The organism is Pseudomonas sp. RG1 (genome assembly GCF_025910115.1).
GTDB lineage: Bacteria > Pseudomonadota > Gammaproteobacteria > Pseudomonadales > Pseudomonadaceae > Aquipseudomonas > Aquipseudomonas atacamensis.
Genome location: NZ_JAPCIK010000019.1, coordinates 111,578 through 223,080 on the forward strand (window position 1 = coordinate 111,578; position 111,503 = coordinate 223,080).

114 protein-coding genes and 2 pseudogenes (1 of these 116 cut by a window edge) are annotated in these 111,503 nt (G+C 59.6%); 53 read left to right on the forward strand and 63 right to left on the reverse strand.

The features are described from left to right. Positions 1-309: 309 nt before the first annotated feature. From OK411_RS11945 to OK411_RS11965, 6 genes and pseudogenes are all read right to left on the reverse strand, one after another. Complete coding sequence (locus OK411_RS11945; RefSeq protein ID WP_016774270.1) at positions 310-669, reverse strand: DUF6124 family protein; 360 nt, start codon at positions 667-669, stop codon at positions 310-312. 116 nt (positions 670-785) lie between these two features. Next, entirely contained in the window at positions 786-1,151 is a 366-nt protein-coding gene (locus tag OK411_RS11950; RefSeq protein ID WP_264364942.1) for a DUF6124 family protein, read from the reverse strand. A 578-nt stretch (positions 1,152-1,729) separates the two neighbouring features. After that, a complete protein-coding gene (locus tag OK411_RS27040; protein ID WP_319636910.1) occupies positions 1,730-1,999 on the reverse strand; it encodes a DUF6572 domain-containing protein in 270 nt (89 codons plus the stop codon). Next, a pseudogene (locus OK411_RS11955) lies at positions 1,999-2,369 on the reverse strand (pyocin); the annotation flags it as partial. The gene OK411_RS27040 and the pseudogene OK411_RS11955, both read right to left, overlap by 1 nt. Positions 2,370-2,679: 310 nt before the next feature. Then, complete coding sequence (locus tag OK411_RS11960) at positions 2,680-3,060, reverse strand: response regulator transcription factor (RefSeq protein ID WP_110599083.1); 381 nt, start codon at positions 3,058-3,060, stop codon at positions 2,680-2,682. 96 nt (positions 3,061-3,156) lie between these two features. Beyond that, on the reverse strand, positions 3,157-4,161 hold the full coding sequence (locus OK411_RS11965; RefSeq protein ID WP_071171896.1) for a GlxA family transcriptional regulator: 1,005 nt from the start codon (positions 4,159-4,161) through the stop codon (positions 3,157-3,159). Positions 4,162-4,359: 198 nt separating this feature from the next. On the opposite strand from OK411_RS11965, the gene OK411_RS11970 reads away from it, so the two are divergent. Both OK411_RS11970 and OK411_RS11975 read left to right on the forward strand, forming a co-directional pair. Next, on the forward strand, positions 4,360-5,031 hold the full coding sequence (locus tag OK411_RS11970; protein WP_264364944.1) for a response regulator transcription factor: 672 nt from the start codon (positions 4,360-4,362) through the stop codon (positions 5,029-5,031). Positions 5,032-5,087: 56 nt separating this feature from the next. Beyond that, the gene (locus OK411_RS11975) at positions 5,088-10,550 is read left to right on the forward strand and encodes an ATP-binding sensor histidine kinase (RefSeq protein WP_264364945.1); all 5,463 of its coding nucleotides are present in this window, start codon (positions 5,088-5,090) and stop codon (positions 10,548-10,550) included. 57 nt (positions 10,551-10,607) lie between these two features. On the opposite strand, the gene OK411_RS11980 is transcribed toward OK411_RS11975, so the two are convergent. Next, complete coding sequence (locus OK411_RS11980; RefSeq protein WP_071171898.1) at positions 10,608-11,372, reverse strand: SDR family oxidoreductase; 765 nt, start codon at positions 11,370-11,372, stop codon at positions 10,608-10,610. Positions 11,373-11,488: 116 nt separating this feature from the next. Here OK411_RS11980 and OK411_RS11985 point away from each other — a divergent pair, with 116 nt between their 5' ends. The 7 genes from OK411_RS11985 (at position 11,489) to OK411_RS12015 (ending at position 17,120) form a co-directional block, all read left to right on the forward strand. Further along, a complete protein-coding gene (locus tag OK411_RS11985; RefSeq protein WP_264364946.1) occupies positions 11,489-12,433 on the forward strand; it encodes a GlxA family transcriptional regulator in 945 nt (314 codons plus the stop codon). 95 nt (positions 12,434-12,528) lie between these two features. Beyond that, a complete protein-coding gene (locus OK411_RS11990; RefSeq protein ID WP_264364947.1) occupies positions 12,529-13,089 on the forward strand; it encodes a nucleotidyltransferase family protein in 561 nt (186 codons plus the stop codon). Between the two features lie 41 nt (positions 13,090-13,130). Continuing rightward, the gene (locus tag OK411_RS11995) at positions 13,131-13,565 is read left to right on the forward strand and encodes an NUDIX hydrolase (RefSeq protein ID WP_264364948.1); all 435 of its coding nucleotides are present in this window, start codon (positions 13,131-13,133) and stop codon (positions 13,563-13,565) included. Positions 13,566-13,573: 8 nt separating this feature from the next. Then, positions 13,574-13,981, forward strand: a complete 408-nt coding sequence (locus OK411_RS12000; RefSeq protein WP_264364949.1) for a hypothetical protein — start codon at positions 13,574-13,576, stop codon at positions 13,979-13,981. 443 nt (positions 13,982-14,424) lie between these two features. Next, a complete protein-coding gene (locus OK411_RS12005; RefSeq protein ID WP_264364950.1) occupies positions 14,425-14,784 on the forward strand; it encodes a DUF6124 family protein in 360 nt (119 codons plus the stop codon). A 138-nt stretch (positions 14,785-14,922) separates the two neighbouring features. After that, the gene (locus OK411_RS12010) at positions 14,923-16,464 is read left to right on the forward strand and encodes a T6SS phospholipase effector Tle1-like catalytic domain-containing protein (RefSeq protein ID WP_264364951.1); all 1,542 of its coding nucleotides are present in this window, start codon (positions 14,923-14,925) and stop codon (positions 16,462-16,464) included. Next, complete coding sequence (locus OK411_RS12015) at positions 16,464-17,120, forward strand: DUF2931 family protein (RefSeq protein ID WP_264364952.1); 657 nt, start codon at positions 16,464-16,466, stop codon at positions 17,118-17,120. Before OK411_RS12010 ends, OK411_RS12015 begins: the two co-directional genes overlap by 1 nt. A gap of 435 nt (positions 17,121-17,555) precedes the next feature. Here OK411_RS12015 and OK411_RS12020 read toward each other — a convergent pair whose 3' ends face one another. Both OK411_RS12020 and OK411_RS12025 read right to left on the reverse strand, forming a co-directional pair. Beyond that, positions 17,556-18,515, reverse strand: coding sequence for an EamA family transporter (locus OK411_RS12020; RefSeq protein ID WP_264364953.1), 960 nt, complete (start codon positions 18,513-18,515; stop codon positions 17,556-17,558). 168 nt (positions 18,516-18,683) lie between these two features. After that, positions 18,684-19,610 carry a LysR family transcriptional regulator gene (locus OK411_RS12025; protein WP_264364954.1) on the reverse strand — a complete coding sequence of 309 codons (927 nt, stop codon included), beginning with the start codon at positions 19,608-19,610 and terminating at the stop codon, positions 18,684-18,686. Between the two features lie 112 nt (positions 19,611-19,722). Between OK411_RS12025 and OK411_RS12030 the strand changes: the two genes are divergently transcribed. The 10 genes from OK411_RS12030 to OK411_RS12075 all read left to right on the forward strand — a co-directional run bounded on the left by OK411_RS12030 (position 19,723) and on the right by OK411_RS12075 (position 28,512). Next, the gene (locus OK411_RS12030; protein ID WP_264364955.1) at positions 19,723-20,475 is read left to right on the forward strand and encodes a 3-oxoacyl-ACP reductase family protein; all 753 of its coding nucleotides are present in this window, start codon (positions 19,723-19,725) and stop codon (positions 20,473-20,475) included. A gap of 7 nt (positions 20,476-20,482) precedes the next feature. Beyond that, the gene (locus tag OK411_RS12035) at positions 20,483-21,079 is read left to right on the forward strand and encodes an NADPH-dependent F420 reductase (protein WP_264365070.1); all 597 of its coding nucleotides are present in this window, start codon (positions 20,483-20,485) and stop codon (positions 21,077-21,079) included. Positions 21,080-21,161: 82 nt separating this feature from the next. Next, a complete protein-coding gene (locus OK411_RS12040; RefSeq protein ID WP_264364956.1) occupies positions 21,162-21,524 on the forward strand; it encodes a nuclear transport factor 2 family protein in 363 nt (120 codons plus the stop codon). A 180-nt stretch (positions 21,525-21,704) separates the two neighbouring features. Next, on the forward strand, positions 21,705-22,466 hold the full coding sequence (locus OK411_RS12045; protein WP_264364957.1) for a hypothetical protein: 762 nt from the start codon (positions 21,705-21,707) through the stop codon (positions 22,464-22,466). Between the two features lie 1,022 nt (positions 22,467-23,488). Continuing rightward, positions 23,489-24,319 carry a hypothetical protein gene (locus OK411_RS12050; RefSeq protein ID WP_264364958.1) on the forward strand — a complete coding sequence of 277 codons (831 nt, stop codon included), beginning with the start codon at positions 23,489-23,491 and terminating at the stop codon, positions 24,317-24,319. 196 nt (positions 24,320-24,515) lie between these two features. Further along, positions 24,516-24,818: an ArsR/SmtB family transcription factor gene (locus OK411_RS12055; RefSeq protein WP_024012559.1), complete on the forward strand. Its 303-nt coding sequence runs from the start codon at positions 24,516-24,518 to the stop codon at positions 24,816-24,818. Positions 24,819-24,881: 63 nt separating this feature from the next. Then, positions 24,882-25,856, forward strand: coding sequence for a zinc-dependent alcohol dehydrogenase family protein (locus tag OK411_RS12060; RefSeq protein ID WP_133339986.1), 975 nt, complete (start codon positions 24,882-24,884; stop codon positions 25,854-25,856). Positions 25,857-25,884: 28 nt separating this feature from the next. After that, positions 25,885-26,226: an antibiotic biosynthesis monooxygenase family protein gene (locus OK411_RS12065; RefSeq protein ID WP_264364959.1), complete on the forward strand. Its 342-nt coding sequence runs from the start codon at positions 25,885-25,887 to the stop codon at positions 26,224-26,226. 164 nt (positions 26,227-26,390) lie between these two features. Then, complete coding sequence (locus tag OK411_RS12070; protein ID WP_167333554.1) at positions 26,391-27,092, forward strand: DUF695 domain-containing protein; 702 nt, start codon at positions 26,391-26,393, stop codon at positions 27,090-27,092. Between the two features lie 274 nt (positions 27,093-27,366). Further along, positions 27,367-28,512: a sensor histidine kinase gene (locus tag OK411_RS12075; RefSeq protein WP_264364960.1), complete on the forward strand. Its 1,146-nt coding sequence runs from the start codon at positions 27,367-27,369 to the stop codon at positions 28,510-28,512. 39 nt (positions 28,513-28,551) lie between these two features. Here OK411_RS12075 and OK411_RS12080 read toward each other — a convergent pair whose 3' ends face one another. Next, positions 28,552-30,408 carry an ABC transporter ATP-binding protein gene (locus OK411_RS12080; protein WP_056784851.1) on the reverse strand — a complete coding sequence of 619 codons (1,857 nt, stop codon included), beginning with the start codon at positions 30,406-30,408 and terminating at the stop codon, positions 28,552-28,554. A gap of 299 nt (positions 30,409-30,707) precedes the next feature. Between OK411_RS12080 and OK411_RS12085 the strand changes: the two genes are divergently transcribed. From OK411_RS12085 to OK411_RS12095, 3 genes are read left to right on the forward strand one after another with little or no spacing between them, the layout of a single operon-like run. Then, the gene (locus tag OK411_RS12085; protein WP_264364961.1) at positions 30,708-31,358 is read left to right on the forward strand and encodes a hypothetical protein; all 651 of its coding nucleotides are present in this window, start codon (positions 30,708-30,710) and stop codon (positions 31,356-31,358) included. After that, entirely contained in the window at positions 31,358-31,786 is a 429-nt protein-coding gene (locus tag OK411_RS12090) for a phage holin family protein (RefSeq protein WP_024012566.1), read from the forward strand. The genes OK411_RS12085 and OK411_RS12090 overlap by 1 nt, the downstream gene beginning before the upstream one ends. After that, positions 31,783-32,595, forward strand: a complete 813-nt coding sequence (locus OK411_RS12095; protein ID WP_264364962.1) for a DUF3618 domain-containing protein — start codon at positions 31,783-31,785, stop codon at positions 32,593-32,595. The genes OK411_RS12090 and OK411_RS12095 overlap by 4 nt, the downstream gene beginning before the upstream one ends. A gap of 54 nt (positions 32,596-32,649) precedes the next feature. On the opposite strand, the gene OK411_RS12100 is transcribed toward OK411_RS12095, so the two are convergent. Further along, entirely contained in the window at positions 32,650-33,756 is a 1,107-nt protein-coding gene (locus OK411_RS12100) for a M20/M25/M40 family metallo-hydrolase (RefSeq protein WP_264364963.1), read from the reverse strand. A 773-nt stretch (positions 33,757-34,529) separates the two neighbouring features. Then, positions 34,530-35,423: a LysR family transcriptional regulator gene (locus OK411_RS12105; RefSeq protein ID WP_123442755.1), complete on the reverse strand. Its 894-nt coding sequence runs from the start codon at positions 35,421-35,423 to the stop codon at positions 34,530-34,532. A gap of 131 nt (positions 35,424-35,554) precedes the next feature. Between OK411_RS12105 and OK411_RS12110 the strand changes: the two genes are divergently transcribed. Continuing rightward, positions 35,555-36,766, forward strand: a complete 1,212-nt coding sequence (locus OK411_RS12110) for an MFS transporter (protein WP_123442754.1) — start codon at positions 35,555-35,557, stop codon at positions 36,764-36,766. 1 nt (position 36,767) lies between these two features. On the opposite strand, the gene OK411_RS12115 is transcribed toward OK411_RS12110, so the two are convergent. Then, positions 36,768-36,926, reverse strand: a complete 159-nt coding sequence (locus OK411_RS12115) for a DUF2986 domain-containing protein (protein ID WP_024012572.1) — start codon at positions 36,924-36,926, stop codon at positions 36,768-36,770. 128 nt (positions 36,927-37,054) lie between these two features. Between OK411_RS12115 and OK411_RS12120 the strand changes: the two genes are divergently transcribed. The 3 genes from OK411_RS12120 to OK411_RS12130 all read left to right on the forward strand — a co-directional run bounded on the left by OK411_RS12120 (position 37,055) and on the right by OK411_RS12130 (position 39,603). Continuing rightward, the gene (locus OK411_RS12120) at positions 37,055-37,552 is read left to right on the forward strand and encodes an anti-virulence regulator CigR family protein (protein ID WP_123442753.1); all 498 of its coding nucleotides are present in this window, start codon (positions 37,055-37,057) and stop codon (positions 37,550-37,552) included. 153 nt (positions 37,553-37,705) lie between these two features. Next, positions 37,706-38,680 carry a quinone oxidoreductase family protein gene (locus OK411_RS12125; protein WP_264364964.1) on the forward strand — a complete coding sequence of 325 codons (975 nt, stop codon included), beginning with the start codon at positions 37,706-37,708 and terminating at the stop codon, positions 38,678-38,680. Then, positions 38,677-39,603 (forward strand): LysR family transcriptional regulator, encoded by a 927-nt coding sequence (locus tag OK411_RS12130; protein ID WP_258711491.1) that lies wholly within the window; start codon positions 38,677-38,679, stop codon positions 39,601-39,603. Before OK411_RS12125 ends, OK411_RS12130 begins: the two co-directional genes overlap by 4 nt. Positions 39,604-39,841: 238 nt before the next feature. On the opposite strand, the gene OK411_RS12135 is transcribed toward OK411_RS12130, so the two are convergent. Continuing rightward, the gene (locus OK411_RS12135; RefSeq protein ID WP_136493610.1) at positions 39,842-40,318 is read right to left on the reverse strand and encodes a hemerythrin domain-containing protein; all 477 of its coding nucleotides are present in this window, start codon (positions 40,316-40,318) and stop codon (positions 39,842-39,844) included. A gap of 80 nt (positions 40,319-40,398) precedes the next feature. Here OK411_RS12135 and OK411_RS12140 point away from each other — a divergent pair, with 80 nt between their 5' ends. Continuing rightward, the gene (locus OK411_RS12140; protein ID WP_177434000.1) at positions 40,399-40,554 is read left to right on the forward strand and encodes a hypothetical protein; all 156 of its coding nucleotides are present in this window, start codon (positions 40,399-40,401) and stop codon (positions 40,552-40,554) included. A 19-nt stretch (positions 40,555-40,573) separates the two neighbouring features. Here OK411_RS12140 and OK411_RS12145 read toward each other — a convergent pair whose 3' ends face one another. Beyond that, positions 40,574-40,789: a PLD nuclease N-terminal domain-containing protein gene (locus OK411_RS12145; protein ID WP_016774306.1), complete on the reverse strand. Its 216-nt coding sequence runs from the start codon at positions 40,787-40,789 to the stop codon at positions 40,574-40,576. A 171-nt stretch (positions 40,790-40,960) separates the two neighbouring features. On the opposite strand from OK411_RS12145, the gene OK411_RS12150 reads away from it, so the two are divergent. Next, complete coding sequence (locus OK411_RS12150) at positions 40,961-42,088, forward strand: saccharopine dehydrogenase family protein (protein ID WP_264364965.1); 1,128 nt, start codon at positions 40,961-40,963, stop codon at positions 42,086-42,088. A 1-nt stretch (position 42,089) separates the two neighbouring features. Next, positions 42,090-42,587, forward strand: coding sequence for a DUF2269 family protein (locus OK411_RS12155; protein WP_264364966.1), 498 nt, complete (start codon positions 42,090-42,092; stop codon positions 42,585-42,587). Here OK411_RS12155 and OK411_RS12160 read toward each other — a convergent pair. Together OK411_RS12160 and OK411_RS12165 are read right to left on the reverse strand one after the other, a co-directional pair. Further along, positions 42,570-43,022, reverse strand: a complete 453-nt coding sequence (locus OK411_RS12160) for a thiol-disulfide oxidoreductase DCC family protein (protein WP_264364967.1) — start codon at positions 43,020-43,022, stop codon at positions 42,570-42,572. The genes OK411_RS12155 and OK411_RS12160 overlap by 18 nt on opposite strands. 51 nt (positions 43,023-43,073) lie before the next feature. Next, complete coding sequence (locus OK411_RS12165) at positions 43,074-43,994, reverse strand: AraC family transcriptional regulator (RefSeq protein WP_264364968.1); 921 nt, start codon at positions 43,992-43,994, stop codon at positions 43,074-43,076. A gap of 88 nt (positions 43,995-44,082) precedes the next feature. On the opposite strand from OK411_RS12165, the gene OK411_RS12170 reads away from it, so the two are divergent. After that, positions 44,083-45,051 carry an oxidoreductase gene (locus tag OK411_RS12170; protein WP_264364969.1) on the forward strand — a complete coding sequence of 323 codons (969 nt, stop codon included), beginning with the start codon at positions 44,083-44,085 and terminating at the stop codon, positions 45,049-45,051. A 225-nt stretch (positions 45,052-45,276) separates the two neighbouring features. On the opposite strand, the pseudogene OK411_RS12175 reads toward OK411_RS12170, so the two are convergent. Beyond that, positions 45,277-45,432: pseudogene (locus tag OK411_RS12175) on the reverse strand (GlxA family transcriptional regulator); the annotation flags it as partial. A gap of 327 nt (positions 45,433-45,759) precedes the next feature. On the opposite strand from OK411_RS12175, the gene OK411_RS12185 reads away from it, so the two are divergent. Beyond that, entirely contained in the window at positions 45,760-47,169 is a 1,410-nt protein-coding gene (locus OK411_RS12185; RefSeq protein ID WP_264364970.1) for a DUF1254 domain-containing protein, read from the forward strand. Positions 47,170-47,195: 26 nt separating this feature from the next. On the opposite strand, the gene OK411_RS12190 is transcribed toward OK411_RS12185, so the two are convergent. Further along, positions 47,196-48,071 (reverse strand): LysR family transcriptional regulator, encoded by an 876-nt coding sequence (locus tag OK411_RS12190; RefSeq protein WP_264364971.1) that lies wholly within the window; start codon positions 48,069-48,071, stop codon positions 47,196-47,198. 98 nt (positions 48,072-48,169) lie between these two features. Here OK411_RS12190 and OK411_RS12195 point away from each other — a divergent pair, with 98 nt between their 5' ends. From OK411_RS12195 to OK411_RS12210, 4 genes are all read left to right on the forward strand, one after another. Then, positions 48,170-49,339 (forward strand): mandelate racemase/muconate lactonizing enzyme family protein, encoded by a 1,170-nt coding sequence (locus tag OK411_RS12195; protein WP_024012582.1) that lies wholly within the window; start codon positions 48,170-48,172, stop codon positions 49,337-49,339. Between the two features lie 103 nt (positions 49,340-49,442). Further along, positions 49,443-50,750 carry a C4-dicarboxylate transporter DctA gene (gene dctA / locus OK411_RS12200; RefSeq protein WP_016774313.1) on the forward strand — a complete coding sequence of 436 codons (1,308 nt, stop codon included), beginning with the start codon at positions 49,443-49,445 and terminating at the stop codon, positions 50,748-50,750. A gap of 141 nt (positions 50,751-50,891) precedes the next feature. Beyond that, complete coding sequence (locus OK411_RS12205) at positions 50,892-51,323, forward strand: MarR family winged helix-turn-helix transcriptional regulator (RefSeq protein WP_016774314.1); 432 nt, start codon at positions 50,892-50,894, stop codon at positions 51,321-51,323. A 62-nt stretch (positions 51,324-51,385) separates the two neighbouring features. Continuing rightward, the gene (locus tag OK411_RS12210) at positions 51,386-52,120 is read left to right on the forward strand and encodes an NADPH-dependent F420 reductase (RefSeq protein ID WP_413694509.1); all 735 of its coding nucleotides are present in this window, start codon (positions 51,386-51,388) and stop codon (positions 52,118-52,120) included. On the opposite strand, the gene OK411_RS12215 is transcribed toward OK411_RS12210, so the two are convergent. The 7 genes from OK411_RS12215 to OK411_RS12245 all read right to left on the reverse strand — a co-directional run bounded on the left by OK411_RS12215 (position 52,121) and on the right by OK411_RS12245 (position 59,177). Beyond that, positions 52,121-52,546 (reverse strand): DUF1850 domain-containing protein, encoded by a 426-nt coding sequence (locus OK411_RS12215; protein WP_264364972.1) that lies wholly within the window; start codon positions 52,544-52,546, stop codon positions 52,121-52,123. Further along, on the reverse strand, positions 52,543-54,570 hold the full coding sequence (locus OK411_RS12220) for a TRAP transporter permease (RefSeq protein ID WP_024012585.1): 2,028 nt from the start codon (positions 54,568-54,570) through the stop codon (positions 52,543-52,545). The genes OK411_RS12215 and OK411_RS12220 overlap by 4 nt, the downstream gene beginning before the upstream one ends. 71 nt (positions 54,571-54,641) lie before the next feature. Next, entirely contained in the window at positions 54,642-55,592 is a 951-nt protein-coding gene (locus tag OK411_RS12225; RefSeq protein WP_024012586.1) for a TAXI family TRAP transporter solute-binding subunit, read from the reverse strand. 83 nt (positions 55,593-55,675) lie between these two features. Beyond that, a complete protein-coding gene (gene dctM, locus OK411_RS12230; protein WP_264364973.1) occupies positions 55,676-56,959 on the reverse strand; it encodes a C4-dicarboxylate TRAP transporter large permease protein DctM in 1,284 nt (427 codons plus the stop codon). After that, on the reverse strand, positions 56,956-57,588 hold the full coding sequence (locus tag OK411_RS12235) for a TRAP transporter small permease (protein ID WP_110599141.1): 633 nt from the start codon (positions 57,586-57,588) through the stop codon (positions 56,956-56,958). The genes dctM and OK411_RS12235 overlap by 4 nt, the downstream gene beginning before the upstream one ends. 62 nt (positions 57,589-57,650) lie before the next feature. Further along, entirely contained in the window at positions 57,651-58,646 is a 996-nt protein-coding gene (gene dctP, locus OK411_RS12240) for a C4-dicarboxylate TRAP substrate-binding protein DctP (protein WP_073475082.1), read from the reverse strand. A gap of 273 nt (positions 58,647-58,919) precedes the next feature. Beyond that, on the reverse strand, positions 58,920-59,177 hold the full coding sequence (locus OK411_RS12245; protein WP_264364974.1) for a DUF6555 family protein: 258 nt from the start codon (positions 59,175-59,177) through the stop codon (positions 58,920-58,922). A gap of 446 nt (positions 59,178-59,623) precedes the next feature. On the opposite strand from OK411_RS12245, the gene OK411_RS12250 reads away from it, so the two are divergent. Continuing rightward, the gene (locus OK411_RS12250) at positions 59,624-59,842 is read left to right on the forward strand and encodes a hypothetical protein (RefSeq protein WP_125926101.1); all 219 of its coding nucleotides are present in this window, start codon (positions 59,624-59,626) and stop codon (positions 59,840-59,842) included. Positions 59,843-60,114: 272 nt separating this feature from the next. Here OK411_RS12250 and OK411_RS12255 read toward each other — a convergent pair whose 3' ends face one another. The 6 genes from OK411_RS12255 to xylA all read right to left on the reverse strand — a co-directional run bounded on the left by OK411_RS12255 (position 60,115) and on the right by xylA (position 68,005). Continuing rightward, positions 60,115-61,476 carry a purine-cytosine permease family protein gene (locus OK411_RS12255; protein WP_264364975.1) on the reverse strand — a complete coding sequence of 454 codons (1,362 nt, stop codon included), beginning with the start codon at positions 61,474-61,476 and terminating at the stop codon, positions 60,115-60,117. Positions 61,477-61,489: 13 nt separating this feature from the next. Next, positions 61,490-62,164 (reverse strand): cysteine hydrolase family protein, encoded by a 675-nt coding sequence (locus tag OK411_RS12260; RefSeq protein ID WP_024012592.1) that lies wholly within the window; start codon positions 62,162-62,164, stop codon positions 61,490-61,492. A 524-nt stretch (positions 62,165-62,688) separates the two neighbouring features. After that, the gene (locus OK411_RS12265; RefSeq protein WP_264364976.1) at positions 62,689-63,825 is read right to left on the reverse strand and encodes a sugar ABC transporter permease; all 1,137 of its coding nucleotides are present in this window, start codon (positions 63,823-63,825) and stop codon (positions 62,689-62,691) included. Beyond that, positions 63,826-65,382, reverse strand: a complete 1,557-nt coding sequence (gene xylG, locus OK411_RS12270; protein WP_024012595.1) for a D-xylose ABC transporter ATP-binding protein — start codon at positions 65,380-65,382, stop codon at positions 63,826-63,828. Positions 65,383-65,539: 157 nt separating this feature from the next. Next, on the reverse strand, positions 65,540-66,541 hold the full coding sequence (gene xylF / locus OK411_RS12275; protein ID WP_016774327.1) for a D-xylose ABC transporter substrate-binding protein: 1,002 nt from the start codon (positions 66,539-66,541) through the stop codon (positions 65,540-65,542). Positions 66,542-66,688: 147 nt separating this feature from the next. Continuing rightward, a complete protein-coding gene (gene xylA, locus OK411_RS12280; protein WP_264364977.1) occupies positions 66,689-68,005 on the reverse strand; it encodes a xylose isomerase in 1,317 nt (438 codons plus the stop codon). A 285-nt stretch (positions 68,006-68,290) separates the two neighbouring features. Here xylA and OK411_RS12285 point away from each other — a divergent pair, with 285 nt between their 5' ends. Continuing rightward, a complete protein-coding gene (locus OK411_RS12285; RefSeq protein ID WP_016774329.1) occupies positions 68,291-69,466 on the forward strand; it encodes a XylR family transcriptional regulator in 1,176 nt (391 codons plus the stop codon). A gap of 12 nt (positions 69,467-69,478) precedes the next feature. Here the strand turns inward: OK411_RS12285 and OK411_RS12290 are convergent, their stop codons facing one another. Then, on the reverse strand, positions 69,479-70,645 hold the full coding sequence (locus tag OK411_RS12290; RefSeq protein ID WP_223630323.1) for an MFS transporter: 1,167 nt from the start codon (positions 70,643-70,645) through the stop codon (positions 69,479-69,481). A gap of 95 nt (positions 70,646-70,740) precedes the next feature. On the opposite strand from OK411_RS12290, the gene OK411_RS12295 reads away from it, so the two are divergent. Beyond that, the gene (locus OK411_RS12295) at positions 70,741-71,634 is read left to right on the forward strand and encodes a LysR family transcriptional regulator (protein ID WP_264364978.1); all 894 of its coding nucleotides are present in this window, start codon (positions 70,741-70,743) and stop codon (positions 71,632-71,634) included. 48 nt (positions 71,635-71,682) lie between these two features. Here the strand turns inward: OK411_RS12295 and OK411_RS12300 are convergent, their stop codons facing one another. Beyond that, positions 71,683-72,459 carry an SDR family oxidoreductase gene (locus OK411_RS12300; RefSeq protein WP_264364979.1) on the reverse strand — a complete coding sequence of 259 codons (777 nt, stop codon included), beginning with the start codon at positions 72,457-72,459 and terminating at the stop codon, positions 71,683-71,685. 208 nt (positions 72,460-72,667) lie between these two features. On the opposite strand from OK411_RS12300, the gene OK411_RS12305 reads away from it, so the two are divergent. After that, positions 72,668-73,576, forward strand: coding sequence for a LysR family transcriptional regulator (locus tag OK411_RS12305; protein WP_110599163.1), 909 nt, complete (start codon positions 72,668-72,670; stop codon positions 73,574-73,576). 10 nt (positions 73,577-73,586) lie between these two features. Here the strand turns inward: OK411_RS12305 and OK411_RS12310 are convergent, their stop codons facing one another. Continuing rightward, a complete protein-coding gene (locus OK411_RS12310) occupies positions 73,587-75,026 on the reverse strand; it encodes an HD domain-containing phosphohydrolase (protein ID WP_051600672.1) in 1,440 nt (479 codons plus the stop codon). An 88-nt stretch (positions 75,027-75,114) separates the two neighbouring features. Between OK411_RS12310 and OK411_RS12315 the strand changes: the two genes are divergently transcribed. Both OK411_RS12315 and OK411_RS12320 read left to right on the forward strand, forming a co-directional pair. After that, entirely contained in the window at positions 75,115-75,888 is a 774-nt protein-coding gene (locus OK411_RS12315; protein WP_264364980.1) for an alpha/beta fold hydrolase, read from the forward strand. 26 nt (positions 75,889-75,914) lie between these two features. Further along, on the forward strand, positions 75,915-77,459 hold the full coding sequence (locus OK411_RS12320) for a GMC family oxidoreductase (RefSeq protein ID WP_264364981.1): 1,545 nt from the start codon (positions 75,915-75,917) through the stop codon (positions 77,457-77,459). A gap of 35 nt (positions 77,460-77,494) precedes the next feature. Here OK411_RS12320 and OK411_RS12325 read toward each other — a convergent pair whose 3' ends face one another. Next, the gene (locus OK411_RS12325; RefSeq protein WP_024012605.1) at positions 77,495-78,436 is read right to left on the reverse strand and encodes an aromatic alcohol reductase; all 942 of its coding nucleotides are present in this window, start codon (positions 78,434-78,436) and stop codon (positions 77,495-77,497) included. Positions 78,437-78,529: 93 nt separating this feature from the next. Between OK411_RS12325 and OK411_RS12330 the strand changes: the two genes are divergently transcribed. Then, positions 78,530-78,988: a winged helix-turn-helix transcriptional regulator gene (locus tag OK411_RS12330; protein WP_016774338.1), complete on the forward strand. Its 459-nt coding sequence runs from the start codon at positions 78,530-78,532 to the stop codon at positions 78,986-78,988. Between the two features lie 11 nt (positions 78,989-78,999). On the opposite strand, the gene OK411_RS12335 is transcribed toward OK411_RS12330, so the two are convergent. The 4 genes from OK411_RS12335 to OK411_RS12350 form a co-directional block, all read right to left on the reverse strand. Next, positions 79,000-79,413, reverse strand: coding sequence for a PaaI family thioesterase (locus OK411_RS12335; protein ID WP_264364982.1), 414 nt, complete (start codon positions 79,411-79,413; stop codon positions 79,000-79,002). A 119-nt stretch (positions 79,414-79,532) separates the two neighbouring features. Next, positions 79,533-80,474 (reverse strand): AraC family transcriptional regulator, encoded by a 942-nt coding sequence (locus tag OK411_RS12340; RefSeq protein ID WP_016774342.1) that lies wholly within the window; start codon positions 80,472-80,474, stop codon positions 79,533-79,535. 219 nt (positions 80,475-80,693) lie between these two features. Continuing rightward, entirely contained in the window at positions 80,694-81,518 is an 825-nt protein-coding gene (locus OK411_RS12345) for an oxidoreductase (protein WP_264364983.1), read from the reverse strand. A gap of 184 nt (positions 81,519-81,702) precedes the next feature. Next, the gene (locus OK411_RS12350; RefSeq protein ID WP_264364984.1) at positions 81,703-82,035 is read right to left on the reverse strand and encodes a hypothetical protein; all 333 of its coding nucleotides are present in this window, start codon (positions 82,033-82,035) and stop codon (positions 81,703-81,705) included. Between the two features lie 209 nt (positions 82,036-82,244). Here OK411_RS12350 and OK411_RS12355 point away from each other — a divergent pair, with 209 nt between their 5' ends. Beyond that, positions 82,245-82,631 carry a MerR family transcriptional regulator gene (locus OK411_RS12355; RefSeq protein ID WP_056784936.1) on the forward strand — a complete coding sequence of 129 codons (387 nt, stop codon included), beginning with the start codon at positions 82,245-82,247 and terminating at the stop codon, positions 82,629-82,631. 70 nt (positions 82,632-82,701) lie between these two features. Beyond that, positions 82,702-83,094 carry a carboxymuconolactone decarboxylase family protein gene (locus OK411_RS12360; RefSeq protein ID WP_016774346.1) on the forward strand — a complete coding sequence of 131 codons (393 nt, stop codon included), beginning with the start codon at positions 82,702-82,704 and terminating at the stop codon, positions 83,092-83,094. Between the two features lie 59 nt (positions 83,095-83,153). On the opposite strand, the gene OK411_RS12365 is transcribed toward OK411_RS12360, so the two are convergent. Genes OK411_RS12365 through OK411_RS12380 form a run of 4 tightly spaced genes read right to left on the reverse strand, consistent with a single transcriptional unit; the run spans position 83,154 to position 85,935 of the window. Beyond that, complete coding sequence (locus OK411_RS12365) at positions 83,154-83,978, reverse strand: zinc-binding dehydrogenase (protein WP_264364985.1); 825 nt, start codon at positions 83,976-83,978, stop codon at positions 83,154-83,156. After that, the gene (locus OK411_RS12370; RefSeq protein ID WP_264364986.1) at positions 83,975-84,154 is read right to left on the reverse strand and encodes a hypothetical protein; all 180 of its coding nucleotides are present in this window, start codon (positions 84,152-84,154) and stop codon (positions 83,975-83,977) included. The genes OK411_RS12365 and OK411_RS12370 overlap by 4 nt, the downstream gene beginning before the upstream one ends. A 1-nt stretch (position 84,155) precedes the next feature. Continuing rightward, positions 84,156-84,488 carry a carboxymuconolactone decarboxylase family protein gene (locus OK411_RS12375; RefSeq protein WP_122506985.1) on the reverse strand — a complete coding sequence of 111 codons (333 nt, stop codon included), beginning with the start codon at positions 84,486-84,488 and terminating at the stop codon, positions 84,156-84,158. 10 nt (positions 84,489-84,498) lie between these two features. Next, positions 84,499-85,935, reverse strand: a complete 1,437-nt coding sequence (locus OK411_RS12380) for an NAD-dependent succinate-semialdehyde dehydrogenase (RefSeq protein ID WP_024012616.1) — start codon at positions 85,933-85,935, stop codon at positions 84,499-84,501. 211 nt (positions 85,936-86,146) lie between these two features. Between OK411_RS12380 and OK411_RS12385 the strand changes: the two genes are divergently transcribed. Then, a complete protein-coding gene (locus tag OK411_RS12385; protein WP_041480513.1) occupies positions 86,147-87,073 on the forward strand; it encodes a LysR family transcriptional regulator in 927 nt (308 codons plus the stop codon). Between the two features lie 69 nt (positions 87,074-87,142). On the opposite strand, the gene OK411_RS12390 is transcribed toward OK411_RS12385, so the two are convergent. From OK411_RS12390 to tspO, 3 genes are all read right to left on the reverse strand, one after another. Beyond that, the gene (locus OK411_RS12390; RefSeq protein WP_016774351.1) at positions 87,143-87,394 is read right to left on the reverse strand and encodes a DUF2790 domain-containing protein; all 252 of its coding nucleotides are present in this window, start codon (positions 87,392-87,394) and stop codon (positions 87,143-87,145) included. 220 nt (positions 87,395-87,614) lie between these two features. Then, positions 87,615-88,598 (reverse strand): alpha/beta hydrolase, encoded by a 984-nt coding sequence (locus tag OK411_RS12395; protein ID WP_264364987.1) that lies wholly within the window; start codon positions 88,596-88,598, stop codon positions 87,615-87,617. Continuing rightward, entirely contained in the window at positions 88,595-89,038 is a 444-nt protein-coding gene (gene tspO, locus OK411_RS12400) for a tryptophan-rich sensory protein TspO (protein ID WP_016774353.1), read from the reverse strand. Before tspO ends, OK411_RS12395 begins: the two co-directional genes overlap by 4 nt. A gap of 163 nt (positions 89,039-89,201) precedes the next feature. Here tspO and OK411_RS12405 point away from each other — a divergent pair, with 163 nt between their 5' ends. Next, positions 89,202-89,438 (forward strand): hypothetical protein, encoded by a 237-nt coding sequence (locus tag OK411_RS12405; protein WP_186568991.1) that lies wholly within the window; start codon positions 89,202-89,204, stop codon positions 89,436-89,438. Between the two features lie 42 nt (positions 89,439-89,480). Here the strand turns inward: OK411_RS12405 and OK411_RS12410 are convergent, their stop codons facing one another. Together OK411_RS12410 and OK411_RS12415 are read right to left on the reverse strand one after the other, a co-directional pair. Further along, positions 89,481-90,392 (reverse strand): magnesium transporter CorA family protein, encoded by a 912-nt coding sequence (locus OK411_RS12410; RefSeq protein ID WP_264364988.1) that lies wholly within the window; start codon positions 90,390-90,392, stop codon positions 89,481-89,483. 3 nt (positions 90,393-90,395) lie between these two features. Next, positions 90,396-91,976 (reverse strand): RimK family protein, encoded by a 1,581-nt coding sequence (locus tag OK411_RS12415; RefSeq protein ID WP_264364989.1) that lies wholly within the window; start codon positions 91,974-91,976, stop codon positions 90,396-90,398. Positions 91,977-92,070: 94 nt separating this feature from the next. Between OK411_RS12415 and OK411_RS12420 the strand changes: the two genes are divergently transcribed. After that, complete coding sequence (locus OK411_RS12420; RefSeq protein WP_264364990.1) at positions 92,071-93,165, forward strand: GNAT family N-acetyltransferase/peptidase C39 family protein; 1,095 nt, start codon at positions 92,071-92,073, stop codon at positions 93,163-93,165. Positions 93,166-93,175: 10 nt separating this feature from the next. Here OK411_RS12420 and OK411_RS12425 read toward each other — a convergent pair whose 3' ends face one another. Then, entirely contained in the window at positions 93,176-94,747 is a 1,572-nt protein-coding gene (locus tag OK411_RS12425) for a sensor domain-containing diguanylate cyclase (protein WP_264364991.1), read from the reverse strand. A gap of 160 nt (positions 94,748-94,907) precedes the next feature. On the opposite strand from OK411_RS12425, the gene OK411_RS12430 reads away from it, so the two are divergent. Further along, on the forward strand, positions 94,908-95,339 hold the full coding sequence (locus tag OK411_RS12430) for a DNA methylase (protein WP_264365072.1): 432 nt from the start codon (positions 94,908-94,910) through the stop codon (positions 95,337-95,339). 22 nt (positions 95,340-95,361) lie between these two features. On the opposite strand, the gene OK411_RS12435 is transcribed toward OK411_RS12430, so the two are convergent. From OK411_RS12435 to OK411_RS12450, 4 genes are all read right to left on the reverse strand, one after another. Continuing rightward, positions 95,362-95,502 carry a hypothetical protein gene (locus OK411_RS12435; RefSeq protein WP_264364992.1) on the reverse strand — a complete coding sequence of 47 codons (141 nt, stop codon included), beginning with the start codon at positions 95,500-95,502 and terminating at the stop codon, positions 95,362-95,364. Between the two features lie 12 nt (positions 95,503-95,514). Continuing rightward, complete coding sequence (locus OK411_RS12440) at positions 95,515-95,835, reverse strand: hypothetical protein (protein WP_167333555.1); 321 nt, start codon at positions 95,833-95,835, stop codon at positions 95,515-95,517. A gap of 34 nt (positions 95,836-95,869) precedes the next feature. Continuing rightward, positions 95,870-96,751 carry a manganese catalase family protein gene (locus tag OK411_RS12445; protein WP_016774362.1) on the reverse strand — a complete coding sequence of 294 codons (882 nt, stop codon included), beginning with the start codon at positions 96,749-96,751 and terminating at the stop codon, positions 95,870-95,872. A gap of 274 nt (positions 96,752-97,025) precedes the next feature. Beyond that, positions 97,026-98,564 carry a class I SAM-dependent methyltransferase gene (locus OK411_RS12450; protein ID WP_125926127.1) on the reverse strand — a complete coding sequence of 513 codons (1,539 nt, stop codon included), beginning with the start codon at positions 98,562-98,564 and terminating at the stop codon, positions 97,026-97,028. Between the two features lie 338 nt (positions 98,565-98,902). Here OK411_RS12450 and OK411_RS12455 point away from each other — a divergent pair, with 338 nt between their 5' ends. Next, a complete protein-coding gene (locus OK411_RS12455; RefSeq protein WP_264364993.1) occupies positions 98,903-100,822 on the forward strand; it encodes a tyrosine-protein phosphatase in 1,920 nt (639 codons plus the stop codon). Between the two features lie 36 nt (positions 100,823-100,858). Here OK411_RS12455 and OK411_RS12460 read toward each other — a convergent pair whose 3' ends face one another. Together OK411_RS12460 and OK411_RS12465 are read right to left on the reverse strand one after the other, a co-directional pair. Further along, positions 100,859-101,986, reverse strand: a complete 1,128-nt coding sequence (locus tag OK411_RS12460) for a mechanosensitive ion channel family protein (RefSeq protein WP_130927596.1) — start codon at positions 101,984-101,986, stop codon at positions 100,859-100,861. Positions 101,987-102,152: 166 nt separating this feature from the next. Then, positions 102,153-103,136, reverse strand: a complete 984-nt coding sequence (locus OK411_RS12465) for an AraC family transcriptional regulator (RefSeq protein WP_264364994.1) — start codon at positions 103,134-103,136, stop codon at positions 102,153-102,155. Between the two features lie 185 nt (positions 103,137-103,321). Here OK411_RS12465 and OK411_RS12470 point away from each other — a divergent pair, with 185 nt between their 5' ends. Next, positions 103,322-104,146 carry an AraC family transcriptional regulator gene (locus OK411_RS12470; protein WP_125926131.1) on the forward strand — a complete coding sequence of 275 codons (825 nt, stop codon included), beginning with the start codon at positions 103,322-103,324 and terminating at the stop codon, positions 104,144-104,146. 71 nt (positions 104,147-104,217) lie between these two features. Continuing rightward, a complete protein-coding gene (locus OK411_RS12475) occupies positions 104,218-104,604 on the forward strand; it encodes a cupin domain-containing protein (protein WP_125926132.1) in 387 nt (128 codons plus the stop codon). 319 nt (positions 104,605-104,923) lie between these two features. Here the strand turns inward: OK411_RS12475 and OK411_RS12480 are convergent, their stop codons facing one another. Next, a complete protein-coding gene (locus OK411_RS12480; protein WP_039758866.1) occupies positions 104,924-105,316 on the reverse strand; it encodes a helix-turn-helix domain-containing protein in 393 nt (130 codons plus the stop codon). A gap of 214 nt (positions 105,317-105,530) precedes the next feature. Between OK411_RS12480 and OK411_RS12485 the strand changes: the two genes are divergently transcribed. Beyond that, complete coding sequence (locus tag OK411_RS12485) at positions 105,531-105,992, forward strand: Rid family hydrolase (RefSeq protein WP_039759017.1); 462 nt, start codon at positions 105,531-105,533, stop codon at positions 105,990-105,992. On the opposite strand, the gene OK411_RS12490 is transcribed toward OK411_RS12485, so the two are convergent. Together OK411_RS12490 and OK411_RS12495 are read right to left on the reverse strand one after the other, a co-directional pair. Then, the gene (locus OK411_RS12490; protein ID WP_264364995.1) at positions 105,989-106,996 is read right to left on the reverse strand and encodes a LysR family transcriptional regulator; all 1,008 of its coding nucleotides are present in this window, start codon (positions 106,994-106,996) and stop codon (positions 105,989-105,991) included. The two genes, OK411_RS12485 and OK411_RS12490, sit on opposite strands and share 4 nt — an antisense overlap. 287 nt (positions 106,997-107,283) lie before the next feature. Further along, positions 107,284-107,895 (reverse strand): transferase, encoded by a 612-nt coding sequence (locus OK411_RS12495; protein ID WP_264364996.1) that lies wholly within the window; start codon positions 107,893-107,895, stop codon positions 107,284-107,286. Between the two features lie 110 nt (positions 107,896-108,005). On the opposite strand from OK411_RS12495, the gene OK411_RS12500 reads away from it, so the two are divergent. Continuing rightward, on the forward strand, positions 108,006-108,305 hold the full coding sequence (locus tag OK411_RS12500) for a hypothetical protein (protein ID WP_264364997.1): 300 nt from the start codon (positions 108,006-108,008) through the stop codon (positions 108,303-108,305). 43 nt (positions 108,306-108,348) lie between these two features. On the opposite strand, the gene OK411_RS12505 is transcribed toward OK411_RS12500, so the two are convergent. The 4 genes from OK411_RS12505 to OK411_RS12520 all read right to left on the reverse strand — a co-directional run. Beyond that, positions 108,349-109,251, reverse strand: coding sequence for a bestrophin family protein (locus tag OK411_RS12505; protein ID WP_024012629.1), 903 nt, complete (start codon positions 109,249-109,251; stop codon positions 108,349-108,351). Positions 109,252-109,339: 88 nt separating this feature from the next. Further along, on the reverse strand, positions 109,340-109,882 hold the full coding sequence (locus OK411_RS12510) for an AAA family ATPase (RefSeq protein ID WP_264364998.1): 543 nt from the start codon (positions 109,880-109,882) through the stop codon (positions 109,340-109,342). 84 nt (positions 109,883-109,966) lie between these two features. Then, positions 109,967-111,277 (reverse strand): NTP/NDP exchange transporter, encoded by a 1,311-nt coding sequence (locus OK411_RS12515; RefSeq protein WP_264364999.1) that lies wholly within the window; start codon positions 111,275-111,277, stop codon positions 109,967-109,969. 57 nt (positions 111,278-111,334) lie between these two features. Further along, on the reverse strand, positions 111,335-111,503 hold the 3' portion of the coding sequence (locus OK411_RS12520; protein WP_264365000.1) for an SDR family oxidoreductase. The gene runs 878 nt beyond the window's last position; only the last 169 of its 1,047 coding nucleotides appear in the window; its start codon lies off the right edge, out of view — the gene reads right to left on this strand; it ends in the stop codon at positions 111,335-111,337.

Consider the following 111,503-nt stretch of genomic DNA (forward strand, 5'->3'; position numbering starts at 1 on the left):
GAGGCTGCGAGCGCAGTTGTCCATCGGTGTGCGTGGGCTACGCATGGGTGGAAGGGGGGTATACGAAGGTATGGGGGGCGAGGTGGGAATACCGGGCGAGGTGTTGTTCGAAACGAACATCGCCGCGATCGGCGAAGTCCTTTCGGGTTATGCCTTTTTCGGAGCTGGTGAGAATCAAGGAATCGATCAACCGCGCGGTGCAGAACAACATTCGCAGCTTTCTGGTCAGCTTGGACAGCGCCCACCTGGCTCGCTGAAATGGGCGACGCAGCGCAGGTGCCAGCACGCCTGCGCGGCCGATGCCGTTGTTCAGTCTGTGGGCACTACGTTATCCAACGCTTTGTTGACGGCCAATTCTCCTAGCATGACCACCTGCGCGATGCCCAACAGGGTATTGCGTCGTGAACCCTCCAGCATTCCGGCGAAATCGCTGAGCATCACCGTGGCGGAAGCCAGGGATTCGCAAGCGTTGACCAACAGTGATTCTGTGTCGGACTCAGGATTGACCATAAACAACGTGTTGGGACTGTAGGGCGTGGCGTTGATCTTGGCCGGCGCGAGGTAATGGTCGAGCGCGCGCTCGGCGGCGTCGTGAAGTTTTTTTGAATGGAAGGATTCATAAGGCGATACCGATTCGGTGACCGGCGGATGGGACGGTGTCTGTGACATCAGCTGAAACTCCGATGAGCGCCGCTTGAGCGTCTGGGTATGAGGACGACGCGCCACGGCTGTGGCGCGTCCGCTGGCAGTGAGGGGAGCACGCCCCCTCATGCCTCGATGGCCGGCTAGTTCGACACGCGTCGGCTGTCGAGCACGCGATTGACGATGAGCTCACTCAACATGATCACCTGCTGCAACATCAGCAGCGATCGACGCTGTGGATGGTCAATCACGCCGCCGATTTCGCGGGCCATGTCATTGGCGGCTGCCAGCGATTCACAGGCTTCGACGAGCAACGTTTCCTCATCCACCGTCGGGTCAATGAGAAAGATCCTGCCTGGCTGGCGCTTGGGAATGGTGGTTTTGAGCGTCTGAGGGTCGAGGTAAAAGTTGATGGCGCGAGCAGCCGCATCTTTTATCCGCTGAGGTTCCAGAGCAGGGTCGTACGGGATTGAATCCGCTTCCGGCGGGTTTGTGGTTACTTTGAACATTGATGAAGCTCCTAACACATTTAAGGGAGGCTTCACCCTTTCGCTACCAAACGAAGGGTGGCGGCCATGCACAGGTTGGTAGACCGGGTGTTAGGATCCGGCGCGCCCTAGGACGCCCTATACATGGCCACCGCAAATCCGAGACAGAAATCTCGACGGCAGATCTGTATATCTAACACTGCGGGCTACCAAACCCGATCACCTATTTCAGTGACCGACAAACGATAGGACCCGCAGCCTAGACGCACAAGCCGGCGGATTCTGAAGTACCCGTAGGCAGCGGCGCAAGGCGTTGTAGGCTTTTTGGAGGAGAAATCGGTGTAATTTAAACGTGCTTGCCAAGTCGTGTTTATGCGCTGTACGTGCCTGCTCATCTCACCTTTTCAGAATATCGGAGACCCGAATCTGTTTAGCCGATCTCAAGGCCGTTGCGCCGTGGGGCGGAGACATTCAAGCAAGTCGGGTCGTAGACGGGCTTTTTGGCTCTTCCACTGTTGGCCGTAGATCAGCAGAAAAACGCCTCGGCTGGCAGGTGAAAAAATTAACTGCCAGCACTGGGATCACAAATGACATAGCGCTTAGTCTGCTTTGAAAACGAACTCAAAACCGCTTCCCATTTTTTTCAGGAGCTCGGCCAGGCGCTCGAAGAACAATTCCCCCTGCTCCGAAACCTCGTACTTGCCGTAAACACGGATTACAAGTGACTTGCCGAGTGCAGCGGGAATCTTGTTATAGATCTCACCGCTTTCGATGAAAGCGATGTAGCCGTTTATCTTCCGTTGTAGCGCGAGCAGGTGCTCGGCTTGTAGGGTCTTATTGCCCCATTCTAGGTGGTCAGCGATGCCCAGCCTGCGCCGTCGAGTAGGCCTAGCGCGAGTGAGCCACCCAGCCGTTGGGCAACGGCACTGCCAGTTGCGGAGCCGCCGACAAACTGAAGGGACGTGCCTTCGGCGGTAATCGCTTCGCCAGTGGCCAAAACGGCCCATAGCCCATAGTCGGCCAGCTTTTCGACGGGAACGAAGCCTGTCGGGTTGCTGTGGTTAATTTCACCGTCGGGCAGGTTGCAGCTTTTGGCGAAGACGCAGCCCTTGAGGTCGGGTTTCGCGTCTGGCGCTGGCGGGAGTTCTTTGTATTGCGCCCAGTGCTGGGCGTTTAGGTCGACGGGTTCGACGCCGGCGTTGCGGTAACCCTTGGGTGGTTTGGGACGTAGCCGCTCAATCCTTGGTTCCTTGTTCTGGTACTTTTGAACGGGGTGAAGGGTGACAGGCGGAGTTTGCAGTGGCAATTAGTGGCGCTTTGATTCTAGATTCTGAGGCGCCTCTCATTTCCATGTGATCAAGTCAGCGCTTAAGGAAATGGGGTAGCTCAACTACCTCCGTAATCTCTGGAGCTTCCCCTCGCTCCCAGCCCTCTCCTCGAGGAGAGGGAGCCGACCGTGTTGTCTTCTGTCAGAAATCGGCCTGATCGACCGAGTCGATAGGAGGCGATAAATCCAGGCGACACGCAATTCAATGCGATGAGGGCCTTATCAAGTGTTTTCAGATTTACGCGGTGCAAACTCAACCCAGGCAAGTAGCTCGTCCGCCGCAAAGGGTTTACGCAGGCAGGCAACGACATCGGCTTCCCGAAACTTGGCGCAAAGCAAACCACTCTGATCCGCCGACACAAAAATCACCGGCATCCGCCAGCCTTGCGCCCGCAGTGCATCCAGCATCTGCAAACCACTCATGCCCGGCATCTGAATATCAGAGATCACACAATCAGTCTGCGCCGGCCCGTCCGAGTCAAGGTAGTCCGCTGGCGCCGCATAGCAGAACACCTGATACCCCGACGCCCGCAGCAGGCTGCTCAGCGATGTGCGCATTGCCTCGTCGTCGTCCACTACCGCAATGACATGCGTCTTGTGCATAACGCTCCCGGGCCGGGCGGCCGAGCTGGTGACTCCTGTCGTTCTTGCACCATACGCTGATGGCCAGCGGGCAAAACTATACGTAGGTATAGCGGTTCAGCCATCGCGGCTGAAGCGACTGCGGTAGTCGCGCGGGGAGATCGACAGGTGGCGCTGGAAGCAGGCGCGCAGGCGTTCTTCATCGTTGAAGCCGCAGATGCGGGCGATTCGTTCGATTTTGTGCGGGGAGTTTTCCAGTAGGCGTTTGGCCGCTTCGAGTCGGAACAGCTCGAGCGCTTTCGACGGTGTGCGCCCGGTGCGCGCTTTATAGACCCGCGTGAAGTTGCGCAGGCTCATTGCGGCTTGCTCGGCGAGGCGCTCCACCGTCAGATTCGGATCGCCGAGGCGCTCCATGAGCCAAAGGTGCAGATCATCGAACATTGCAGCGTCCTGCGCCTGCGATTGCAGCAGCGTGCTGTATTGCGCCTGGCCGCCGGGGCGTTTGATGTACACCACCAATTCCCGCGCGACTTGCAACGTCACTTCACGGCCGCAATCGGCCTCGACCAGCGCCAGCGCCAGATCGATCCCGGCGGTGACTCCGGCCGAGGTCCAGACCTTGCCTTGCTGAATGAAGATCGCGTCGGCATCTACCTCGACCGCTGGAAAGCGATCGCGCAAAGCGTCGCACATCGCCCAGTGAGTGGCAGCGCGGCGGGCGTCGAGCAATCCGGCCTGAGCCAGCAGAAACGCACCACTGCACACCGAGACCACGCGGCGGGCGAGGTGAGCATGGTCCTGCAGCCAGTCGCTCAGTTCGCGGTGCTTCTCAAGGGTCTGGCAGATGTCAGGGGCGCCGGGCACGACCAGCGTGTCCAGCGCGGCGGTGTCGAGCGTGGTTAACGCTTGGGTGTCGATGGCCAGCCCTTCGACGGTCTGGATCAAGCCACCGTTGAGGCTGGCGGTGTGCAGTTGATATCCAGACTGCCCGCGCTCGGCCATGGCCTTGCTCGCGGCCCAGAACACGGTTTGCGCACCGCTGAGATCGAGCAGGCTCAGGCGTGGGTAGGCGATGAACACCACGTCGCGCGGAGCCGTTGTAAAAGCGGGATGAGTGGACATCGCGGGCCTGCCTGTTTGCAGCGCTGGCGGCGGACTGCCTCAGCCTGGCCGATTTTCAGGGGTTTCTGGCCGGCCGGCAATGGCGCTGACTGTTAGCCTGATTGCTGACCGTCCGGCAGGTGTCTGGCTGCGGTGGCCATCCTGAACTAGATTTATTGACCAGCCCAACGCGTGCTGCGATCTCGCCGAGGAGACACAATGACCTTGTGGTCGCATTCCAGCCCTGCGCAAAGTCCCGGCGTGCTCGGCGAGCCATTGGTGTACGTGGTCGATGACGATGCCTCGATGCGCCAGGCGCTCGACAGCTTGCTGCGCTCGATCGGCCTCCAGGTGCAAACCTTCGACAGCGCCGGAGATTTTCTCGCGCAAGCGCAACGTGAGGTACCCGGTTGCCTGGTGCTCGACGTGCGCCTGCGCGGCGAAAGTGGCCTGACGTTTCAGGAACAGATGGAAAAAAACGGCTTGCGCATCCCCGTGGTGTTCATGACCGGCCACGGCGACATCGCCATGAGCGTCAAGGCGATGAAGGCCGGCGCGGTGGATTTTCTGGCCAAGCCGTTCCGTGATCAGGACATGCTCGACGCCGTGGCCAGTGCGTTGGCTCGCGACCGTGCGCGGCTGGCAGCCGAACACTCCGGCGCCGTTTTGTGTCGGGCTTACCAAACCCTGACCGCACGTGAGCGCGAAGTGCTCGGCTTCGTCATTGCCGGGCTGATGAACAAACAGATTGCCGGACAGCTCAACCTCAGCGAGGTCACGGTCAAGGTCCACCGTGGCCAGGTCATGCGCAAAATGGCCGCACGTTCAGTGGCCGATCTGGTGCGTATCGCAGAAGCGCTGGGCATCGAGCCTGTCCAGCGCAACCCCTGAGCGCTGGCGACGTGCAACTCACCGTGCGGCAAAAAACCTGAGCAGTGTTGACGCAGATGGCCAGCAGAAAACAGATTTTGTGGGACGACGGCGAGCGGGTGCTGTCCCGTGAGCGCGGTTCGAATGATGGCAGCCTACTGGCGGTGCGTCCGGCGATGGGCCAGCCATTGCCGAGCACCCTGGAGCGTCTGGCGCATGAATACAGCCTCAGGGACGACCTCAATCCTGCCTGGGCGTTGCAGCCGACAGCTTTCGAGCGTACGGGCACCCGAGTTCGTCTGCTGTTCGACGATCCGGGCGGCGAGCCGTTGTCGCGGTTGCTGGTCGCCCCGCTGGATATCGAAACCTGTCTGGAATTGGCCACGAACATCGCCAAGGCACTGGGCCATATGCATCAGCGTGGTCTGGTGCACAAAGACCTGAAACCGCAGCATGTTTTTGTCCATTGTCATGATGGGCAGGCGCGGCTGACCGGCTTCGGCCTGGCCACGCGCTTGCCACGGGAGCGGCAAGCGCCCACGCCACCGGAATCTATCGCCGGGACGCTGGCCTACATGGCGCCGGAACAAACCGGGCGGATGAATCGTTCGATTGATTCGCGTAGTGATCTGTATGCCTTTGGCGTGACGCTTTACCAGATGCTCACCGGCTCGCTGCCGTTCAGTGCAAATGACCCGACGGAGTGGGTGCATTGCCATATCGCGCGGCTGCCAATGCCCGTGTGTGAACGGGTGGCGACGGTGCCGCCGATGTTCTCGCGACTGGTCATGAAACTGCTGGCGAAAACGGCCGAGGAACGCTATCAGAGCGCAGCCGGTGTCGAGCATGACTTGCGCCGTTGCCTCGATGACTGGCGCCGTATGCGGCAGATCGAGACGTTCACGTTGAACGAGCAGGGCGCCTGCGAGCGCTTGCTGATTCCGGAAAAACTCTACGGCCGCGAACACGAAGTGCAAACGTTGATCGATGCCTTCGCCAATGTGGTGCAGACAGGCGCGCCGACACTGGTGCTGGTATCCGGCTATTCCGGCATCGGCAAATCGTCGGTGGTCAGTGAACTGCACAAGGTGCTGGTGCCGTCGCGTGGCTTGTTCGCCGCCGGCAAGTTCGACCAGTACCAGCGCGACGTGCCTTATTCGACCCTGGTTCAGGCCTTTCAGGGGCTGGTGCGGACGCTATTGGGCAAGCGCACCGACGTACTGGCGGGCTGGCGCGAAGCACTGTTGCGGGCACTGGAAGCGAATGCGCGGTTGATCACCGATCTGATCCCCGAACTCAAGCTGATCATCGGCGAGCCGCCGCCCGTGCCTGAGTTGGAGCCGCAACAGGCGCAGCAGCGGTTCCTTCAGGTCTTGCAGCGTTTTATCGGCGTGTTCGCTCAGGCCGAGCATCCGTTGGCGCTGTTCCTTGACGACCTGCAATGGCTCGACGCGGCCACCCTTGATCTGCTCGAAGATATGCTCAGTCGCGCAGAGACCCCTCATCTGCTGCTGGTCGGTGCTTATCGCGACAACGAGGTAGATGGCGATCACCCACTCAGCCGCACACTCAAGACCCTGCATCACGCCGACGTACACATTGACGAAATTCGTCTGGCGCCACTGGCTGGCGCGCACATCGAACAACTGATCAGCGAGTCACTGCGCTGCCCGCCGGCGAGCATTGTCGCGCTGGCGCGGCTGGTACTGGACAAGACCGCTGGCAATCCGTTCTTCGTCATCCAGTTTCTGCACGCCCTGGCCGAGGAGAAGCTGCTGACATACGAGCCTGCGCGCCAGCGCTGGCGGTGGGATGTGCACCTGATCAACGGCAAGGGCTACACCGACAATGTCGTCGATTTGATGGTCGGCAAACTGGCGCGGCTGCCCCAGGAAACCCGCCAGGCGCTGCAACAACTGGCCTGCCTGGGCAACGTCGCGCGTCTCGACACGCTGGCCACAGTCCTTGATGTGCCGGTGCCTCACGTTCACTCCGCATTGTCGCCGGCGGTGCGGCTGGAGTTGGTCGAGCGTCAGGACGGTGCCTACAGGTTTGTGCATGATCGCATCCATGAGGCGGCGTATTCGCTGATCGCGGAAACCGAACGGGCGCAAATGCACCTGCGCATCGGCCGGCTGCTGGCACTGCAAACCCAGGGTGAGCGGCGCGAGGAGGCGATCTTCGAGATTGTCGGCCAGCTCAATCGCGGTGCGCATCTGATCAGCCTGCGTGCCGAGCGCGAGCAGCTGGCCGAGTTCAACCTGCTCGCCGGCCAGCGAGCGAAGGCCTCGACCGCTTATACCTCAGCACTGACCTATCTGGGCGCCGGCGCAGAACTGTTGGGCGAGCAGGGTTATGACAGTCGGCATGAACTGGGTTTCGCTCTGGAGCTGAACCGTGCCGAGTGCGAATTTCTCACCGGCCAACTGCAGCTTGCCGACTCGCGCCTGGCGACATTGGCCGAGCGCGCCGTGACCACCGTCGAGCGCGCGGCGGTGGCGTGCATGCAGATGGATGTCTACTTGCTGCTCGATCGCAGTGACCGGGCGGTGACGGTGTGTCTGGCCTTTCTGCGTCAGGTCGGCATCGATTGGCCAGCGCGTCCGGACGATATTCAGGTGCGCGACGAATATCAGCAGGTCTGGACCAGGCTGCGCGGGCGCAGTATCGAGCAGATGATCGACTTGCCGCTGATGGAGGATCCTGCCGCGCGGGCCACCCTCGATGCGCTGGGCAAACTCTTCGCGCCGGCGGTGCAGTCGGATCTGAACCTCGCCAGCCTGACCATTTGCAAAGCGATCAGCCTGAGCCTGCAATATGGCAACTGCGACGCCTCCTGCCTGCTCTATGCCAACTTCGGGCGCGTGTCGGGGCCGCGTTTTGGCGACTATGCCGCTGGTTATCGATTTGGCCGTCTGGGCTGCGATCTGGTTGATCGGCGCGGGCTCACGCGTTATGAAGCGAGCACTTGGTTGTGCTTCTCGATCTTCGTGGTGCGCTGGATGCGGCCAGTGCGCGAGTGCCGCGAACTGTTGCGCCGTGCGCTCAACGCGGCCCATCGCAGCGGCGATCTGCCGTATGCAGCGTTCGCTGGAAACAGCCTGATTTCCGATCTGTTGTTTATCGGCGAGCCGCTGGCCGAGGTGCAGGCGCAAGCGGAATCAGGGCTGGTCTATGCACAAAAGGTCGGTTTCGGTCTGGTGGCGGATTTCATGCGCTGCCAGTTGACGCTGATCCGCATGCTGCGCGGGCAGACGCCGACGTTCGGCTGTTTCGACGATGAGGGGTTCGATGAAACAGCTGTCGAAGCGCATCTGGCCGGTTCGGCGGATCTGGCGCTGGCGCGCGGCAAGTACTGGGTACGCAAGTTGCAGGCGCGCTATCTGGCCTGGGATTACGCGGCGGCCGCTGAGTGCGCGGCCCAGGCGCAGGGACTTTTGTGGGTGGTTTCGGCGTTTTTCGAGGAGGCCGAATACCATTTCTACGCGGCTTTGACCTTGGCGGCCCACGGCGAAACTGACGCCGGTGCTTTGCAGCGTCTGGGTCAACATCATGAACAGTTGCAGACGTGGGCGCGCTTGTGTGCAGAGACCTTCGCCAGTCAGGTGGCGCTGGTCGGCGCGGAAATGGCGCGCGTCACCGGGCAGTTGCTCGAAGCCGAATTGCAGTACGAGCAAGCCATTCAATTGGCTCAGGACAATGGTTTGCTCCATATCCAAGCGCTGGCCAACGAACTGGCCGCACGGTTCTACAGCGCTCGCGGTCTGGCCAGGATATCCCGCGTCTACCTGCGCGACGCACGTTATGCCTATCTGCGTTGGGGGGCTGCTGGCAAGGTGCGGGAGCTGGAGCGACGTCATCGTTTTCTGCGTGCCGAAGAGGCGCAACCGAATCCGGTCACCACGCTCATTACGCCAGTTGAACATCTCGACCTGGCAACGGTGCTCAAGGTCTCTCAAGCAGTCTCCGGCGAGATCGTCCTGGACCGTTTGATCGAAACGGTGATGCGCACCGCGATCGAACAGGCCGGGGCCGAGCATGGCCTGCTTATTTTGTTGAACGCCGACGTTCCCTATGTCGCTGCGCGAACCCGTATCGGCGACGGTGCCACGCAGTTGTGCAACGCGCCGCTGCACACGGTGGCGCTGGCAGAGTCGGTGCTCTACCAGACGCTGCGCACCGGCGAAAACCTGTGCCTGGACGACGCGGTTGCCGATCCGCTGTTCGCCGCTGATCCATACGTTCAGCAACGAGGCGCGCGCTCAATCCTTTGCCTGGCATTGATGAATCAGGCGCGGGTCGCCGGGGCGCTGTATCTGGAAAACAACCTGTCCGCCGGGGTGTTCAGCCCGACGCGTCTCGCCGTGTTGCGCCTGGTGGCGTCGCAGGCAGCGATCTCGCTGGACAACGCGCGCCTGTACCGCGACCTCGCCGAGCGAGAAGCGAAGATCCGTCGGCTGGTCGACGCCAACATCATCGGCATCATCGTCTGGGGCGTGAAAGGGGAAATCATCGAGGCCAACGACGCGTTCCTGCGCATGGTCGGTTACACCCGTGATGAGTTGCTTTCGGGCAATGTCCATTGGCGTGACATGTCCCCGCCGGCGATGCGCGCTAACAGCGATATTGCACTGGCAACGGCGATCCACACCGGCCGGGCCCAGCCATTCGAAAAGGAGTACATCCGCAAGGACGGCAGTCGGCTGCCGGTGATTGTCGGTCTGGCCGCCTTCGAAGCGAGTCAGCAACAGGGCCTGGCCTTTGTGCTGGATATCAGCGAACGCAAGCTGGCTGAAGAGCAAGTGCGCGAAGGCGAGCGTCGTTATCGTCAGGTGCAAACGGAACTGGCCCACGCCAATCGTGTGGCAACCATGGGCCAGTTGGCCGCATCGATTGCCCACGAAGTCAATCAGCCGATCGCCGCCACGGTGACCCATGCCAATGCCGCGTTGCGCTGGCTCGGTGCAAAGCCACCAAATATCAACGAAGTCGAGCAGGGCCTGCGGCATATCATTCTCGACGGCAACCGCGCCGCCGACGTACTCGGGCGCATCCGCGCGCTGATTCACAAAACGCCACCGCAGCGTCAGCCTGTCAGCCTCAATCTGCTGATTGAAGAAATGGTCGGTTTCAGCCGTGGCGAAGCGCTCAAGCACGGCGCCGAAGTCAGCGTTGAGCTGGCGGCAGATTTGCCTTTCGTAGTGGCGGACCGGGTCGAACTGCAACAGGTGCTGCTTAACCTGATCATCAACAGCCTCGAAGCCATGACGATCATGGCAGAGGGGCAGCGACGTCTGCTGATTCGCAGTGAGGCGCTGGGTGATAACGTGCACATCAGTGTCAGCGATTCAGGGCCGGGCTTTGCCTGCGAGCGGGCGGAGCAAGTGTTCACGGCGTTCTACACGACCAAATCCACCGGGCTGGGCATGGGCCTGTCGATTTGCCGCACGATCATTGAAGGACACGGCGGCAAATTGTGGGCCGAGCGCAATGAGCCGAGCGGGGCGCGGGTGGTGTTTGGCTTGCCGCGTTGTGAATGAACATGATCAACAGCCAGGCTACCCGGGCATTGAGCCCGGGTGTTTCTGTCGGTGAGTTCAGGCCACCGGAATAGGATTTTCCAGCAGCGACAGGTTGAATTGCTCGATCAACCCGTGCTCGTTCGCGCCCTGGTTGGCTCGCAGCGGCAAGACTCGGTCAACCAGCACTTCGGTAGTGGCGGTTTCCAGCTTGATCAGGGTTTCCTCGATGAACTCGCCCAGCGGCATGGCGCGCTCGTCGCCGCTCTTGTGAATCAGGTCGGTATCAACCCAAGGTGGCGCGATTTCCAGGACCTTGACGCTGGTGTCGCGCAGCATGAAACGCTGCGACAGCGAGTAGGAATGGATAGCCGCTTTGGTCGCCGAATATAGCGCCGTGGTCGCCAGCGGCAGGTAGGCCAGCACCGAGCTGTTGTTGATGATGTAGGCCTCGGGCTGGCGCTTGAGGTGTTCGACGAACGCCGCGCTGACGCGTACCGGGCCGAGCAGGTTGGTCTGCAACAGACCGACGGCCTGTTCATCGTTGAAGTCGCCGGAACCCGCGTTGTCGAAGGGCATGATCCCGGCGTTGTTGATGATTACGTTCAACGACGGATGGCGGCGGATGACTTCGGCGGCGACGTCCTTGATCTGCTGCGCATCGTTGATGTCCAGCTGCACGGTGTCGATGCCCGGATTCGCTTGGGCAATCTCTGCCAGCAGGGTCTGGCGACGACCAGCGATGATGACCTTGTTGCCGCGCTGATGCAGGGCCTCGGCCAGTGCGCGGCCGATGCCGGAAGTGCCGCCGGTGATGAAGATCGTGTTCGCTTCAAGTTTCATGAGCTGCGTCCCGCGAGTGGATTGATTGGTATGCAAGCCATGATGGAGAAAACCTGCTCCGACCTGAATGACGTATGTGGTAGTGTTTCAGGACATTCAACAAACGGAGCGCGACCATGCATCGAGTCGGCTATCTGCTCTCGGAAGGTTTTCAGGTCATGGCGCTGGCGACCCAGTCGGTGTTCGAGTTCGCCAACATCGTCACCGGCAAAGCCGTGTACAAGGTGCAAAATTTTTCCCAGGCCGGCGGCATCGTCAGCTCCTCGCTGGGCTTGCACATCGATACGTTGCCGCTGACGCAAGCGGGGCTGGCCGACAGTTGGCTGGTGGCTGGCACGCTGACACCGCTGACGCCGCCCGGTGCTGACGTGCTGCACAGCGTGCGCGGGCTCGCCGACGGCGCACGCCGCGTGGCCGGCATCTGCACCGGCTCGTTCGTACTGGCGCAGGCCGGAGTGCTGGATAACCGCCGCGTGACCACGCACTGGGCGTTCGCCCCGGCGCTGCGCAGGATGCATCCCTCGGTGAATGTCGAGGACGACCGCATCTTTATCATCGACGGCCCGGTGTGGACATCGGCGGGCATGACCGCTGGTGTCGACATGGCGCTGGGTATGGTCGAGAAGGATCTGGGCAGCGAAATCGCCCGCTCGGTCGCCCATCGACTGGTGATGCATCAGCGTAGATCTGGAGGGCAGTCGCAGCATTCGGAATTGCTGTCGCTGTCGCCCAAATCCGACCGCATTCAGAGTGCGCTGGATTACGCGCGCAAGCACCTCAATCGCCCGCTGAGCGTCGAAGAACTGGCCGAAGTGGTGCACCTGAGTCCGCGGCAATTCACCCGCGTGTTCACCGCCGAAACCGGCCAGTCTCCAGCCAAGGCGATAGAGAGCCTAAGGCTGGAAGCAGCGCGTTTGCTGATCGAGCAGAGCAGTCACAGTCTGGATGTAGTCGCCAGGGAAACCGGGTTTCGTGACCGTCGGCACATGCGCGAGGTGTTCATGCGCGGCTTTGGCGTGCCGCCGCAGGCGGTACGGCGGGATTCGCGGCGGATGGTGTGAGGCTCGTCTGGTTACGTGACGTTATGTTGAGCACCAGCGACCTTTGCCCGAAACCTTTGGTAGGCTCGTGCAGCAAACGGATATGGACTGAAAAAATGAATCTGGAAGCGCAACTGCGGGATCTGATTGCTGAGGATCCCGTCCGTATGCACATCCTGCGCATGGTCAGGGATCTCAACTTGCCGGACTGCTGGGTTGCCGCAGGTTTTGTGCGCAGCCTGGTTTGGGATCATCTGCATCAGCGCCAGCCTTCGCCGTTGCCCGAGGACATTGATGTCGTATGGTTTGACACAGCATGTGCCAGTGCGCAAACAGACCTGGCCTTGGAGGTCGAGCTTGCAGCCCTGTGCAGTGGCTTGAACTGGTCGGTGAAAAACCAGGCACGCATGCACCAGCGGAACGCCGATGCGCCTTATGGGGCGGCTGCCGATGCAATGACGTTCTGGCCGGAAACTGCTACGGCAGTAGCGGTCAGGCTTGATCGGCATGGCGCGATAAAGGTTTCGGCGCCGTTGGGGCTGGAGGATTTGTTTGCGCTGAAAGTGCGGCCAACCGCCCGATTTGAAAGTGATAAAAACGCGGTGTTTGTGGAGCGCGTGCAGTCGAAGAGATGGCTCGAGATCTGGCCGAAGTTGACGCTCGTAACGCAGGGGTGATGCCACCCCGATTGATCGTTTAAACCGATAAGGAAATCTTTATGCATCCCGACAAGGCCTGTCCTGTTGTGCTTTGTTTCGCACAGCGCCCGCGAATCCTGCTGTTTCGACATCCACAGGCTGGGGTGCAGTTAGTAAAAGGAACCATTGAGCGCGGCGAATCACCTGCCGAGGCCGCTTTGCGAGAACTGGCGGAAGAGTCCGGTATCCACAATGCGACAATCTGTGAAGATTTAGGCAGCTGGGTGTCTTGCCACCACGGACAAGTCTGGTCGTTTCAACATTGCGAGGTGCGTGAGCCACTGCCAGAGCGATGGTCTCACCAGACACTGGATGATCACGGGCATGTCTTCGAGTTTTTCTGGGCCTCGCTCGATGAGTTACCGTATGGCGATTGCCATCCTGTGTTTCGTCGAGCGCTGGGTTTTTTGATGGAGGCTTTGAAGTACCAAGGACAACTAGCGGCAAACGACTGAGGAGCAAAATGGAGATCAACCGCCTGCTCAAGAAGCGACAGTTGAATGTGCAGGAACAGAATGCCGTGACGGCCCATCGGCTGATGACGACCGCAAAATTCTGGCGTAACGCCGGTCTTCCCGTCGCCTTGGTTGGTTATGGCGAAAGCCAGGGCATCGACTGGGCGGGCACCGTGGTACTTGAACTGGAAGTCGATTTCCCCGGCATGCCACGGCTGTATGGCTTGATCCTGAATCAGGCAGAACGGTTCATAGCCTTTGAAATTGACACCGACAGTGATCACCAGTGCGTGGAAACTGTAGAGCGATGGGAAGATGTAACTTCAATTCAGAACCATGCAGTTTCCCAGCGCGGCACTGGTAAAGGTTTCGCTGTGATTGCTCTTCAGATCAGACGGGAAATTTCAGGATCGTGACAGGCAAGGGCCGCCGGGAACCTCAGCACAATCCCCTTGTAGGATTGAGCCTGCTCGCGATGACGGCAGCACATTCACAGCCACATAAACAGAAAACCCTCAGCCCGTTTAAACAGTAACTCCAGCCTTAAGCAAACGGCTACAACGCCTTGCGCCATTCCCTACGACTACGCCAGAATCCGCCGGCTTGTGCGTCTGCCGTTCCCTCCGTAACTTGATTCCTGTCACTGCTCATCAGTGATCGGGTCTGCAAGCCCTTCGGAATCAGTCGCATAGCCCTGCCAAAGGACACTTGTTCGTGTCCGCTCAATGGCGGCTTTGTGCGGGAGACCTTCGGGTCTGCCGGGTTCCTGATTTCCCGGTCTTGCAGACCCGCACACAGCTGCCACCCATCATCTGCAAGTGATGTTGGTAGCTCCAGACGAATAATCAGGAGTTTCACCATGTTCAAAGTCACACCCAATCCCCCAACCACCGACCCCGCATCGCCCTACGAATCCAGAGCCTCGAAAAAGCTTCACGAAGCCGCCGAACGCGCCCTCGATCACTACCTCGGCCCGGCAGACATCCTGGCCAGCACCAACACCCCGGAACAGATGTTCCTCGCCAACCCGAAATACGACACCGAGTCCCTGCTGGCCAACGCCAGCGAATCCCTCGGCTCGGCCACCACCATGCTCTACGACTTCGCCGCGCTGCTCGACAACCCGCGCCGCAAAACCCTGCTAGGCATCGCCCAGGTCGTCATGCTCGGCGAAATCGCGGTAAATCAGGCGTTGGATAAAGTCGAAATCGCCAAATGACCCGCAATGCGACGAGCGCAAAACCTCGTCGCAATCCCCGGGCGCGCCATGGCTGGCACACGGCCACGGCTTGCACCACCCGGGCTCGACTGTCACCCTTCGGGCCGTTCTTCAAGGATCAGAACAAGGAATCAAGGATTGAGTGGTTACGTTCCAAACCTGCCGAAAAACTACCGCTACGAACAAGCCAAACCCGTCGACCTACACGCCCAACACTGGGCCGAGTATGAGAAGCATGGGAAAGAGCCCGCGCGCGAGCCTGAGAAGATAGGCATTGCGTTGAGAATCGGGGTTTTCTTTGATGGCACAGGCAACAATGCGAACAACTCTGCTGCGGGGTTGTTGTGCGGTGCTCAGCATCCGATTGCGCCTGAGGATATACCAGCTAGCTGTATGCCTTACATGAGTGACCCGGATAGTAGTTATGGCGCCGGGCCTACGAATATCAGGAAATTGTTTTCTCTGTATAAAAAGACCCAGAAAGCCGAAGGCGATGGCTTTCTTAAGTACGTCTCAAGCCCAATATATGTCGAAGGTATAGGCACTGAAAGCAATCAGATGGATAGTGCTGTAGGTGCTGGAACGGGGCGAGGTGAGACTGGTGTTACGAGTCGCGTACAAGCGTCCTTCACGCAGATAAAACAAGCTATCGAAGAGGCACTGCAAGAGAACCCCGACAGTGAAATTGCGTCCCTGACTTTCGATACATTTGGCTTCAGTCGTGGGGCTGCTGCTGCACGGCACTTCGCAAATGAAGTGGTGCGGGATAAGCAAGGAGCTTTAGGAGATCTCCTAAACCGGAACGCCGCAGATTTCAGTCGCACCTTTGATAATAAATACGGAAACGGCATCAAAATGGGTTTCATCGGGCTCTTTGACACGGTGCCCTCAATTGCTGGCTTCACCAATCTTGGCCGGGTGAAGAGTCCTATAGCTCCCGGTGTGAGGCTTTACCTGGACCGTCAATACTTCACGGATGTCGTACATCTCGTAGCGCGTGATGAGTGTCGCGCTAATTTTGCGCTCAGCCGAGTGAAGCCCGCGCACCCTGAGTACACTCTTCCCGGGGTTCATTCGGATGTTGGCGGCAGCTATCTTGATGAAGTAGAGGAACGCGTGCTTGTCAGTCCGATGCAAACTCTCGATGTACCTCGGTACGTAGACGTTTCAACGACGTCGATTTATCACGACGCCGCGCGCGTAAAAAGCGAGTGGCTTGCTAAAGGATGGCCTGCGCATCTGCTGGATATTGTCACCCCGGCTTCCTTCGAAATTCCGCAGGAGCATCAAGACAGGCTTTCACCGGGGCAGAAGCGCGTATATGCCGCTCTACAATTGAAACGTCCGGTGAGTGGTAAACTTTCGAGAGTTTATTTAAGAGTCATGTATCAGCTGGCAAAAGAAAAGGGTGTTCAATTCATTGATATACCGGAAGATGACGAATACTCCGTGCCGGCAGAGCTGCAACCTCTTTGTGACCGATTTCTCACCGGAAACTACAGAACAACTGCTGAAGAAGAGGCTTTGCTCAAGCTGAAGTACATTCATACCTCTGCAAACTGGAATCATCCCCTTGGAAGAAGAGACGGGAGCGGTATTGATGCTGTTTACATCAACGCCCCGACGGAAGACGCGATCCGTGTACAACATCCTCACGTAGCTGATTGGAAGCTCTGGTAATGAAGTCTGTAATCGCTCTGCTTGTCGCCTTATTGTTAATGGGCTGCCAGAGAGGAGGTTTCGAAAGTGGGGAAAATGACCCCAAGTCTCCTTGGTGGCAAATAGGGTTCGTTGAGCCGAATTACATGAAGATCTGGGTTGAGGACAGCTCGGTGCTGGATATCAATAACAGAATGTTTTTCAGAGTCGGTGGAAAATCCGCTCCCGGAGGCGAACCAGAAGATGGGACGGAGTCTGCCCGTGGTTGGGGAACAGTCGGTGGTTCTGGAGTTATGGTTACCGGTGCTGACCTTCCTCGAATGATTTTTGTCCGTTGGCAGTCGATATCGGAGCAGAAAACCTATAAAGGCTTCATAGAGATTCCAGAGGAAGCGAGGCAACTGATGGTGCAGTCCACACATCAGCGGTGCCCGAAGACTCCCGAAAGAACCGCACGTTACTCCGCAACGCTGCTTGTGGGGCTCGCCCCGGGGGGAGTGCTTCAAGCGTGGGTCAGGGACTCCTGCCACCGCCCGATAAAAGTCTCCCATGCTCAAGGCGAACTCGAACCTCTCGGCCCGGAGCAGGGCAAGCATGGCGGGCGCTATGCCTATCCCGTGAGTGAAAAGGCCAAGCGTTACATTGATAAGTTCGGCATCCCGTACGGTAGTTGGTAAATGACGTTGATGGAGCGCCATCTACTTTTCAGGCGCCAGACCGTTTCAATTTCGCTGAGTCGAATTAGCGGGGCGGCGTCTTGAGAATAGAAAAGGCCGACCGTTTCGATGATGTCGACTACGACGCAGGCTATGAGTATCGAGGGTTCAATTACCTGATTCTGGATGGTGTCGATCAGTTTCTCGTCAGAACTTACGATGACCAACCCGGTAGCGCGACGGTTGTACGCCCTGCCATGACCACAAGCACCAGACTCAGAACGCTGGCGGAATTCTTACGAACGGAGCTGGAGGTAACTGCGATTTATCTCTACAAGGGTGAAATAGGAAGCTATGCCCAGGTAGACCTAGAGAGCCTGCAATTCTGCTGATCCGGTATCGAGCCGGGAGCGATAAGCAGGACTCGCCAACCATGAGTCCCGCCACCACATCCCCTCAAACCTCAGCCTTCACCCCAACCTTCACCGGCACTTTGCGATACGTCAGCAAAACAATCCCGCTCACCACAATCACTCCACCGACGATCTGCCCTCTGCTGAGCATTTGATCCAGCACAATCCAGCCCATCAACAACGTCGCCAGTGGTTCGATATTCATCACCGGGGCGTTGCGTGGCATGTCCAGTCGGGGTACGGAGATGAACAACACAATGAAGCCGGTCCCATAGAGTACGACAAGCGTGGCAAGGGCCAGCCAGCCGGTTGAGGTGGCGGGGAGGTTGAGTCCGCCGGGGAGGGCACCGGTCAGGCCGGCCAGGTTGACGCTGCTGAAGACGATGAAGATGGTCAGCAGGCTGCGCACCGAGCCGCGCACTTGCGACAGTTTGTGGTCGGTGATCCACAGCGCGCAGGCGAAGACGCTGGCGGCGCAGAAGGCGAGTGCGACGCCCAGTAGCCATTCCGGGCCGACGCTGGCGCTGTCTGACAGACGTCCGGGAACGTCCAGCACGAACACCAGCCCAACGAGAATCAAGCCCATCAACATCGCGGTGCGCGCGGTTGGGCGTGGGCCGCCCAGCGCCCAGGTCAGCAAGGCCAGCAGGATCGGAAACACGTTGGCCACCAGCAGCGCCAGAGCGACCGGGACCCGCGCGACAGCGGAGTACAGACACAGGCTCTGCGCAGTAATCAGCAGGCCCAACAACAGTTGCCAACGCCACGCGCCCGTCGGCAGGCGCAGGCTTTGTCGCTGCCACAGGACGAGAATGGCCAGCACCAGCAAGGTCCCGCCCGAGCGCATCAGAATCGCCAGCAACACGCCCGCGCCATCATCAAAAGCGACCCGTGCTGCGACGTGGTTGCCGGCGAACGCACAACCCATGCACAACAGAATGATCACGGCGAGATAACGGGGGAAGGGCGGCGGTACAGTAGGCGCAAACTCAGGACGGGACATGGCAGATCTCAAAAATGATAGCCACTCGGGGTGGCTCAGGCTTTTATTATGTTGTCGTACAACTGCCCGATTTGTACCGTAATCGAGCAGGCGCGGCAAGCTTGAAAGGCTTGAAAAACCGCTTAGGCGTGATGCTGGTTGAGTTTCAGAGGTCGTATAACTTGCTTGCTAAGCCCGAGCATCGAGTCGAGTTGCCCACCCATCCTCTCGAGCCTGACCGACCAGAAAATCAACAAAAGCCCGGGTTTTGGCTGGTAACAGTTTCTGGCTGGAAAAGTACAAATAAATCTGCCCCGCATCGACATGCCAGTCCGGCAAAACCCGCTCCAGAGTGCCGTCCTGCAGATATGGCAGCACGTCTGGAACCGCCAACAGCGCAACCCCCAATCCCAAGCGCGCGCACTGACACAGCGCTTGCGGGTCGTTGACCAACAGGCGCGGCGTCAACTCCAGCGGTGCTCGTTGCCCGTCGGGCCCTTGCAGCATCCAGCTGCGCACCTTGCCGGTCTGTACCGAGCGCATGGCCAGGTGATCCAGCGTCGCCAGCTCTTCGATGTGCCGGATGCGCTGGTGTGCCGAGAGGTATTCCTTCGATGCCACCAGAATCAGATGCGCCGGGGCGATGGCTCTGGCCACCACACCTTGCGCGAGTTCGATGCCGCCGCCGATAGCCGCATCAAACCCGTCCGCGATGAGATCGACCTGGCGATTGTCGACGTGCCATTCAGGGGTCACGGCGGGGTATTGCTTGAGAAACTGGGGCATCAGCGGCAACAGAAAATCCCTGGCGAAACCGGGTGCTGCGCTCAGACGCAAAAGCCCTGAAGGCTCTCCGGCATTGCCGGCCACATCGGCAATCGCCGCTTGAACACTTTCCAGTCCCGAACCGACGTTGGCCAGAAAGCGTTCTCCCGCTTCGGTCAGCGTGAGTTTGCGCGTGCTGCGCTGAAACAAGCGTACGCCGAGGTTTGCCTCCAGCTGCGCGACATTGCGACTGACCGCCGCGGGTGTCAGGCCCAGGCGCCGCGCCGCCGCAGAGAAGCTTCCCGCCTCGGCGCTGCGCACGAATGAGAGCAAATTGCCTAAGGTTTCCATCTGCGCACCTTCAACGAATAATTGAAAGTGATTCTAGTGGGCTTCCACTACTGGTGGAAGATCAAAAGGCGTTTCATAGCCTCATCAACTCCAACCAACCAGAGGCTCGACCATGAACACTTCCACGCTTCCACTGACCGGCAAAATCGCCATCGTGACCGGTGGCTCACGCAGCATCGGCGCAGCAATCGCCAAGCGCCTCGCGGCAGATGGCGCCACCGTCGCTATCACCTACAACGCATCGCCAGATCGCGCCGCAGCGGTCGTGCAGGAAGTCGTTGCGGCGGGCGGCCAGGCTGTGGCGCTGGCGGCCGATGCGGGCAACCCCGAGGCTGTACGTGCAGCGATTGCCGAGGTTGCACAGCGTTTTGGCAAGATCGACATTCTGGTGAACAACGCTGGTATCAGCCTGCTCGGTGCCCCGGAGGACATCGCCTTTGAGGACTTTCAACGCATCCTTGCGGTGAACGTGACCGGCGTCTTCGTCGCCACTCAGCAAGCGCTCAAACACATGGGGCAGGGCGGTCGCATCATTCACATCGGCAGCTCGATGGTGCAATACGCTGCGTTCGCTACCGCCTCCGTCTACACCCTGAGCAAAGGTGCGCTGACCGGTTTCAGTCGTGGACTGGTGCGCGATCTTGGGCCGCGCGGCATCACTGTGAACACCGTCCATCCCGGCCCGACCGACAGCGACATGAACCCGGCCGACGGGCCTATTGCGGATTTCCTACGCCCGAACATCGCCATGGGGCGGTACGGCGAGGGCAAGGATGTCGCAAGTGCGGTGGCGTACCTGGTCAGTGCGGACGCCGGGTTTGTCACCGGCGCAGAATTAATCGTCGACGGCGGCTTCACAGCGTAAGGAGAGCATCATGACTATCAGCATCATTGGTACTGGCTCCATCGGCACCGCCATTGCTCGGTTGCTCGTCAACGCAGGCCTGCCGGTCAGCCTCGCCAACAGCCGCGGGCCGCAGAGCCTTGGCGGTTTGGTCGACGAATTGGGTCCACTCGCACAAGCGGTGACCGCTCAGCAAGCCAGTCAGGCGGACATTGTTTTTCTGGCGGTGAACTGGTCGAAGATCCCCGACGCGGTACGCGATCTCGGGCCTTGGGATGGACGTATCGTGATCGACGCCAACAACCCGATCGAGGCGCCACTGTTCAAACCGTTCGATCTGGGCGGCCAGCCGTCTTCGCAAGTATTGGCGCAGATGCTGCCCGGTGCGCACGTGATCAAGGCCTTCAACCATTTGCTCGCGGCTCTGCTGAGCGATCCCTCCGCCGAGGGCGGCAAGCGTGTGCTGTTTTATTCCGGTGAAGATGCCGCGAGCAAAACCAAAGTTGCAGAGCTGATTACTCAACTGGGTTTTTACGGCATCGACCTGGGCGGTGTGCAGCAGGGAATGCTTGCGCAGTTCCCGGGCGGACCGCTGCCAGCCTTGAACCTGGTCAAACATGGTTGACCGCTGAGCCCGGGCAACCGGGCTTCACATACCAATCGAGGATTCAAAAATGTCTGGCTCAGATTCGCGAAATATCAGTGAGGTGGAAAACTACGACGCCTTGCTGCGGGCCAACCTGCAGCGCGTGTTCAACGAGCGCGATGCACAGAAGCGCATTGCGGCGGTGCAGGAGCTTTTTGCAGGCACACCGACGATGTACGAACCGACTGGCATCGTCACCGGGCGGGCGGCGATTTCAGAGGTGGCCGGTGCGTTGCTGGATCAGTTCGGGCCGGACTTCGCTTTTGTTGCGGAGGGAACTGCAGTTGGGCATCACGGCTTGGGTTATCTGCGCTGGCACGCAGGCCCGGGCGATGGGCCGGTCATCGTCAGCGGCGTCGATGTGGCAGAAATCAGCGGAGGGAAAATCGTGCGGTTGTGGGTGTTGCTGGATGCCGCAAAATGATGAACCTGAATGTTACGCAGAATAGCTAGCGAGCAGAGGCGCGGCTGTTCTTCACTGATGTCGTTCGCATTTCGCTTTTTTAGATGCTGATACGTAATCACTTGCTTGGCAGAGCGCCGCACGCATGGGGTTTACTGTGTAGCGGCTTAATGCCATTATTCACCAATCAAGGAGGAACAAATGGACCAAAAAGATGAAAGCTCATCACGATTCTGGGAGTTCTACGCTCTTAGGTATAGCGTAGGCGCCGTTTTAGGCGGGTTGATTCTGTTTTTGCTCGTTCAACAAAGTCAACCCATTTCAAGTCTTGTGTTCGTTAAATCCGGAGAACCCATCGATCTCATTCAGGTGGGAATTTTCCTGGCGGCTGGGTTGGTTTTCTCTTATGTGGCGAGTGCACCTATTTTAGTTCTCCACGCTGGCCGGTTCCTTATTCAGCGCTCCACACTCCGATTGCAACGCCCTAGCAAGTCGATGGTGTGGTTTTTGGGATTGACCTCGATCATTCCAGTTGCATTTCTCTCATTGAGTGCAATGAGTGCCCTGCTGAGAATTTGGTTTGCTGTCGTGATTTTTCTGGCAGTGGCTGTGGTTTTGGCGCAGTTCTTTATAATAGTCAAATGTCTTTTGCGAAGCTCAGACCTGTACGCCTTTTATGAAAAACTGGCGGACAAGCGATCGAGCGCGAAAGGGGGTATCGTGGACTCATATAGACATCTGCGGGAGCATGGTAACGCGTTTGGAATTCTGTTCTTTCAAGTCGTTTTGGGGTTATTTGTGTTCGCTGCAACTATGTTTTCGTCATATTCAAACTCTTTTCAGAGCCAAAGTCCGCTGGAAGTTGCTGTGATTCTGGTCCTTGTCGTGCTCACTTGGATCCTGCCTGCGGCGTTGGTGTGGTTGATTGCATGCATGATTGAAAAAGAGTTTGTCGAATCCTGATATTTACGCGATATCGACTTGGCCAAAGTGTGGGTATTCCATTGGCCCATCCCCGATTTTTATATACGTTTGAATTTCGATATTTGACGTAATTTATCGTCCGGTCCTCAAGCTAAAAAAAGGATTGACGGTAAATCGATGGTTTATGGAATTCCAGCTTTCGAAAATACGGGTTAGTTATTTTCAAGGAGAATTCATGTTCTTTGGCCTTGGTCGGAAACCGTTGTTGGATTTTCTGCGGAATCTCACGTCGCAAATAATTACGCTCAAAATCGCATTAGTAGCTGGTAGTAAATTAATCTTGGAAAGTTTGATCTCAGCCTCGCTGGTTTAAAGCGTACGCTGCCGTTTGCGATGTGCCTTTTGGTATTGTTTATATCGCTAATTGCGAACTTGTCTACTTTTCTCGAAGAGTCGCTCGAGGAGTTCAAAGGTACAAAGCAAGCGTGATCGTTGCTATGGAAGACGTGGGTGGGCCAAGCGGATATGAGCTTTACTAGTCAATGCCTGGTCAAACCATAAGCTTGCGGTGTTTAGAATGGTCTTGGTCATGACCGTTGCGGAGGCGGCGATAAGCGTGGTCTTCATCATGAGTATTCAAAGTGCGGTATTAAGTCGGTTTCTGCACGGATAATTCAAACTGGAAAGCGCATCCGGCGATTTCCGAGTGGCAATCATTGCTGATTGATCTCACGGCGCCGGAAATTGCCCTGAAACCGCACCAAAGCCCGGGCCTTCGCCGGTAACAGTTTCTGACTGGAGAAAATACAAAAAATCTGCCCGCCTCCGACATTCCAATCCTGCAAAGCCCTTTCCAGGATGCGCTCCTGCAGCTAAAGCGGCGCATGCGGAACCGCCAGTAGCGCAACCCCCAACCCCAACCGCTGCTGAAAAACAACCGCTCTAGGTAATGGCTCAAGGCCGCGCGGCCATGTTGTAATGGTTATCTACTGAGGGAAGCTTAAACCCCAATACGCTTTTAACGAATTTCCTACCACGTTCATGACTGCAGAGATTTTCCATTGCTAAAACAGATTTTGGCACACGCAAAGTTACCGAAAAATAAAACCTTCATCTCAATGCTAAAGGCAGTAATGGCGTTTCTCTCATTGGGTACGGTTCATTACATTGGGTTTCTTATAGAGGTGCCGTTTGAGATAGTATCAGTAGCCTCGCTGAGGTTTGTTACGAGCTTTGTAGCGACATTCACCTTCTATGTGATGTTTTGCTATATGGTTACTAAGGTTTTTTCCTTTGCAATTTCTCAGTTCTACTATTCTGCACTCGCTCCTCTAGCAGCGTTAACAATCGCGGCAAGTAAACGATTTCCCAAATGGTTAGCTAAACCTGCCAAAAAAATGCACAGAGAAACCAATATTGCAGAAAAGCTGATTTACTGGGTCTTCTTTTTTCTGATATTCACTGTCATGTTCAATTTTGCATATCTGGATTTTGATTTTTCAACTGTCGGCCAACTAACATGGATGGGTGTCATTGGTGTGGTTATAGCGTCCATATTGAAGTCCGGTATACTTATTCGCCCTAAAACCCAGACTCAACGAATCCTTGATAAAAAAAGAATCGCACTTAGAAGGTCGCTAATGCGTGACTACAGTTATTTGCTCGCTGGATCAGTTGTGGCAATTTCTTTTTATACAGGAATGCTGCGATTTGACAAAATGATGACTGAAGACTTGGTTAATTTCGAGAGCGAGAGATTTCGAGGGCAGGTTCATGTGCTTTTGAACGTAAATGACACATACCTGTTGGTCGAAACCGGTTTCAAAAAGCGAATTTTCATATTTCTTACAGAGTCAATGATGATGCGACTTCCAACCGATCATGGTAAATAGTGCCTCATTGGCCCTAACGCTAACGGCCTCTTAATTTACTAGCGAACCGCGTTGGTCTCGACTGATAAGGCAGCGCGCTTCCCATGTCCTGAATAGAGTAGTCACTGCTGATGGCTGGTGGTGTGACTGCTCGCTATTATCTGGACGCTTTGCACGCGGGCATTGACATATCGAAAAATCTCGATATCCTCGGCGCATGGAACTGATCGAAATCTTCAAAGCCCTCTCGAACCCGACGCGCCTCAAGATCCTTGAAGGCCTGAAGGATCCCGTCAAGAATTTCCCCCCGCAGGATGAGGGTGACGTTCTCGTCGAGGGTGTCTGCGTCAGCAGCATCCAGGAAGGTATCGGCCTGTCGCAGTCTACGGTGTCGAGTTACCTGGCCACGTTGCAGCGAGTGGGGCTGGTTGAGGTGCGGCGCATCGGTCAATGGACCTACTACAAACGCAATGAGGCTGCTATCAGCGCGCTTGCAGAGATCATAGGGAAAGAGCTGTAAATTTTTTTACTCTAGGATATCGAGAATTCTCGATATCCCTCTTTATCGATACGAGGTTTTGCCATGAAAGCGATGATTTTGAAATCCTTCGGCGGTCCTGATTCGTTCGAACTCAGCGACGTTCCAAAACCGGTTCCGCAAGCGGGCCAAGTGCTGGTCCGAGTGCACGCTACTTCCATCAATCCGCTGGATTATCAGGTTCGGCGCGGTGACTATCCCGATCTGGTGCCGCTGCCAGCCATTACTGGTCACGACGTGTCGGGCGTGGTTGAAGCCGTCGGGCCGGGCGTCAGCGCTTTCGCGCCGGGCGACGAAGTCTGGTACACCCCGCAGATATTCGACGGGCAGGGCAGTTATGCCGAGTACCACGTCGCAGCCGAAAGCATCATCGCCAGAAAGCCTGCATCGCTGAGCCACCTTGAGGCGGCTAGTCTGAGTCTGGTCGGCGGTACGGTTTGGGAAGCGCTGACCGTGCGCGCCGTGCTCCGCGTTGGCGAAAGCATTCTGATCCACGGCGGCGCGGGCGGGGTCGGCCATGTGGCGATTCAGGTGGCCAAAGCCATGGGCGCCAGAGTGTTCACCACCGTGCGCGAGGCCAACGCCGACTTCGTCCGCAGCCTGGGTGCCGACGTGGTGATCGATTACACCCAAGAGGACTACGTCGAAGCGATCATGCGCGAAACCGCCGGGCATGGCGTTGATGTGGTGTTCGACACCATCGGCGGCGATACCCTGTCTCGCAGTGCCGACGCGCTTGCCCAGCTTGGCCGCGTCGTCTCGATCGTCGACATCGCGCAGCCACAAAACCTCGTTCAGGCCTGGGGCAAGAACGCCAGCTACCACTTCGTTTTCACCCGGCAGAATCGCGGCAAGCTCGATGAACTGAGCGCGTTGGTCGAGCGCGGCCAGTTGCGGCCCCATGTTGGCGCGGTCTATTCCCTCGCCGACATCCCGCTCGCCCACGCTCGACTGGAGAGCGCCAACAACGGTCTGCTGGGAAAAATCGCCATCGCCGTCGAGCCTTCACTCATCGTCTGAATCCGCTCACTGATTTTGGAGAAACATCATGGTTTACGAGATCGCTGTGCTGCCCGTTCACCCGCATCAGACTGAAGCCTTCCGACGCGCATTTGCCGAAGTCGAACCGTTGCTCACCCGCGCCAAGGGATATGGCGGCCACATGCTGGCGCAAGGTATTGAAATCCCCGAGCAATTCAATTTGATCGTGCGCTGGCAATCGCTTGAGGATCACTCGCCGGGGTTTGAAGAAAGCGAAGACCACCAGCGCTTCATGCTGGGTCTGGAGGATTATTTTTCCGCAGAGCCGAGCGTGTATCACATTGAGGGTGGTGCTTTTCCGGGTGGCGATTTTGGCGTACCGGGCAACGGTGCCAGCGTAGGCATCTGAGGGAGTATGTGGCTGTTCATCACAAGCGGCTGTGGCTGGTCGAGCACTGTTTGTGATGAGTTGCCACTTTAATTCCGCTTTGGCCTGTTCATGGGCCAGGGATGGCAGGCAAAATGCGCCGTTTTCCATATGTCTTGTACTGCAGCTCATCCAAGGAAGGCCACTTGAAAGTCACTCCCCACGCTTCCCTGCGCCCTGAAATCTGGCCAGCCGTTGTTTTATTGGTGCTGGCAAGCCTGATCACGACCGGCTGCACGCGCTCCCATACTCCAAAACCGGTAGAGCGCGATCCTTGTCTGGATGCCGGTCCAGCGCATACAACGGCCTACGCCAAATGCATGAGCGAGCGGAAAGAGCGCCAAGCTGAAGCGCTCAGAATATTGCTCAGTGATGATCCTGCTGACAATCCGCAACGGCAAGTGGCCGTGCCAGGCGACAGCGATTTCCAACCGTCTGATTTTCCTGACGAGCCAATGCCAGCGAGTTTTCGCATGCCTTCCGACTTGAATCTCAAGGATACCCAGGCATTTCCTTACAAGGCTCGCATCAGCTGGAAATACGTGTCGGATCGCTTCCTGCCGAGTTCGAAGGAATCCGCGCGGATGATGCAGGTGGACCGCCTGATTAAGGCGGCCGTAACGGCGGATGGGTTCGCAAAGTGGGGGTGCACGGTCACCGGCGGAAAGCGTCAGGTGTGGGTTTTCTACACCCTGGACGACGCGGCCTTTGTCAGCCGTGTGCAGGCAGCTCTGGCGCAGACCGGTCCTTATCCGATTGAATTAAGCAGCCGTAAACAGGCAGATTTCAGTGCTGAGGTGCCGAACACCGAGCAAACTCGACTGACGCCCAAGCGATGCCTGGAGTGAAGACTCTCGACGGATAACCTCTTGAAACGGACTTCTCTCATCGCAAGGAGTCCGTAGCCGCAGTCGCTTCAGAGACGTTCGTTGCGGGCGCAGCGATCATCTCATGCCGACCGCAACCTCTTCAGCACACCGATTTTCCTCCAACGTTAGCCCAGCGCTTTGGTGGTAGGCTGCATCCCCTCAGCCGTACCTTCTGTACTCCTGAATTGCCCTTTCCGAAATCTGCGCCGGCTCAGTTGCTGGCGTTGATGGATTTCCCCTGCGGACTACAGCCATGCGCCTGCCAGATTTCATTCTCGAAAACCTAGAGCCGATCCTGCAGGCCTGGGAAGATTTCGCCCGCACCATCGAAACGCCGGGGGTGGAGCTCGATAACGTCGCGCTGCGCGATCACGCCGAGCAGATGTTGCGCGCCATCGTGATCGATCTGCGGACCAAGCAGACCATGAGCGAACAAATCGCCAAAGCCCAGGGCCAAGCGCCGCGCGACGATGAAGAAACAGCTGCGGAAACCCACGCGGTGACGCGGTTGATGGCCGGTTTTACCATCGATCAGATGGTGTCGGAATACCGCGCGCTGCGCACCAGTGTGCTGACCCAATGGCTGCGTCAGGTCAAGGATGGCAAATCAGTGAATGTCGACGACATGACACGCTTTCACGAAGCCATCGATCAGGCGCTGGCCGAGTCGATTGCCAGCTACTCGCGCGCCGTCGAGGCGTCGCGCAACGTGTTTCTGGGGATTCTCGGCCATGACTTGCGCACGCCGCTGGGGGCGATTCTGCTCGGTGCGGATATGTTGCGTCGTACCGAAGCCACTGACCCGCGCACCGGCAAAGTGGCCAGGCAGATCTACGCCAGCGTGCAGCGCGCCAGCCAGATCGTGGGCGACCTGCTGGATCTGACGCGTTGCCAGATGGGGCCGGGGATTCCGGTGAAAAAATCCCTGATCGATCTCAGCCCTGTGTGCGAGCGGGTGATCGAGGAAATCCGCGCCTTTCATCCGCAGGCCAACGTGCGGTTCGATGCGACGGAAGCGGTGATGGGAGCGTTCGATGGCGCCAGGATGGAACAGGTGTTTTCCAACATCATCAGCAATGCGGTGACCCACGGCGATAATCAGTTTCCGGTTACGGTTGCACTGGAAGCGCGGGAGGATTGCGCGGTCTTCACGGTGCACAACGGCGGGGAGCCGATTCCGGAAGACGTGTTGCCGTTCATCTTCAACCCGATGGGGCGCTTCTCGCAGCGCTCCGTAGTTGATCACGGGCCCGTCGCTGGCCTCGGGCTGGGCCTGTTTATCGCCTCGGAAATCGTCGCCTCGCATGCCGGCTCAATCGAAGTCAGCTCTGACCTGAAGGGCGGAACCGTGTTTCGCGTAAAGCTTCCGATTGATGCCGAAAGCCCCGTCACCATCTAGGCCAATCGATGGAGGGCCGGCCCCGGCCCTCCAGCCTGATCACTCCTCCATCACCTCGACCAAACCCCGGTCCTCACCGAGAAACCCGCCGCTCTGGTGCTGCCACAACCGCGCATAGGTGCCGTTCTTCTCGAGCAGTTGCGCGTGGGTGCCTTGTTCGATGATGCGGCCTTCGTCCATGACGATCAGCCGGTCCATCGCTGCAATGGTCGACAAGCGGTGGGCGATGGCGATCACGGTTTTGCCCTGCATCATTTCATCGAGGCTTTCCTGAATCGCGACTTCAACTTCGGAATCCAGTGCGCTGGTGGCTTCGTCGAGCAGCAGGATCGGTGCGTTCTTCAGCATCACCCGGGCGATGGCGATGCGTTGTCGCTGGCCGCCCGAAAGCTTGATGCCGCGTTCGCCGACCAGCGTGTCGTAACCGCTGTGGCCCTGCTTGTCGCTCAACTGGCTGATAAAACCATCGGCCTGAGCGTTCACCGCCGCGCGGTGGATGTCTTCGTCGGTGGCGTCCGGGCGACCGTAGGCGATGTTGTCGCGGATCGAACGGTGCAACAGCGACGTGTCCTGGGTGACCATGCCGATCACGCTGCGCAGGCTGTCCTGGGTGACCTCGGCTATGTTCTGCCCATCGATGCGGATCTCGCCGCGATCAACGTCATAGAAGCGCAGCAGCAGGTTGATCAGTGTCGACTTGCCTGCACCGGAGCGGCCGACCAGACCGATTTTTTCGCCGGGGCGAATATGCAGGGTCAAGCCGTCGAGCACCTGTCGTTCGCCGTTGTAGTTGAAGCTGACATTGTCGAAAACCACCTCGCCGCCGGCCGGCTCCAGCACTTTGGCATCCGGCGCGTCCTGGACTTTCGGGCCGCTGGTCAGCGTGGCCATCCCGTCCTGGACGGTGCCGATGTTTTCGAACAGCGAAGTCATCTGCCACATGATCCAGTGCGACATGCCATTGATGCGCAGCGCCATGGCGGTGATCGCCGCGACGGCGCCGGTGCCGACTTCGCCCTGATGCCACAGCCACAATGCATAACCGCCAGCGCCGAGAATCAACGCCACCACCAGCGCCTGATTGACGATTTCGAACTGGCTGACCAGCCGCATCTGGCGGAATCCGGTGAGCTTGAAATCTTCCATTGCCGCACGGGCAAAGTGCGCTTCACGCTTGGAGTGCGAGAACAGTTTGACCGTGGTGATGTTGGTGTAGGCGTCGGCAATCCGCCCGGTCATCGACGAGCGCGCATCGGCCTGTTCCTGGCCGACCTTGCCCAGACGCGGGACGAAATACACCATCGCGAGTCCGAACAAAACGATCCACGCCAGAAACGGCAGCATCAGCTTCAGCGCAAAGCCACCGGCCAGCGCAATGATCGCGATGAAGTACACGCCAATGCCGGGGAGGATTTCGATCAAGGTGAACAGCACCTCGCGCACCGACAACGCAGTCTGCATGACCTTGGTCGTGACCCGGCCGGAGAACTCGTCGGAGAAGAACGACAGACTTTGCCGCAGCATCAACCGGTGAAAGTCCCAGCGCAGGCGCAGCGGCAGATTGATCGCAAGGATCTGGTGCTGGACCATCGTGCGCAGCGCCACCAGGCCGATGCTGACAACCAGCACGATGCCGATGCCCCACAACACGCGGCTTTCCTCATCACCGGCGGCGCCGCCGGATTGCCAGGTCGAGAGCAGATCCACCACTTGCCCAAGGAAAGAAAACAGCCACGCCTCGTAGATCGACACGCTGGCGCTGAGCAGGGCGAAGGCCAGAATGTAGCCGCGCGCGCCCCGGGTGCAGGCCCACAAGAAGCGCATCAGGCCGACTGGCGGTGGCGGCGCCTCGTCGGGCGGGAAGGGGTCGAGCCTTTCTTCAAACAGGCGAAGCATTGCGGTCTCCGAAGTGATCAGGGTGTGGGGATTCTGCCATCTATCGGCGTTGTTGCGGGTTTCAGCGTCGTGTTGCAGATAAATGCTTGTGCCTTGTCTTGACCGCAGCCAGGCGCAGAAGCTCAACGCAATCGTGCCAAGCGCAACCTTTCGTCGCTGATCCAGACCTGATGTCGCACGCTCATCAACCTCTTTGAACTCTCGCGCAAGCTGCTCCGTCATCTTCTATGTGGGGGCTCTTGGCAATGTTGCCGTGTAGCTCCGTTTTTCCGTTTTCAAGTCAGAACGCGAGGGGCCACATGAATACTCAAGACAGCAGGGCAGGCTTTGAATCAGGTGATCCGAACAGCAAGCCTGGACAGGGTTTTGAACATTTGAAAGACGACGTCAACGAAGCAATTGGCGGCGCGCGGCAACAGGCCGACGCGCAATTCGGACAGTACCGGGACACCGCGGCCGAACAGATAGAAGCATTCGCCCAAGGCGCAAAGAGCTTCGTCTCGGAATTGCAGGACAAGGACACGCTTGGCATGTCCGACTACCTGACGGACATGGCGGATTCCATGACCGGGCTGGCGGGCAACCTGCGCGGCAAGAGTGCCGAGCAGTTGCTGCACGATGCGGCGGATCTGGCGCGCAGCAATCCGGGGCTATTCATCGCCGGCAGCATCGCCATCGGTTTCGGCCTGTCGCGGTTTCTCAAAGCCGGCACGGCCGCAGCAGCGACGGTCAGCGCCGAGCACGATCCGGCGGCGGGCACGACATCGACGCCACCGCCAGCCGATTACGGTGCGCAGCGACCCTATGAATCGTCAGTACCGTCATCGGCCCACGCCAATCCGGGACTGGCCACCGGCATCACCCCGACCTCGCCCAGTGACAGCGATCACCCCGCTGATTTTGCCGCGGCTTCCGTACCGCACGCACCCGACGCCAAAGGAGAACTGTGATGAACAGAGATGAATCTGATCTGAGCGGGGCAAGGCCCCTCGGCCAAACGGATGACGCTTCGGTGGTCGGTCTGTTGCGACAACTGTCCCGAGAGGTGCCAGCGTTGTTCACCAAGGAACTGGCATTGGCAAAAGCCGAACTGCAGAACAGCCTCAGCACGCTGAAGGCGGGCATCGGTGCGGTTGCCGGTGGTGCGATCGTGTTCCTCGCCGGCTTTATTATTCTGCTGATGTCGGCGGTGTACGGCCTGAGCATGTTCATGGCGCCATGGCTGGCCGCGCTGATCGTCGGCGTGGTGGTGATGATCATTGGCTTCGCCATGCTGCAATCCGGGAAGAAGCAATTCGAGCCATCTCACTTCAAACCTGATCGCACCCTCGACGCCTTGAACAAGGATCAGGAAGCGCTGCGGAGGAAAGTCTCATGAAAAGCGAACTGGATATCGAAGCGGAAAAAAGCCCGGAGCAGATCGAGCGCGAAATCGATGCGCAACGCGCGAGCATCGGCAACATCGTCGATCAACTCGAGAGCAAATTCACCCCCGGACAGATGATCGATCAGGCCTGGGGAATGATGCAGAGCAACGGCTCGACGTTCTTCACCAACCTCGGCACCAGCGTGCGCAATAACCCGGTACCTGCGGTGCTGACTTCCGTGGGGCTGCTCTGGCTGATGATCAGCCAGAATCGCCCGCCAGTGCCGCAACCGACCTATCGCAGCGGGCCGGATCAGGACAAGGCCGGCGAGTGGGCCGACGGTTTGGCCGACGGCATCGACACCGCCCGCGCGCATTTGCACTCGACTACTGACACGCTGAAGGACGGCTACCAGTCGCTGAAAGGCAAGGCCAGCCACCTCGGGGAAAACGTCGGTGCGGCGAAGGAAAACCTCAGCCATGCGATGCATGACGCCAGTGATCGACTGTCGCGTAATTCGCAGGTGCTCGGCCAGCAATTCAGCCACCTGCTCAAGGAGCAACCGCTGATGGTGGCTGCCGCCGGGGTTGCGCTCGGTGCATTGCTCGGCGCGGCGTTGCCGACTACCTCCACCGAACAGCGCTACATGGGCCGTACCAGCGCTGGCATGGTCGACAAGGCCAAGCAGAAAGCTCAGGAAGGGTATGAAGCAGTGCGTGACACGGTGACTCGAACCACTGAACAAACCGAAGTGGAGACCAAGCCGGAAACGGCGCGGCCTTCGTCTTCCGATTTGTCACAGGGGTTGGGTACTTCTTGATGGTGAAAAACAAGGGAGGCCTGCAATGGGCCTCCCTTTTTATTGGACTGCGGGTCAGGTCGATACCTCATTCTGCAAGCCTTTCAAATATTCGACCAACGTCTGCGCGCACGCTTCAATCGCGCCATCCACGACCAGTTCAAACCCGTGGGTATTCTCGGTCGGGATTGCGATGCATCCGGCCTGGGCGCTGATGCCTGAGCTCATCACCGCGCTGGCGTCGGAGGCGAAATCCACCAGCAGGGCGAACTGTGGATCGAAGCCGCAACGCTTGGCTGCGTCGGCCAAGGCCATGACCACGCCGCGCGAGTAATAGCCTTTCTGGTCGCCGGTATCGATGATCGGGTCGACGCTCAATCGCGTTGCGTACTCGCTCATCACCGGGCCGACTTCCACCGCGATTGTGGTGTCACCGGGCAGGTGCGCAGCGGCGTACATTGCGCCGGCGTTGCTTTCTTCCTCAAGGGTGGTGAAGACAAAGTAGGTGTCGTGCGCCAATTCGGTCGGGCTGCGCTTGAGTTGCTCGGCGGCCTGGAGCATGGCGACGACAGGCGCGCGGTCATCGAGAAAATGCGCAGCGGTGGCATCGCCCACTCTGAACGGCGTACGCCAGTGCTGGCTGAGCACGACACGGGTGCCGGGGCGCACGCCCATGTCTTGCAAGGTTTGCGGGTCGTGGCGGGTGATGATGTGCACGTCTTTCCACTCCACCGCGCCGCTCATCACATCCTGGCCCTGCGGCGAGCCTGTGGTGGCGTGCATCGAGCCGAATGAGAGCACGCCGGGCAGGGTTTGCGCATCGCCGAGAATATCCACCGGACAGACACCGAAATTCACCGGATTCGCACCGCCGAGGGCAACCACCCGCAACGTACCGTCCGGCTCGACGCGTTTGACCAGCATGGCGATCTCGTCCATGTGGCCCATGATGCGCACAGCGTGCTTGCCGTCCGGATCGGGTTCGCGGCCCTTGAGCAGGCCGATGACATTGCCGGCCCGATCGGTCCAGACCTCGTCGCAATGGCGCCGCAGTTCTTCCAGGCAGATCGCCCGAACCTCGTCCTCCTGACCGCCAGGCCCGCGCGCCATGAGCAAGCGGCTCAATAGTGTTTGGGTGGATTCCTCTGTGTTGCGCGGCGAAGGCGCCTGATTATCCGACATGCGTATTTACCCTCCTTGCATCGGCGGACGTATATCGACCGCTCAGGATTTAGGGGGCAGGTTGGCGGAAAAATTCAGATTGCGTGGTGCCAGGCTATTCGCGATGCCGCTGGACCTGTGGGAGCGAGCCTGCTCGCGAAAGCGGTGTGTCATTCAACGTGGATGTATCTGATCTGGCGCCTTCGCGGGCAAGCCCGCTCCCACAGGGATTTGGGTTGCTCTGAAGATTGTGGCCTTGCCCCGGACCATTGTGGGAGTGAGCTTGCTCGCGATAGCGGTGTGACAGGCGATGATGAGGTTGAATGTGCCGAAGCCTTCGCGAGCAGGCTCGCTCCCACAAAGATTTGGGTTGCGACAAGGATTGCTGATCTGCCCCGGACCATTGTGGGAGCGAGCTTGCTCGCGAAAGCGGTGTGAGTGGCGATGATAATGTTGAATGTGCCGACGCCTTCGCGGGCAAGCCCGCTCCCACAGGGGATTTGGGGTGCGACAAAGATCGTAGATTTGCCCCGGACCACTGTGGGAGCGAGCCTGCTCGCGAAAGCGGTGTGACAGGCGATGATGATTTTGAATGTGCCGGCGCCTTCGCGGGCAAGCCCGCTCCCACAGGGATTTGGGTTGCGCTGAAGATTGTGGCCTTGCACCGGACCATTGTGGGAGCGAGCCTGCTCGCGATAGCGGTGTGTCATTCAATGTGGATGTATCTGATTTGGCGCCTTCGCGGGCAAGCCCGCTCCCACAGGGATTTGAGTTGGATTGAAGAGTTGCGTTTGTCAGCGGTTGTATTTCAGCGCTTCGACAAACGCTGCAAACGCTGCGGAGCTCTGGCGTCTGTTCGGGTAATACAAGTGATAGCCCTGAAACGTCGGGCACCACTCTTCCAGCACTTCCACCAGTCGCCCGTCCGCCAGATACGGCGCGACCAATTGCTCGGGCACGTAGGCCACGCCGATGCCGTCCACGGCGGCGTTGAGCACATGCATGATGCTGTTGAACACCAGTTGCCCGTCGACCTTCACGCTGAAGTCCTGACCCTGGTGCGCAAACTCCCAGGCGTAAATCGCGCCGGCCGGTTGGTGACGGATGTTGATGCAAGTGTGCTCCGTCAACTGATGCGGCGTGGTGAGTGCCGGGTGGCGAGCGAAGTAACCTGGCGAGGCCACCACGGCCAGGCGCCAGTCCGGGCCGATGCGCACGGCGATCATGTCTTTGCTGATCGATTCACCGAGACGAATGCCGGCATCGAAGCGTTCCTTGACCACATTGGTAAATCCGTAATCGACGTAAAACTCCAAGGTGATATCCGGATAGTCCTGCAAAAACTTTGCAAGCATCGGCCGGATGCACAATTCGATCTGATCGTCCGTGCAGGAAACGCGGATCGTGCCGCTGGGCTTGTCGCGCAATTCGCCAAGGGCTTCGAGCTCGGCGCTGATCTGCTCGAACAGCGGCGCAATTGAGTGCATCAAGCGTTCGCCCGCCTCGGTCGGCGAGACATTGCGCGTCGTACGAGCGAGCAAGCGGATACCCAGACGCTGCTCCAGCGCGCGGACCGTATGACTCAGCGCAGACGGCGTGACGCCGAGGCGGGCGGCAGCCTTGGTGAAGCTTTGCTCCTGGGCCACCGCCAGAAAGGCCTGCAGGTCGTTGACTTTGGCGTTGCTCATTGCTGAATTTTTCTCAAAAGCACATGAAGATTACCGCTACTAATCAAGTTAAGCCTGATCCGTCAAGCTTTGCAGCCTGAGTAACGGGGCAGAAGTGCCTCGATGATTTCTTCTTCAAGACAGGTTTTCGCATGACGGCTCAAGTAATCGACACCCCGACAGCCCAGCCCATCGAAGCGTCCACTGACGGCGAACAACCGGCGTACTGGAGCGGTGTGTTCGCGATGACCTTGTGCGTCTTCGCCCTGATCGCCTCAGAGTTCATGCCGGTCAGTCTGCTCACGCCAATGGCTACGGACTTGCTTATCAGTGAAGGCCTGGCCGGCTATGGCATTGCCATCTCCGGCGCGTTCGCGGTGCTGACCAGCCTGACGATCAGCAGGCTCGCCGGCTCGATGGATCGCAAGCGCCTGTTGCTGCTGTTGACGGCGCTGATGTGCGCCTCCGGTTTGGTGGTGGGTCTGGCGCCCAATTACACGGTGTACATGATTGGCCGCGCATTGATCGGTGTGGTGATTGGCGGCTTCTGGTCGATGTCAGCGGCGTTGGCCATGCGTCTGGTGCCGTCCGCCAGCGTGCCCAAGGCATTGGCAATTTTTAACGGCGGCAATGCCCTGGCGACCGTCGTGGCGGCGCCGTTGGGCAGTTATCTGGGCAGTGTGATTGGCTGGCGCGGGGCGTTTTTCTGCCTGATACCCGTGGCGCTGATTGCGCTGCTCTGGCAATGGATCAGCTTGCCCGCGCTGCCGGCCGCGCCACGCAAGGCGAACGAGGGAAATGTATTCGCCCTGTTCAAACGCCGCCGGGTGGCGTTGGGCATGCTCGGCGCAGGTCTGTTTTTCATGGGCCAGTTTGTTCTGTTCACCTACCTGCGACCGTTTCTGGAGACCGTGACCCAGGTCGACGTTTCGATGCTGTCGATCATCCTGCTGGTCATTGGCGTGGCCGGGTTTATCGGCACCGTGGTCATCGGTTCGGTGTTGAAGAAGGGGTTGTATCGCGTGGTGATCGCCATCCCGCTGTTAATGGCGATCATCGCGGTGGCGCTCATAGGAATGGGCGGTTCAGTGGTCGCGACGTTCGTGTTGCTGGGCTTGTGGGGATTGATCGCCACGGCGGCGCCGGTAGGCTGGTGGTCGTGGCTGGCGCGCACGCTGCCCGACGATGCCGAAGCAGGCGGTGGGCTGATGGTGGCGGTGGTGCAGTTGTCGATTGCCTCGGGTTCTACCATCGGTGGTCTGCTGTTCGACGGCAGTGGCTATCGGCTGACGTTTTTCGCCAGCGCGGCATTGCTGGTGCTGGCGGCGCTGATGACCTGGCTGACGTCGCGGCAGACAGCCTGAATCAGCTTTCGCTGTTTTCGGCCGCCGCCTGCGCCGCTTCGGCTTCCAGCTTCAGGCGGTCGGCCTTGCAGATGTATTTGGGCTTTTTCGGCGCCAGTTTGGCATTGGCCTTTTTGGCCTTTTCCTTGAACAACTGCTGCAGCTTCTTTTGACGATTCATGATTTTTCGATCAGGGGTGGAGAGGGTGGGAATCCTGACGCAAGGCCGAGTGGTCAGCAAGAAGAAATCCACTAAGCTGAGCACATTCGCCCATACTCTAGAGCATCCCCCAACCGAAGGAATCGCACATGAGAAAAGCTCGCAGATTGATTACCGCGTTGTCTTGCCTCGCGCTGGTAATCAGCAGCACGACGGCACTGGCTGACCCCGGCAATGGCAAGGGGCAGGGTGGTCAGGGCGGCCAGGGCAACGGCAAGGGCAAACCGCAAAACATGCAGGATCACGGCAAACAGGGCGGGGGCGGCCAAGGCAATGGCAACAAGGGCCAGCAACACTCTGGCAATGGTGGCGGCCCGAGTTTCGATCGCGGCAATATTCTCGGCATCATCGATGGTTATCGCGGCGAATACTGGAATCCGGGGCCGCCGCTGCCGCCGGGTATTCAAAAGAATCTGGCGCGGGGCAAACCGTTGCCCCCGGGTATCGCCAAGAAGCTGGACGGGCGCATGCTCGGCCATTTGCCTCGTTATGACGGCTACGAATGGCGACAGGCGGGCACTGACCTCATTCTCGTTGCGCTGGCCACCGGGCTGATCTACGAGGTGCTCAACGGCGCGTTCGATTGATTGTTGAAAGAGGAGCGGCAGCACGTGCCGCTCCTTTTTTATGTGTGTATTGCTGCAGCCGTTGCAGCAATGAACTGCATTCAGGCTGGGTTGTTTGTTAAATGCTGCGCTTTCAGACTGAGCTCAACGCTTAACAAATGAATGGAGATGACCATGGCCAACGCAATCCGCTTCACCGCAACGGGCGCACCGGATGTCCTGCAATTGCACGCTGTCAGCGAACAGGCCCCCGGGTCCGGCGAGGTCTGGCTGGAGCAAGCGGCGGTGGGCGTCAATTACCTGGATGTCAGCCAGCGCAAAGGTGCAGTGCCCGTGGCGTTGCCGTCGGGGCTGGGTCTGGAAGGCGCGGGTCGGGTGGCGGCGGTCGGTGCCGGTGTGAGCAATGTCCGCGTCGGTGATCGGGTCGCTTACGCCACCGGCCCCTTGGGCGGTTACGCCTCGGCGCGGCTGTTTCCGGCAGAGCGGCTGGTGAAGATCCCCGATGAGTTGTCGTTCGAAGATGCGGCGGCGGTGTTGTTCAAAGGCATCACCGCGCAGTATCTGCTGAAGGCGACTTACCCGGTCGGGCCGGGCACGACAATGCTGGTTTACGGCGTCGCGGGAGGTCTGGGGGAAATCATGGTGCCATGGGCCAAACACCTTGGCGCAAGGGTGATCGGTGTGGTGTCGAAGCAGGCCAGTGTCGACAAGGCTCGCGCGTCCGGTTGTGACGAAGTACTGGTGATCGATGCCGAGACTCTCGCCGCCGATGTGGTGCGTATCACCCAGGGGCGCAAGGTCGATGTGGTATATGACCCGATTGGTCGGGTGTCTTTTCAGGCCTCGCTGGACAGCTTGCGCCCACGCGGATTGATGGTCTCGTTCGGCGCGCAGACCGGCGCGCCGGCAGCGGTGGGAATGGCCACGCTGAACGCCAAAGGCTCGCTGTTCCTGACCCGTCCGTCGCTGGCCGCGCACACCGCCACGACAGCTGAATACCAGGAGCGCGCGCAAGATGTGCTGGCCGCTGTTGCCGCCGGTATCATCACGCCGCAAATCCGCGCGCGTTATTCATTGGCTGACGCGGCACAAGCGCACGCCGATCTTGAATCGGGCCGATCATCAGGGGCGATCATTTTAAAACCATGAATCTGGATGTTCTGAGCAACCCGCACAGCGATGAGATCGCTGCTTTCCTCGCCGTCGCCGCGCAAGGCTCGTTTGTCGCGGCGGGCCGTTTGTTGCAGCGTCATCCGACCATCGTTTCCAAGCGCCTCGCGGCGATGGAGAAGCGACTCGGCGTGCGCCTGGTGGAGCGCTCGACGCGACACGTGCGTATCACCGAGGCTGGCCTGCAACTCGAACAGCGCCTGCGCGCGGCCGTCGAGTTGATGAACGAAGCGCAGCAGCAAGCGGTGCAGGGCGCCAGCGAAGTGCGCGGCACCCTGCGCCTGGCGTTGCCGGCGGCGATGGGGCGGTTATGGCTGGGGCCGCTGCTGCCGGAATTTCTCAAGGCTCACCCGCAGGTCTCGCTGGTCGCCGATTACAGCGAAGGCCTGGTCGACATCATCGAGCAGGGCTTCGACGCGGCTATTCGCATCGGCGAGCTTGATGACAATCGCCTGATTGCAAAAAAGCTCAGTGACCATCGTCGGATTCTCTGCGCATCGCCGGCCTACATCGAGGCCCACGGCATGCCGCAAACCCCGCAGGATCTGCTGCAACACAATTGCCTGCGCTTCAGCGGGCTGGCGTCGTTCCCGCTGTGGCGTCTGCATCGCGGCAACGAAGTGCAGACCATTACGCCACACGGCAACCTGACCGCCAGCGACAGCGAATCCCTGCTCGCCGCCGCCCGTGCCGACGCCGGCATACTCGGTGCCGGCGACTGGCTGATGAGCCGCGATCTGACGGCAGGGCGGCTGATTCACGTGTTGCCCGACTGGCATCTGGATTCGGCGGGCGGCGTTTATCTGGTCAGGCCGTCATCGCGGTTTCCAGCGGCGGCGGTGGTGGCGTTCAAGGAGTGGATCGAAGCGAAATTCGAGACCGGGCCGCCTTGGGCGGTTTGATCACAACCTGCATCAAGACCAACACTGACCCCGTGGGAGCGAGCCTGCTCGCGAAAGCGGAGTGTCAGTCAAGATGATGTGGCTGACCTGACGCCTTCGCGAGCAGGCTCGCTCCCACAGGTTTCGTGGCTTGTTCAGGAATTTCCGAACGCACGTATATCCAATGTAGGAGCGAGGGCCAGTTTGGGCGCACAAAAAAAGCCCGGCATCGCTGCCGGGCTTCGGTGTCTTCAGCACTTCAAGCGGCGATTTTGTTGGCCGCCATTTCCTTTTTGTGGCTCGCCTTCATCGCTTCCATCTGTGCGCCCAGTTCCTCGAGCTTCGCCTTGCCCAGAAGCTTCTGCGCTTTCGGGAACATTTCCTCTTCCTCCTCCTCGATGTGGTGCTCCAGCAGTTCCTTGACCACTTTGACCCGACCAGCAAATTCCGGGGTGCCTGGATCGGTTTCTTTCAGATCAGGCAGTACCAGTGAGTCCACGGTGCGGTGCTCTTCCTTGGCTTCGTAATACATGATGTCTTCTTCCTTGCTGCCGGCTTCCTTGAACGCAGGATAGAGAATCTCTTCTTCGAGGCGGGTGTGGATGGTGATTTCCATTTCCAGTTTGCCCAGCAACTCGACGCGTTTTTTCAGCGCGCGGTCGGTCGATTCACTCAGTTGGCTGAGGATGGCTTTGACTTTTTCATGGTCGGCTTTGAGAAGGTCGATGGCATTCATTTTTTGAGGCCTCTGCTTATCACGGATTGAACACAGCGTTCTTTTTTCGCGCTGCTGTGTATTCAGGAAGAGGCTATCGCATGACTCATGCCAACTCGCCGATCAAGCGCAACCCTTCTAAATCAAGGGCTGGCATCGAAGCAGGCACAATGCTTTCGTGCAGCCTGCAAGAAATCCGCGCGGCGGGCATTGCATATAACAAGCCCGGCAAAAGCCGGGCTGCGGGTGATGCTTGAGACGGGCCTGCGTCGTTGCTCAACGGCTGGCCTGGGAAGGCGAGCCGCGACCAATATGCTTGGGCCCCGCCAACGCCCAGGCGATCAGGCCGAACAGCGGCACGAACACGATCAGCACGATCCACACGCCTTTATTGCTCGATTTCCCCTCGCTTTTGCGCACCCGGTTGATGGCCCAAAGCTCGATCAGCACGAGAATGACCGCCAATACGATCCACACGGTTTCGATTTGCATAGGCTTAACTCCTGATGGTCTGTGCGTTAGGCGGCGAGAGGTGCGTTGGGTTCATTCTTTTTGCCTGGGACGAGCGGACGCGGTGATACCCGGTTGCAAAATAAATGTCTGGTCGCGGCTGCGCCCTATATCCTCTGCGCCACACGTTTAGGCTGGAACAGGGACAGGGCAATGGCATTCAGGGTGATGGTCGTCGGTGGTTACGGCAATTTCGGCAGTATCGTTTGTCGGCATCTGGCGCAGATGCCAGAGATTGAGCTGCTGCTGTCGGGCCGCGACGCGCGCAAGTTGCAACGCCAGGTCGCTGAGCTGCAAGCGCAGTCGGGCCGAGCTTGTGAAGGCTGGTGCGGTGATGCGATGGGCGCAGGTTTTCAAGCGGCGTTGCGAGAGTTGAATATTCAGTTGGTGGTGCACACCGGCGGGCCGTTTCAGGGGCAGTCCTACGCGGTTGCTGAGAGCTGCATCGGCGCCGGGGTCAATTACTGCGATCTGGCTGACTGCCGCACCTTCGTCAACGGCATTGCTGTGCTCGACGCCCGCGCCAGGGAGGCTGGTGTGGCGCTGCTCAGCGGTTGCAGTTCAGTGCCGACCTTGTCTTCGGCAATCATTGACCAGCAGCGCTCGCGTTTTGCGCGAATCGATTCGATCGAGCATGGCATTTCTTCCTCGGCAAAAATGCCGGGGCTGTCCACGGTCGAAGGCGTGCTCGCCTACGCAGGCAAACCGATCAAACAATTGAAAAACGGCCAGGTTCACGAAGTATTGGGCTGGCTCGACCTGACCCTGCGCAGCATGCCGCAACTGGGCACGCGGGTGCTGTCCAATGTCGATGTGCCGGACATGGATATTTTCGCTCGCCGCTATGGCGCACAGACGCTGCGCTTCAAGGCTGGCGCCGGCCTGAAGCTCGGCGGTGTCGCCAACGCCTTGCTGGCGCAAGCCTTGCGCTTCGGTCTGGTGCGCGATCATGTGCGCTGGGCGGCGCGCCTGCATCGACTGGGAACGAGGTTCGAACGCTTCGGTGATGGCAAGAGCGCGATGTACATCGATGTTCGCGGTGTCGACGTCGACGGCCAGCCGCTGAGCATGACCGCGCAACTCACAGCGCTGAATGACAAAGGCCCGGAAATCCCCAGCTGCGCCGCCGTCGCTCTCGCCAGCAAAATGGCCCGGGGTTACCTGCCGGTATCTGGCGCGCGCCCATGTGTCGGCGAAATCAGCGTTGAGGAATATCTGGCGGCGATCAACGATCCGGCCAATCTGAGCCTGTCGGTTCAGTTCGCCGAAGGGCAGCGTTGAGATGCTCTATCTCTGCCTGAAGTACCTGCACGTCATTGCGGCGATTTTCCTCTTTGGTTTCGGCATGGGCTCCTACCTCTACCTGATCGCCGCCAGCCGCAGCGGCAACCCGCAAGTGATCGCCCATGTCGCACGAATGGTGGTGCGCTTTGATACGTGGATCACCACGCCGGCCGGGTTTGTGCAGGTCATTACCGGCTACCTGCTGATGCGGCTCTCGGGGCTTTCGATGAGCACCGAATGGCTGCTGACTTCGCTGATCATTTTCTTCTGTGTCGGCGCGTTGTGGCTGCCGGTGCTGGTGTTGCAAAAGCGTTTGCAGAGCATGGCGCTGAGCGCGGGCGAAGGTAGCCTGCCTCTGGATGATCGCTACGCGAGCACGTACCGCTGGTGGTTCTGGATGGGCGTCGCCGGGTTCGCCGGAATGTTTGTCATCGTGCTGATGATGGTGACGAAGATGACGCCGCTTCAACTGATCGGGTCAGCCGTGGGCCTTTAGAAAACGGCTTTCGTGATCCGCAGTCGGCAGCAGACAAGTGTCGTACTTGCCGAACAGCCGATAGCGGTTCAGCGCGATGCGATCGTAAGCCCAGTCGCGCAGACGACGCGGGAAGATCCGCAGCAGTTTCAACGGCTGCCAGCGCATCGGCAGTTGCCCGATCACTTCCAGGAATGCATCTGATCGCTCCCAATAATTGCGGTCGCGGATCACCGCCATGGTGTCGAACTCGTCCAGCGGCAAACCGGCCCACGCCAGCAAGGCCTGGCCCTCGGGCGATTGCACCGCCGCCAGACGCACATGGCGCTGACGGTCATACCGAATCAGAAACCGCGCCCAGCCGTTGCACAGTTTGCACACGCCGTCGAACAGCACCACGGTTTCGCCGGGCTTGAGCAATGGCGCGGGGGTGGGGCGGGTTTTCATGGCAGGCATCGGCGGATGTCCTTGGCGGCGGTTGTCGCGATCATAACCTTGATCATCGGACTATAAGAGTGGATCGCGCCGGTATTGCCCCGGCGATATGCCGTGCACGCGGCGGAAGGCAGCGCCAAACGCCGCGTCGGACAGGTAGCCCAGTGACGCGGCGACAGTGGCCACATTGTCCCGACCATTGCGCAAGCGGAACGCGGCCACGCGCATCCGCCAGCGCGTGGTGTACTCGACCGGCGCTACACCCATGCAAGTTTTGAATAACACCGCGAAACCCGATCGCGACATGCAGGCCATCTCGGCCATTTGCGTCAGTCGCCAGGCCTTTTCCGGAGCAGCGTGAATGGCGCGCAAGACGCCGGCAATCGCCGGTTCCCGCAGTCCGCCCAGCCAGGCCAGTTGTTCGGCATCCGCGCTGTTGATGTGATGGCGCAGCGCATGGATGAAGATCAGCCGCAGCAGGTCGTTGCACATCGCCTGCGAGCCGGCCTGATGTGACGGCCACTCGCGGCCCAGTTCATCAAGCAGCCAACCGAACGACGAGGCGCCTGCGGTTTCGGCACGAATGATCAGCGAGGTCGGCAGCACGTCGAGCAGTTCAGTTGCGCCGGGTCCCGATAGCGACACGCTGCCGCCCAGCAACTCGACTTCCTCGCCGACACCGAACGTTGCCGAGGCGCCGTCATGGGCGAAAACATCCGCTGCGTTAATCGCTTCGACATCGGCGCCGCTGGCCAGAATAAACGGCGTGCGTGACACCACAAAACAGTCGCCGGCCTGCAACAGGCGCGCCGGCACGCCTTGCATGCGCAGCCAGCATTCGCCTCGTCGCACCACGTTGAATTTCAGTTCGATGGGTTGGAAACGCAGCGCCCAGACACCGCCCGCTTGCAAGCGAACCGAGCAGGCTGCGCGCAGTTCCGAGAGTGCCAATACGGCAGAGAGTGGGTCGCCAGCAGGATTTTGGATGATCACGACAGAAACCTGGATTTATCAGACTGGTTCGTCCCGAGAGCTTAGCCAAGAATGAAGGCCTTCGATAGCTCACTCAGGATTAAGGCTCATGGCTACGTTCCAACAACCTGTGCAATCATCGTTCAACGCCGCCAGCACAGCGGCTGAAGTCATGGCCGGCATCGATCTGCGCGGGCAACTCGCTGTGGTCACCGGCGGCTATTCCGGCCTCGGTCTGCTGACGGTAAAAAGCCTCGCGGCGGCAGGGGCGCAGGTCATTGTGCCGGCCAGAGATACGGAGCGGGCAGAGGTGGCATTGGCGGGTGTTGACGGTGTCCGCGTGATGCCCATGGACCTCATGCAGGCCGAGTCGGTGGCGGCGTTCAGCCACAGCGTGGTCAGCGCGGGTCAGCCAGTGTCATTGCTGATCAACTGCGCCGGAATCATGGCCGCGCCGTTGCTGCGCGATGCCGATGGCCATGAAAGCCAGTTCGCGACCAACCATCTCGGTCATTACCGCCTGACCTGCGGCCTCTGGCCCGCGCTGGTCAAGGCTGGACAGGCGCGGGTGCTGTCGGTGTCCTCGCGCGGGCATCAGATTGCCGGGGTGGACTTTGCCGACATCGATTTCCTGCAACGGCCGTATGATAAATGGGTCGCGTATGGTCAGTCGAAAACGGCCAATGCCTTGTTCGCCATGGCGCTCGATCGTCGCGGGCGCAGTCACGGCGTTCGCGCGTTTTCATTGCATCCAGGGCAGATTCTGACGGATCTGGCACGGCACTTGAGCACGGCGGAACTTGCCGCATTCGATGCGCTGGATGAGCAGGGCCGGCCACGGCTGGATGCGCACAATGGACTGAAAACTGTCGAGCAAGGCGCGGCGACGGGGTTGTGGTGCGCGACCAGTGCATTGCTTGCGGATTTGGGCGGCGTGTATTGCGAAGACTGCAATGTTGCGCCGATCAATGAACCGGAAGCAGGCCGCAAGGGTGTTGCGAAATGGGCGGCGGATGCTGCGCTGGCTGAGCGACTGTGGGCGGTTTCGGAGCTATGGACGGGGCTCACGGTGGCATGAATCGAGTCAAAGGCCAAAAGCCCCTCACCCTAGCCCTCTCCCGGAGGGAGAGGGGACTGACCGAGGTGTTTAGGAGAAATTCGCCGACCTGAAATACCGGGACGAACTCAGGTTTTGAACAGCACCCAAATCGGCGCCCTCTCCCTCGGGAGAGGTCTGGGCGGGCGGCGTTCCGATGAGGGGCTGCCGCGCCGCCGGAATCAAGTCGACCCCAAAAAGTGCTCGTCACGCCCGTGCACCGCCTTCGCGTTTCACCCAAAGACAAAACATCTTTCGATAATCCGAAGGCGACGTCCCCAAGTGCGCCGCAAACTGCTGCCGCAACGACAGCGGCGTGCCAAACCCGGCTTCCCCGGCAATGCATTCAACCGGCAAATTCGTGTCTCCAGCAACGCGAAGATCGTCGCCGTGCACATGGACGCGATCAACCACATGTCGTTGACCCGCGCTGAGCTGCGCAGCTATCTGCAAAAGCACGGCATCGAGAGCCGGGTGGACATCCCGGCGGACGGCGCTTCGCTGGAGTTTTGATCCGGCCCGGCCGCCTCTGAACGGGGCGGCTTTTCGATCCGGCCATCCAGCTGTCGCACACATGAATATTCCCGCGCATCAGTTTGACGGCTCCCGACTCTGTGCCTACGGTTCTTTCACGCCTCCAGTCAATCGGCCGGTTTTCGGCACGTCGATCTCCGTGAAAGGATTCTGATCATGTCCCCACCTCGCAAGCTGCTGTTTTGTGCCCTGCCACTCTGTGTTGCACTGGGCGGCGTGATGCCGGCGCAGGCCGCGGCACCGGATCTGCTGCTGAGCACGCCGGCGACACCCGACGCTGTCGAGAAAGGCATGCACGCCGATGGCTATAGCCTGGCGATTTCGGCTTACAACTGGGGTTATCCGCTGGTGCGCATGGAACGTGTAGCGCGCGAGTACACCCGCGTTCCGAGTCCCAAGCCCGCCACCAGTTATCGCGCCGGTCTTAATCAGATCGGCTGGGCCACAGCCTTGGCCTCACCGTCGGCCAAGGACATGCCCACCGCCAACAACGACACCTATTACATGAGCGCCGTGCTCGACCTGACCGAGCCCTACGTACTCAGCGTGCCTGATACGCAGGACCGTTATTACGTGGTCGATGTGTTCAACATGTGGCAGGAACTGGAGCACTACGTCGGGCGGCGCACTACGGGCACCCAGGCCGGCAAGTTTGTGCTGGTGCCGCCGGGCTGGACAGGCGAGTTGCCCAAGGATGCCAAGCGCCTTGACGTTTCGACCGGAAAAATCTGGTTATGGGGCCGCATGCAGGTCAAGCAGGGCGAAGACGTTGCACCGATTCTGGCTTTGCAGAAGCAGTTCAGTGTCGCGCCCCTCAGCGGCAAGGCACCGGCTGCCGAGACCCTGCCAGCATTACCGCAGACGGACGATTCGCTGGGCTTCTTCACGGAACTGGCAGCGGCATTGAAGGATAACCCGGTGAAGCCGGCCGACGCGGCGTTGTTCGCCCAGTTCGCCCGTATCGGTCTGACCGACAAAGGCTTCTCGCCGGAAAAACTCGATCCGGCCACGCGCAAAGGCCTGGAAGAAGGTTTGAAGGTCGCGCCGTATGTGGCAATTGCCTCGCTGGCCAGCACCTCGTCGATCCGCAACGGCTGGAACTGGGTGACCGGTCTCGACAGCTTCGGCTACAACTACCCATTGCGCGCGATGGTGGCGGGGCCTTATCTCGGCGGCCAGGGTGAACGCGAAGCGATGTACCCGATCCGCTTCACCGATAGCAAGAATCAGCCGCTCACAGGGGCTCATCGCTACGAAATCAAGCTGGCCTCAGCGCCGCCGGTCGACGCCTTCTGGTCGCTCACCATGTACGACGCCAACGACAAAATGCTCGTCGACAACCCGATCAACCGCTATAAGGTCGGCACCGACACCCAAGGCCTGAAGGTCGCCGCAGACGGCTCGATCACCATTCCGATCTCGCATGACAAGCCAACAGGCGAGCACGCGGCCAACTGGTTGCCGGCGCCCAAGGGCGGGTTTTATGTGCTGTTGCGCCTGTATCAGCCCAAGGAAGATGTGCTGTCCGATAAATGGAAGCTACCGCAGTTGAACCGGGTGGATTGAGCATCTGCCCGTTATCGCTAGCGGTGTCAGCCGCCCAGCTTCGCCCAGAATTCCTCGGCCGAAGGGCTGATCGGTGCCGTCGGGCGAGTCAGGTGTATTTCCAGGGGAATATCCCAACTTTCATCCAGTGCCCTGACCAGACGCCCGTCAGCCATTTCCTGTTCGGTCAGGCTTTTCGGCAGCCAGGCCACGCCTTTGCTTTCCAGCGCCATCGACATCAGCACTGCGGCCAAGTGGCTGCTGAACAATGGTTTCAGGTGCAGATAATCAGCCTTGCCATGCAGCCTGTGGGCGACGATTCGGCCCAGGCCGGATTCGTGGGTGTAGGCCAGATAGGGCAGGGTTTCAGGCGACGTGCCGAACTGGGCTGAAGCACTCGCCAGCGGCACAAGTACGTCCTCGCCGACCTTCTTGTCAATGAACTGATCAGGCGCCAGTAATGGCGGAACGTCGGGGTGGCGATGGCACAGCAGGAACTGCACCTGGCCATGAATCAGCATCTGTTCGCACACGGCCATGCTGTCGGAATGCAGGCGAACCGCATCGATCGGCGCGCCACTTTCGGCGCTGCGCAACCAGCGTGGGAAGAAGGTGAATGACAGCGAATGAGTGGCGGCGAACTGCAAGGTTTTCGCCGCCATGCCAGCCACTTCCTGGGCCTCGGAGCGCATGCGGTAAAGGCGTCTGGCCGCTTCCTGGGCGCTGGGCAAAATCTGCCTGCCGGCCTCGGTCAACGTCGCGCCTTGCGGGGTGCGCACGAACAACTCGACACCCATCCAGGTCTCCAGCGAGCGCACTCGGCGACTGAACGCCGGCTGCGTCACATGGCGCGCTTCGGCGGCCCGGACAAAGCTGCCGTACTCGGCCAGTGCTGAAAAATCCTCAAGCCAAACCAGTTCCAAGGGCAATGCCTCCTGTGCATAGGGCGCGGCATTAATAGCATTGGGCGGGTGTCGTCGCAACGCATAACGTTGGGTCACCACAACAAGAGGAACCCGTCATGCGTATCGTCGATATCCGTGAAAAAACCGTCTCCATTGCTTCCCCGATCGCCAATGCCTACATCGATTTTTCGAAGATGACCTGCTCGGTCGTCGCGGTCATTACCGACGTGATTCGCGACGGCAAACCGGTCATCGGTTACGGCTTCAACTCCAACGGTCGCTACGGCCAGGGCGCGTTGATGCGCGATCGCTTTCTGGCGCGGATCACCGAGGCCGACCCGGAAACCCTGATTGATCACGAGAACAATAACCTCGATCCGTTCGCCATCTGGAAAACCCTGATGACCAACGAAAAACCGGGCGGGCATGGCGAGCGTTCAGTAGCGGTCGGCACCATCGACATGGCGGTGTGGGATGCGGTGGCGAAGATCGAAGGCAAGCCGCTGTATCGCCTGCTTGCCGATCGTTATCGCAACGGCGTTGCCGATGACAAAGTGTGGGTGTATGCGGCGGGTGGCTATTACTACCCGGGCAAGGACCAGAGCAAGCTCAAGGCGGAAATGCAGAGCTATCTGGATCGTGGCTACGACGTGGTCAAGATGAAGATCGGCGCAGTGCCGCTGGACGAAGATATCCGCCGCATCGAAGCGGTGCTCGAAGTGGTGGGCGACGGCCAGCGCCTGGCGGTCGACGCCAACGGCCGCTTCGATCTGCAAACCGGTATCGCCTACGCCGAGGCGATCAAGAAGTACAACCTGTTCTGGTACGAAGAAGTCGGCGACCCGCTGGATTATGCGCTCCAGGCCGAGCTGGCCAATCACTACGAACTGCCGATGGCCACCGGCGAAAACCTGTTCTCTCACCAGGATGCCCGCAACCTGTTGCGCCACGGCGGCATGCGCCCTGACCGCGACTACCTGCAATTCGACTGCGCGCTGTCCTACGGTCTCGTCGAGTACATGCGCACGCTGAAAGTGATGGAAGAGCTGGGTTGGTCTTCGCGCCGCGTGGTGCCGCATGGTGGTCACCAGATGTCGTTGAACATCGCCGCCGGTCTGCACTTGGGCGGCAACGAATCGTACCCGGACGTGTTCCAGCCATTCGGCGGGTTTGCCGATGGCATTCGCGTGGAAAACGGCTACGTCGGGCTGCCGGATATCCCGGGTGTCGGCTTCGAAGCCAAATCTGCGCTGTATGCCGTCATGCGCGAACTGGGCGAGGGCTGATTCGGTTTCACCTGCGGCCTCGTTTTGCCGAGGCCGCAGCTTCAGGCGTCATCCTCGACGCCAAAGCCACATGCCCACCACAACAATAAAATGAGGTGCTTCCGTGGAAACTTCAAAATCACGCTGGTACAGCCAGCTCTATGTGCAAGTGCTGATCGGCATCGTCATCGGCGCTGCCATCGGATACTTCGTGCCCGACATCGGCGCCAAGCTGCAGCCGTTTGCCGACGGTTTCATCAAGCTGATCAAGATGCTCCTGGCGCCGATCATTTTCGGCACGGTGGTGGTCGGTATCGCCAAGATGGGCAGCATCAAGGAGGTCGGACGGATCGGTGTGAAAGCGCTGATCTACTTCGAGATTCTTTCCACCATCGCTCTGGTGGTCGGCCTGATCGTAGTCAACGTGGTCAAGCCCGGTGCCGGCATGAACATCAACGCCGGAACCCTCGATGGCAGCGCTGTCAACAAATACAGCCAGGCGGCGAGCGAGCAGGGCGGTCTGGTCGAGTTCTTCCTCAATATCATTCCGCATACCTTCCTCGGCGCTTTCTCCAATGGCGTCATGCTGCAAGTGATTCTGTTGTCGGTGCTGATGGGCGTCGCCTTGGTGCAAATGGGCGAAACCAGCAAACCGCTGATCAACACCATCGATCTGTTCCTGCAAGGTCTGTTCAAAATCGTCGCGATGGTCATGCGTCTGGCGCCGTTGGGCGCGGGGGCTGGCATGGCGTTCACTATCGGTAAATACGGCATCGGCACTCTGCTGTCGCTGGGGCAGTTGCTGGTCGCGCTGTACATCACCACGCTGATTTTCATCGTCGTTGTTTTGGGGGCGGTGGCGCGATGGTCGGGCATGCCGCTGATGCAGTTTCTGCGTTATTTCAAAGATGAAATCCTGATCACCCTGGGCACCTGTTCGACCGAAGCGGTGCTGCCGCGAATGATGGTCAAACTGGAAAAGCTCGGCTGCAAGAAATCCGTGGTCGGCATGGTCCTGCCGACGGGCTACACCTTCAACGCGGACGGCACCTGCATTTACCTGACCATGGCGGCGATCTTCATCGCCCAGGCGACCAACACGCCGCTGACCTTCATGGATCAGATGATTCTGCTCGGCGTGTTCCTGCTGACGTCCAAGGGCTCGGCCGGCGTGGCGGGGGCAGGGTTCGTGACTCTGGCGGCCACGCTCACCACCATTCACTCCATTCCTCTGGTAGGCCTGGTGTTGCTGTTGGGCATCGACCGCTTCCTCAACGAGGCGCGAGCGGTGACCAACCTGATCGGCAACGGCATCGGCACCATTGCCATTGCCAAGTGGGACAACTCCTTCGATGTCGAAGCGTGCGAGCGGGAAATCGCTGCCATGAAGCACGCCAAGGCTGCACGCAAGGCGCTGCTGGCGCACAAGTAAACCAAGCGTGGCGATCAGCACCTCTGTTGGCGATCCGGATCGCTGACAGAGGTGCTGATCGACACCGCACGGGCTGCCTGGGTTGACACTCCTTTCGTACTCATGAAACATATAGTGCACTATATAATAGCGAACTATGAAATGAGCTCGAACCGAAATCACGTGGGAACGCAGCTGTCGTTTGCACTCTACGCCGCTGCCAACCGTGTCGTGCGTTTGCACAAGCCGTATCTGGAACCACTGGGCTTAACCTTTCCGCAGTATCTGGTGATCCTGCAGCTTCTGGATGGCGCGCCATTGTCTGTGGGCGAACTCGGCACTTACCTGGCCATGGACGCGGGAACCATCACACCGCTACTCAAACGTCTGGAAGGCGCCGGATTGGTCACGCGCAAGCGCGATCCGGCAGACGAGCGCCGCGTGCTGATCGACCTGACGCCCGAAAGCCGGGCCATGGAAGACGACATCAGAGCCATCACCGGCAAGATCAAGACGGCCTGCCAGCTTGATGAGCAGGGGATTGAGGCGCTTCGTCTGACGCTGGATGCGCTTGCCCATCCGGCGGCTGACTGAGCCCACCAGTCCAAAAGCGCGCTCAACCGGGCGATAACACACGTAACAGAGAGGGTTTTGAAATGAACATCGGAATTATCGGCGCCGGCCACATCGGCGCAACACTGGCGCGCAAGCTGGCTGCGTGCGGTCATAAGATCAAACTGGCCAACTCGAAAGACCCGCAAAGCATTCAGGCACTCGCTGAAGAAGTCGGTGCCAAGGCTGTCACCAAAGAGCAGGCTGTGTCCGATGTCGATGTGATCATCCTGTCGATTCCCTTCGCCCGATACCCTGATTTGAAGCAGACGCTGAGCCAGGTTCCCGAGCAAGTCGTGGTCATCGATACCTCCAATTACTATCCGCAGCGTGACGGGGCGATCAAGGAAGTGGACGAGGGCAAGCCTGAAAGCGTCTGGGTCAGCGAGCAGATCGGCCGCCCGCTGATCAAAGCGTGGAATGCCGTACTCGCCGCTACGCTGGCCGATCAAGGTCAACCTGCCGAATCCGCAACTCGCATCGCCTTGCCAGTCGCCGGCGATGATGTGCGTGCTGAGGCGATCGCAAAGGATCTGGTCGAAGAAACCGGATTCACCGCGCTCGCTGCGGGCAGCCTTCAGGAGTCATGGCGTCAACAACCCGGGACCCCGGCTTACTGCACCGAACTGACCTTGCCGGAACTGAAGCAGGCGCTCGAAGCTGCGGACAAGGCCCGCGCGCCGCTGAACCGCGATGCATTGATGGCCCGATTCATGGCGCCCGGCACTGAGTTCACCCGCGAGCAGATGGTTGCGATCAATCGGGAAATGACCGCTTGATCAGAAATGAGCGGCTTGGCGTTCATGCGATGGCGATAGCGTGGTCATCTCACACCCCCACAACTGCAAAAACGGCGCGCTGACAGTGGCCGGCCCAACCCATCGGCTGACCAATTCGCACTTGCCATCCATGCATAACTGGTAATCACCGGCCTCCGGGGTTCGGCCTAATTGCAGTGGTTGCAGCGGCGGCAAGTGGCGTCGGAAATGCCAACTGCCGTTCTCCAGCCGGGCATCGTCGGGTATCTCCATGCCCGCGCCGTTGCCGCGAACCCTGGCCTGCTCAAGAACCAGACCTTGGGCCGTGACGCGGTAGTCTTCCTCCCAACGGATTTTTTCGATGCTGTGGTTCCATGCCAGAGTGAAGTTCGCTACCGGCAACTGTGCCCAAATGCTGCCGGCCAGACCCAGGCACAAGCCGATCATGCATTGGCCGCGGCGGCGCGCCGCGAGCGCCAGACGTGTTGCACGATTACCAGAATCCCGAGTGCGAAGCCGATTTCATCGGTCACCGGCAGTGCCACGATCAGCAGAGCGCCCGCACCGAGACTGAGCACCCGTTCCCAGATCAGCATTTTCTGTTGCAGAAAACCGGTCGACGCCATGCCCCAGAGACCAACCGCCAGAAGAGTCTTGATCAGCATGTAGGCAGTTGCCCACAAGTTGTCGCCTTGCAGCATCAGCGCCGGGTTGTAGACCGCCATGAACGGGATGACAAAACCGGCCAGCGCAATGCGCACGGCCCACAGGCTGATCTTGAAGCCGCTTTCCTTGGCGATCGGTGCGGCGGCAAAACAGGCGAGGGCGACCGGCGGGGTCAGGTCGGCGAGGATGCCAAAGTAGAACACGAACATGTGCGACACGATCAGTGGCACGCCCAGCTCCAGCAGGGCGGGCGCGGCGATCGAGCTGGTGATGATGTAGTTGGGAATGGTCGGAATGCCCATCCCCAGCACCAGGCAGGTGATCATCGTCAGGATCAGCGACAGCAGCAGGTTGTCGCGGCCGATGGCGAGAATGTAGCCAGCGAACGTCGAAGCGACGCCAGTGAGCGAAACGATGCCGATAATGACGCCGACCAGTGCGCAGGCGATGCCTACCGGTACCGCGTGGCGGGCGCCCTCGACCAGCGCGTGCAGGCAGATCAGCAGCGTTTCGCGACCTCCCTTGATGAAAGCGCAGACCAGCACCAGGACGGCAATGACCGCGAAAATCACCGCGATGCCGAGCTGGAAAAAACCTGTGCAGAGCACGCCGAGTGCAATCCAGAACGCACAGCGCAGGCCAAAGCTGTGCACCCGGAAAATGATCGCCGAGCCAAGAATCACGATGGCAGTCAATGCCAGGCCGACCATGCCCGAGAACAGCGGTGTGCGCCCGGAAAACAGCAGGTAAACCAGGACCAGCAGAGGAATCAGCAAATACCAGCGGGCTTTCACCGCGCCCCAAGCGCTGGGGCATTGGTCTTTGGGCAAGCCCTTGAGGTTGGAGCGCTTGGCTTCCAGATGGACCATCCAGAATACCGAACCGAAATACAGCAGGGCCGGAATCAGCGCCGCTTTGGCGATTTCGACGAAGGGCACATTGATGGTTTCAGCCATGATGAAGGCGACCGCGCCCATCACCGGAGGCATGATCTGGCTGCCCATGCTGGAGGTGGCTTCCACGCCGCCGGCGAACGCGGCGCGATAGCCAAAGCGCTTCATCAGCGGAATGGTGAATTGCCCGGTGGTCACGACGTTGGCAATCCCGGAGCCGGTGATCGTCCCCATCAAGGCCGACGAGGCCACGGCCACTTTCGCCGGGCCTCCCAGCTTGTGACCGAACAAGCCCATGGCGAAGTCGGTAAACAGCTTGATCATGCCGGCTTGCTCAAGAAACGCGCCAAACAGGATGAACAGGAAGATGTAGGTTGCCGACACATAGGTTGGCGTGCCGTACAGCCCTTCGGTGCCGAACGACAGCTGATTGATGATCTGGTCGAAACCGTAGCCGCGATGGGCCAGTTCGCCGGGCAGGTATTCCCCGAACAGGCCGTACGCCAGGAACAGCCCGCAAATCACCGGCAGCGCGATGCCCATGACCCGTCGCGCGGCTTCGAATACCAGAGCAATCAACACGATGCCGATAGCCAGATCGGCCGACGTCAGATCACCGGAGCGCTGGATCAGATCGGCCTCGAACACCCATTGATACAGCGCAGTAGCGATGGCGGCCAGGCTCAGCAGCCACGCCAGCGGTTGCCACGGACGGTCTGTGCCGCGTGCGGGATAACTGAGAAACACCACCCACAGCAGGAAGCCGACGTGCACCGCACGCAGCACCTGGCTGGAGAGAGGAGAAAAGGCTGCGGTGACGATCTGGAAAATCGAGAACAGCAACGCTACGTAAAACAGGGTTTTCGGCCAGTCCCGTGGGTTCGCGGAAATACCGTGATGCTCGTCACTCATTGCCTGCCTTCCTCATCACCACGCAAGGGAATCGACGCTGCAGTGGCCGTTACGCCACTGCGCACAAGCGCTTATAAGGCGCCTTTTTCCTTGTAGTAGCGCTCGGCCCCGGGGTGCAGCGCGATCGGCAGGTTTTTCGCAGCCGCTTCCAGCTTGATGTCCTTGGCCGCCGAATGGGAGTTACCCAAGCGCCCCAGGTTGTCGAACAGCAGGCGGGTCATGTCATAGACGACGTCATCGGGCAGGTCGGCGCGGGTCACCAGAATATTGGTGATTGCCACGGTGGGCACGGCTTCGGCCTGTCCGTCGTAGGTGTTGGCCGGGATCATTGCGCTCTGGTAGGCCGGATTGCCGATTTTTGCCACCACTTCACTCGGGATCGCCACGTAGTTCAGCGGCATCACCGACGACAGGTCGCGAATGGCGGCCATGCCCAGTCCCGACGATTGCAGGGTGGCATCCAGTTGCCGGTTCTTGATCAATTCCACCGATTCGGCGAACGGCAGATATTGCACCTTGCCCATGTCCTCGTAGGTCAGGCCGGCCGCCTTGAATATCGCCCGCGCATTCAATTCAGTCCCGGATTTTGGGGCGCCGACCGAGATGGTCTTGCCCTTGAGATCAGCGAGGGTTTTGATCCCCGACTCTTTGCTGGCGACGATTTGAATGTAATTGGGATAGGCACCGCCCAAGGCGCGCAATTTGGTCAGTGGCGCTTTGAAACCGGCGTCCTCCACGCCGTTTTTGGCGTCGGCCACTGAGTCGCCCAAAGCCAGGGCCAATTCGCCGCGACCGGCCTGTAGCAGGTTGAGGTTTTCTACCGACGCTTTGGTGGCCTGCACCGATGTCTTCGAGCCGGCAATACCGTCGCTGTAGATTTGCGACAGACCGACCCCGATCGGGTAGTAAACCCCACTGGTTCCGCCGGTGAGGATATTGATGAACACGGGCGCGGCCTGCGCGGCACTGCTAAGGGTCAGCGTGGCGGCGGCCAGCAGGGCAAAGCGTGTTTTGACTCGCATGGGGGCACTTCTCCGTCTTGTTATGGTTTTAAGCAGAGTGATTGCACTCTAGCCGGTCCCGGCTGAACGTGATCGTCACGACGTCAGTTCATCCCCAGCCAGTTCGGCAGCACCAGTGAGATCCATGGCACGTAAGTAATCAGGATCAGGAACAGCAGCAGAATCGACAACCAGGGCATCGCGGCTTTGACTGTGGCGGGCAAGGACATGCCGGTCACCGCCGAGGTCACGAACAGGTTCAGGCCCACCGGTGGCGTGATCAGGCCGATCTCAAGGTTGACCACCATGATGATGCCGAGGTGAATCGGATCGATGCCCAGTTTCATCGCGATAGGAAAAAGGATGGGCGCCAGGATCAGGATGATCGCTGACGGTTCCATGAACGCGCCGGCAATCAACAGCACAATGTTGACCACCAGCAGGAACGTCACCGGCGTCAGCCCGGCTTCGATCACCCAGGCAGTGATTTGTTGAGGTAACTGTTCGGTGGTCAGCACGTGGGCGAACAGCATGGCGTTGGCAATGATGAACATCAGCATGATGCTCAGCTTGGCCGAGTCGAGCAGAACCTTGGGGGTCTCGCGAAAGGTCAGATCCTTGTAGACGAACAAAGCGATGAAGGCCGAATAGACGGCTGCCACTGCGGCAGCTTCGGTCGGGGTGAACATGCCCGAATAGATGCCGCCGAGGATGATCACCATCAGCAACAGGCCCCATATTGCCTGGCGTGCCGTACTCAGAAACTCGCGAAGCGTCGCACGCGGCAAGGCGGGAAGATTTTTCTTCACCGCGACGATGTAGATCGCCACCATCAATGCGGTGCCCAGCAGCAGGCCAGGCACCACGCCGGCCATGAACAGCTTGCCCACGGAGGTTTCTGTAGCGGCGGCGTAAACCACCATCACAATCGACGGCGGGATCAGGATGCCCAGCGTACCGGCGTTGCAGATGATCCCTGCGCCGAAGGCCTGCGGGTAGCCGGAGCGGACCATCCCGGCAATCGCAATCGAGCCCACCGCAGCGACCGTGGCGGGACTTGAACCGGAGAGGGCGGCGAACAGCATGCAGGCCAGCACCGCCGCGATGGCCAGGCCGCCGCGAATATGCCCGACACAGGCGTTGGCGAAGTCGATCAGCCGGCGGGCGACGCCGCCGGTGGTCATGAAGGCCCCGGCCAGCAGGAAAAACGGAATGGCCAGCAGCGTGTAGTGTTCCGAGGTCTCGAACAGTTTGATCGCCAGCGAACGCACCGAGTCGGGACTGAAGAAAATGATCGTCAGGGAGCCGGCCAGCCCCAGTGAGATGGCGATCGGCACGCCGATGAACATCAAGGCGAACAGGGCCACGAACAGGAAGGCAATGGTCATGGCTTGTCTTCCTCGTGTTCGGCAAGTTTCAGCGCGTCGGCCGCTTCATCGGCCAGCCCGAGGCCGGTCTGACGGTTGAGCAGGATGCGCAGGAGAATTTCAGCGAAGCGGATGAACACCAGCGCGAAGCCCAGCGGCACGATCAACCCGATATGCCACTGCATGACGCCGAAATGGCCGAGATCCTCGGCACCGATACCGGCGTTCATCAAGGTTTCAATCCATTCGAAGCTGGCGACGGCGAGCAGCCCCGCGTAGGCCAGACAGCACAGGCAGGCGAGGATGCCGATGTAGCGCTGTACCGATCTGCGCGCCAGTTTGACCAGTGCGTCGACACCGATATGCCCGGCGGTGCGCACGCCATAGGCCAGGCCGAAAAAAATCAGCCAGCCGAACAGCGCTTTGGTCAGGGCGGTGCTCCAGGTCATGGCCTGCGCCATGCCCATGATCTGATCGCCAACGGCGAACAGCGGAACACTGGCCGCCGGCCAATGATCGGCGAGCCAGTAAAACAGACTGTAGAAATTGTTGAGGATCACGTAGACAAACGTGACGAGGGTCATGGCCGCCAGAAGGAAGACGATGAAGCCTTCCTCGAAGTGTTCCCAGATTCGCCGAAGCGCTTTCATGGATGGCATCTCACGTCGAGTGAAGACGGGCAGGCGCCGACGCAGCGGCGCCTGCCTTGGGATTATTGCGCCTGGTTTGCGGCTTCGGCGGCAGAGATCAGCTCAGCGCCGATTTCGCCTTCGAACTTCTTCCACACCGGTTTCATCGCATCGCGCCATTGCCCACGTTCTTCTGGCGTAAGCGTGATGATTTCCGTGGTTTTGGCGGCAAGGATGCGCTGCTTGTCACCCTCGTTCAGTTGCTGGGCTTCCTTGTTCACGTGGGTGGTGACTTCCACGACGATCTTGTCCAGTTCGCTGCGCACGTCGGGCGGCAGGCCGTTCCAGAACTTGGTGTTGGTGATCAGCATGTAGTCCAGTACACCGTGATTGGATTCGGTGATGTACTTCTGCACTTCATGCATCTTCTGGCTGTAGATGTTCGAGTAAGGATTCTCCGCCCCGTTGACCACACCGGTCTGCAGGCCTTGATATACCTCGGCAAAACTCATCTTGCGCGGATTGGCGCGCACCGCCTTGAACTGCTCCTCCAGCACCGCCGAGGCCTGCACGCGGAACTTCAGGCCGCGCGCATCAGCCGGTACACGCAGTGGCTTGTTGGCCGACAGTTGTTTCATGCCGTTGTGCCAATAAGCCAGGCCGGTGATGTTTTTGCTTTCCATGGATTTGAGCAGGCCCTGACCCTGCGGGCTCAGTTGAAAGCGGTCGACAGCGTTGATGTCATTGAAGAGAAAGGGCAGGTCGAACAGCTGCACGGTCTTGGTGTACTGCTCGAACTTGGCCAGCGACGGCGCAATCATCTGCACATCGCCGAGCAACAGGGCTTCCATTTCCTTGCCGTCACCAAAGAGCGAGGAGTTGGGATACACCTCGACTTTGACCTTGCCCGGCAAGCGTTCTTCGACCAGTTTCTTGAACAGCAACGCACCTTGCCCCTTGGGCGTCTGGTCAGCGACCACATGCGAGAACTTGATGATCACCGGGTCTGCCGCCATGGCCGGGTTCATGCTGCTTACCGCCAAAGCGCAGGCAAGTGCGCTGAACAGAGATCTGAGCATCTGGGTGATTCCTCTTGTTTTTATTGTGATGACCGCTCGACGCGCTGAACGCGTTGAAGTGCCGAGACATGTTCAAGTCTAGGCAGAAATATCTGATTTGCCGGGGAATTGACCAGAAAACCGCAAAACAGTGGCGAGTGAACTGAGTACGTGGTTCCGTCAGGGCCGTGAACGGTATGGGGATTACCCGGCAATGAGTGGTGTTTGAATTTCAAGTGCCCGCTGCTGAAGGTGAACCGGGCAGATAGGCCTCGGGTTGGCGGCGCGGGATTCTCATATCGCCAGGTCCTCGTCCCAACACACGGCCTTTGATTCGTGCCATTGCACGGCGGTGACGCCGAATCGCTCGGCCATCGGTTTCGAGAAGCGCTTCAATGGAGGCCGGCCTGGCTTGGGAATTGGCGTCAACCCGGCATCACAACTCGCCCACTGCCAGGCTTCTGCGTTGTTCATCAATTTGGCGCGGATAATGAAGGATTTGGGCACACCGTGAAGTCGGTACTTGATCATGTACAAATCTGTCTGGCTCATGAGGCTCTCCTGTTACTCATGAAAGAGGGATATTCCTCGCGCCAGGAAATTCACAGTTTTTTCTAACATCTCGACATGCGTCCGCACCGGTTGAAAAATCACTTATACAAGCATGCGCTTGCGGTATAACAACGCTCCTTATGTGATTGCGAAAGTTTGATCAGCGTAACTAAGCGAAACGGCAAAATATATCGACGCTTGCCCGGTGTGATGGCATTTGAATGTCATTTTATGTTGACGAGGATTATCGCTGCGTTTAACTAGCGCGTAATCTGTAGATCGCTGCCGATACTTTCAAGTTAGTACGTTGGTGCAGTTAGTCCAGTGGAAGATTTTAGTTAGCAAGCTTCGCAAGCGAGGCGATAAACGAACTATTTCCTGTACAGATTCAGCGAAGCTCATGTAATGGTTAATGACCCGTTTGTGCCTTGACAGGAAGAAGGGCCATGGAAAACGACGAGCTGCGTCATGCTTGTACAAAATGCAATAGGCTGTACAAAACCTCGCCGCAAGCGGAGCGTTGCAAGGCAAGCGCCGGCCATGCCGGGCTTTGTGAGAAGTGTCTCAAAAACGAGCAGGAGCGGGTGATCAATGAGCGCCTGGCCTTGTGCGTCGCGAAGATGTTGGACATTGATCGTCAGTTCAAGCCATCAGCGAAACGCTGATGTTCGCTTCAGCTCGCAAACGAGGCGGCTGATGAAATTCGGCAAGACTCAACGATTACCGCTGCGCTTGTACAACTGCAGAGAGTTGGGTTGGGCCGTTGATCATGTCCCTGACAATAAATCACTGCCAGTAATTGTTTTGACTTACGTATAAATCGAATCGTCCAGTTTCCCGGATGTTACACAAACTTGCACAGGAAGTAAGAGGCCCGTGAATACGGGCCTCAGTACTGTTCCGATAAAAGAGCACAAACGCTCTCAGCCTGCGAACATCAAACTTGCGATGCCTTGATCAACAGCGGACCGCGCCGGCGCATGAGGGCGTAGTAAGCGCACGCAGGGCACAGCAAGCCAACGACCCACGCCAGGTCTACGCCTTGCAGGCTGGTGGCAACAGGCCCGACGTACATGGAGGTGTTCATGAACGGAATTTCCAGAGCAATGGTGCAAAGGAATACTGCGATTGCTGTCCAGTTCACCCGACCGTAGATGCCTGCCGGATCGAAGATGTCGGCAATCCGGTAAACGCCTTTGCGCAGCGCGTAATAGTCGACAAGATTGATCGCCGTCCAGGGGATCAGAAAGTAGCTCATGAAAAAAATGAAATTCAGGAAGAACTGCAGAAAGTCGTCCTGCGCCAATGTGCATAAACCGGTTGCGATCGTGCAGATGATCAGCAGGAATCCCGCACGTACAGACGGGGTGATTTTGAGCGCAGAGAAAGGCTCGATCATCGTGATCGTCGACATGAAAGCGCCATACAGGTTGAACACATTGATGGCGATCTGGCCGTATAGCACGAATGCCACCATCAGCAGCGTGCCTCCTCCGAGCAGGCCTATAAGATGCAGCCCGACGTTATCGGAGAACCCCACCATGCCCTTGGCCAGTACGGCGCCTAACAACATCATCCAGCTTCCGCCGATCACGGTACCGGCATAGCTGTACCAGAACACTTGGCGGGTGGATGTGTCGCTCGGCAAATACCGAGAGTAGTCCGCCACGTAAGGTGCGTAGGACAGTTGCCAAGTGACCGCGATGCTGACGGAGGCGAGGAAGCTGACCAGATTGAAACCCTGCGCGGTCCATTGGCCGGCCTCTATCGGCAGCGCGAGGGCGAGCAGGGTGGCGATGCCGAACACGGCAATCGAAATCAGCGAAAGCAGCTTCTGCACGCGATGAATCAGTTGGTAGCCGAACAGCGCGACCAGGAAGCATGCCGCGCCCAGCAGAGCGATGTTGCCAGCGGTGCTCAACGGGCTCAGGTCGCTCACCGCCTGAGCAGCCAACAGCGTGTTGCTGACGAAAAAGCCCAAGTAGATAAGCATGACGAACAGCAGCGGGACGATAGCGCCGAAAACCCCGAATTGTGCCCGGCTCTGGATCATCTGCGGAATACCCAGTCTCGGTCCCTGCGCGGAGTGCGAAGCCATGAAGATTGCACCAATCAGCGAACCGATAAGGATCGATAGCGCACTCCAGAAAAGATTGAGTCCCAGGCTGATGGGCAACACGCCAGCCGCTACCGTGGTGATGTTGGCGTTGGCACCAAACCAGACGAAGAACAAGGAACGGGGCCGACCGTGACGCTCGCTCTCAGGGATAAAGTCGATGCTGCGTTTTTCAACTTTCATGTCTGTTCTCCGTTCAGCAGGCGTCGACGAGGCGGCGTTGAAAGCGCGCTACGACTTGTGGGAATTCATCTGGCTGGAAGGCGAGGTGATCGGGTTCGGCGGTTCGAAGCGATGTTGCCGGCTCGTTGTTCCAGCGTCTCGACAACTGCTCGGTGGTGAAGAGCTCCAGCCCGTACAGCCAGTTGGAAAGGATGAACAGTGCCGAGTAATGCGCTCCCTCTGTAGTCGCACTACAGGCGTCAGCGACAAGGCTGATCTGGAAGTCGTGCTGATAGGCGTCGAACAGACTGCTCATGACACACACATCCGTCAGCACGCCGATGACCACCAGGTGCTTGATGCCTCGGCGGTTGAGCATCTGAGCCAAACGGGTGCCGTGGAAGGCGCTGTAGCGGCGTTTATCGATGACGACGTCAGCGTCTCGAGGCGCCAGAGCGTCAATGATCTCGATCGCAGATGTGCCGGCGCGGTAAGTCGTTGGCCTGCCTTGGTCGTCTACCGGTTCGCCCAGCGCCAGATCGCGGCCCGGAGCGTCGTTGACATGGCGGGTATAGAAAATCGGGATGTGCAACTGGCGAGCGCGATCGATCAGGGATGCGGCGTTATCGACCACTTGATCGAAGCGTTCGAGCGGGAAGCCATCTTCCTTTTGCATATCGATCACAAGCAAGGCGGTGTTTTGGTTCATCAGGTTTGTTCCGGATGCAGAGCGTCGGGCGAGCCGGAGGGACTCACCAGAAAACTCGGTAATGACGGTGCGCAGCGATCCGCCAAGGCGGAAACTGCGAGAGATCGAGAGAGACTCTCGTGGGGAGGTGTTACCTGACTATCTGCCAGAAACCGTTTTGCTTCGCGCTCACGCAGGATGGCAGCTGCGGCAGCACGATGGAGGACGAAGAGCGGAATCGACGGAGATAACGCGCCATGGCTGCGCACGGCAACGCACACACCGCGCTTGAAGAGCGGGTGTGAGCGTCGCCGAAATTTGCGGAGGATGCAGGCATGGCCATAGACCTTGAGCGCGATATGCACTGGAGGAGCAAGATACGGGCCAAGCTGTGCAAGGCCTTCGAAGCCATTGAGCCAGAGCGGACCAAGCGTTCAAAGCAATGTTTTGTGGTATCTGGTATTCCATAATATTGTGTTACGTAGCGTAGCAGCGGCTTGCGTCCTTGCTCCCTTTTGAAGCAGATATCTCCAGGCTCGCGGCGATCAACGCCGCGCCGTGCGCGTACTCACATCCACCCAGACCGCCAACACCAGAATGCTGCCCTTGACGATCATCTGCCAGTAACTGTCGACGTCGAGCATCGACATGCCGTTATCCAGGCTGGTAATCACCAGTGCGCCGAGGAGGGCGCCGTAGACGGTGCCGGAGCCGCCGCGCATGGAGGTGCCGCCGATGAAGCAGGCGGCGATGGCGTCGAGCTCGCCCATGCTGCCGGCGGACGGTGAGCCGGCGGCGAGGCGTGCGGTGTTGACCACGCCGGCGAGGGCGCACATCACGCCCATGATGCCGAAAATCCACAGCTTGACCGCCTGCACATTGATGCCTGACAGGCGCGTGGCTTCCATGTTGCTGCCGACCGAATAGACCCGGCGGCCGAACACGGTCTGGCTGGTGACGTAGCTGAACACGCCGAGCAGAATCAGCAACAGCAGCACCGGCACGGGAATGCCGTCATAGCTATTGAGGGTCTGAACAAAACCGGCCAGCACCGCGCCGATCACCAGCACGCGCACAACATCACGCACCAGCGAATGCGCCGCCAGACCATGCAGGGCGCGATTGCGTCGTTGTTTCCAGGTCAGGAACACCGTCAGCACAAACAGCAGCACACCTAGGCCAGTGCCGATCGCGTGGGGCAGATAACCCTGGCCGGCGTAGACCAGCTCCGGCGATACCGGGGCGATGGTGGTGCCGCCGGTGATCCCCAGCAAAATCCCGCGAAACGCCAACATGCCGCCCAGCCCGACGATAAAGGACGGTATGCGCAAGTACGCCGCCATGTAGCCGTTGGCGAGGCCGATCATCAGGCCGCACAGGGCGACCAGGCTCAGATTCGCCAGCAGCGGAATGTGATAGACCACGTCGAGTATCGCCGCGAGGCCGCCGAGCAGGCCGAGCAATGAGCCCACCGACAAATCGATCTCGCCGCTGATGATCACCAGCACCATGCCGCAGGCGAGGATCCCGGTGATCGACATCTGCCGCAGCAGGTTGGAAAGGTTGCGCGGGGTGAGGAAGCCGCCCTCGGTCTGCCAGCTGAAGAACAGCCAGATCAGCACCACGGCGAATACCAGCGCGAGCATCTTGTAGCGGGTGAACAGTTGTTTGACCTGATTCATTTACGCGGTTTTCCGATCATTATTGTTATGCCTGCCCGGCTGGCTGAGGGCGGCGGCGAGTACCTGTTCCTGGGTTAGCTCGTGGTTGACGAAGTCGCCGCGCAACTGGCCTTCGCCGATCACCAGCACGCGGTCGGAGACGCCGAGCACTTCGGCCAGTTCCGATGAAACCATGATGATCGACACGCCTTCGGCGGCCAGCGCGCCCATCAACTTGTAGATCTCGTACTTGGCGCCGACGTCCACGCCTCGGGTCGGCTCGTCGAGAATCAGCACGCGGGGTTTGGCCAGCAGCATTTTCGCCAGAACGGCTTTCTGCTGGTTACCGCCCGACAGGCTGGTGATTGGCAGGGACGGACTTGCGGTTTTCAGATGCAGACGGGAGATTTCCCGGTCGATGCAGCCCAGCTCGGCTTCGGCATCGATGCGGGTCATTTTCGAGTAGCTCTCGAGCACGGCGAGGGTGATGTTCTGGCCGACGCCGAGGTCAGGAATGATGCCTTGGCGCTTGCGGTCTTCGGGCACCAGGCACAGGCCGGCGCGGATCGCTTTCAGCGGCGTGCGCGTGTCGATCGGTCGGCCGTCCAGCCAGACTTCGCCCTCGTGGCGTCCGGGGTAGGCGCCGAACAGTGCGGTGACCAGTTCGGTGCGGCCGGCCCCGACCAGCCCTGCGATACCGAGAATCTCGCCGCGCTTGAGGCTGAAGGAGATATCGTCGACCCGTTTGCGCTTGGGGTTGTCGACGTCGTAGCAAGTGATGTGGCGCGCCTCGAAAATCACCTCGCCAATCTCATGCGGCTCGCTGGGGTAGAGGTTGCTCATTTCGCGCCCGACCATCTGCGTGATGATCTGTGGAATGTCCATGTCGGCCATGGCGGTGGTGGCGATGTGTTTGCCGTCGCGGATCACCGAAATGGTGTCGCACACGGCGGCGACTTCATCGAGTTTGTGCGAGATGTAGACGCAGGCGACGCCCTTGGCTTTGAGGTCGCGGATGATGTCCAGCAGCACTTCGATTTCCGAGCGGCTCAGGGCCGAGGAGGGCTCGTCGAGAATCAGCAGACGCGCCTGTTTGTTCAGGGCCTTGGCGATTTCCACCAGTTGCTGATAACCGCCGCCGTACTGCGAAACCGGCAGCGAAACATTCATGTCCGGCACCTTCAATTCACGCATCAAGGCTTCGGCGCGGTGGATCATCGCCGGGTAGTTCATGCGCCCGCCGGGCAGCGTCAGCTCATGGCCCATGAAGATGTTTTCCGCCACCGACAAGTCCGGCACCAGGGTCAGTTCCTGATGGATGATGACGATGCCGGCGGCTTCGGTTTCGCTGATCGATTGCGCCCGGAGCGGTTGCCCGTCCCAGAGGATTTCACCGTCCCAGGTGCCATGGGGATAGACCGCCGAAAGGATCTTCATCAGCGTCGACTTGCCGGCGCCATTCTCGCCGCACAGGCCCACGCATTCGCCGGGCCGGACCTTGATGTCGATGCCGTTGAGCGCTTTGACGCCGCCGAAGGTTTTGACGATGCCGTTCATTTGCAGCAGATAGTCGGACATGGAAAAGGCTCGTATACCAGGAACTCAAACACCACTGAACCTGTGTGGGAGCGAGCCTGCTCGCGAAGGGGCCTTTTCAGCCAGAGCTTTACTGACTGACACTCCGCTTTCGCGAGCAGGCTCGCTCCCACAGGTCTGATCAAGATTTACGACCGGATCACTGCCCGGCAATCTGCGCCTTGGTGTAGAAGCCGTCCTGTTCGAGCAAGTCGATGTTGTCCTTGGTCAACGGCGTTGGCGTAAGCAGGATGGTGTCGACCTTTTTGCTGCCGTTGTCGTACTGCGAGGTGTAGGCCGGTTTCTCGTTGCGTGCCAGTTGCACCGAGAGCTTGGCCGCTTCGGAGGCGATGAGTTTCAGCGGTTTGTACACGGTCATGGTTTGCGTGCCGGCGATCACGCGTTTGACGGCTGCGAGGTCGGCGTCCTGACCGGAAATCGGCACCTTGCCGGCCAGTTGCTGCGCGGCCAATGCCTGGATGGCGCCGCCAGCGGTAGCGTCGTTGGAGGCGACGATGCCGTCGATTTTGTTGTTGTTACGGGTCAGGGCGTTTTCAACGATGCTCAGCGCTTCGGTCGGGTTCCATTCCTTGACCCACTGCTGGCCGACGATCTTGATATCGCCCTTGTCAATGGCCGGTTGCAGCACCTTCATCTGGCCTTCACGGAGGATCTTGGCGTTGTTGTCGGTGGGCGCGCCACCCAGCAAGAAGTAATTGCCCTTGGGCGCCGCTTTCAGCACGCCGCCGGCCTGCATCTCGCCGACCTTTTCGTTATCGAAGGAGATATAGGCGTCGACATCGGCGTTGAGAATCAGCCGGTCGTAAGACACCACTTTGATCCCGGCTTTCTTCGCCTCGGCCACGGCGTTGGTCAGCACTGTCGCGTTGAAAGGCACGATGACGATCACATCGACGCCGCGAGAGATGAGGTTTTCGATCTGCGAAATCTGCTTCTGCTCGTTGGCGTCCGCCGATTGCACGAAGACTTTGGCGTCCATTTTTTCCGCCGCCGCGACGAAGTAATCGCGGTCGCGCGACCAGCGTTCCAGACGCAGATCGTCAATGGAGAAACCGATTTTCGGGTGGGTGGCGTCGGCCATTACCGGCAGGGCCAACAACGCCAGGGCACTGGCCAACAGCGTACGTTTCAAGTTCTTCATGGTGGTGCGTCCTTTTATTTTTGTTGGAAAGACACGGCCTGACGATGAATCGGGCTGGTAGAACTGTAGAGAATCTGCCGACGCAGCAGGCACAGAATTGTCGTGCAATTGTCACAGCGTTTTTGCGTCGGCAGCTTCCCTTGGCGATCAGCGATACAGGTAACGGTTGACGATGTTTTCGAGCATTTCCTGGCGGCCGCTGACGGCTTGCGGGTTCAACTCGTTGGTAAACGCGTGCTCTGCCAGTGACTCAAGATTGAAGTCTCCTGCCATCACCGCTTGCCCGAACGGCTGACGCCAGCCGGCGTAGCGTTGGTCCTTGAGGGTTTGCAATTGATCGTTCTCGACCATCGCGGCGGCGCGTTCCAGCGACAAGGCAAGAACGTCCATGGCGCCAACGTGGCCGTGGAACAGGTCGATCTCGTCGAGGCTCTGCCGGCGCACCTTGGAGTCGAAATTGAAGCCGCCATTCTTGAAACCGCCGGCCTTGAGGATTTCATAGGTCGCCAGGGTCATTTCTTCGACGCTGTTGGGGAACTGGTCGGTGTCCCAGCCGTTCTGCGGATCGCCACGGTTGGCGTCGATGCTGCCGAAGATCCCCAGCGAGGCAGCCGTGGCGATTTCGTGATGAAAGCTGTGGCCGGCCAGGGTCGCGTGGTTGGCCTCGATGTTGACCTTGATTTCCTTCTCCAGGCCGTACTGCTGGAGGAAGCCGAACACCGTGGCGCTGTCGTAATCGTATTGGTGCTTGGTCGGCTCCTGCGGCTTGGGCTCGATCAGCAGGTCGCCGGTGAAACCGATCTTGTGCTTGTGCTCGACCACCATGCGCATGAAGCGCCCGAGTTGTTCGCGCTCGCGTTTCAGATCGGTGTTGAGCAGGGTTTCGTAGCCTTCACGGCCACCCCACAACACGTAGTTGGAACCTTTGAGCCGATGGGTGGCGTTCATCGCGCTGAACACTTGCGCGGCGGCGCAGGCGAACACTTCCGGATCGGGATTGCTCGCAGCGCCGGCGGCAAAACGCGGATTGCTGAAGCAGTTGGCGGTGCCCCAGAGCAACTTGATGCCGCTTTGTTCCTGATGCTGTTCGAGGCGGTCGACCATTTGCGCGAAGTGTTCGCGGTACTCCTTCAGCGAGCTGCCTTCGGGGGCGACGTCCGTGTCGTGAAAGCAGTAGTAATCGATGCCCAGTTTGCTGAAGAACTCGAAGGCGGCTTGAGCCTTGCCGATGGCCATTTGCATCGGCTCGCCGCTGCGTTGCCAGGGGCGTTTGAAGGTGCCGGCACCGAACACATCGGAGCCCGGCCAGACGAAGGTGTGCCAGTAGCAGGCGGCCATGCGCAGGTGTTCGCGCATGGGTTTGCCGAGGATCAGTTTGTCGGCGTCGTAGTGACGGAATGCGAGGGGCGAATCACTGTTCGGGCCTTCGTAGCGAACCGGCTCGATATTGGGGAAATACTGCATGGACCTTGTCCTTGTTGTTCTTGGCGGTGTCTCGATACTAGCAACGGCCCCGTGCCCGCTGATTATGAAAAGCCTCAACTGCGAGTGCGATTTTGCGTATTGAGCTTCAGCGCTCGCAGGCCTAGTCTGTGTCCATCGTCGCCGCGACATGGCGGCCCGGAACAAAAATAATTTGAGGCCGCTTTCGCGAGCAGGCTCGCTCCCACATTTGATTCGTGTCGTTCACATAACCCGTGTGGGAGCGAGCCTGCTCGCGAATGGCTTGACGCAAAATCCGGATACTGAATGAAAAGCCTACCGCCCGTGCACCGCATCGCCCTGTTGTTCAACGGCAGCAAGATCTACGACCGTGGAATCATCAGCGGCATCGGCAACTACCTGAGCAGCACCCGCGCTTCCTGGGACCTGTTTCTGGAAGAGGACTTTCTCTGCCGCCTGAAAGGCATCGAGCGCTGGCAGGGTGACGGGATCATTGCCGACTTCGACGATCCGCTGATTGGCGAGGCGCTGGCCGACATTCATTTGCCGGTGGTAGCGGTGGGCGGTTCCTACGAGGATGCACGCGCTTATCCGAAAGCGATTCCCTACGTTGCCACTGATAACAACGCACTGATCACTCTGGCTTATTCGCATCTGGTCGAGGCGGGATTGCAGCGCTTTGCCTGTTTCAGCCTGCCGGAAGCGCAGGCCAATCGCTGGGCGCAGGAGCGGGAAAAAGCCTTTCGCAAACTGATGCAACGAGACGGCCTCCACGCCGAGATCTATCGCGGCATGGGCACCAGCGCGCCGCTGTGGGACAGCGCCGTCGAACAGCTGATCGCCTGGCTGCACAGCCTGCCCAAACCGATCGGCATCATCGCCGTCAGCGACGCCCGCGCCCGGCAGTTGCTGCAAGCCTGCCTGACCGCCGGCATTGCCGTGCCGGAGCAGGTCGCGCTGATCGGCATCGATAACGACCCGCTGACCCGCAGCCTGACTCGCGTACCGCTGAGTTCAGTGATTCAGGGCACCGAAACCATGGGCCGCACCGCTGCGCAATTGCTGCACCAGATGCTCCACGGCATGCCGTCCACCGGTACGCAGATTCTGATTCCGCCGGACGCGGTCAACGTGCAGGTGTCGAGCCTGCATCAACCGCTGGGCAATCCCTACGTCATGCAAGCGCTGCTGTTCATCCGCCAATATGCTTGTCAGGGCATCAAGACCGCACAGGTGGCTGCGTATGTCGGGGTGTCGCGTTCATCACTGGAAGCGCATTTCCGCGCCGAGCGCGGTTGCAGCGTGCATGACGAGATTCTGCGTTTCAAACTGGCGGCGGCTACCAGCGGTTTGAAGAACACCGATGCGGCGATTGCCGACATTGCCCAAGCCTGCGGCTTCAAGTCTGCGCAATATCTGCACACGGTGTTCCGTCGCGAGTTCGGCTGCACGCCCCGCGAATATCAGCAGGGCGGGGCGTAGCGCTGCGAAGACTTACGCCAGCGCAGCGGCACTGGCTCTGGAGCGCCAGGCGAACGTCAGCACCATCAGCAGGCCCAGACCAGCCATCGCCGCGCCGGCCAGGGAAATCGCCGGATAACCCAGCCCGGCATTGATCACCGCGCCACCCAGCGCCGCGCCGATCGCGTTGCCAAAATTGAACGCACCGATGTTCACCGCCGAAGCCAGATTCGGCGCGTCCTTGGCGGCTTCCATCACGCGCATCTGCAGCGGCGGCACCAGAGCGAAGCTGGCGATACCCCAGATCAGAATGGCCACCGCGGCCGGCAGCGGCCAGCGCATCAGCACAGTGAATGCGAGCAACACCACAATCAATGCGCTCAGCGACACGATCAGGGTGCGGTCGATCGAACGGTCGGCAGCCTTGCCACCCCACATGTTGCCCAGGGTCAAACCGATTCCGAACAACACCAGCATGGCGGTGATGAACGCGGCGGAGGCCTGGGTTTCGCTGCTGAGGATCGGCGCGATGTAAGTGAACACGGTGAACATCGCACTCGAGCCGACCACGGTCAGGGCCAGCGCGGCCAACACCGGACCGCGGCCCAATACACGTATTTCCGCCAGTGCACCCGCGCCTTGCTCTGCTTTCAGATTGGGCAGGGCGAACCACAAGGCGATCATGGTCAGCACGCCGAGACCGGTAATGCCCCAGAACGCCGTGCGCCAGCCGAACAGCTCACCAAACCACGCCGCCAGCGGCACGCCGCCGATAGTCGCCAACGTCAGGCCCATGAACATCGCCGCCACGGCGCCGGCACGTTTTTCCGGCGCGACCACACTGGCGGCGACCACAGAGCCGACCCCAAAGAATGCGCCGTGATTGAGCGAGGTGATCACCCTGGCGACCATCAGGCTGTAGTAGTCGGTAGCCAGCGCCGACATCAGGTTACCCAGGGTGAAAATCGCCATCAGCCCGATCAGCAGATAGCGCCGCGGGATCTTGCCAGTGGTCAGGGTCATCAGCGGCGCGCCGAGCAGCACGCCCAAGGCGTAGGCACTGACCAGCAACCCCGCAGCGGGAATGGAAACGCCGAGATCGGCGGCGATGCCGGGCAACATGCCCATCGGCGCGAACTCGGTGACGCCGATGCCAAAGGCGCCGACAGCGAGTGCAACAAGTGGTGGATTGATACGCATGGAAAGTCTCCTCATCTATGCCGCCAATGCTACGATCCATCGTTTTCAGGCGGTAGATGGCGATTTTGGCAATCACCTTTGCGTAAGAGGCACGAATGGACTTCAACGGCAGGTCAGGGGAAATGAGCGTGTTCGTCACCGTGGCGCAGGAGGGCAGCCTCTCAGCGGCTGCGCGTGCATTGGGGCTGACGCCTTCGGCGGTCAGTCGGATCATCGCCCGCGCTGAACAACGACTTGGCACCCGCTTGCTGCTGCGCACCACCCGCGCGCTGACGTTTACCGCCGAGGGCGAGGCCTTCCTGCGCGGTGCCCGGCGAATTCTCGCCGACATGGACGAGGTCGAAGGGGCCATTACCGATCAAGGCGTACCCAAGGGCCGCTTGCGTGTCAGTGCCGCCCTTGGCCATGGACGGCTGACCATTGTGCCGCTGGTCGCAGCCTTCACCGCCCGTTACCCGAACATCGTCGTCGACCTCAGCCTCGGCGACGAGGTAGTCGACATCCTCGCCGGCCAGGCGGACGTCGCCATACGCTTCGGCCATCTGCCCGACAGCCCGTTGACCGCACGCCGGCTCGGCCACACCGGCCAAGTCGTGGTCGCATCGTCCGATTACCTGAAACGCCACGGCACACCTCTCGAACCGGAAGACCTGCTCAAGCACAACTGCCTGCGCTTCAACTTCCGCCGCGCCGAAGCCAACTGGCCGTTTATCCGCGACGGCAAGGAGTTTTCATTAAAGGTCAGCGGCAACATCGAATGCAGTAGCGGCGAAGCACTGGCCCAGTTCGCCAGACTCGGCGCAGGCGTTGCACGGATTGGCGAGTTCACCGTCAGGGAAGACTTGCAGCGCGGCACGCTGATCCCGCTGCTGCAAACGTTTAACCCGGGCGATGAGGAACCAATCCATGCGGTGTTCGTGGGCGGCGCGGCGATGCCGGTGCGGGTGCGGTTGTTTGTGGATTTTTTGCTGGAGCAGCATCGGATGTAAGCGTGCCGGTCGGATTCAGCGAGTCATCCCTGACCCGCAAACTGCCGGCTAGATTGTCGGGATGGTCCCGCCGTCGATCACAAATTCACTTCCTGTGATCGAAGCCGCTCGTGGCGACGCCACAAACCCGATCAGCTCAGCCACTTCAGCTGGCGTCGATGGGCGGCCGAGCGGAATACCGCCCAAGGCTTGCATGATGATGTCCTTGCCACCCTGATAGTCAGTGCCTGCCTCCTGCGCGAGTCGCTCGGCCAGTGCCACCGATGCTTCGGTTTCGACCCAGCCCGGGGAAACCCGAACCACACGGACTCCTTTGGGCGACACCTCTTTCGACAGGCTCTTGCTGTAGGTCGACAGCGCAGCCTTGGCCGCCGCGTACGCTGTGGTGGATTCCGGCAGTGGCAGTCGACTCTGGATGGACGTGACATGGATCACCACGCCATTACGACGCTCGAGCATGCCCGGCAGCAGGGCGCGATCGAGGCGCACCGCCGGCAGCAGATTCAGATTGAGCTCGCGTTGCCACTGCTCCTCGTCCAGCGCTGCAAAACCACCACCGGGGGCCGACGAGCCACCCAGGACATGAACCACTATGTCGACGCCGCCCAGTTGCTGTTGGACCGCTGCGATGAGTACGTCACAACCTTCCCGGGTCGAAAGATCAGCCGCGACCAGCAGTGCGCCCGGCATTTCGACGTCCACTTGCCGAGCCGAGGTGATGACTTTCGCGCCCTCGGCTATGAACCAATCCACAACGGCTTTGCCGATTCCTTTGGTACCGCCGGTGACGAGGACCCGCTTGCCAGTCAATCCTGAATTCAGCATGGCGAAATCTCCAGCGCTCGGAATTGATGGGGCGCGTCGTAGATTTCTTTCTCGTCGATGACCGTGACATGCGTCTGCACGACGGCGGGATGTTGAAGGTTCATTGGCTGACTCCTGATTGATTAACTGGAGTCATCTTGCTGCGCCACAGATAGTTTGTTCAACTGGGACAAACCTTAATGATCTATCCCGAAAAACAGGACAATCCATGGTTCAGGATCGCTTGGCCCTCAATGAACTGGACGCCGTCATAGCCGTGGCTCGAAGGGGGTCGTTTCGCCAGGCCGCCATTGATCTCGACGTCTCCACCACCGCGCTGAGCAACACCATTGCGCAACTGGAAGCGCGCCTCGAATCGCGACTGTTCAACCGCACCACCCGCAGCGTCGCCATCACCGAAGCGGGGAGAGTGTTTCTCGAACAGGTGGGGCCAGCCTTGCAGGATTTGCGTGCGGCACTCGACGCAGTGCGCTCGCAGAACGCTGGGCCCTCGGGCACGTTGCGCATCAACGCCTTCGCCAGCGCTGCGCGTTCGGCGCTGCTGCCACTGGTGATCGAGTTTTTGCAGCAGCATCCGAAAGTCCATATTGACCTTGTAACCGAAGGCCGGCTGGTGGATATCGTGGCTGACGGCTTCGATTTCGGCGTGCGCTCGGCAGGCCTGGTGCCCAACGACGTGATTGTGGTGCCTGTCGGCCCGCCGCAACGTTACGCGGTGGTCGGTTCGCCGGGTTATTTTGCACAACACGGCAAACCGCGCACGCCGTCCGATCTGCCCGGGCATCGATGTATCCGTGTGCGACTACCGAACGGGGCGATTTTCCCCTGGTATTTCGAGCGGGACGGAGAAGTTACCCGTCTGGATGTGAACGGTCCGCTTACGCTGGATGAATCGAGCGTGGTCAAGGTCGCGGTGCAGGCGGGCATGGGGCTGGGCTTTTTCATGGAGCAGGACGTTCGTGACGAAATCCGCACCGGCGAGTTCGTGCAGGTACTCGAGGACTGGACGCCGCCCCGAGACAGGTTGTGCCTGTACTACCCGAACCGCCGCAATCCCTCTGCGGCCGCCAGGGCATTCATCGAACTGGCTCGCGCCAGGCAGGCTGATCAGGCTTGACCGGGTGGACTCAGGCGATCAAGCCCAGTGTCAGCCCCTTCAGAGTGGCGGCTGCCCGGGTCGAACATTGCAGTTTGCGAAAGATGCTTTCCATGTGCGTGCGCACCGTGCTCGGACTGATAGCCAACAGTTGCGCGACTTGTTTGTTGCTGGCGCCACGGCTGATCTCCAGAAGAATGCGGCACTCACGGGCTGTCAGCAGCGAAGGCTTGGGTTGCCGCAGGCGACGCTCGCCACTGGCGGCAGCAATGACGGCTTCGCAGACATCGTTATCGAACAGACCACGGCCAGCATCCTTTTTGAGTAGCGTGGCTGCTGCGGCTTCGTCGTGGGCTGATCGCCAGGGCCGGGCCTGCCTCAACGCCACCCAGGCGACCGAAGTAGCAAGCAGTCGATGTCCAGCACTCAACGCATCACCCGCCACCCCGCGAAAATAGCCGCTGCCGTCGAGTCGTTCATAAGCGTGGGTGGCTATCTCGGCGGGCGCGGCCAATTCCGCTACCGGTCGGAGCGCCTGTTGCGTCCAATAAGGCACCAGGCGCACTCGCTCTGCCGCACCGTAGGGCAGCGGCCCTGGGCTATTCCAAAGATGATTGGAAACGGCTGCGCGGCCGAGACCGTAAATCAGCGCGGACTTGCCAATGTCTGTCAGCGTCGGCTCACTCAGCCCCCACAGGCGCGCAGCTTCCATGGCAACATGCGCGACCTGACGCGAATGCCCGGCCAGCCATGGCAGCTTCAAGTCAATGATGTCTCCGACCAAAGTCAGTGAGACATGACGCTGCTCAGGCGCGGGTTCAACTTTTGTGCAAAGCGTTTCCAGATCCGCCAGCCAGTCCTTGGCATTGGCCACCAGCAACGACACCAGCGACGCTGGATAGCGCCGATCCGACTGCTCGTTGATCCAGCGCAACGCCGCGTCCAGGCCGTGAGCGCGAGTGAGAATGTCCAGATCACCGGCCATGACCACCTGATAGGCGACTTCCGGGATGTGCTCATGGCTTACGCCCAGCGGTCGGCCAGTGCCGTCGTAGGTTTCGAACACCCGACACAGGCCCGCTTCAACGGCAGCTCCGAGCTGGAGGGTTTTGGCGATTGCACCGGACACTTCACAGTGCACCACGGCCAGCGGGGTTGCCTGATGCACCGCGTTCATCTGCTCATTGCCCAAGGTCAGATCAAGCATTGCGCGGCGACCATCGACGTCGTCGCCCAGCAGGTCGGCAAAGCCTTCGGCGTTGGCTGTGCACCCAGACCAGCGCAGCAAGGCAATCTGCTCTGCAACCTGCAGATGCTCACCGTCGCCATGGCATGCCTGCGCGAGCATCCGCGCCAAAGCGGCAACGCGCCGGGAGTGACCGAGCGGTTGCCCCATGCTGAGGTCACCGACTTGGGCGATGGTTGCCAATGCGCCGTCCAGTGAGATGTCCAGTTGCAAGCCACTATCCATGAAAAATGCCCCGGGGTCGGATAATTGACCGATGCCCACATCGCAGGCCGGCCAGCACACTCTGAACTCCCGAACAGGAGCTCATCCAATGAAAACGATCAAATCGAAATTCGCCACCGTCGCCTTTGCCCTGGCCAGTACGTTCATGGCCGGCGCCAGCCACGCGCAGGATACAACGCCTTCGGTGGTGATCGTACATGGCGCCTTCGCTGACGGTTCCGACTGGGCCAAAGTGGTGCCACTGCTGCAAGCCAAAGGCGTGGCCGTTACCGTTGTGCAAAACCCGCTCACCTCGCTGGCCGACGACGTTGCCGCCACGCGCCGCGCGCTGAACAACCAGCAGGGCAAGGTGGTGCTGGTCGGTCACTCCTGGGGTGGCACGGTGATCACCGAAGCCGGTAACGACCAGAAAGTCAGCGCGCTGGTGTATGTCGCCGCCTTCGCGCCAGAGGCCGGGCAAACCAGTGGCGAACAGGGCAAAGGTGCGCCGACGCCGCCGGGCATCAGTCAGATCAAGGCTGACGGTAACGGCTTTCTCTATCTGACCCCCGAAGGCATGGCCAAGGACTTCGCTCAGGATCTGCCGGCCGCGCAAACTGCCGTCATGACTGCCACGCAAGGACCGATCAAGGCCTCGGCTTTCGAAGATAAAACCACCGTTTCGTCCTGGAAAACCAAACCGTCCTGGTACCTGCTCGCTACCGAAGACCGGATGATTCATCCCGACGTCCAGCGTGCTGCCGCCAAGCGTATCGGCGCGACCCTTGCAGAGGTGCACGCCAGCCATGTCCCGCAGCAGTCGCAGCCGGCGCAAGTCGCGGCGGTGATTCTCAAGGCCGTGCACAGCGTTGCTGAACAGTGATCGCGGCAGCGAAGGGGAGCGGGCGTATGAACCCTCGAAGCGCTCACGACTATGACTTCATTGTCTGTGGTGCCGGCACGTCGGGCTGCGTGGTCGCTGCGCGGCTTGCGGATCAGTCAGGCGCACGGGTTCTGCTGATTGAGGCCGGCGAAGACTATTCGGGCCCCGAGGTGACAGAACCGGCGCAATGGCCGCTGAACCTCGGCTCCACGCGCGACTGGGCATTCGAGGGCCAAGCCGATCCACGCCTCAACGGTCGACGTCTACCGTTGAGCATGGGCAAGGGGCTCGGTGGAGGTTCGAGCATCAACGTGATGGTCTGGTCGCGCGGCCATCGCGCCGATTGGGAGCATTTCGCTGCCGAATCTGGCGACCCGGCCTGGGGCTACGCATCGGTGCTCGATTACTACCGCAGGATCGAAAACTGGCAAGGCAGCCCGGACGCCACCCGGCGTGGTTCAGGTGGGCCGGTACATGTCGAGCAGCCGGCCCCACCTCAACCCCTTGCGTGGGCAACGCTGGAGGCGGCCGGCGATCTGGGCATCCCACGATTCGACAGCCCCAATGGCGTGATGATGGAAGGGGCAGGTGGGATCGCTTTCACCGACTTGCGCATCAAACAGGGCAAGCGCGAGTCGGTTTACGACGCCTACATCCGGCCACGCCTGCACTTTCCGAACCTGACGGTGCTGACCGGGGCGTTGGTGACCCGCGTGTTGCTGGTCGGCACCCGGGCCGTCGGTGTCGAAGTGTTGATTGCCGGCGAGCGGCGGCGCTTTCATGCCGCAGCTGAAGTCGTTCTGTCCATGGGCGCGGTGCACTCACCGAAAGTGCTCATGCAGTCGGGCATCGGCCCGGCGGATGAACTGCGAAAACACGGCATCGCACCGGTCGTTCATTTACCCGGTGTCGGCGAGAATTTGCAGGATCACCTGGCTTTCGGCTGCACGTGGGAATACCGACAACCCCAGGCGGTCGCTGGCAGCGGATGCGAAACCACCTTGTACTGGAAAAGCGACAGTCGCCTGGAAGCCCCGGATCTGTTGCAGTGTCAGCTGGCATTTGCGGTACCGTCTCCGCCTGAGGTCGCCATTCAACCGCCGGAACATGGTTGGACGATGTTCGCCGGGCTGGCCAGACCTGCCAGTCGCGGACGCTTGCGGTTGTCGGGTGCAGGGCCAGTAGATGCGCCGATTATCGAGCCGAACTCGCTGAGTGAACCCGAGGACATGGCAGCGGCATATGCGTCGATCGAACTGTGCCGGGCACTCGGCAACAGCCAGGCCTTCAATGGGCTGATCAAGCGCGAAGTGGTGCCCGGGCCGAGAGAACGCCGCGCTATGGAACAGTTCATCCGCAATTCGGCGATGACCTACTGGCACCTGTCGTGCACGGCAAAAATGGGCCGCGATGCGCTGTCGGTGGTTGACCACCAATTGCGCGTGTACGGGATCGACGGGCTGCGTGTTGCAGATGCCTCGATCATGCCGCGCATCACCGTTGGCAACACGATGGCGCCGTGTGTCGTTATTGGTGAGCGGGCGGCGGAGCTGGTGCTTGCGGGAGTATAAAGCGCCCACAACGCCCCGCTGCGCAAAATCTGCTTTCACTCGTTCGCAAGATTTTCCCGCGCCCACTGCTCGGCCGTCGTGACCTGTATCGCCCGCTGCTCATTGAACGTGCCCGCTTTCGGCCACGCCACACCTCGACCTTGGGCAAACACCGCGCGGTATTTTTTGATGTGGTGAGTGGGGTCTTTTTCCAGTTCCTGCATCAGGTGCGGCACCGTCCAGACGTTACGCTTGAAGGGCCGTCCGAGCACGCGTTCGAGAAGGCCCGCGACCTGATCATAGGTCAGCGTGTCGCCCGACAGATACACGATCTCGTTGCGAAAAGGCGGTTCGAAGAAAACGATTTCTGCAGTCAGTTTGCCGATGTCGTCCGGGGTCGTCAGCGTCACGCTGGTGTCCAGGCTGCCCAGGGCGTTAACGGTGTCGTTGTCGAAATCAACGACTTCAAACACCGGCTCGAAGAGGAAACTGGTAAACATGCCGGTCGAGATGATCACCCATTCGGTTTTGTCCTGCGCGCGCAGCAGTTCGCGCACGTCGAGCTGAGCATCGAACAGATCCTGCGGACTGCCCCGGCCGATCACTTCGAAGTCCACGCCAAACTGCCAGGGAAAGTAGCGTTTGATGCCCGACTTGAGCGCAGCGGTCGCCAGCTTCATCGGCGTCTCACGACCAGCGACCATGCCGGCGCAGCCGATGACGGTATCGAAAGGTGCGAAGACTTCGGCCAGTTGGTCGATCGAATCGTTGACCAGATCTGCCGCCACCATCTGCACGCCGAGACTGCGCAGTTCATCGATTTCGGCTTTCTTTGCCGGCAACTGACTGTCGATCGTCGAGGCCCTGAGCAGGACGCTGATCGTGCTGCCGGGCGAGCGCTTTGCCACTCGCGCAAGGTTGCGCAAAACCGGCAGGCCGAGTTCGCCTGCGCCCAGGACAAGAATGGATTGCGGGGAAGGGTGGCTCAATTCGGTCATGATGTCTCCTGAGATCTGCATGTAAGATCGGCAAATGCTGGCACGATCGGGCAGCACTCAGAAGAAGGCACACGCGTGATACCAAGTGAAGAAATGACTGATCAGCAAGCGCTCAGTGAGGCAGAAGCAATCTGCCAGACGCTCAGACGAGACGATGATGGCGTGCGCCGCGAAGTGCTCGCGCACGCCGGCAGTCGCTGGTCTTTGGGCATCCTGCATGCCTTGGGGGTGTACGGCACGATGCGTCACGCTGAGATCAAACGGCAGATGACCGGCGTGACTCAGCGCATGTTGACCAAAACCCTGCGTGCGCTGGAACGCGACGGCCTGCTGACCCGGCGCGAGCTCGACCAGGTGCCGCCGCACGTCGAGTACGAGCTGACGCCATTGGGCATGGGCTTGCTGGTGCGGATGTCGCCGATCTGGACTTGGGTGGTGGAAAACGTCGAGGGTTTCCGCCAAGCGCGACGCACGTTCGATAGCCAGGTCGGCAAGAAACCCTCATGGCAAATTCCTGTTCCAGCGCGGGATGATTCTGAAGCGTCAGACTGAGGTTTCGCGCTTCAGCTCAGCGGCACCGCGAACACGGCACTGGCGCGCGCAACCGTTCGCTCATCGACGTGCAGACTGACGCCAGCAAACGCCAGTTGGCGGCCCTTTTTGGAATGTTCAAGACGCACTTCGAGCCACTCGTTGATTTGCACCGCACCGAGATAATCCAGGGTCATGCTCGCGGTGATCAACGGCTGCGGCGGATCGCTGGAGAAGGCCATGGCGTAGCCCATCCCGACATCGGCCAAAGTCGCCAATACACCGCCATGCAAAGTGCCACGGCCGTTGGCGTGGCGGGAGTCGGTCAGTAAGCCCAATTCCAATTGCAGGCCATGGCCTCTGGCGTAGATCGGGCCGAGCAGATCCAGCAACGGACTGCTGCGGGTGAATGGAATGAAACCTTCGGGAATGGCCGTGGTGTTCATGATCCCATCCTGATGCAGGTGGCTGACCTGTGTGATTGGGCGAGGAAACGCAGGAGGGGGCAAGCACTATGCGGATGGGGAATTTGCTGCGATAAGTGCGCGGAGCGTGGCACTGAAAATCAATGCGAAGACACAAACGGCGAAGCAGTCGTCGGTGCCGGCAGCGCATAGGCCTGTTTCATCCACGCAACTTCCGCCAGGGGTGTGCGGCCGAAGAGGCGTTTGAAGTCGCGGCTGAATTGCGAGGCGCTTTCGTAGCCGACCAGAAATGCAGTTTTTGCCGCGGTCAGGTCGTTACGCAGCATCAGCAATCGCGCCTGGTGCAGCCGCGTCGACTTCAGATACTGCATCGGCGAGGAGTCGGTGACCTTGCGAAAGTGCAGATGAAAATTCGGCACGCTCATCTGCGCTTCCTCGGCCAGGGTTTCTACGTCGAGATGCTGGTGATAACAGCTGTGGATCTTGTGGATGGCGCGGGTCACTTTGCCGAACTGACCTTGCTGGGCAATGGCGGCACGCAGGGTGCCGCCTTGTTCGCCGGTGAGGATGCGGTAGTAGAGCTCGCGCAGCATCGCCGGACCGAGGATTTGCGCGTCGGCATCGTCGCTCATCACTTCAAGAAAACGCAGGGTTGACCGGCGTAGCGGTTCGTCGAGCGGCGAGGCGTACATGCCCATCGGTTGGGATCTGGGGAAATCCCACAGTTCATCGACCTGCTGAATCAGCTCGCCAGCCAAAGCGAAATCCAGGCGCACGTACACCGCGAGCATTGGCTCGGCTTCGCTGGCGTCGGTTTCCATGGTGAAGGGTACCGGCACCGACACCACCAGATAATGCTGAGCGTCGTAGACGTAGACTTCATCGCCGAGATAGCCGCGTTTACGCCCCTGACAAAGGATCACGATGCCCGGTTCGTACAACACCGGCGTGCGGGTCAGCGGTCGGTTGGAGCGCAGGAAACGCACATCCTCCAGCGGGCTCAGGTTGTAACCTTCCAGTGGTGCGAGCTGGCTCATTAGCTGGACCATGCGCGTTGTGATTGGGTCTTTCGGTTTCGGCATGGGCTGTGGGTTTCCTTGTGAAAAGGCGGGTTTGAACCTGTCTGGCTGATTGGCGGGGTGTCAGACAGAGCCCTCTCCCAGGGGGAGAGGGGACTGACCGCGCTGCTTTCTGGTACTACGCCGACCTGTAATATCGTGCCGAACGCGGGGGTTGAATTCACCCGCGATCGGCTCCCTCTCCCTCCGGGAGAGGGCTGGGGTGAGGGTGCTTTTGATCTTTCAGCCATCCGTCGAGCGGCTAAGCGCTGCCCATTGCTCAATACTCTCCGCCGTGCGCTGCAATTTGTCACGCACCAGCGCCAGCGCATCACTGCCCAATAGCAGGTGAGCCGGCGGGTTTGGACTGTCGATGATCGTCAGCATGACCCGTGCAGCTTTCTGCGGATCGCCCAGCTGATGGCCACTTTTCTCCTCCCGGGCCTTGCGCACCGGATCGAAGCTTGCGTCGTAGTCACTGATGCTACGCGGCGTGCGTTGCATCGAGCGGCCTGCCCAGTCGGTGCGAAATGACCCCGGCGCCACAGCGGTGACAAAAATATTGAATGGCGCAAGCTCCTTGCTCAAGGTGTCAGAAATCCCCTCCAGAGCGAACTTGCTGCCGCAGTAATAGGCGATCCCCGGCATGGTGATGTAGCCACCCATGGAGGTGATGTTGAGGATATGCCCCGCGCGGCGCTGGCGGAAATACGGGACGAAGGCCTTGGTCACCGCCACCGCGCCGAACACGTTGACGTCGAACTGGCGGCGCAGTTCCTCCAGCGATGACTCTTCGAAAATCCCCTCATGGCCATAACCGGCGTTGTTGACCAGCACGTCCACCGGGCCGTGACGATCCTCCACTGCTGCAACCACCCCATCGATGGCATCGAAATCGGTAACGTCCAGCACCACCCCATGCGCGCGCTCGGGCGACAGCGCTTCGAAGGCTGCCAGAGCGGACACACTGCGCACTGTGCCGATAATCCTGTGACCTTGAGCGAGCGCTTCCTTGGCCAGCGCCTGGCCGAAGCCGCTGCTGACACCGGTGATGAAAAGGGTCTTCATGGATATGTACTCCAGCAGGCGATTGGAGAGGCCATGCTAGGGCGGATAACGCTGGCGGACGATGCCGAATCGGATCGAAGTATTGCCTGTTCCTATCAATAGGGTTTTCCAGCCCTTCTCAAAAAAAGGAAAAGTCCTGCGGGTTTCAAACCCGCAGGACTTTTCTTGTTTCAGCATCACGCACTTATGCTGCGCGACGACCCGGTGTACGGTCCGATCCATCAGCGGCGAGCGCCTCACCCAGTGGGGTGCGGTCTGAGCCGTCGGCAGCGATGGCCTGGCCTTGTGGGGTCTTGTCATAACCGTCTTCAACCAGGCCTTGTTCCTCGAGGCGGTTGCGGCCGTTTTCAGCCAGAGCCTGGCCCTGCGGCGTACGCTGCGAACCATCGGCAGCAACAGTCTGCTGTGGTTCGTTGACCTGGGTGAAGAAACGATCTTCCTGATTGCTCGGTACGGCGAATGCGCTGGCGCTAAGGGCGAAGGTGGCGACGGCGATCAGTTGGCTTACAGTTTTCATGGCGGTGACTCCGGTCAAATTTCGATTGAGGTCCGGGTCGTTCAGATCAGTCTCTGGTTAACCCGTTGCAGTGGTGTGTTCTGCATGGGTTCAGATTAGGGGGCAGGGCGGTGTCGGCGTTAGGCGGATACTGTTGGCGATTTGCCTGATTCTGCTCGATGGAAAACAGCCATTGACTTAGAGCGCGCTCAAACCTTTACGGTGATGACATGAATCCAGAACTGACAATTTCACAGTTGGCCAAGCGCCTTGATCTGAGCGCTCACACGATCCGCTATTACGAGCGCATCGGGCTGTTCGATCCGGTTGGGCGCGGTGGCAATGGCCACCGGGTGTACGCCGAGAAGGATGTGCTGTGGGCCGAGTTTCTGCTCCGGCTGAAGGCGACCGGAATGCCGATCCAGCAAATGCTGCGGTATGCCGAATTGCGTCGATCTGGCGACTCGACCCTGGCAGAACGCCGCGAACTTCTCGAGCAGCATCGCCGGGACGTGCAAGCGCAGATCAGCCAGTTGAGCCAGTCCCTGGAGGTTCTGGATAACAAGATTCAGATCTACCACCAACTCGAGCAAAAGGAGCATCACCATGATCCGTAAACTTCCCGGGTTCAATCGTTTGCTGTCCGCCACACTGATTGGTGCAAGCGTGACCAGTGTCGCAGCGCCGGTGGAGATGACTGATCGTCGAGCGCGCGGAGAAGCCGCTCTGACGCAGATTACTGGCGGACCCGGCCAGGCAGTGGTTGATTCATTGAAGGATACTGCTCCAGAGCTTGCGGACTGGATTCTGAGTTTTGCCTACGGCGATGTCTTCGCCCGCCCCGGGCTCGATCACTGCACTCGTGAGCTGGCAACCGTTGCGGCATTGACCGCACTGGGTAACGCACAGCCACAACTGAAAGTGCATATCGGCGGAGCCCTGAACGTCGGGTGCACACCGGAGGCGGTGGTCGATGTGATCTTGCAAATGACGGTATACGCAGGGTTTCCCAGTGCCTTGAACGGTATAACGGCTGCGCGTGAAGTCTTTGCTGCTCGCGGGATCAGTGTTAAGTCTTGAGTGCGCTGGCCGCTGACCTTGCAACAGGACGGTGCAAGGCCAGATTTGATCGACCTGCCTTAGCGCAAATCCTCCGGCCGCATCGTCAGAATAATCTTCCCGACATTCTGCGAGGATTCCATCCGCCGATGGGCATCGGCTGCGCGGGACAGCGGGAAGGTGCTGTCCACCACCGGTTCCAGACTCGCAGCGCCGGCGAAGCGTTTCAGCCAATGGTCGCGAAAGCGCTGGATCATCGCGTGCTTCTCCGGCTGGGTGCGCGACTTCATCACCGTGCCGATGATTTGCAGGTGCCGGTAGAGGATGTGCTCCAGCTCCACGTCGACCTTGCCGCCGCCGCCAAGAATGCCGACCTGGACCAGGCGGCCGCCGTGGGCCAGCGAGGCGATGTTGCGGGCGAAGTAGGGCGCGCCGATAAAATCAATGATCACATCGACGCCGCGCCCTTGGGTTTTGTCGGCGATGACTGCGGCGAAATCCTCGGTCTTGTAGTCGATGGCCACATCGGCGCCCAGATGTTCGACGCGCGACAATTTGCTGCCTTCGGTGGTCGCGTACACCGTGGCGCCTGTGGCGTAGGCCAGTTGCACGGCAGCGGAACCAACGCCGCCGGCGGCGGCATGGATCAGCACCGAGTCGCCTGACTTGAGTCGGGCCAGGTGCAGCATCGCTTCGTGGGCGGTGACGAACACTTCGGGAATCGCCGCTGCGTGCACATAGTCGAGCTGTGCCGGAATCGGCATGGCCATGCGGTAGTCGATGCGCGCCAGTTCGGCGTAGGCGCCGCCGCCGACCACGCCCATTACCCGGTCGCCGACGGCGAATCCGCTCACCTCGCTGCCGGTCTCCAGCACTTCCCCGGCAATCTCCAGACCGATGATCAACGAGTCGCCGAAGTTCGCATGGCCGTGCCGCCGGTTCGGTGGGTCAGGTCGGCACGGTTCACGCCGGCCGCATAGACCCGCACCAGCAGGTCGGTCGGGCGCACTTCAGGGTTGGGCGCTTCGCCAAGTTGCAGCACTTCTGCCGAACCGAATGCTTTCAGGTTGGTGGCTTTCATCTCAGCGTTGCTCCGTGTCGGCAAGGGTGGCATTGGCGATGGCCGAGGCAGTGATGGCGCCCGGGAAACCGACGTAAAAGGCCAGGTGAGTGATCGCCGCCGACAACTCTTCATGGCTCACGCCGTTGCTGACAGCGCGGCGCAGGTGCGCGGGTAATTCTTCACAGTGGCCGCCGGCAATCAGCGCAGCGACAGTGATCAGACTGCGGTCGCGGGGTGACAAGGCGGGGTCATTCCAGATTTGCGGGTACAGCGTAGAGTCCACGAATTGCGCCAGTTTCGGGGTGAAGGCGCGGGCGGCTTCGCGTGGGCTGCTGAAATCGATAGTCGACATGGAAATCCCCTTAAACCTGGCTGATGAATTTGTTGGTGAGATAGTGTTCGATGCCTTCGATGCCGCCTTCGGAACCGTGGCCGCTTTCCTTCATGCCGCCGAACGGCAGTTCGGTGGCGACGATGCGGTACTGGTTGATGCCGATCATTCCGGCTTCCAGGCCATCGGCGACGTCGATCGCGGTGCGCGCATTGGAAGTGAACGCGTAGGCCGAGAGGCCGTAGGGCAGGCGGTTGGCTTCTTGCAGGCCGTCGCTTAACTCATCGAAAGGCATCAGTATCGCGATGGGGCCAAAGGGTTCTTCGTGCATGATTCGCGCACTCATCGGCACATCGGCCAATACGGTGGGCTGAAAGAAGAAGCCTGCGCCCGGCAACGCTTCGCCACCGGCCAGCACCCGCGCGCCTTTCTCGACGGCGTCGGCGATCAGTTGCTCCATCTTCGCCAGTTGCCGTGGGTTGGCCAGAGGGCCGACCTGGGTTTGCGGATCCATGCCATCGCCGATTTTCAACGCTTGGGTGGCCGCGACGAAGTGCTCGACAAAGTCGGCGTAGGCCTCACGTTGGATCAGGAAACGAGTCGAGGAAATGCACACCTGGCCGGTGCCGCGAAAGCGATTGGCGACGCCTTCCACAGCAGCCTTTTCGATGTCGGCGTCGGCAAACACCAGCACCGGGCCGTGGCCGCCCAGTTCCAGAGTGATCGGCTTGACGCCTTCGGCAGCGCGGGCCGAGAGCAGCCGACCGATCGGCACCGAACCGGTGAAGGTCACTTTGCGAATGATCGGTGAGGCAATCAAATGGCTGGACACTTGATCCGGCACGCCGAACACCACTTGCAGCACGCCTTTAGGCAGGCCGGCATCGTCCAGCGCTCGGGCCAGTGCCAGCGCGGTGGAAGGGCTTTCCTCGCCGGGCTTGAGCACCACACTGCAACCGGCGGCCAGCGCTGCCGAGAGCTTGCGCGCCGGGGTGATGGCCGGGAAATTCCACGGTGTGAACGCTGCGACGGGGCCGATGGCTTGGCGTTTGACCAGTTGCAGTACACCCGGACGATTGGCCGGGACGACACGGCCGTCGATGCGTCGTGCGCTTTCGGCGAACCACTCGAAATATTCCGCCGCACGGGTCACTTCATCGAGGCTTTCGCGCAGTGGCTTGCCTTCTTCCAGCGTCATTTGCCCAGCGATGTGCGGGGCGCGTTCGAGGATCAGGTCGGCGGCGCGCTTGAGGATTTTTGCGCGCTGGTCCGGCACGGTCTGGCGCCATTGGTCGAAGCTCAGTCGGGCCACTTCGAGGGCGTGATCCAGGTCTTCGGCGGTGGCCAGTGGCACCTGGCCGAGTTCCTCGCCGGTTGCAGGGTTGACCACGGCGGCGGTCGCGCGGTCCTGGGCGGTGAGCCATTGACCACCGATGAAGAGATAGAGCGGATCGTAAGGAGTGTTCATGGATGTCGCCTTCATGGTTGAGGATTCATTCGGCGCCTTGTACGCAGCGGTTCAGGCGTCCCGTGGAATCCAGTCTATGGAAGGCGTGCCGTTTGATTTAGCCGGCCACGAGGGAATCATTGTTGTCCCAGAAGGTAATATCGAGCCCAGGAGCGAGCGTGTAGCATCCGACGTTATCCGCAGTGAGTGGCAGGTCTACAGGACGATCAGGATGGACAAACTTTCAAACATGTCGGTGTACATCAAGGTAGTCGAGATGGGCAGTTTCACTGCCGTGGCCAACCATCTCGACTCCACCGTCGGTAACGTATCGCGTGCGGTCTCGGCGTTGGAAAACGTGCTCGACACCCGCCTGTTGCAACGCTCGACCCGGCGTCTCTCGGTGACCGACGCGGGCCGGCGGTTTTATGAACGCTGCGTGAAGATTCTCGCTGACCTGGAAAGCGCCGAAGCCGAGGCGAGCAATGCCGCCTTGCAACCACGAGGGACGTTACGCGTGCACTGCGTGCCCGGACTGGCGAGGCAACTGGTGACCGGCGCGGTGCTGGAATATCGCCAGGCGTTTCCCGAAGTGACCGTCGATTTGATGCTCTCCCAACGCATGCCCAATCTGCTTGAGGATCAGTTGGACGTGTCCATTCTGATCGCGCGAACGCTGCCGGATTCGGCGTATGTCAGCCAGAAGATCGGCGTCAGTCACTGCGTACTGGTGGCCTCTCCGCAATACCTGGCGCGGCATGGCGCACCCGAAACGCCGGAGCAGCTTTGCGATCATCAATGCCTGCTGCTCGGTACCGTGGATTACGTGCGCGATGAATGGCAGCTCAAAAGCAAGGCGGGCGACGCGACGTTCATCCCGAGCGGGCCGAGTTTCAGCGTGAACGATATGGACGCAATGGCCGTGGCCATTCGCGAAGGGGCGGGGATTGGTCTGTTGGCAGGCTTCACGGCGATCGACGATTTGCGTACCGGCAGGCTGGTGCGGGTGCTGCCCGATTACCACACCTACGAGCGCAATGTTTACGCGGTCTACACGTCTCGCCAGTTTGTCGATGCGAAGATCACGCGATTCATCGATACCTTGAAAACCCGGGTCGGCGCGCAGTTGGCGAGCACTGCTCAGGCGCTTATCGATTGAAGCGGTAAAGCATTTGCGTCTCAGCGAGCCAACTCTGAGACGCAATAGGTGTGCGAGGTATTGGCCGGATCAGCCGTTGCTGCAACCGCTGCCCATGACCTCGTATTGCAGGATGTGCTGTTTGCCTTGGGAGTCCTGATAAGTCATGTGCACCGGCACTACGGCGCAGACATCCGGCACGGGATCTTCCGAGATGATTTTGGCGACGTCGAGGTGACTGGCGTAGGTGTATTGCTCGACGGGTGGCGTGGTAGTCGATTCCTGAGCCATGACCACCGAGCTGAAGCCGAAGAGTGCGAGGACGAGCATTGAGACTTTCATGGAGGATGTTCCTTTGCTGAAGTTGAGTGTGTTGCTGGAACGAACTCTATGCGGCGGCTGGCGGGGGAAACAGGCGCGGATTGGGTAAAGACTGTTTACGGTTTGAACCACAATCGGCATGTGGTGAACGATCGCGCAGGGTTCAGCGCAAACAAAAAAGGCGCCGGTGAGGGCGCCTTTTGTTTGTCTCGTTTTTTACCGCTCGCCATGCAATCGGCAGCTACAAAAGCGCCGGGCTGATTTCGGCGGATTTCGCTGAGTAGCTTGCCACTCGTGCCGAAATCCACTGCCTGCTGTAAGCCAGCACATGGTCAGCAGTGGCGGTGGGGAAGTGGATGAAGCCATGCGGACATTCCGGCAGCACGTACATCTCCACCGGCGCCGCGTGTTGCCAGCGCTCAGCGATGAGGCGCGTGTCATCCAGCAGCGGATCGAGGTCGCCGGCAAACAGCAGCGCTGGCGGCAGTCCGCTGAAATCGCCGTACAGCGGCGACAGCGGTGGCTGGCGTCGTTGTTCGTCGCTGATGTCCGGCGTGAGCAGGCGCAACGCTTCGACCATGCCGGGGCCGTCGAGCACCAGAGTTTCGGCGGGCGCGGTGCGCACGCTGGGCGTGCCGGTCAGGTCGTAGACGCCGTAATACAGCAGCGCGCCGCAGATCCGTTGCAGCAGTTGCGGCGAAGATTTGAGCGCGAGGAGGGTGGCGGCCGCCAGATGCCCGCCGGCCGATTCACCGACGACGACTACGGGCAGCCCGGCAAATTCGCCATCGTTCAAGATGCCGCGAGTGGCGCGCAGACAGTCGTCCAGCAAGCCCTCGATTGGCGTCGACACGGCCAGCCGATAATCAACCGACACCACCGCCACGTCGCAGGCGTTGACGATGGCGATGTTGAAGTTGTCGTTCATCTGCGCATTGCCGATCACCCAGCCGCCACCATGGAAATCCAGCACCACGCCTTTGGCTTTGCCCTTGGGGCGGATGATGCGCACGGGCACCGTGTCGATGATCTTGCGTTCGGCGCTCAGCCCATGCTGGCGCAGCTTGCCAGCGCCGCCGAGCTGACCCGCCCGCAGCAACGCCTGAATCAGCCGTGGGGTGAGGCGATTGCGGATCTTGAAACGCGGCAGCCAGGCGAGCTTTTTGTTGAACGCGCGAACCTGCGCCAGATCGCGCTCGCCTTGCGGCCATGGGAAGTCGCTCACAGGCGATTCTTCATCAGAATCGAGGCGTTCAGCGCCGCCGCGACGCATAGCCACGCCAGATACGGGAACAGAATCAATCCGGTGACCACGTCCAGTTGCAGGGCGAGCACGACCATCACCGCGACCACCACCCACAGCACCGCCAGAATCACCAGCGCCGCCAGCACCTGATGCGCGCCGAAGAACACCGGCGTCCACAGCGTGTTCAGGGCGATCTGTGCGGCCCACAAAGCCAGCACCGTTTGGCTGCCGGGGATCAGACTCAAGCGATAACCGGCCCAAGCCAGCAGCAGGTAGATGATCGTCCACGCTACGGGAAAGGCCCAGTTGGGCGGGGTGAAAGAGGGTTTGGTCAGCGATTCGTACCACGGGCCGGGTTTGAACATCACGCCAGTGGTTGCCGCCGCCGCGCAGGCCAGAAGGAAGATGAAAAAGGTCATTGCCAGTCCTTAGCTGTGATCAGCTGTAATGGAGAGTTAAGAAGAGGACGCTTCGCTGCGCAAAAAGTTTGTTTGCAAACGCAAAATGGCAGTCGGGTTGAACTAAAAGCTGACCGTCACGTCAGGATAAACACTGCCTTTTCCCACCGACGCGGACGACATCATGTACACCTATCACATCGAATACCGTTTCAACGGCGAGCCTCGTACTTATCTGCTCGAGCTCAAGGAAGCGCAACTGGCCGAGCACGACGCGGCGATGCATCTGCTGGAACTGCATCTGGGCGATGCCGAAAACAGCCTGGTCATGCCCACGGCGGATTCGACGCCAGAGCAGATTTTCGAGCAGGCCGAGCGGGTAGGGATTACACATATCCGGGTGGTCAGCCGGACTAACTAACGCTCGGATGCGGCGCAGGCGTTGGCAGAATGTGCTCTGAATTCAGGCCATGCGCCGCAATACCAGCACCATCCCCGCGCCCACGAGGCCCATGCAGGCGATCAGCACGGGAAAAGACATCCACCATGGAACGCCGGACGTCATCATGCTGAACTCCGACATGCCACCGATGCCGGCGATCAGGTTCAAGGGAAGGAATACGACGTTGATCAGCGTCAGCTTGCGCAGGGCCCGGTTCATGCTGTTGTTGGCAAGATTGCCGTGGGATTCGATGAGGTTGGCGAACACCTTGGCGTGAATTCTGGCCTGCTGAAAGCTTTGTTCGTTTTCCACGATCAGATCGTTCAGCGCAGCCAGTTGACCGTCGCTAAAGCCCTGACGCTGACCGTGGTTGCGCAGCAGCGTCAGCACCGCTCCGTTACTTTGAATCGCATTGACGTAGTACACGAGGCTTTCGCTCAGGTTGTACATCTGCGCCAATTGCTGATTGTCCATCGCCCGGGTGAACTGCTGCTGAATCTCCCGCGCGATCTGTTTGACCACGCGCAAATGCCCGAGATAGTGATGAACGCTTTCAGCGAGTAATGCCATCAGCACGTCCAGCGGCCCGGTCATTTGCGCATCGTGCTCCAGCCCCGAAAGCAGCGAGTTGCTCGCGCAGATGACCACCAAGCGTTTTTCGCTCAGCACCACTCCGAAGGACGAAACGTTGAATGCGCGCCCGTCGAAGCTTTCCGGGCGCTTCCAGATCATAAACAGGTGATCAGGCTTGACCTCGATGCGGGCCACTTCGTCAGGGTCCAGCGACGACTCTATCGCTTGTGCGCCAATGCCCAGGCGTCTGTGCAAATCCAGTTGCTCGGCTGCGTCCGGGGCGACACACAGCCAGACAGTCGCCTGTTCTCCAGATGTCCTGTGCAGGGCGCCGCAATCAATGCCATAGCCTTCAATCATTGCTCACCACGCTTGGCCACGGTGTTTGAGCTCGAGCCTTTGCGTGAACGCTTGCAGCACGCGCCGATAAAGTTCGTCGCCCAGCACCGCGTCTTCGATACCCGCATCGAGGTTGGGGTTGTCGTTCACTTCGATGACCAGGACCCGATCGCCCGCCTGCTTGAGGTCGACGCCGTAGAGGCCGTCGCCGATCAGCCGGGCAGTCTGTACGGCGAGCTGCACGACTGCGGGCGGGGCTTGTTCGACGGGCACCGCCTCGCACATCCCGTTGATCTCGCCGGGCAGCGCCTTGTGGTTGTAAATCTGCCAATGCCCCTTGGACATGAAGTATCTGCAGGCATACAGCGCCTCGCCATTGAGCACGCCGACGCGCCAATCGTATTCGGTGTAGCAGTACTCCTGCGCGAGCAGCAGCACCGAGTGTTCGAATAACTCCTGTGCGGCTGTGGCCAGCGCTTGTGCATCGGCGACCTTGATCACACCACGTGAAAAGCAGCCATCGGGGATTTTCAGTACCAACGGGAAACCGAGGCGACGCCCTGCGTTTTCGAGTTCCTGCGGACGATCCTTGTAGAGGATTTCCGTTGCCGGCATGCCCAGCCCGCGACGCTTCAGCAAATCTGCCAGATAAACCTTGTTGGTGCAGCGCAGGATCGACGACGGATCGTCAATCACCACAAGGCCTTCGCTTTCAGCCTTCTTGGCGAATCGATAGGTGTGATCATCCACTCGCGTTGTTTCGCGGATGAACAGCGCGTCGAATTCAGCAAGACGCGCGTAGTCTTTTTTCTCGATCAGTTCGACATCGATACCCAGCTGTTCGCCTGCCGCGATGAAACGCTGCAATGCCTCGGGGTTAGAAGGCGGCAGGGCTTCGTCAGGATCATGCAGGATGGCCAGGTCGTAGCGGGCCACACGTTTGGAAGCGGGCTGACGCCACGTTCTGCGATTGAACGCATCCAGTGCGTCAGCGAAGACATGCTGCTGTTCGTCGCGAAGCTTGTGCAGTGCACCGGCCTTGATGCCTGCGATCTGCCAGCTCTCACCGCGGCGGAATTCCACCAGCAGGATAGGGCAAGGGAACGCTTCGAACAGTTGACGGCCGATCTCTTGCAGCGGCTCGATCGAGGCCTTGCCGAAGTACAGCGACAGCGTGAAGGCTTCCGTTTCGCCGTATGGATGGTTGGCCAGCGCCCGCTCCAGGGTGCGTTGCAGATCATTCAGCCCGACCCCGTAAAGCGCTTTGCGCGCCAGCTCGCTGACGGTGCGCACCGAGGGGAAAACCTTGTGCCCACGTGCCTCGGCGAGCAATGAGCAGTAATAGCCCTGACCGAGGTATTTGTAGTTGCGGCAGAGGTTGATCACCTGGGTGCGATGAGGAAAATCATCGCTGTGTTCAAGGTAATCCTGAGCCAGCATCAGGCTCTCGCTGGGCAGGTAATCAGCCCAGTCATCCTTGCGTTCGACCAGTATGAGCAATCGACTTCCCGAGGGTTTGGGACTGGGAGGTTCCTCGCTGAGGGAGATTGTCGAATGCTCGGTTTTGTCTAATACTTCGTTCACGTTGGCTTGCACCGCTGACATGAGTAATGAATCCCTGTTGAAGAAGACGCCGCTTCAATAAATCACGGGCCTTTCGGTCTGTCCCGGTTCGTTACTCAAACTTTACGGTGCGGTCATGTCTTTTGATTTTCGCTTTGCATCCACTGACGATATCGACGATCTGGTCGAATTGGAGCGGGTGTGTTTTACCCTCGACCGGTTGAATCAGCGCAACTTCAGCTGGATGCTCAGTAGAGCCAATGCCGCGTTGATTGTCGTTACCTCAGGCGCAATCCTTTGCGGTTACGCACTGGTGCTTTTTCACCGTGGCACCTCACTTGGACGCCTGTATTCGATTGGCGTCAGCCCAGCGTGGCGCGGACATGAGCTTGGCCAGCGTCTGCTGGATCAGGCCCAGGCCTGTGCATTGGCGCGCAACTGCGCATGGCTGCGTCTGGAGGTGCGCGCTGACAACAGCGCTGCCATTCGCCTCTACGAAGCCAACGGCTATCAGCGCTTTGCCAGCGTCGAGGACTACTACGAGGACCACTGCGAGGCGTTGCGCTACGAGAAACGCATCCTGCGCGAAACACCTGCCCCCGCACGTCAAGTCCCGTATTACCAGCAAACCACCGAGTTCACCTGCGGCGCCGCGTGCTTGCTGATGGCGATGTCTGCCATCGATCCGACCCGTGCCATGACCCGAGCGGAGGAAATCCAGCTGTGGCGCGAGGCAACCACCATTTTCATGACGGCGGGGCACGGTGGCTGCAGTCCTCAGGGCCTGGCATTGGCGGCCTGGCGGCGCGGTTTCGATGTGCGCCTGGAAGTCAGTCACGCGGGCTCGCTTTTTCTTCACGGCGTACGCAGCACGGAGAAGAAGTCGATCATGAAACTGGTCGAGGACGGCTTTGCCCAAGACCTGGCGGCCACGCAAGTCGAGCAGGTGCTGGGTGATTATCTGCAGATCGGCGCTGCGTTGGCGGCCGGATACAAACCGCTGGTGCTGATCAGCAGCTATCGATTCACCCGCTTGAAAGCGCCGCATTGGGTCATCATCACCGGGTGTGACGAGGACTTCGTCTACCTGCACGATCCTGATGTCGATCACAGCAAACTCAAGCGCGGCATGGACTGCCAGCACTTGCCGGTCAGTCACCAGGAATTTCTGCGCATGACGGTGTTTGGCATCCAGCGGGTTCGCGCTGCCGTGATGCTGCGCTCCCGTTGAGGAACGGTGGCTAGGCGCCGAGCACTTCCTCGCCGATACAGTAGCGATCCCTGCCTTTCTGCTTCGCGGCATAAAGCAGTTTGTCAGCCGACTCGATAAGGGTGGCGGGGCTCACTTCTTGTTCGGCCGGTTTGCCAACCGCAATACCTGCACTGGCGGTGACGTGACCCAGCGGATGAGCTTTGTGCTCCATCCGCAAGGAGCGAATGGCCTCAAGAATTTCCTGCGCCACAAGCGCCGCCCCGCGAATATCGGTGTTGGGCAGCAACACGGAAAACTCCTCGCCGCCATAGCGCACGGCGAGATCACCCGGCCGTTTTACTGCTTGCGCAATCGCTTGGCCGACGGCGCTCAGGCAATCGTCCCCCGCCGCGTGCCCGTAGCTGTCGTTGTAGAGCTTGAAGTGATCGACATCGATCATGATCAGTGAGATCGACGAACCCTGGCGTCTGGCCAGGCGAATTTCGTCAACCAAGGCAGTGTCCAGTCGCCGACGGTTGGCCAGCCCGGTCAGGCTGTCGGTCAAAGCCATGTCTTTCATGGCCTGGTGTGCCTTGCGCAGATCCTTTTCCATCACCATCCGTTGACGCAGTTGCCTCAAGACGATCAATCCGAAGACCGTGAACGCGGTAATCACCGACATCAACACGAAACCGGTTTTGATCAGGTCCCAGCGCCACGGCGCAATGATCGATTCGCGGGAAAGGCCGGTTTCGACCACCAGCGGATAGGTGCTCAAAGCTCTGTAACCATACAGACGCTGGGTGCCGTCGACGACCGCTCGGACCTCGGCGATCCCTTGACTGGAAAAGGGCAGGTAGTTCTTGAACACCTCACTGTCGGCGAGGCTCTGACCGATTACCGAAGCGATGAAAGGACGACGCACGAGAATAGTGCCGTTGCGCAGCGCCAGCACTAGCGCACCCTTGTCGTCGATCTTGAAATCGCCGTAATAGTCGACGAAATAACTGACCTTGATCGTCCCCAGCAGCACGCCGGCGAAGGAGCCGTCCGGGTTATTCAAGCGGCGGGAAATCGGGATAATCAGGTCGTCTGTGGATTTGCTCTTGACGACATCACCGATACGCACGTTTCGATCAGTGTTGGCGCGGTGATATTGGAAGTAGTCGCGATCGGCATTGTTCGCCGGGTCCGGGATCATTTCCTTGTCGGTGACAATCCATTTGCCGTCCGGGCCGTAGATAAACAGTCCATGCAACTGCGGCATTAATTTGGCTTGCTGGACCAGTAAGTTGTGGATGCGCGGTACGTCGATGTTTTGCAGGCCATCACCTTCGACGCGCTCGCCCAGGGCGGCGGTCAGCACATCGACCTGGCGGATGGCGTCTTCGGCGTGTTGCGCGGTTGCCCGCGCGAGGTTGGTGACCGAATCACGCGCCGACGAGAAGGCTGCATGATAGTCACGCCAGGTTCGCCATCCCTCCACGCCGAGAAACGCCAGAATGACCGTCAGCATGAAGATGACTGTCAGGCGGAAAGCGGCGATCTCGCTGGCAGCTTTGATGGGAGCGGTTTGTGCGGCGTCATGCCCCCGGCTTTTGGGCATCTTACGACCGAGCATTTGAGGGTCCTTATGCTTGTCATCTCTCATCTCTTGAAAGATGACCATCCTTTTCCACCTGGAATTCAATTTACTGCCTTGGCTGGGCGGTTGCGATTGGATCGTTCAAAGCCGTGCCGGGTCAACATCTGTAATTGAAGCGCGCCTTGAGGTGAGACTTGTGAGTGAAATCATCACCGCCGGTGACTTGAACATCGACCTGCACAATGCCAACGAAACTGGCCTCTTCAAATGGTTGCTGGCGAGTTTTCTGATGGGCAAAAGGATTCAGGGCGCCATCGCCGCCAAGGCGTATCAGGTCATAGTAGAGCAACATCACAAAGACACTCCGCAAAAGCTCGCGCAGTGCACACACCGTCAACTGGTGTCGATGCTGGGGCAGGCGCGTTACGTGCGCTACGACGAAAGCACGGCGTCGCGACTGCTCGCGTTGGCCAACAAGCTCAACAGCGAGTACGCCGGCAAGGTCACTAATATCGTGGCGGCGAGCGCGGATCGTAAGGCGCTGGAGAAGCGCCTGTCCGAGTTCGAGGGGATAGGGCCGAAGACCGTCGAGATCTTCATGAGGGAAGCGGCTGCGGTGCTGTTTTGAATGGCCGATAGCGAACCAAGGCTCACATCGTAAAGAAGGTTGCCGCCAGTTCGTTCATCAGGATCAGCGTTCCGCCGGCGAATATCGCACAGCCCAGCAGAAACTGGAGCCCCGGGGCGCCACCCAGGCTTGAGGGGAAACTCAGGTTTTTATACGTTCTCATGTCGCGCTCCTGTTACCGATGAAAACTTTCCGCCCCGTCGATGGAACGGTTGCGCTGCGCCAATACGCGCTTGGCAACCACCGGCATCGTGGGCAAGGCGTCTTCGACGGCTGGATGTGCGTCGGCTGGCGGGACGGCAGTCTCCTCAGCGAAATTATTCGGCAGCAGGGTGCCCAGGCCAAATACATTCACCGCCATGCTGACTTTCAATCCCCGACAGGCCTGTTTGCAGTCCAGCTCAAAACCGGCGTATGCGTGCTCCATCAAACGTTGAAAATGTTCAGAGGTCAGCGCCAGGACTTTGCTGTTTTTCATGTTGATCACCTTGAGCAAGTGGCGACCCCGATCCGGGGCCGCCGAACGGGGTTCAGACATCTTTGCCTTGCACGTAACCGGAGCCCAGATCAGCACCGGTCACCGGCTCGCTGAGTGGATCGGACGCCGTGCGGATCTTCATGGCTTCCAGGACCTCTGCGTCGTCAGCAGGGAGGCTGACAGTCGCCAGACCGTCACCGCCGTCAACTGCCGGCTCTGGAGTTTCCACGTACTCCCACGCACCGCCCTCGTTCCACGGACCACGAACGTTGGGCTCGCCAGACATATTGAAGTACTTGTTGGTGAACTCCGGCATGCCCGGCAGTTTGCCCTGCGGGAAGTTCGGCTGGATCGAATGCAGGGCTTTTTCGAAGGACTGTTGATGGGCGATTTCCCGCGTCATCAAAAAGCCCAGCGCCTCTTTGACGCCCGGATCATCGGTGATGTTGATCAAGCGTTCGTAGAGAATTTTCGCCCGCGCTTCGGCTGCGATGTTGGAGCGGAAGTCGGCGGTCGGCTCGGTGATCGAGTCAACGTAGGCCGCCGTCCACGGTACGCCAGCGGAATTGACCAGAGGAGCGCCTGCGCCATAGAGCAGGCTGGTGATGTGCGAGTCATTGCCGGCGCCATTCAACGCGCGATACAGCTCCCCTTCCTCCTGAACGCCCTCGGCGAGTTGACCTTTGGCGCCTTTGTTGAGCATGACGATGATCGAGCCGACCACCTCAAGGTGGCTCAACTCTTCGGTGGCAATGTCTAGCAGAAGGTCTTTGCGCCCCGGATCTTCCTCGGCCAAGGCTTGAGTGAAATAGCGCGCTGCTGCGGCCAGTTCGCCATTGGCGCCCCCGAATTGTTCCAACAGCAGATTGGCCAGCCCCGGGTTGGGCTCGGCCACGCGAACGGTGTACTGAAGTCGCTTGTTATGTATGAACATTCAAATTTTCCTCAGGCCAGGCTATCGCGCCTTGCCCATGTGGGCGTTGGCGCATGCATAGTTTGTGAGGAGGGCGCGCAGCAGAAATTTCGTTTTTTGCCGAGTGGCAGGACGGGCGGCAGAGGGCGGAAAGTTCCGTAAACAGGACGGTTGGCTGGGGTCAGGGTTTGCTTGTGATAGCTGAAATCAAAAGCCCCTCACCCCAGCCCTCTCCCGGAGGGAGAGGGAGCCGACCGGGTCGTTCTGTGAAGATAAAGACACCCGAACTGAAGCGTTAGGCGATCTTCAACGCCCTCAGCACCACCAGCGTCTGCTCGGCAAACACCTGCGCCTGTGCGGTCAGCGCGGCGATGTTGGCTTCAGCGGTGAGCAGCGGCTGGCCATTGTCGACCAGCACTTCACCTTGTTCGCTGATCACCCCCCACGCCAGTTGCGCCCATTCGGCCGGCTGCTGTTTGCCCTGTTTGATCGAGATCAGGAACAGCTGCTGGAAGCGGCTGACCGTCACGCCACCACCGGTGACCGGGCTGGCCAGGGTCTGGATGTTGGCGCCGTACAGCGAGCGTTTGCACAGTTGCAGATTGAGCGCGGCGCAGCGACCGCTGACCTGCGCCTCGGCGGCCTCGCTTTGGCACGGAGCGACCGCGCCCATACCGATCAGCACGGCCAGGGCTTGTTCGAGGTCGTCGTAAGCCATTGCAGTCTCGGAGAGCAATTGGCGCATGGATTTGGCCGCATAGTTCTGCGCCGCCAAGGCATCGAGCACCGGGCCGTAGATTTCCGCTTGCAGGGTCGCTTCGCCGGCAGGACCGGTGACCGAGCCCGCCACGGTTTCCCAGGGTTGCAGCAACGCGAAGCGGCTGTGCAGCATTCTCGCCCGGCGTTCGGCAGCGGACAGGCGCGTCGCGCCACGCACGTACAGATCGCGGCGGAAGTGCTGGTTGACGAAGTAGTCCCGCGCTTGCTCTCGCATGATCGGGTGTTCGATGGTTTCGAGAAAGTCCATGCCTTCGGCGCTCAGGTTGAGCGGGTCGATTGAGTCCAGCGGCACTGCCGTGGTGGCGTAGTCGAGTTTGGCCGGGGCCAGCGCGTCGACCATGTCGGCGAAGTACATGCAGTTCCAGTCGCGGTTGAAATATTCGTGGGCGACGTAGTGACGATCCTGGCCCTTGATGCTCTGCAGCCGCGCGCCCAGGCTTGGTGCCGCAGCGGCATACTTCGGATTGGCCGCGAGCAACGCTTCGGAAAACTCCAGTGCGGCGTCGATGCGCTCATCGGAGCGCGCCGAGGCGTTGGCGAAACGGTCATGCAGGCTGAACAGATTGCGCAGCGGCGCCGACGGCGACCAGCCGGGGAAGCAGTTGTAGCTGACGTAGAGCATGCCGCCCGGTTTAAGGTGACGGCGGGCGAATTCGACGATCAGCTTCTGGTTGTCGCGGCTGACCCAGGTCCAGATGCCATGCAGGCTGATGCTGTCGAACTGCGGCAGGTCATTGCGCGCCAGCAGTTGTTCGAAGCTGTCGTCATACAGACGCGCGCCATTGTTGGCGGCAGTCGCGAGGTCGATGGCATGGGCCGCCATACCCGGGTGAAAGTCCGTACCGACAAACGAACCCGGGTTGGCGGTGGCGTGGATGTTGATCGACACGCCCTGACCGAAGCCCAGTTCGCAGTGCACGCCGTCGTTGCTTTCCAGCGTGGCGAACCCGCGCAACAACAGGCAGTAACGCAGGAACACCGGATTGATCTCCCGGCTATAGCTGTAGGTGTAGCCTTCGTCGGTGAAATAACCTTCGTTCCAGGCGTTGCTCATGGGTACAGCCTCTTGTTCTTGAAAGTGATGGCAGTCTTATAAGGCGTTGGCATTGCGCGCGACAAATTGAAAAAACGGATACTTCCCCAAACCCTGTGGGAGCGAGCCTGCTCGAGAAAGCTTTTTTTCAGTTTGAATATAATCGGCTGACACGCCGCTTTCATGAGCAGGCTCGCTGCCACAGGGATCTTCAACACATTCAAACAGGATTGATGGACCGATCACGCACCCCACGGCCCATTCGCGCAGGCATTTTGTCGCCTGCCGAAACTGTCATATTCCTTCCCACTCGCCTGCCCATAGTGACCAGCCCAACGCTGATTTCATGAGGCTGCACTGTGTTCCAACGTCTTCTGTGTTCGCTGTCCGTTCTGAGCCTGTCCATCGCCGCTGCCCACGCGGCCGAGCCTGTCACCCTCGACACGCCGCGCTTGTCCGGCATCGACAACTTTCGCGACATCGCCGGCATCACCACCGCGTACTCCACCGCCCACGACGGCGTTATGCGCAGCGGCGTGTTCTACCGCTCCAACGCATTGACGCCGTCGGCGGCGGATCTGGCGACGCTCAATGGTCTCGGCATCAAAGCCATTTACGACTTGCGCACGCCCAGCGAAATTGCCGCCACGCCTGACACGATGATCACGGGCGCGGCCTATCGCAATATCGACATCATCGGTAGCACCACCTCGGGTGCGGACATCACCAATATCTCGTTCCACAGCGCCGCCGAGGCCGTGGCGATGATGGAGGACACCAACCGCGCTTTCGTCAGCGATGCCGGCATGCGTGGGCAGTTCGGCCAGTTGTTCAATGAGCTGGCCAGTGTCGACGCCGCGCAGCTGTTCCACTGCACCGCCGGCAAGGACCGTACCGGCTGGACCGCCGCCGTGTTGCAGAGCATCGCCGGCGTTGATGAGGCGACGATCATGGCCAATTATCTGGCGACCAACGACTACACCGCCGCCCGCGTCGCCGCTACCTTGAAAGCCTTGCCGCCGAGCATGGCCGCTGTCTACGAGCCGCTGCTCGGCGTGCAGGCCAGTTACTTGCAGGCCGGTCTCGACCAAGTCGCCGCCGAGTACGGCAGCATGGACAACTACCTCAAGCAGGGCCTCGGTCTGTCCCAGGAAACCATTTACGTACTGCGCGGCAAACTGGTCGAGTACAACAGCTTGCCGGGGCAGGCCGGGCTGGTCGGCAACGCCGCCGCTGGTGCCGAATTGTTGCGGCAGTTGCAGAACTCCGAGCTGTCCGGCACCTATAGCGCCTACAACTACTACCTGCAATCGGCGATCGACGCCGGCAGCCTGGGCGGTGTCGAATCTCAAGTCGGTGGACAGGTCCACGCTGATGCGGCCAGCTATCTCTTGCGGCAGAACGCGATGATCGAACAAGCCGCCGCACCGTTCGCCAGCGGCAGCGATTTGAAGGTCGGCCAATACCGCCTCTGGAGCACCGCGCTCGCCAGCTACGTCGGCACGGACGGCTCGGCCCACGCCGAGAGCAGCAACGAACACAGCCAAGGCCTGATGCTCGGCATCACCCAGCGCTTCAACGAACAACTCAGCGCACGCGGCGGCTTTGGCTACAGCAAGGGCAGCGTGGGCGGCGCGGGAGGCGAGGCCGATACTGACTTCACCTTCCTCAACCTCGGTGCGCGTTACGGCCTCACCAGCCTTGAGCGCGGCATGTTTGTCGATGCCAACGCCAGCGCCGGTTACGTCGACTACGACAGCAAACGCGAGCTCGGCGGTGGTCTCGGCACTGCCAAGGGCGACACTCACGGCAATCTCACTGGCGCGACCGTGGCGTTGGGTTATCGCCTGCCGCTCAGCAGCGTGATTGTCGAACCGAGCCTGGGCTTTCGCGTCAGTCATCTCGACTTGCAAGGTTTCAAAGAGAAGGGCAGTGAGCTGGCGCTCGACGTCGATGGCATCAAGCAGACCCGCCGTAGCGCAGTAGCCAATCTCGACGTGTCATTCGCACCAGTGGCCATGGGTGCGTGGCAGTTGGTCCCGGGTGTTCGCGTGGGCTATGAACGTGCGCTCGGCAATCAGCAAGTCGACAGCGAAGGCCACCTGCTGGGGCTGGATATCGAGCAGCGCGCGGCGTTCGACAATCGCGACCAGTTCAGCGGCGGCGTTAATCTGATGGCCAACCTCGGCGCCCTGAGTGTAGGCGCTGAGGTCGGCGCCAACGGTGGCGGTGACAGCCATGGTTTCAATGGCGGACTCAAGGCCAGTTACGCGTTTTGAACTCAGCGAGCCCGGCAAATTGCCGGGCTCATGCGCTCAAGCATGTTGCGCACGCGAAGGTTGCTGTGTGCGTGCCGGCTGCGCGGTGGGGTCGGGCAGGGAGGCGACATGCACGGTGCGCGCCGGGAAGGCGAACGTAGCGTCCAGCTCGGCCACCGCTTCCATGATTGCCAGATTGATGCGTTGCTGCACGTCCATGTAGACGTTGTAGCTGGCGTCCAGAACGATGTACACCGTTTCGAATTCCAGCGCACTCTCACCAAAACTGCGGAAATGGCAACGGTCGAAGCGCGCCTGTTTTTCGTTCTTGATGATGCTTTCAACGCGTTGAGTGATCTGGCGGATCTGTTCGCTGGTGCACTCGTATGTCAGACGAAACTCGAACACCACTCGACGTTCCTGCAAGCGTTTGTAGTTCTGAATGGTGCTGCCGATCATGTCGGCGTTGGCCATGACAATCTGCTCACCGCCGAGACTGCGGATGCGCGTGGTCTTCAGGCCGACGTGCTCGACCGTACCGGCCAGCGTGCCGACGACGATGAAATCGCCCACCTCAAACGGCTTGTCGACGGCAATCGACAGCGAGGCGAACACGTCGCCGAGAATGTTCTGCACCGCCAGCGCCACCGCGATACCGCCGACACCGAGGCTGGCCACGAATGCAGTGATGTTGACGCCCAGGTTCGACAGCATCGCCAGCAGAATCACCGCCCACAGCAATACCTTGACGCCCCACAGGCTCAGGGTCGCCAATGCGCTCGCCTGAAAAGTGCCGGTCGCGTTATGCCGCGAGAAATACCGATGCAACCCCAGCGCCAGCGCGCGGTTGGTCCACAGGCCGACCTGCAACGCCGCCACCACGAACCATAAACTGCTGACCCGCCCGAGCCAGCGCTCGGGCAAATCCAGCAAGCCGATGCCGACCAGAATCGACGCCAACAGCAGCAACGTGGTGCTGGTCGCCGCCAGCACTTCGCTGGCCATGTAAGTCAGATGCCCATTGCCGGCGCTGGCCCGCGCCTGCACCTTGCGGAAGACGAAACGGATCGCCGTGGTGGTCAGCAGATAACTGAGCGTCGCGGCGAGAAATGCCAGCACCCAGTTCGCCAGTGAAATTCCTAAAATCGTGTGAGCCGTGAAAAAGCCGATGAAATCCTCGGTCATGGAAACCCCCTTGCGAAGCCTGCACCGACGCGCGCAGAAACGCACCGTCGGGTCGCAGCCAGGTAAACGCCGCTTGAATCGGTGGTGCCGTCAAACGACCTGTCTGGGTTAGTCGCCCTGAGATTCCTGCTGTTCAATCAAATGCAGGTTTCGCCGGACCGAATGGTCAACGCCTGGCCTTCAACTCCGCTGGGCTTACGCCGTAAGCACTCTGAAAATACTGACAAAAGCGCCCGACATTACTGAAGCCAAAACGCAACGCCACCTCCGTCACAGAGCTTGCATGCCCGCGCACCAACGCCTCATAGGCGCGCTGCAAACGCACCTGCCGCTGATAAGCGACGATCGACATCCCGACAAAACGCCGAAAACCTTCCTGCAACGCGCGCTGGCTGACATGGCTCAACCGCGCCAGATCCACGCCACTGACCAACTGTTGCGGATGCGCCTGAATAAACTCCATCGCCACCTTCACATGTCGCGGCGCCACACACGGCGCAGGCCCCCGTAATGCCTGGGTGAAGTTGTGCGGCCACGCCTCCAGCACCGCATCGATCAACATCTCGCGCAACCGTGACGGCATCAGCGTGCCGCTGTTGATCAAGGCATCGAACTCAGTGCCCGTGGCCAGATCGATCAACGCCTTGAGGCCCTGAAATGCCGGGGTATTCAGATCCACGCTTGGCTCGAACACGATCTTCTGCACGACCGGTTTCTCCAGCAGCGCCGACAACCGCTCGGTGAGTTGTTGACGGTTGATTGAAATCCCGTGGTGCGCGTGATCATCAACAAAGCGCATCGAACGGATATCCGCCTTGTCGATTGCCAGACCGATGTGCGCCATGCCAATGGATTCAGTGACGTGATTGAAAACGATCTTGCCGGCGGTGGGGATGACGAAGGTGATTTCGTTCTGCGGATCGGGGAGGGCGACGCTGAAATCGCCGTGGTAATGCATACGCCGAAAACTCACCCCGTCGTGCCGCCCGTAGACCCCGCCGATGATGATGTTGGAAGGTGGCGGCGGAGTATCGGCGTAGCGGTTGCCGAAGAGCCTGGAGAACAGGGCGCCGAAGTCGGAAGAGGTGAGGTTGTCGGAGCGCAGGATGATCTTTTGGCGGGGTGGGGAGGTGGCGGTGATGGGCGGCATTTTGGAATGCGGGCTCTTGGGGCGATGGCAGAGACTGGTAGAGCCTAGGGAACAGGCGTGACGGTTCAGTGACAGGACTGGAACCATGGACTGCTTTCAGGCAAAAGCAACAGCCAATACTTGCACTTGTATATTCTCGGCAGACGGATCACCACGACCGAACAGACTCGGGAACGTACGCATTCATGGATAGGAAAAAAGGCCAACCAGACAGCACTGACTGGGTCATCCGCAGTGTTCAACCAGGAGGAATCGAGCGTATTGAAGCGTGGTTCGGCAGCCACGGCTACGATCCTCATCGACATGACACCTACTCCATCGGCCGCACGTTGGCGGGCGTCCAGAGCTTTCACTATGTAGGCTCGTTGCGCCACGGTATCCCCGGCAATACGCTCGTGCTTCATCCAGACGAACTTCACGATGGCATGGCCGGGACTGATGCAGGCTTTCGTTATCGGATGGCTTACATTGATCCGGCAATGATTCAAAACATCCTGGGTGGCGAGCCCTTGCCTTTTATCACGGGGGGGCTTTCAAACGACCCACGGCTGTTCCATGCCAGTGAAACATTTGTGCAAGCGGTGGATCATCCGCTGGAAGCATTGGAGCAACAGGACGCGCTGTATGACTTGGCAATGGCGTTGCGTGCCGTCGCGGGCAAGCCGCGCGGGCGCAAGCGCCTGGATTACCGCGCAGCCGAGCGTGCCAGAGCGTTCATCCTGGAACACTTGGATTCATGCATCACGCTGGAGATGCTCGAATGTGCCAGCGGGCGCGAACGCTGGAGCCTGTCACGCGACTTCAGAACGCTTTACGGTACGAGTCCTTACCGATTTGTCACCCTGCGCCGCCTGGACCGGTTCCGCTCATTGGTGGTTGAAGGTTTCACCCTGGTCGATGCAGCGCTCGTCGCGGGGTTTCACGATCAAAGTCATATGACGCGACATTTCACCCGCTGTTACGGCATCTCGCCCATGCGCTGGCTGGAACGATTGCGCGCCGCACGCTGAGTTGCAGGATCGTACAAGAGACCCTATTCCTTGCTCTATAGGCTGGCGACTTCAACCACAGAGGATTCGTCATGGCAGAGCTCCGTCATCAATATTCATCAGTTCCTGTAAACCTGGCACATAAGGCTTCGCTGATCGAACAACAATGGAGTCCCAGGGTTGTGGCAGAGATGAATGACTACCAGTTCAAGGTTGTGCGAATCGAAGGCGAATTCATCTGGCACTCGCATCCTGAGACCGATGAAGCATTTCTTGTTTTGGAAGGCACCTTGCGCATTGATCTGCTGGAAGGCTGCGTCTATGTGAATCCAGGTGAACTCTATGTGGTACCCCGCGGCGTGGAACATCGCACGGCTGCCCAAGGTGAAGCCAAGCTGATGATGATCGAGCCGCGAGGCATCTTGAACACGGGGCATGAAGATGGCGAAAGAACGGCTTTGAACGACGTCTGGATATAATCCAACGCACATCCTGTGCAATGTCTGCGCAGAGTTGCAATTGCTGACCTGACCAGCAGCTATGAGTTAAAAGCGGGTTCTGACTTCTCATGCAAAGATTGTTATGAGAAAGGACCATGGACTTGATTATCGATTTGATAGGTCATCGGATTGGCGTGTTCGTGTTGGACTTAATGAATGACGGCCGTTTCAAGGTAGAGAGTGGTTTAGCATGGGGTTGGGCAGTTGTCGTCGGCGGACTGATTCTGTTATCTCCATTCGCAGCATTCTGGGGTTAAATCTGCAAGTACGAATTAGCCCCGTTATGCAGCTCATCAAATCACAGCGCAGGCGATTGACTGTTCTGTTTCCAAGCCCTGGGAGTCACACCTTCGGTTTGCACAAATGTTCGACTGAAGTGAGACTGATCAAAGAAACCACATTCTAGTGCGATCTCTGCAACCAACAATCTTGACGTCTGAAGCAGCTGCTTGCCCCGTAGAATCCTTTGCTCTCGCATCCATTCTTTGGGTGAGACGAGAGTGCTTTTTTTGAACTGACGAGTGAAATGGCTGCGCGACAGCGCACACGCCTGTGCGATAGCTGCCACGGAGATATGTGCGTCCAGGTTATCGAGCATCAGCTGCTTGGCGCGCTGGATCTGCCAGGGTTTCAATTGTCCGGTTTGTTTAGCCGGATCCTTTTGTGAGGACGCGCATGTTTCCTTGTTCATCCTGATTCCTTTTTCCCATTAGCCGGTTGATCAGCTCAATCCAGCGGTCAGTCGATGGGAAAAATCTAACGGAAGGCGCGACGGGATGGGGGCGCAATTTTGCGCTACTGGAGGCGCAAAAATGCACATTCCCAGTCGCGTTCCCGATGCTAGCCTTTGCCTCCCGACAACTCGAATCGACATCATTCGATTCGTCATCTGCAAGGAGAAAGCAATGGCTGCCTCACAACCGCACGGCAAAAACACCGCTTACTGGGGAGTCTCATGGGAGGAGGGCTACGGCTATCCCCAGGCCAGAAAAGTCGGAAACGAGATCTATATCTCGGGTCAGTTCAACCACGATGAGGAGGGTAATCTCGTTGCTCCCGCGCCCCTGAATAGCGAGGGTAAACCTAGCGATTTCTCGTCGATAGGAGAGCAAATGCGCGCCTCCTACGACAATATCGCCAAGCTGCTCGCGCTCTATGGAGCAACCCTTGATGATGTCGTCGAAGAAACGCTGTACGTATTGGATATGGACGCGGCATTCGCCGTCGTAGGTGATGTGCGCAAAGCCGCATATCGCACTGAGCGGCCACAGTGCGCGAGCAATATCATCGGTGTATCCAGGTTGGCTCAACGTTCACAGCTGATTGAAATTGTCTGCAAAGCTGTCATCGGATCTCGCGCCGACTAAGAGACGCTCCCGGTTTCGCCCTGCGCAACCGGGAGATCCAATTGCCCTTCGATCAAAGGCTTTTGATGCGCTACGGCTGCTGCACAAAAAGTCATGAATGCTTTGACTCTCCATGACTTTCGAATGTCCTGATGCGTAAGCAGCCAGAGCTCGTCCTGTAGTTCGCGCACAACTGGCCCTACGCGTGTTAACCCAGGCGTAATGTCTCCCAGCATGCACGGAAGAAAGCCGTAACCAAGTCCTGCCGCAATGGCGACGCTCGCGGCCGCGACGGAGTCCGTACGATAAGAAACACAGTCGGCGCCGATTCTGTCTTCGACGTAGCTTTTGGCCTTCAGTCCACATAATCCTGCGGAATACGACACCCATCGCTGGCCTTCTGCGAAGGGGGTAGTAGTCGCGTGTTTTATGCTGCCATAAGGCGCCCATGCGATCGAAGCGAGCTTGCGCCCGACGAGACTTTCGGCAGGTTTTTTGGTCGCTCTTACCGCTACGTCAGATTCATCGCGGGCGAGACTTAACGTCTCGTTGCCGACCAGCACCTCGATGGCAATTCCTTCATTAAGCGCCTTGAAGTCGGCGATGATCGGTGTGAGGAAATACAAAAGCAGGGAGTCGCTGGTAGTGATCCGAAGCTTTCCCTGTGGCCCTTGACCTGCCCGAGAAACCCGACGTGTAACGCTGACGATATCAAGCTCGACGCGTTCGGCGAGCGCCCTTAACTCGATGCCTTCTGGCGTGAGCATGTACCCAGAGCGACGGTGGTCAAATAGGGCGACCCCAAGTGTCTTTTCCACTTGAGCCACGCGACGCGATACGGTGGATACATTGATCCCCAACCGTTTCGCTGTCGTGGCTCTATTACCGCATTCGCTTAGCGTTTTGATGATTCGCAAGTCGTCCCAAGAAAGCTGACTTACAGCATCGCTTAAATTCTGGGTGACGCCGGTTGGTACGGGCGGAGTGGTTGAAGCTTTTTTTGATGACGGTTTCACGCCAAGCATCCCAAACTTAGATTGCTCATCATACGAAATGGCTGGAGGTGAACCAAGAAATCGCGTGCACAAGCAGACTTTGCCCAAGCATTCTGATTGAACAAGGTGTCAGTCGGTGGGGTGGCGAAGGTCGGATTTTTGCTATTGGCCGATTTCGGCCCAAAGCGGTCATCCTTTGTGCAAGAGGTGTTTGGGATCTGGGCCAGGAAAAATCGATGTTATGAAAGCGGGCATAACGAACGCGCCTATGAAGATGGATGCCATTGGCCGAAGACGTACTCTCGCCAAAATTGGTTTCACTCATAAGCAAACTGATCAATCAATCCCAAGCGAGGAACACGCGTATCGGGCCGCAACAAAGCGCCAGGAGCAATCACAGCGTTTGCGCCAATCTTGCAGCCATCACCCACCAGCGCTCCAAACTTGCTGACGCCTGTTTCGATCACCTGATCTTCATGGCGGATCCTGATATCAGCCCCGTCCAGTTCGTTACGGTAGTTGGCGATGATCGCGCCGGCTTCAATATTTACCGCTTCGCCAATCAATGAGTCGCCGACGAAGTTGAAGTGGGCAAGCTTGCTGCCATCGAGCATGAAGGTACTTTTCAGCTCACAGCAGGGGCCAACGATGCAGTTTCTGCCCAGGTAAACGCCTCCACGGAGGTAAGCGCCCGCTGCTACGAAACAGCCCGCGCCGATGATGATTGCGCCTTTGAGAACGGCGCCTTGCTCAACGATGGCGGTTTCATGAATCGCACAATTGCTGTGGCGCCGGTATCCCGGGCCGAGCGTTTCAAGTAATTCCAGAATCCGGCTCTCGCAATCCTGAACCACCGCCCAAGGGGCAGCGGAGTCCACGCCCAGTAATGGCCATTGAGCGATGTAATCTTCGATTTTTGGCGATTTCATAAGAATCTTCCGAACAAGTGAGAGTGGGGCGTGGGTGGACTGTCGACGACTTGAACGACTCGCTATGCCTGCCAGTCGTACCTGTACAAGCATTTTCAAGGTACGGCGCAATGGATAAGACAATCACCGTGGATCTACTGGCAACCACTGATCTTGGATCAATCAACGAGATATGGCTCGGCGGGACTCATACCCAGTTATGCCTATGGCGTGCTGAACAAGTCTTCACCCACGAAATGCTCAGCGAGGGAACCCATGATCAGAATGTCCGACGCCTGTGCTTGCAGTTGGTTGACCCTGACGATCGAGACGCGGTGGCACGTGTTGAGGCGGTAGCGCGCGAACGACTCGAAGAAATGGGCAAGCAGGGCGAGTTTTACCCGGCCGAGGCGGCGGACACTCGTCAATAGTTACTGCGCATCTGATGAAAAGCGCTGCTGCTAAAGCAGCGCCTCAAGCGGGCTCCTCAACCCTGCGCACATCCCCCAACGAATCACGCTGCATCGATTGCAAGTTCTTTTCGATGGTTTCGCACAGCGCTTCCATTTGAATCTGGTGTTCGCTGTGGCGAAACGGGCTTTGCAGATCGGTGCCGATGCGCTCGATGGCCAGCAGCATGAACCCGACCACAGTCGACGCCAGCGGCGTGAACCAGCCGAGGGATTCGACCAGTCCTATCGGTACGATCAGGCAGAACAGCGAAATGAACAGCCGTGGAAAATACACGTAAGGGTAGGGCAGCGGGGTATTGGCGATCCGCTCCATGCCGCCTTGGCTGTTGGACAAGTCCACCAGCGTCGACTCAAGCCGCGCCAGACGAATACTGTCCAGATGCCCGGCCTTGTATTCGCGAGCGAGCAAAGTCGCCGAGCCGGTGAGGATATCGTTGGCAAAGTTATTGGTTGTGCCACTGCGGGCGAATTCTTCGGCGGGAATAAACGCCCGCACCTCGTCGGGACACGGCTGACCTTGCAGGTGCGCGGCGAGGCAATTCACGTAGGCGACGTGGCGGCGCAACAGCGTGGATTTGACCGGGTTAACCTCGCCACCGGCGTCGTCCAGCAGCGTCAGCACCTGCCGGGCGAAGCTGCGGGAATTGTTGATCATCGACCCCCACAGCGTCCGCGCTTCCCACCAGCGGTTGTAAGCGCTGCTGTTGCGAAAACTGATCAACACGATCAACGCCGAACCGAGCAAGGTCAGCGGCATCAACGGCAGGTTCAGCTTGGCGTTGAGAAACAGCATGAAGTCGACGGTGACGGCGATGTCCCAGAGCAGCAACCAGAACAAAGACCAGCCCACGTAACCCAGGGTCTTGATGATCAGACGGTATTTTTTGACGATGGCAGCTTTCAAACGGAAACCTCGCGACGAGCTATTTGCTTAAACGCTTAAGCTCGGACGATGCCTGGCACCGGCAGTTCCCTGGTGGGGCGGTCAGCCGTCAGTCAGTCTGCAAAGTCTGGCCCTGTGCAGGGCGAATGCTTTCAAGAAATATCCTCGTCTCTCGATTCGACCGCAGATGAACCACCCGGCAAGCCGATGGCGCCGTTGACACGAATTGGCGCATTTTGGCTCGCGAGGTTTTTCTCGTCCGCCACATGAACTTCAGAAACTCCGGCAGGTTCGCCAGCTGTTCGGGGCAGTTTTCCGGCAAGTCGGGCCGAGACTGACCGTGGTTGAGCAGCGTTCTACGCAAGACGCGCAAGAATCGAAGCGGTGGCGAACGATCGATCCAGATCAGCAAATCTGCACGGGCGATGCGATTTTCCCAAGTTGTCGAATGGCCACCTTCGAATATCCAGCGCTCGCACGCCTCGACCTCCAGGCAAAGTCGGGTCTTTTCATCCGGGCTTCGCTCGATCCAGCCTGGCTGCCAATGGATCGTGTCGATATGCACGACCGGCAACCCCGTGCGCTCACCCAGCTTGCGCGCCAACGTACTTTTGCCAGACCCAGGCTGACCAACAATCATCACCCGTTGCATCGAAGCTCCTTCTCGCTCTGCAAGCTGATTTTTTGGGCGGGCGATTCTACGGCAATGCCTGTCTCAGTCAATGACCCTTGAACGCTAGGCGGGGTTTTGCCGCGCTCCCGCCACACTGGCTCGGCGGTCCGCCCGTTCGCCGAGTCGCCATCCCAGCAGACCCCACAGCAGTGCACACAATGCGCCGACCAGCGCCGCCATGCCTGCACCTTGGCCGAGGGCGTCCAGCGCGCTTTTCGCCCAGGCACTGATGGCATCGCCGGCGCGGTAGACCACGGTGTCGATGAAGTTCTTTGCCTTGTACTTGCTTTCGGCATCGAGCGGGGCAAACAGCATCTCCCGGCCTGGGCGCACGAAGGCGTACTCACCGATGCGGCGCACGATCATCAGCGCGGCGATCAGGCCAAAGCCGGGGGCGAAGATCAGCCCGATAAACCCCGCGCTCATGACCAGCGGCACCATGGCCAACAGCACGCCGACGCCGAGCCTTTGGGCGAGGCGTCCAGTGATGAACAGCTGACAGAGCAGGGCGCCCGCCTGCACGACAAAGTCGATGATGCCGAACACGCGCACCTGCGCCTCGCGGTCCGGGAAGTGTTCGGCGACGACGCGTGCCTGCTCGAAATAAAGGAAGGTGGAGACTGTCGCCAGCAGCACCACAAAGCCGCAGATGCCGAGCAGATAGGGTGATTTCAAAACGGCCGTCATACCGCTGAACGGATTGCCCGGCAACGGCCTGCGGGGGCTTTCGCTCGGCGCGGCATCGGGGCGTCCTGCGCCACCCTGTTCACGCCAGCGCATCAACTGGCGCTTGAACCACATCGCAGCGGCCAGCAGAACAGCGGCCAGCAGCATCAGGCCGGACTCACCCAGCGGACCGATCAGCAAGGCGCTCAGCGCAGGGCCACTCAGGCCGCCGACGCTGGCGCCCGCCGCGATGAACGCGAACAGACGTTTGGCCTGGGCACTGTCGAATACATCGGCCATCAGGCTCCAGGCGACCGATACGACAAACAGGTTGTAGACCGATATCCACACGTAAAACACGCGCGCCAGCCACGGGCTTTCTTCGCCGAGGAACAAGGCGGCGAACAACAGCAGGTTGGTGCAGAAGAATCCGTACACCCAGTCCACGAAATGCAGGCGCGGCACGCGTGCGCTGAGCCAGGCGAACAGCGGAACGGCCGCCAGCATGACCAGGAAGGTCGCGGTGAACAGCCACTGCAAGTTCTCGACGCCGGCAGTGATGCCCATCGATTCGCGGATCGGACGGAGCATGAAATAGCCGGCGAACAGGCAAACGAATAGCAGAAAACCGTTGAGCGCAGGGCGCAGCTCGTGAGCCTCGGCATTGATGATGGCGCCGGCGCGGTGGGCGAGAAGAGACGTATCCATGTTGCGCTCCTGTGGGAGTGGCGGGGCAATGGCACGGGGCCTGCCCGTGCCGGGCGGTCAGCGGTAGGTGACGCCGGTCAGTCGCTCGGAGAGTTGCCACAGTGTGGCCGAATTCGAGCGATCGGCAGCGGCCGGCGGCATCTTGGCGAAGCCCAGCGGCCCGAGCTTTTCGTTATCACCGGTAGGGCCGTAGTAGGCGCCGCCAACCGCCTCCAGCGCCGTCGCT

What these genes read in the sequence shown, in the direction of transcription:
- OK411_RS11945 (WP_016774270.1), bottom strand. Translation starts at nt 669, where the DNA reads ATGTCACAGACACCGTCCCATCCGCCGGTCACCGAATCGGTATCGCCT.
- OK411_RS11950 (WP_264364942.1), bottom strand. Translation starts at nt 1,151, where the DNA reads ATGTTCAAAGTAACCACAAACCCGCCGGAAGCGGATTCAATCCCGTAC.
- OK411_RS11960 (WP_110599083.1), bottom strand. Translation starts at nt 3,060, where the DNA reads ATGCACAAGACGCATGTCATTGCGGTAGTGGACGACGACGAGGCAATG.
- OK411_RS11965 (WP_071171896.1), bottom strand. Translation starts at nt 4,161, where the DNA reads ATGTCCACTCATCCCGCTTTTACAACGGCTCCGCGCGACGTGGTGTTC.
- OK411_RS11970 (WP_264364944.1), top strand. Translation starts at nt 4,360, where the DNA reads ATGACCTTGTGGTCGCATTCCAGCCCTGCGCAAAGTCCCGGCGTGCTC.
- OK411_RS11975 (WP_264364945.1), top strand. Translation starts at nt 5,088, where the DNA reads ATGGCCAGCAGAAAACAGATTTTGTGGGACGACGGCGAGCGGGTGCTG.
- OK411_RS11980 (WP_071171898.1), bottom strand. Translation starts at nt 11,372, where the DNA reads ATGAAACTTGAAGCGAACACGATCTTCATCACCGGCGGCACTTCCGGC.
- OK411_RS11985 (WP_264364946.1), top strand. Translation starts at nt 11,489, where the DNA reads ATGCATCGAGTCGGCTATCTGCTCTCGGAAGGTTTTCAGGTCATGGCG.
- OK411_RS11990 (WP_264364947.1), top strand. Translation starts at nt 12,529, where the DNA reads ATGAATCTGGAAGCGCAACTGCGGGATCTGATTGCTGAGGATCCCGTC.
- OK411_RS11995 (WP_264364948.1), top strand. Translation starts at nt 13,131, where the DNA reads ATGCATCCCGACAAGGCCTGTCCTGTTGTGCTTTGTTTCGCACAGCGC.
- OK411_RS12000 (WP_264364949.1), top strand. Translation starts at nt 13,574, where the DNA reads ATGGAGATCAACCGCCTGCTCAAGAAGCGACAGTTGAATGTGCAGGAA.
- OK411_RS12005 (WP_264364950.1), top strand. Translation starts at nt 14,425, where the DNA reads ATGTTCAAAGTCACACCCAATCCCCCAACCACCGACCCCGCATCGCCC.
- OK411_RS12015 (WP_264364952.1), top strand. Translation starts at nt 16,464, where the DNA reads ATGAAGTCTGTAATCGCTCTGCTTGTCGCCTTATTGTTAATGGGCTGC.
- OK411_RS12020 (WP_264364953.1), bottom strand. Translation starts at nt 18,515, where the DNA reads ATGTCCCGTCCTGAGTTTGCGCCTACTGTACCGCCGCCCTTCCCCCGT.
- OK411_RS12025 (WP_264364954.1), bottom strand. Translation starts at nt 19,610, where the DNA reads ATGGAAACCTTAGGCAATTTGCTCTCATTCGTGCGCAGCGCCGAGGCG.
- OK411_RS12030 (WP_264364955.1), top strand. Translation starts at nt 19,723, where the DNA reads ATGAACACTTCCACGCTTCCACTGACCGGCAAAATCGCCATCGTGACC.
- OK411_RS12045 (WP_264364957.1), top strand. Translation starts at nt 21,705, where the DNA reads ATGGACCAAAAAGATGAAAGCTCATCACGATTCTGGGAGTTCTACGCT.
- OK411_RS12055 (WP_024012559.1), top strand. Translation starts at nt 24,516, where the DNA reads ATGGAACTGATCGAAATCTTCAAAGCCCTCTCGAACCCGACGCGCCTC.
- OK411_RS12060 (WP_133339986.1), top strand. Translation starts at nt 24,882, where the DNA reads ATGAAAGCGATGATTTTGAAATCCTTCGGCGGTCCTGATTCGTTCGAA.
- OK411_RS12065 (WP_264364959.1), top strand. Translation starts at nt 25,885, where the DNA reads ATGGTTTACGAGATCGCTGTGCTGCCCGTTCACCCGCATCAGACTGAA.
- OK411_RS12075 (WP_264364960.1), top strand. Translation starts at nt 27,367, where the DNA reads ATGCGCCTGCCAGATTTCATTCTCGAAAACCTAGAGCCGATCCTGCAG.
- OK411_RS12080 (WP_056784851.1), bottom strand. Translation starts at nt 30,408, where the DNA reads ATGCTTCGCCTGTTTGAAGAAAGGCTCGACCCCTTCCCGCCCGACGAG.
- OK411_RS12085 (WP_264364961.1), top strand. Translation starts at nt 30,708, where the DNA reads ATGAATACTCAAGACAGCAGGGCAGGCTTTGAATCAGGTGATCCGAAC.
- OK411_RS12090 (WP_024012566.1), top strand. Translation starts at nt 31,358, where the DNA reads ATGAACAGAGATGAATCTGATCTGAGCGGGGCAAGGCCCCTCGGCCAA.
- OK411_RS12095 (WP_264364962.1), top strand. Translation starts at nt 31,783, where the DNA reads ATGAAAAGCGAACTGGATATCGAAGCGGAAAAAAGCCCGGAGCAGATC.
- OK411_RS12100 (WP_264364963.1), bottom strand. Translation starts at nt 33,756, where the DNA reads ATGTCGGATAATCAGGCGCCTTCGCCGCGCAACACAGAGGAATCCACC.
- OK411_RS12105 (WP_123442755.1), bottom strand. Translation starts at nt 35,423, where the DNA reads ATGAGCAACGCCAAAGTCAACGACCTGCAGGCCTTTCTGGCGGTGGCC.
- OK411_RS12110 (WP_123442754.1), top strand. Translation starts at nt 35,555, where the DNA reads ATGACGGCTCAAGTAATCGACACCCCGACAGCCCAGCCCATCGAAGCG.
- OK411_RS12115 (WP_024012572.1), bottom strand. Translation starts at nt 36,926, where the DNA reads ATGAATCGTCAAAAGAAGCTGCAGCAGTTGTTCAAGGAAAAGGCCAAA.
- OK411_RS12120 (WP_123442753.1), top strand. Translation starts at nt 37,055, where the DNA reads ATGAGAAAAGCTCGCAGATTGATTACCGCGTTGTCTTGCCTCGCGCTG.
- OK411_RS12125 (WP_264364964.1), top strand. Translation starts at nt 37,706, where the DNA reads ATGGCCAACGCAATCCGCTTCACCGCAACGGGCGCACCGGATGTCCTG.
- OK411_RS12130 (WP_258711491.1), top strand. Translation starts at nt 38,677, where the DNA reads ATGAATCTGGATGTTCTGAGCAACCCGCACAGCGATGAGATCGCTGCT.
- OK411_RS12135 (WP_136493610.1), bottom strand. Translation starts at nt 40,318, where the DNA reads ATGAATGCCATCGACCTTCTCAAAGCCGACCATGAAAAAGTCAAAGCC.
- OK411_RS12140 (WP_177434000.1), top strand. Translation starts at nt 40,399, where the DNA reads ATGACTCATGCCAACTCGCCGATCAAGCGCAACCCTTCTAAATCAAGG.
- OK411_RS12145 (WP_016774306.1), bottom strand. Translation starts at nt 40,789, where the DNA reads ATGCAAATCGAAACCGTGTGGATCGTATTGGCGGTCATTCTCGTGCTG.
- OK411_RS12150 (WP_264364965.1), top strand. Translation starts at nt 40,961, where the DNA reads ATGGCATTCAGGGTGATGGTCGTCGGTGGTTACGGCAATTTCGGCAGT.
- OK411_RS12155 (WP_264364966.1), top strand. Translation starts at nt 42,090, where the DNA reads ATGCTCTATCTCTGCCTGAAGTACCTGCACGTCATTGCGGCGATTTTC.
- OK411_RS12160 (WP_264364967.1), bottom strand. Translation starts at nt 43,022, where the DNA reads ATGCCTGCCATGAAAACCCGCCCCACCCCCGCGCCATTGCTCAAGCCC.
- OK411_RS12170 (WP_264364969.1), top strand. Translation starts at nt 44,083, where the DNA reads ATGGCTACGTTCCAACAACCTGTGCAATCATCGTTCAACGCCGCCAGC.
- OK411_RS12185 (WP_264364970.1), top strand. Translation starts at nt 45,760, where the DNA reads ATGTCCCCACCTCGCAAGCTGCTGTTTTGTGCCCTGCCACTCTGTGTT.
- OK411_RS12195 (WP_024012582.1), top strand. Translation starts at nt 48,170, where the DNA reads ATGCGTATCGTCGATATCCGTGAAAAAACCGTCTCCATTGCTTCCCCG.
- OK411_RS12205 (WP_016774314.1), top strand. Translation starts at nt 50,892, where the DNA reads ATGAGCTCGAACCGAAATCACGTGGGAACGCAGCTGTCGTTTGCACTC.
- OK411_RS12210 (WP_413694509.1), top strand. Translation starts at nt 51,386, where the DNA reads ATGAACATCGGAATTATCGGCGCCGGCCACATCGGCGCAACACTGGCG.
- OK411_RS12215 (WP_264364972.1), bottom strand. Translation starts at nt 52,546, where the DNA reads ATGATCGGCTTGTGCCTGGGTCTGGCCGGCAGCATTTGGGCACAGTTG.
- OK411_RS12220 (WP_024012585.1), bottom strand. Translation starts at nt 54,570, where the DNA reads ATGAGTGACGAGCATCACGGTATTTCCGCGAACCCACGGGACTGGCCG.
- OK411_RS12225 (WP_024012586.1), bottom strand. Translation starts at nt 55,592, where the DNA reads ATGCGAGTCAAAACACGCTTTGCCCTGCTGGCCGCCGCCACGCTGACC.
- dctM (WP_264364973.1), bottom strand. Translation starts at nt 56,959, where the DNA reads ATGACCATTGCCTTCCTGTTCGTGGCCCTGTTCGCCTTGATGTTCATC.
- OK411_RS12235 (WP_110599141.1), bottom strand. Translation starts at nt 57,588, where the DNA reads ATGAAAGCGCTTCGGCGAATCTGGGAACACTTCGAGGAAGGCTTCATC.
- dctP (WP_073475082.1), bottom strand. Translation starts at nt 58,646, where the DNA reads ATGCTCAGATCTCTGTTCAGCGCACTTGCCTGCGCTTTGGCGGTAAGC.
- OK411_RS12245 (WP_264364974.1), bottom strand. Translation starts at nt 59,177, where the DNA reads ATGAGCCAGACAGATTTGTACATGATCAAGTACCGACTTCACGGTGTG.
- OK411_RS12250 (WP_125926101.1), top strand. Translation starts at nt 59,624, where the DNA reads ATGGAAAACGACGAGCTGCGTCATGCTTGTACAAAATGCAATAGGCTG.
- OK411_RS12255 (WP_264364975.1), bottom strand. Translation starts at nt 61,476, where the DNA reads ATGAAAGTTGAAAAACGCAGCATCGACTTTATCCCTGAGAGCGAGCGT.
- OK411_RS12260 (WP_024012592.1), bottom strand. Translation starts at nt 62,164, where the DNA reads ATGAACCAAAACACCGCCTTGCTTGTGATCGATATGCAAAAGGAAGAT.
- OK411_RS12265 (WP_264364976.1), bottom strand. Translation starts at nt 63,825, where the DNA reads ATGAATCAGGTCAAACAACTGTTCACCCGCTACAAGATGCTCGCGCTG.
- xylG (WP_024012595.1), bottom strand. Translation starts at nt 65,382, where the DNA reads ATGTCCGACTATCTGCTGCAAATGAACGGCATCGTCAAAACCTTCGGC.
- xylF (WP_016774327.1), bottom strand. Translation starts at nt 66,541, where the DNA reads ATGAAGAACTTGAAACGTACGCTGTTGGCCAGTGCCCTGGCGTTGTTG.
- xylA (WP_264364977.1), bottom strand. Translation starts at nt 68,005, where the DNA reads ATGCAGTATTTCCCCAATATCGAGCCGGTTCGCTACGAAGGCCCGAAC.
- OK411_RS12285 (WP_016774329.1), top strand. Translation starts at nt 68,291, where the DNA reads ATGAAAAGCCTACCGCCCGTGCACCGCATCGCCCTGTTGTTCAACGGC.
- OK411_RS12290 (WP_223630323.1), bottom strand. Translation starts at nt 70,645, where the DNA reads ATGCGTATCAATCCACCACTTGTTGCACTCGCTGTCGGCGCCTTTGGC.
- OK411_RS12295 (WP_264364978.1), top strand. Translation starts at nt 70,741, where the DNA reads ATGGACTTCAACGGCAGGTCAGGGGAAATGAGCGTGTTCGTCACCGTG.
- OK411_RS12300 (WP_264364979.1), bottom strand. Translation starts at nt 72,459, where the DNA reads ATGCTGAATTCAGGATTGACTGGCAAGCGGGTCCTCGTCACCGGCGGT.
- OK411_RS12305 (WP_110599163.1), top strand. Translation starts at nt 72,668, where the DNA reads ATGGTTCAGGATCGCTTGGCCCTCAATGAACTGGACGCCGTCATAGCC.
- OK411_RS12310 (WP_051600672.1), bottom strand. Translation starts at nt 75,026, where the DNA reads ATGGATAGTGGCTTGCAACTGGACATCTCACTGGACGGCGCATTGGCA.
- OK411_RS12315 (WP_264364980.1), top strand. Translation starts at nt 75,115, where the DNA reads ATGAAAACGATCAAATCGAAATTCGCCACCGTCGCCTTTGCCCTGGCC.
- OK411_RS12320 (WP_264364981.1), top strand. Translation starts at nt 75,915, where the DNA reads ATGAACCCTCGAAGCGCTCACGACTATGACTTCATTGTCTGTGGTGCC.
- OK411_RS12325 (WP_024012605.1), bottom strand. Translation starts at nt 78,436, where the DNA reads ATGACCGAATTGAGCCACCCTTCCCCGCAATCCATTCTTGTCCTGGGC.
- OK411_RS12330 (WP_016774338.1), top strand. Translation starts at nt 78,530, where the DNA reads ATGACTGATCAGCAAGCGCTCAGTGAGGCAGAAGCAATCTGCCAGACG.
- OK411_RS12335 (WP_264364982.1), bottom strand. Translation starts at nt 79,413, where the DNA reads ATGAACACCACGGCCATTCCCGAAGGTTTCATTCCATTCACCCGCAGC.
- OK411_RS12340 (WP_016774342.1), bottom strand. Translation starts at nt 80,474, where the DNA reads ATGCCGAAACCGAAAGACCCAATCACAACGCGCATGGTCCAGCTAATG.
- OK411_RS12345 (WP_264364983.1), bottom strand. Translation starts at nt 81,518, where the DNA reads ATGAAGACCCTTTTCATCACCGGTGTCAGCAGCGGCTTCGGCCAGGCG.
- OK411_RS12350 (WP_264364984.1), bottom strand. Translation starts at nt 82,035, where the DNA reads ATGAAAACTGTAAGCCAACTGATCGCCGTCGCCACCTTCGCCCTTAGC.
- OK411_RS12355 (WP_056784936.1), top strand. Translation starts at nt 82,245, where the DNA reads ATGAATCCAGAACTGACAATTTCACAGTTGGCCAAGCGCCTTGATCTG.
- OK411_RS12370 (WP_264364986.1), bottom strand. Translation starts at nt 84,154, where the DNA reads ATGAAAGCCACCAACCTGAAAGCATTCGGTTCGGCAGAAGTGCTGCAA.
- OK411_RS12375 (WP_122506985.1), bottom strand. Translation starts at nt 84,488, where the DNA reads ATGTCGACTATCGATTTCAGCAGCCCACGCGAAGCCGCCCGCGCCTTC.
- OK411_RS12380 (WP_024012616.1), bottom strand. Translation starts at nt 85,935, where the DNA reads ATGAACACTCCTTACGATCCGCTCTATCTCTTCATCGGTGGTCAATGG.
- OK411_RS12385 (WP_041480513.1), top strand. Translation starts at nt 86,147, where the DNA reads ATGGACAAACTTTCAAACATGTCGGTGTACATCAAGGTAGTCGAGATG.
- OK411_RS12390 (WP_016774351.1), bottom strand. Translation starts at nt 87,394, where the DNA reads ATGAAAGTCTCAATGCTCGTCCTCGCACTCTTCGGCTTCAGCTCGGTG.
- tspO (WP_016774353.1), bottom strand. Translation starts at nt 89,038, where the DNA reads ATGACCTTTTTCATCTTCCTTCTGGCCTGCGCGGCGGCGGCAACCACT.
- OK411_RS12405 (WP_186568991.1), top strand. Translation starts at nt 89,202, where the DNA reads ATGTACACCTATCACATCGAATACCGTTTCAACGGCGAGCCTCGTACT.
- OK411_RS12410 (WP_264364988.1), bottom strand. Translation starts at nt 90,392, where the DNA reads ATGATTGAAGGCTATGGCATTGATTGCGGCGCCCTGCACAGGACATCT.
- OK411_RS12415 (WP_264364989.1), bottom strand. Translation starts at nt 91,976, where the DNA reads ATGTCAGCGGTGCAAGCCAACGTGAACGAAGTATTAGACAAAACCGAG.
- OK411_RS12420 (WP_264364990.1), top strand. Translation starts at nt 92,071, where the DNA reads ATGTCTTTTGATTTTCGCTTTGCATCCACTGACGATATCGACGATCTG.
- OK411_RS12425 (WP_264364991.1), bottom strand. Translation starts at nt 94,747, where the DNA reads ATGCTCGGTCGTAAGATGCCCAAAAGCCGGGGGCATGACGCCGCACAA.
- OK411_RS12435 (WP_264364992.1), bottom strand. Translation starts at nt 95,502, where the DNA reads ATGAGAACGTATAAAAACCTGAGTTTCCCCTCAAGCCTGGGTGGCGCC.
- OK411_RS12445 (WP_016774362.1), bottom strand. Translation starts at nt 96,751, where the DNA reads ATGTTCATACATAACAAGCGACTTCAGTACACCGTTCGCGTGGCCGAG.
- OK411_RS12450 (WP_125926127.1), bottom strand. Translation starts at nt 98,564, where the DNA reads ATGAGCAACGCCTGGAACGAAGGTTATTTCACCGACGAAGGCTACACC.
- OK411_RS12460 (WP_130927596.1), bottom strand. Translation starts at nt 101,986, where the DNA reads ATGACCGAGGATTTCATCGGCTTTTTCACGGCTCACACGATTTTAGGA.
- OK411_RS12465 (WP_264364994.1), bottom strand. Translation starts at nt 103,136, where the DNA reads ATGCCGCCCATCACCGCCACCTCCCCACCCCGCCAAAAGATCATCCTG.
- OK411_RS12470 (WP_125926131.1), top strand. Translation starts at nt 103,322, where the DNA reads ATGGATAGGAAAAAAGGCCAACCAGACAGCACTGACTGGGTCATCCGC.
- OK411_RS12475 (WP_125926132.1), top strand. Translation starts at nt 104,218, where the DNA reads ATGGCAGAGCTCCGTCATCAATATTCATCAGTTCCTGTAAACCTGGCA.
- OK411_RS12480 (WP_039758866.1), bottom strand. Translation starts at nt 105,316, where the DNA reads ATGAACAAGGAAACATGCGCGTCCTCACAAAAGGATCCGGCTAAACAA.
- OK411_RS12485 (WP_039759017.1), top strand. Translation starts at nt 105,531, where the DNA reads ATGGCTGCCTCACAACCGCACGGCAAAAACACCGCTTACTGGGGAGTC.
- OK411_RS12490 (WP_264364995.1), bottom strand. Translation starts at nt 106,996, where the DNA reads ATGCTTGGCGTGAAACCGTCATCAAAAAAAGCTTCAACCACTCCGCCC.
- OK411_RS12495 (WP_264364996.1), bottom strand. Translation starts at nt 107,895, where the DNA reads ATGAAATCGCCAAAAATCGAAGATTACATCGCTCAATGGCCATTACTG.
- OK411_RS12500 (WP_264364997.1), top strand. Translation starts at nt 108,006, where the DNA reads ATGGATAAGACAATCACCGTGGATCTACTGGCAACCACTGATCTTGGA.
- OK411_RS12510 (WP_264364998.1), bottom strand. Translation starts at nt 109,882, where the DNA reads ATGCAACGGGTGATGATTGTTGGTCAGCCTGGGTCTGGCAAAAGTACG.
- OK411_RS12515 (WP_264364999.1), bottom strand. Translation starts at nt 111,277, where the DNA reads ATGGATACGTCTCTTCTCGCCCACCGCGCCGGCGCCATCATCAATGCC.